Genomic DNA, 115,343 nt, shown 5'->3' with positions numbered 1-115,343 from the left:
AGAAACTGCCCGAACTCGCGGAAAAAATCCGCCAGACGCTCATCGAAACCCTCAGCCAGACCGGCGGCCACCTCGGCCCCAATCTCGGTGTCGTGGAGCTTTCCATCGCACTGCACCGCGTCTTCGACACACCCAAGGACCGCTTCGTCTTCGACGTCGCCCACCAAGGCTACGTCCATAAAATGCTCACCGGTCGCTGGGACCGCATTCACACCATTCGCCAGCACGACGGCCTGAATGGCTTCCTCCTGCGCACCGAAAGCGAGCACGACTGCTACGGTGCCGGCCACGCTGGCACCGCCCTCTCCGCCGCGCTCGGCATGGCCACCGGTCGTGATCTCGCGGGTGGAGACGAACATGTCGTCTGCGTCGCCGGTGACGCCGCCTTCACCTGTGGTCCGGTGTTTGAAGCGCTCAACAATGTCGCTGCGCACGCCAAGCGCCTCATCGTGGTCCTCAACGACAACGAATGGTCCATCGACCGCAATGTCGGTGCCATCGCGAAATACTTCAATTCCATCGCCACGCATCCCGCCTTCGCGAGTCTGCATCAGAAGGCCGCTAAATTCGTCGAGTTCATGCTCGGCGAAGGTGTGCGTCGCTTCGCCGAAAAAGTCGAAGGCAACGCCAAGAACATCATTCTCCCGCAGAGCCAGACGCCCACCAATCGCAGCGTCCTCTTCGATGAGTTCGGCATCCGCTACTACGGCCCCATCGACGGACACAATCTCCCGCTGCTCATCCAGACCTTCGAGTTCCTCAAGACGCAGGATGAACCGGTGATCCTCCACATCATCACCGAAAAAGGCCGCGGCTACACTCCCGCGCTCAACGACCCCGGCAAATTCCACGGCCTCGGCAAATACACCATCGAGACCGGCGAAACCGCCGCCAGCGACAAGCCCACCTACTCCCAGGTCTATGCCCGCAGCGTCACCGACTTCGCCAAGGCCGACAAAAAAATCGTCGCCATCACCGGTGCCATGCCCGGCGGCACCGGCTTGAGCGTCTTCAAAAAAGAAATCCCCGAGCGCTACTTCGATGTCGGCATCGCCGAGGAACACGCCGCCCTCTTTGCCTGCGGCCTCGCCACCCGTGGCTTCAAGCCCTTCCTCACCATCTACTCCACCTTCATGCAGCGCGCGTTCGACATGATCGTGCATGACATGGCCATTCAGCACCTCCCGGTCCGCCTCTGCATGGACCGCGGTGGCCTCAGCGGCGACGACGGCCCCACGCACCACGGCCTCTTCGACATCGCCTACCTCCGCGGCGTCCCCGGCATCGTCCACATGCAGCCACGCAACGAAGACGAGTTTGTGGACATGCTCTGGACCATGGCCAACTACGAAGCCGGCCCCATCGCCATCCGCTACCCGCGCGGCAACGGCCCCGGCATCATGCCCAAGGACAAGCCCGTCCTCCTCGAAATCGGCAAGGCCGAAGTCATCGCCGACGGCAGCGACGTCGCCCTCATCGCCCTCGGCGACATGTTCCCCATCGCCGAAGCCGCGAAGAAAGAACTTGAAGCCAAAGGCCTCTCCGTCGCCCTCATCAATCCGCGCTGGATCAAGCCCCTCGACATGGCCTGCTTCGAATCCTTCGCCAAAAAAGTGAAGGTCGTCTGCACCCTCGAAGACCACGTCCTCCGCAACGGTTTCGGCGCAGGCGTCATCGAGCAGCTCAGCGATGCCGGCATCCACACCCCCGTCGTCCGCATCGGCTGGCCCGACCAGTTCGTCGAGCACGGCACACCCTCAGTCCTCCGCAAAAAGCACGGCCTCAGCGTCGAAAACACCGTCGCAAAGGTGCTCGCTGCCTTGGGCCGCTGAGCATTCGAAACCCTGCCGCTTTTGGTAATCGCCAGCCGTTGATGGTTCGGCTATGACATGCGCCCGTGGACTTACTTTGGGATCTTCATCAGCAGGGGCAGATTTCGTCTGCCAATCAAACCGCCGACCGTGCCGCGAACAAAGCCGAGAGCGCTGCCGCCGAACTCTCTCGTTTGCAACGCCGCATCGAGCGCCTCTCTCTTTGCTGTCAGGCCATGTGGGAGCTGCTGCGCGACAAACACGGTCTCACCGAGGACGAATTGCAATCGCGCGTCCTCGAAATCGATCTGCGCGATGGCACCACCGATGGAAAAATGCGCATGCAGATCGTCGATTGCCCGAGCTGCGGCTCCAAGACCAACACGAAGCGCTCTCTGTGTGTGATCTGCGGCGCACCGCTGCCGCTGAAGCACACGTTTGAGGTGTGAGACGCTGTCCTACCCGTGTCTGGCGTCCTGAGTGCTCCGAATGTCATCCAGCAACGCGTTCGACTCCTCCAGGCACGATTCACACAGTGTCTGAAACGCCTGCAAACGCGACAGGTCGCCTTCCAGCGGTTGATGCGAGAGCGGCGGGCCGCTGGTGAGCTGCCAGGTTGCCAGAGCTTCGATATAGTCGAGGCGACGCTCGGACGGGATGAAAATGGGGAGCCTGCCTTTTTCGATGACGGGCAGATTCGCGAGCAACCGCGCCATGCGGCCATTGCCGTCGGCATAAGGGTGGATGCGCACGAAGGTGGCGTGGCTCCAGACATAGGCTTCCAGTGCTGTGGTGGTTTTATCCTGCCGTCGCTGCTGGAAGCCTGCCAGCCAGTCCTGCATGAGCGCCGCCACCTGCTCCGGCATGGCATAGGTGTCATTAATGACGGTCTTGCCGCCTTGTTTGGCGAGGGTGGAGTTCGGCTCGCGCTTCCAAGCACCCACGGGCTTCAAATAGTCCACCTCCACGCTCGTTTGCACGGCATGATGCAGCGCGTGCAGGTCTGCCGCCTGCAAGACGCGGGCTTCTGCCAACCAGCCGTAGAGCAAGTCCAACGCCCGGCTGTGACCAAGGACTTCGTTGTGATCTGCCAGCGATTTTCCTGAGATGGTGAGGCCGTAGCGCAGCACTCCAAAGGTCTCGCCTTCCGTCAGCGTGTTGCCTTCCAACGCCGTCGAGGTGTGCGTCCAGCGCACGCGCAGCTTTTCGAGAAAAGCCTCGCGCAGATCGGCATCAAGGGCGCTGAGTTCGGGAAGGAAGCGGAATAACACGATGACGAGACTACGTCAGGCTGATGCTCTGCGCAATGAGGCGGACGACAGGGGCGATCACCGCTCCTCCACCCATCCCGGAGCCGGATAGCTGCCGAGGGTCTTGACCTGCACGGCATGCTCCTCAAGCGCGGTGATGGCCTGCTGGAGCGCGGCGTCGGAGTGATGGCCGCTGATTTCGAGAAAGAAGCGGGCCTGGGTGCCGCAGGGGGTGGGGCGGTTCTCGATCTGGCGGACGTTGACGTTGCGGGAGGCGAAGACCTGCAACACTTCCATCAGCGCGCCGACGCGATCCTTGGAATGGATCATGAGCATCGTGTTGTCGTTGCCGGAGGGCGGGCCGGAGCGGCGACCGAGGATGATGAAGCGGGTCTGCGTGGCGTATTCACGCGGCGAGGTGGCGATGACGCGCAGATCATGCAGCTCGGCGCTCAAAGGCGTGCCGAGGGCGGCGATGGCGGGATTCTGCGCGGCAAGAGTGGCCGCAGCGCTGGAACTGGCGGACTCGATGAGCTGCGCGGCGGGAAAACTCTGCGCGAGCCAGGGACGGCAGCGAGCGAGCATCTGCGCGCGGCCATGGATCTCGGTGATGGTGCCATTGGGACCCTGCGCCATCACAGCGGCATCGGCCTTCCACAAAATCTCGGCGTAGATCTGCAAGGCGCTGTCGGCGAGATGATCGAGTGTGTGATGCACGGCCCCTTCGGTGGAGTGCTCGATGGGCAGCACGCCGTAATCGGCCGTTTGCGCCGCCACACGGCCAAACACGCCCTCGGTGCTGGCTTCGGCGAGGTATTCAACGCAGTGACCAAATTTGTTCACCGCCGCCTGATGCGTCCATGAGCCGGTGGGGCCGAGGTAGGCGATCTTGAGGCTGTCTTCGAGCGCGAGCGCGGCGCTCATGATCTCGCGATAGATGGCGCGGATGGCGCGCTCGGTGAGGCGGCCGTTTTGCGCGCGATTGATCTCCGCCAGCTTGCGCAGGAGTTTGTCCTCACGGCCGGGGACATAGATGTCGAGGTCGTCCTTGCGCTTGATCGCGCCGACGGCATGCACCAGTTCGGCGCGCTCGTTCAGCAACTGGAGAAGCTGCTGATCGATGCGGTCGATCTGGTCGCGGACTTCTTCAAGGGACATGACCGCAGGGGAAAAGGGGTTCAAGACTCGGCGACAGCCAGTTCCTCCGGCTGAGTCACCGGTGCCAGGGAAAGCTGCTGCTCCTGCGGTTGCTCGCTGGCAGCGGGCGCACCCTCTTCTGCGGTGGGCAGTTTCACGCGGCGCAGTTCGGAGGCGTTCGGCATGTCATCGAGACTGCGCACGCCGAAATGATCGAGGAAGGCTTCTGTCGTGCCATACAACAACGGGCGGCCCGGAAGATCGGCGCGGCCCTCGATTTTCATCAAGCCACGGTCGATGAGCTGCTGCACCATCGCATCCACCGAAACACCACGCACCGCTTCGATGCCTGCCTTCGTGATCGGCTGGCGGTAAGCCACGATGGCGAGCGTTTCGAGCGCCGGCTGGCTGAGACGATGTACCTTCTTGCCGGGATACAGCGCGCGGCACCATTCCGCATACTCACCACGAGCGGCGATGCGCCAGCCATTGGCACGTTCGACGAGGGTGAAGGCATGCTTCTCGGCGGCGTAGCGGGCGATGAGTTCATCCAGAATCGCACGCACCTGCTCCTCGGTCGTTGCCGCCAGCGGCGTCACCCATTCCGGGATCTGCACAGCCTCGCCAGGAAGCTGAGCGTTTTCAGTCGCCGCATCGACGATGTCCTTCGCCGTGTCTTTGACGGCGGCACACATCTGCGGCACACCCAGGGGTTCCTGGGTGGCAAAAAGAAGGGCTTCAACGATCGAGATCAGTTCCATGACGCGGGCGGGCAATCTCAAGCGAGGCAGAGAGGCGAGTCAAGCCGTGGAACGAAGTTCAAAACGGGGAAAACTCCTGTTTTCGCCCTCGTGGAGGCCCTTCTTGACACCCCTCCCCCGCCCACGCTTTCATCCCCGCATGGCCCTGCGTCTCGACAAAGCGATCATCCGTGGCGAAATCGACAACACCTCGCGTGGCAATGTGCGCGGCAAGCTCTGGCTCGTCGGTCACGCTGATCCCATCACGCTCGATCTGCGCGGCAATGCCTGGCGCGATGTCGCAGGTTGCAAGATCACCTTCACCAACCCGCAGCCCGAGGCCCAGGACAGCACCGCCTTGCTACGGCCAAAGCAAACCGGCCATGTCGGCGACATCACCGCCACCCGGAAGGTGCGCGTCATCAGCGATGACAGTGACATTGAGGAAACGTCCGAAATGGAGGAGCAAGCCGCCACGGAGTGGAGCAACACGCTTTACCTGGAGTGGTTCTCCGAGGAGAACGGCCGTGTTTTCATCGAGAGTGCGGACTTTGAAACCGGCATCTCCGCCTGGGTCTGGGAGATGGACCAGGCGGAGGAGGAAGCTCAAAAAATGACCAACCTGCACACTATGCGCGGCTGGCTGGCCGGCATCATCCAGCGTCCTGAACCGCAGGAGGAAGAGGACTCTGAGGAGTTCGACGACAGCGAGGAGGCATGGGAGAGCTCTCTCAAACAGTCCGACCGCCTCTCCGACGCGCACATGGAGGCCCTGGAAAAATACGGCACGGAAGGACTGCACGATGACCGCGTGGCTTTCGTCATGGGCTGGGACCACATGCTCGGCGGGGACAGTCCGCGCGAGACTGAGGATGACGGAGAAAGCTGGAAAACAGCCGCAGAGACCGATCCCCATGAGTTTGACGAGGAGGACTTCGACCAGTGGCTCGAAGAGGAGGAGTCCAAGGAGGATCATCCATTGCAAAAGCGGGCGCACGATCTCGTCATCCGCCTGATGAACGAGCTCGACGAGCAAAACGACGAATCCACCGGCACCAGCGATGACAACACCCCGCTGGACCGTTTCATCCGCAACACGATGAACATCAGCGGCAAGCTCGCCGGAGCGCTCGGCATGGGCGGCTTTCCCGGCTCGGAAAACAACGGCTACATCCTCGCCATCCTGCGTCGCTGCCTGAACTGGGCCAACGAGGCGCTGTCAGCCCTGAAGGAGCTGATGGAATCACCCGCCTGGCAGGAACGTCTCGATCTGCTGAACGACTTCCGCACCGAACTCTTCGCCCTGCGCGACGGCATCACCGATCTGCGCAAGGAGCTGCGGGAGAAATAGCCCGGTTGCTGTGCAACCGGCATCCAGTCACCAGTTGCACAGCAACTGGGCTACTTTCTCAGCGATTTCCACGGCTCTTCCTCGCTGTGATCGACGATGCCCGGCTCATCGGCCTTGGCAGGCGAAAGGATCGCGAGAAAGACGAGCATCTCGTCGCCCACGTTCCAGGTGCCGTGGATTTCGCCCATCGGGATGAATGCCATGTCGCCCGGGCCGAGGAGTTTCTTCTGCTGACCGACCCACTGCTCCGCTTTGCCCGCAATGACGTAGATCATCTCCTCCCGCGTCGGATGTGAGTGAAACGGATGGCTGCGACCCGGCTCCATGTTCGCGCGCACCATCATGAGGTGCTCGTTGTTCACGATGTCGTTGCGGCACAGCCACTCTTCGAGTGTCCAGGGGGACTGGTAATCGATTTTTTCAGCAGCGGTGACGAAACGGCGGTTGGAGATGGCGTCGGACATGATGCGCGATGCTAGCGTGATCGAAACGCGACGGCAAGCCGGGGGATGCACCTGTGGCTATCCGAACAACACGCCCTCTTCCTCTGCCGCCTACTCTTACTCCTCCTCCCTTGTCCGGACGCCTTGGGGCCGATCTTCAGGGAGGAGGAGTAAGAGCAGGAGAAGGATTATTCAATACGTGAACAAATCCTTCACCACCCACGGACGCTCGATCTCCTTGCCCTGCTGCTTCATCAGCAGGTTCAGGGCATCCGCCATGCGCTGTTTCATGTGCTTGGTCAGGCGGCGGCCTTTGCGGGCGCGTTGGACGGCCTTGTGAGTCATGGGCTCAGTGCTGGCAGCCACCAAGGCATGATTGGTCAGCTCATGCTCGGTCATGATCCCGTCCAGAGGCTGCACGCCCATGTTACGCTCGATTTCGTCTTGTCCCATGCTCCCTCCTTAAATCTGAAAACTGAAAACTGAAAACTGAAAACTGAAAACTGAAATTCAGCTCATGCGCGTCCTTCTCACCACCGCTTTTCGAGCGGGCTTGGGTTTTCTCAAGCATCAGGGCCGATGTAAAGCGGTGTCGCGCTCCAAGACGCTTCGCGACTTCACAACATCCCATGCTCTTTGAAGCTGAAATACGGGAGGGCGCGTGATTCGGAGGGCGTGCCGATGATGAGGTGGTCTTGAAGGAGGAGGCCGGTGGCTTCGGAGGCTTCGCGGAGGCGGCGGGTGATGCGACGATCGGCGTCGCTGGGGGTGGGATCGCCGGAGGGGTGGTTGTGGATGAGGATGAAGGCGTAGGCGTTGTGAACGAGCGCTTTTCGGAGCAGTTCACGCGGACTGGCGGTGCATTCGTTGAGGCTGCCGCGGAAGACTTCCTCACAGCGGGTGACGGCGAGCTTGGTGTTCAGCAGGATGACACGAACGGATTCGTAGCCGAGGGCCTGCATTTCAGAGCCGATGTAATCGTAGATGCGCTGCGGGCGGTCGAGAATGACCTCGGCGTGCGAAGGCTCCTGTGCAGCGCGGCGGCCGAGTTCGAAGGCGGCGATGAGTTTGGCGGTCTTGGCGGGGCCGAGAGCTTTGATCTTGCTCAGGACGGCAGGTTCGAGGCGGGAGAGATCGCGCAGGGATTTGTGATCGCTCAGGATGCGCTGACCGATTTGCAGGGCGTTTTCGCCCTTGGTGCCAGTGTTGATGAAGAGAGCGAGGAGTTCGGCATCGGAGAGGGCCTGGGGGCCAAGGCGGAGGAGGCGCTCACGCGGTCGGTCGTTTTCCGGGATGTCGTGGATGCGGGACATGGAGCCGTGCGCGGTTCGCTGTTCTCAGTTCGCGGTTTTGGATCAGACGAAGACAGCTTAATGAATGGCGCGGCACTGATCGAGCAAGCTGTGAAGGTAGCCGATGATGTCTTCGAGGGCCTGTTTGTGGGACGTGGCGGAAAGACAGATCAAATCCGCACGGGCTTCGACGAGGAGGTTCTGCGCGAATTTGACGGCACGTTCGACGGCACCTGCGTAGTCGGCGATGCTGGCGAGGATGGTGGTGTCCATGGGTTCGCCTTTGAGGAGCATGCGATTAAGCTTTTGCTTCTGTGCCTCGGTGGCGCTCTCCAGGAGGTAAAGGATGGGCAGGGTGAGCTTGCCTCGGGCGAGATCGGTGCGGAGTGTTTTGCCGACGGTTTTTTCGTCGCCGACGATGTCGAGGCAGTCGTCGTAGATCTGGTAGGCGGTGCCGAGCTTGCTGCCGTAGTCGCGAAGGGCGTGCTGGACGAAGTCGGGCTGCTGATTGAGGCGCGCGCCGAGCTCACTGGCGGCGGCAAAGAGCGCGGCGGTCTTCATCTCGATCATCTTGAGATAATCGGCGACTGAGAGATTGAAGTCGAAACGGCGCTGGGTTTGCAGGATCTCGCCGGTGCAGACATCGCGCGAGGCTTTGGCGATGGTGCGACAGACGTGGGTGTCCTCAAACTCGGTGGCGAGTTCGAGCGCGTAGGCGAAGAGGCTGTCGCCAAGCAGAACACTGAGGCTGCTGCCCCATTTGGCAACGGCGGTAGGCATGGCGCGGCGGATGTCGGCGCCGTCCATGATGTCGTCATGAACGAGGGAGGCGATGTGGACGAGTTCGAGGATGACGGAGAGGCGCGTGTGGCCCTCATGCGTGCCGCCAGTGGCACCACCGGCAAGTACGGCAAGCGCGGGACGAATGCGTTTGCCGGAGGTTTTGCAGACGTAGCTGACGTAGCCTTCGACACCGGGGTCAAATGCGCGCGCCTGCTCGAGGATGGCGGCTTCCACGCGCTCGAGATCCGCCCGCACGAGATGGAACGGGAAGACCGGGTTGCTGGCGCTGACGGTGGGGGCTGACATGTCTGCCATTTCATCCACCACGGCAGGGGCTTCGTCAAATGCCGTGCCGTTGCCTCGCAAACGCGAACTTTCAAAAGAAATGAAAGCTGCTTTTCCGTCAGCGCCCTCTGGCGGCGAGAAGACCGCTGACGATGGCGTCGGCAAGCTTCTGACGATGAACCGGATCGGCGCAACGGCGTGCCTCGCGCTTGTTGCTGATGTAGCCGCATTCGACGAGCACAGCGGGCATCTGGGTTGCACGCAGCACCTTGTAGTCGGCGTAAAAAATGCCGCGCGAGCCGCCTGTGACCCGGCTTTTGATGGAGCGGCTGATGGCAGAGGCGAGAATCTTCCCACGTGAGCTGCGATAGTAGGCTTCCCCGCCGGAGATGAGGGTGGTACGGCTGCCGTTGAAATGGATGCTGACGAACACTGAGGTCGGCACGCGGTTCGCGAGGCGCGCCCGCTGTTCCAGCTCCACAAACGTGTCGGTGCGGCGGGTCATGACAGTTTTGAGACCGCGTGATTTCAAACCAGCCTCGACGCGCTTGGCAACATCAAGGCAGAGCTTTTTTTCGATCAGGCCGTTCCACACGGAGCCGCCGTCCTTGCCGCCATGCCCGGCATCAATGACCACGGTGGAGAAACGCAGCGTCTGGGCGGCCGCCTCACTCCCAGCACCACTCACAAGCAGCGCCAGACATGCCGCAGCGATGCGTGAGAGACGGTGAAGCAGGATCACTTGGGAATTTTCAGCGTTTTGCCGGCACGAATCATGTCGGACTTGAGGCCGTTGGCGGCCTTGAGCTTCGCGACGGTGGTGCCGCTTTTGCGTGCAATGGTGGAGAGCGTGTCACCGCTTTTGATGGCGTAAGAACTGCTCCTGCCGCTGGATTTGGAGGAGGTCTTTTTCTTGGACGAACTGCCACGGGAACTGCGCGAGGACGATCCACCATGCGAAGAGCGCCATGAGGAATAGTCCATTCCAGCGCCCTGCCCTCCTTCGGCCGCCCAATCGCTTTTATAGTCACCGCTGTCCGCAAAGGGGTAGTCCGCGTGCGACATGCTGTGCGGAGGGGTCCTGGGCGAGCTGTGCAGATTGATGACGGGCAGATTTTTGGGCAGCCCTTTGATGTGCCCTGAACTCCCGCAGGAGGCGAGCAGCAGTATGAGCGGAAGGACCGGGCAGGATTTCAGCAGTTGGTTCGTGAAATGATTCATGCGTGATGGTGCGGTATCTTCGCGTGGATCGCCCATGAATCAATCCGGCGTGTGAAATCGGCTGACCTTCTGCTTCACACGTGGAATGCCGTTTTTATCCTTCTCCAGGATGATGATGCGTTCGTGATAATACTCAGTACCGGCGCCAGGCAGGCTGTAGAGCCACTCGTTGTCCTCCGGCAAATTGCGCTCCATGGGGTTTTTGATCGTGTTGTAAACCGACCGTCCGTCCATTCCGAGCCGCACCATCTTGAATTTCCGTTCGGAAAACCCTTGTGAGTAACGCGTGCTGGTGGAGCCGAAGTAGCGCACGGCCTTCATGGATTCAGAGAGGCTGTAGCCATAGTTGACGGTGCAAAACAAGACCATCAGCATTGGGATGAGCAGAATTGCCGCCGGAGTGAGGAGATACCAGTTCTTCTTGATAAATGCAGAGTTCATGAAGGCGCATGCTGGTGGAAACGCCGACGGCAGGCAAGACAAAACACATCAGGCGGCCACACAGCTCTGCATGACGCTGGCAACACGATGAATGCCGGAGAAAAACCGCTCCCGCAGCCTACAGACGCTGGTCTCCTGGCTGTTGCGCCGTTTTGCTGTTGGTATAGCGCAGTTCGCCGTTTTGAATGCGGAGATATTTGGAAGCTCCTTGGATATCTTCTTCACTGAGACCGGGAACCACAAAGATCCTTCCCTTCATGGCCCCACGCACCGGCATGCCACCGCGGACGATGGCACGCACCGTATCGAACACATCATCGCTCTGAACAAAATCCAAGCCGGCAGCCTGGGCCATCACGCTGGTCGAGGACAGTTCCTGGGCATTGCGGCGGTCACGCGCGGCATAAATTGAATCGCTCTGGCTTAGCATGGGCACTGTGATGCCCAAAATAACTCCGAGCACGGCGATGAACATTAGCACCTCGAAGAGGCTGAATCCGGAGCAGCGCGATTGAAGAAGGGGGGAGCGGCTAAGTGTTTTCATGGCTGTTTATCTTTATGGCAGTAAATTATGATAATTATCGCATAAACGCAAGCAGTGTTTATCAAAATTTTACAAAAACCCATCTCTGTGAGGCGCAAAATTGAGAACTCGGCCGTCGATAAGTCGCATGCGGGTCGATGTCACAAACTTATTTCTGCCGGGTCACTGCCCCACTCTTTTCGTCAATCCCCGCTGGCAAGTCATGCCAGGACAGTGAACCACGCCAGGAACTCGCGATTGCCCTCGGTTCCTTGGATGGAAGACTCTATCAGGCCCCGCCATTGAAGCTGCGGTTGAGAACGCACAAAGTCCTCGATGCGTGCGCAGGCTTTGGCGTGCAGTTCCGGCTCCCGCACAATGCCGCCCTTGCCAATTTCCCCGCGTGAAAGCTCGAACTGCGGCTTGATCAAAACCACCGCGTGACCGCCAGGCCGCAGCACCTGCAAGGCGGCTGGCAGCACCAAAGTGAGCGAAATGAACGAAAGGTCGGCCACCAGGATGTCCACCTCCTGTCCCACGTCCTCACGCTTCATGTGACGGAGATTGAACTGCTCGCGTGAGATCACACGCGGATCGCTGCGCAGCTTCCAGGCGAGCTGATTGGTGCCCACATCGTAAGCGAAGACCTTCGTGGCGCCCCGTTGCAACAGACAATCCGTAAATCCTCCCGTGGAAGCCCCCACATCGAATGCGGTCATGCCCGCCACATCGATGCCAAAATGCTCAAGCGCTCCTTCGAGCTTCAAACCGCCACGGCTGACGTATTTCGGCGGCTGACGCAGAACGATCTGCTCGTTTTCCCTCAGCAGCCAGCCAGGCTGGGTGATGCGCCGCCCCATCACACTGACCTCGCCCGCCATGATGAGCCGCTTGGCCTGCTCGCGTGAAGGCACGAGGCCGAGCTTCACCAGGGCAAGGTCGAGACGTTCGCGCGGCATGTGGTGCGATCCTTACTTTCGAATCGGCAGGATGAGTTCATCACCAACTTCGATGCGGACTCCTGGAAGAGCGACGGTGCTGTCGATGTCCACGACCGCTTCGGACGCTTCAATAGTGTCCCCCACGATCACACGGCCCACCAATCCATCACCACGACGCACGTCAAATTTCATCCCTTGGGAAAGCTGCTTGTCCTTGCCTGCACTGATGACAGCAAAACCCTGGTCATTGTGAATCTCGATCACCTTCGCCATCGCAGGCATGCCGAGGAGCTGCTTTTGCAGCGCGGTCAAAGGGGCTGCAGCGGGCGCGGGCGAGGGGGAAGTGACCGGAGTTCCTGGCATCAAGCCACTCCCAGCCAGCGGCGGGACCGCAGGAGCAGCCGAAGCCGGCACCTCGGGTGGTGGCGGCAACGATGTGACGGTGGTGGGCTTGATCGGCGTGGCCACGTCGCGGGCGGCCTGCTGCTTGCGCACCAGTTCGAGTTCCCGACGTGCTCCTCTGGCTTCCTCCTGTGCCTCCCAGGCCAGGTAACCGGTGATGGCGAGAAGAATGATCGTGAGAGCCAGGGCAAAGTGGGAGAGACGCATGGTGCGCATGCTAGACGCAAGCTCCGCAGGGATCAACCCCGCTCACAATCAGCGCAGCAGCCCCAGCAGTTCACGCATGCGCAGCTCGATGTTCAGGAGACTGGCCTGCACACCGGCCAGCCACTCCATGTCTGCGCCATCGGGGTGTTGCTGCACCAGTTTGTCCGTGGCGTTCAAGGCGGCGGCAAACAGCGGCAGGCTCTGCTCCAGATCGATCACAAGGAACTGCCACTGATCCTTTTCCGCCTCAGCAAACTGACGCAGCACATGGATGAGATGCGCGGCCAGATCCGCCACAGTGGAGAGCAGACGCAGCACGGCGGGACGTGTGAGCACCTCCTCATTAAAGACGAGAAGACTCTGAAAGCGCCGGAGTTCCTTCGCCAGCGCCGCCGAGCGTGCCACGGGGTCTTTGTCTTCACTGCTCCCGGATATGGCTGACGATTTACGTGGCGGTTCGAGGGTGGGGTCGCTTTTTACGGCACCAAAGGGATCACTGCCCGGTTTGGTCGGCTGGAAAGGATCGTCAAAACCGGGACTGTGCAGAGCGTCGGCGGACTTGGCATTCCGGCTTGTGCCCAGCAGGAAATGCTTCCGGCGGGCGCGGTTCTGGCGCAGCAAGGCGGCCTCCTCATCCTTGGTCAGTTGCCAGCGCGGTGAGGAGACGCGCAATTGCAGATGCCAGGATTGAATGAGGATGCGCTGGTGGTCCTGATTGAACCACTCAAAGAACAGCAGATTTTTCAACCCCGGCGGCACCGGCAGAGTGGATACGAAGCCCGACTGGGACCGGCGGCGTGGCAGTTTCGCCACGCGATAGGAGGCTGTCATCAGCCCGCTATAGCCGTGCTGCATGGGTGCGATGGCCTCCACATGGCCTGCATTGACTTCAGGCAGTGGATTGTGGAAGTCCACGCGGCAGCCGGCGATGTCGCGCAGAAAATTCCCCACCAACTCGACACGCACCGGCTGACGCAGACCTGCAAGATGGAGAACACCAGTGACCAAACCGGGTACTTCGTTGGAAAGGTACCCGCCGAGGATGGACGATTCGAGGCAAATAATCATTACTTGTCATATAAATTAGAGGTCGGTGGCAGATGCCGCAAGCCCGCATGCCTTCTTTGATGCAAAAAAAGCGGGCATCTCGGCCCAGATTTCAGGATCGGCTCAATAATGTGGAACTGTGGCAAGATTGCTGCTTGTTCCACAAACCACATGGTGTTAACACCGCCCTCCCCCCAAAACCAAACCCCAATAATACAACCTCATGAAAGACCTCGTGTACCTCAGCCGCGCCTTCGTTGAATTCGGACCCTTCGCCAAGAAGGAAATCCTCGACTTCCAGAAGCGTGGCATCCTCTCCTCTGCCGACTACTTGCGCGATGAAGGCAGCGACACCTGGCTCCACTATCAAGAGTGGCTGACCGTCGTCCCGATGCCTGCCCCGAAACTGGTGAAGAAGCCCGCAGCTCCGAAAGCCGCCGCTCCCGCGAAAGCGCCTGCGGCCAAGAAGTCGAAGAAAGCAGCTTGATGCATCGCGGGCCTCTGTGCCTGCCAGTGAATTCGATCTGTCGCCTGATGCGCGTCCAGCCTCTGTGCTGGACGCGCATCTTGCTTCATGCGAATAGCACCTGTGAAAGAAGGCGATGCCACCACCTCCCAGACCTTCCGCAACGAGCTCTGGCGCTCGCTGCCATCAGGAGTCATCGACACACTCACCGCCACCTTCGGCATGCTCATCGCCGTCCGTGTGTTTCACATGGGGGATGTGGCGAAGTCTGTCTTTCTCAGCGCCACCAGCGGTGGTCTCGTGACGAGTTTGTTCGTCGTGCCGTTGCTGCTCCGGGCGAAAAGCACCATCTCACGCACTGCGGCCAAGGTGCAGATGCTCGGCGGTGCCTGCATGACCGTCTCAGCCGCCTTTCCGCACGATCCGCTGCTCTACATCACCGGGCTCAGCCTCGGGCTTTTCTGCCTGTCGATGCAGATCCCGTTGATGACGCAGATCTACCGCATCAACTACCCTGCGGCAACGCGTGGCAAGCTCTTCGCCGTCACCGGCGTCACCCGTGCTGCTGCCGCCATGTGTTTCGGCTTTGTCGGCGGCAAGCTTCTCGGCTGGGATCTTCACTATTACACCTGGCTGCTCTGGGGCTTTGCCGCCAGTTGCTTCATCTCCGGCTTTTGGACCTATGGCCTGCCCATCACGCCATGGGAAGCTCCCGCGAACTCCAGCACCAATCTTTGGGGCTCCCTGCGCTGGGTGCGTGAGGATCGTGACTTCCGCACGCTGCTCATCTCCTGGATGATGATGGGGATCGGCAATCTCGCCGCCGCCAGCCTGTTCGTCGAATACCTCGCCAATCCACGTCATGGCATCAACCTGCCCGAGTTCGAGGTCGCCTGGATCACCGGCGTCGTCCCCGTCGTGGCCCGTTTGATCTTCTCCTATCCTTGGGGGCTTGTGTACGACCGCTTCCACCTGTTCACCGTGCGTGCGGTGCTAAATGTCTTCTTCGCCGCCGGCGTCCTGTGCTTCTACCTCGGCCACGGCATCGGCTGGTGGACCTTCGGCATGGCGCTCTGGGGCATGGCCAACGCCGGTGGCAACGTCACCTGGGCGCTGTGGGTCACCAAACTCGCGCCCAAGCATGCCGTGGCCGAATACATGAGCGTTCACACCTTCCTCACCGGCATGCGCGGCCTCGTCGCTCCGTCGCTGGCCTTTGCGATGGTCAAAGTGATGTCGTTCGACACCTTCGCCATCCTCTGCGGCCTCACCATCCTCTCCGCCAGCGGCTTCATCACCGTCCGCGCCCGCAACAGCGATCCCTCAACCTCCGACCGCCTCCGACCCGGTGCCAAACCCGAACGCCTATGAAAGCACACCTCGTTCAAATCGACTCCGCATGGGAAGACCGCTCCGCCAATCACGCTAAAGCGCGGAAACTCATCGCTGAAGCGAATCCTCAGCCCGGATCACTCATCATCCTGCCGGAAACCTTCTCCACCGGTTTCAGCATGAACCTCCCCGTCACCGCTGAGCCCGAAGGTGGCCTCAGCGAGCAGTTCCTGCGCGAAATCGCCGCTCAATACCAAAGCTGCGTCATCGGTGGCGTCGTCACCCAAACATCCGATAACCGAGGCTTGAACCAATCCCTCGCCATCGCTCCCGATGGCAGCATCCTCGCCCGCTACACCAAAAACTATCCCTTCAGCATGGGTGGCGAGGACAAAGCCCACGTCGCAGGTACCAGTGTCAGTCTTTTTGAATGGCAAGGCCTCCGCATCGCCCCGCTCATCTGCTACGACCTGCGCTTCCCCGAACTCGCCCGCGATGCCGTGCGTGCCGGAGCCGAAGTGCTCATCTACATCGCCGCCTGGCCGGTCAAACGCATCCAGCACTGGATCACGCTGCTCCAGGCCCGTGCCATCGAAAACCTCGCCTACGTCATCGGCGTCAACCGTTGTGGCACCGATCCCCAGTTCACTTACACCGGCCGCAGCCTCGTCGTCGATCCCCACGGCATCATCATCGCCGACGCTGCCGAGCAAGAACGCGTGGTCAGTGCACAGATTGAGCCTGCGGTCATCCGAGACTGGCGTGCGCACTTCCCCGCTCTCAAAGACGCGGGATTAATGACGAATGCAGAATGTCGAATGTCGAATGGATGATCTCCACACCATTCGTCATTCGTCATTCGTCATTGGCCTCAGACTCGTCCGCATCCGCCCCGCTTCGAGGATCGCATCAAAGCGCCGCGCGTCGTCCTCACGTGCGCCGCTCACCAGCACATAGCCATACTTGCGCCAGTGCTCCATCTCTGCCGCCGCGTTCTGCATCCGCAGTTCAAATGCCGCCGCGTCCTCCGTCGCACGGCCTGACAGGCGGTTGCGCAATTCATCCAGGCTCGGCGGCATCACGAAGATCTCCAGCAGGCAGCGTTTGACCAATTCATCCTCACACGCGCGCACCTGCGCCGCACCTTGCACGTCGATGTCCATGATCACATCCACGCCGCTCTCCAGATTTTCGTAAACGTAGCGTTTCAGCGTGCCGTAGAGCCGGCCATGCACGCGAGCGTGTTCAAACAGCTCCCCGCGCTCCACCCGCGCCAGGAAATCCCCCTCCGTCAGGAAAAAATAGTCTTTCCCATCGACTTCGCCCGGCCTCGGCGCACGCGTCGTGCAGGAAACCGAGAACACCGCCTCACCGCGATCACACACCTTGCGCGCCAGTGTCGTCTTGCCGGTGCCTGACGGCCCCGAAACGATGATCAACTGCCCCAGACGCTGTTTTGAGAACTCCATCCCTGTCGGATACCCACGCCAACACCGAGTGCAAGAGACTTGGCAAACTGCCAGTAATGCTCCACCCTCAAACCCCACCCAACTCAACCCATGCCACACGCATCCTCACGCCGTCAGTTCGTCAAAGTCGCCGCCGCCTCGGTGGCAGCACCATTCATCCTGCCTTCGTGCGGCAAACGCAGAAAATCGGCCAACGAGCGCATCGTTCTGGGATTCATCGGCGTGGGCAAAATGAATAGCGGCCATCTCGGCAGCTTTCTCGGCCGCAAGGAAGTCCAGATCGTCGCCGTCTGCGATGTCGATACCACTCGCCGCGAAAACGCGAAGAAGACCGTCGAAGAACGCTATGGCAAGGACCAGGATGCCGCCTTCAAAGGCTGCGAAGCCTATGCTGACTTCCGCAAACTCCTTGATCGCAAGGACATCGACGCCGTCGTCATCGCCACGCCCGACCACTGGCATGCAATCATCGCCATCGCCGCGTTGAACGCTGGCAAAGATGTGTACTGCGAAAAGCCGCTCACCCACAACATTCACGAAGCTCTCACGCTCATTGCCGCCACGCGCAAAAACGACGCCATCCTCCAGACCGGCTCGCAGCAGCGCTCCAGCAAAGAATTCCGTGTCGCCTGCGAACTCGTCCGCAACGGTGTCATCGGCAAGATCAAGAACGTTGAAACCTCCTTCGGTTCGCCTGCCAAACCCAACGCCAATCCCGAGGAACCCATGGAACCGGGCCTCGATTGGGACATGTGGTGCGGTCCGGGTCCGCTTGCGCCTTACAGCAGCGTGCTCAGCCCGCGTGGCGTTCACAATCACTTCCCTGCCTGGCGCAATACCCGCGAATACGGCGGCGGCATGATCACCGACTGGGGCGCGCACCACATCGACATCGCCCAGTGGGGCCTTGGCGAGGATGAAAAAGGCCCGGTCGAAATCATCGCGCCTGAAAAGCACGACGAAGCCACCGATGGCGCGAAGCTCATCTACGCCAGCGGCATCCCGCTCCTCCACAACGGTAAAGGCAAGGGCGTCTCCTTCTTCGGCGAAAATGGTGAAGTCCACGTCAACCGTGGCAAGTTTGAACTCATCCTCGCTGGCAAGTCCATTCACAAATTCTGGGACAAGGACATCGACAAAGGCACCTCCCTTGATCGTGAAGTCACCCTCACCGAAAAAGAATTCCTCACCGATGCCAAGGTAAAGCTCTACAACTCGAAGAACCATCACGAAGACTGGATCAACTCGATCAGAACCCGCGCGAAGCCGATCTGCGACGTCGCCATCGGTGCCAGCACCGTCATCTCCTGCCACCTCATGAACCAGGCGTACTACCACGGCGGCACCATGAAGTGGAATCCCGAGAAGCACGAATACACCAGCGGCGGCGACGCCAAATGGCTCACCCGCGACTACCGCGGCGACTGGAAGGTCTAACGCACTCTCGAACTTCAGTTCGTTCTTCAAAGCGGCCTCGCAAGAGGCCGCTTTTTCATGATCTCCCTCTACTCGCGGACCTGCCGCGACCTTCAGGGCATGCGAACGGCCCGGCTGGGGGGAGACGAATCAGGAGACGACGGCAGGCATGCCTGCCTCGATCTCATCAGGCTGTTTTCACAGCGATGTCAGGGCTTCGGCAGTTCCAGCACGATGCGGAAGCCGTGATTGTTGAAGCGATCCGTTGGATGGCAACGGAAGCGGCCGGAGGAGAGCAAAAGGTCCTGATGAACATTGTTGAACGATCCACCACGGATGACACGCCCCTGCTGCTGCGGATTCCACCAGTCCTGAACAAACTCCCAAACATTGCCACCCAGGTCGTAAAGCCCCAGTTTGCTCGACCTAAAGCTCATCACAGGCGCAGTGGTGGGAAAGCCGTCCGAGAAATTCTCGATCCACGGCCTGGTAGGAAACTTCTCATACCATGCGCTATCTGCATAGTTTCCCGCGTCCTTCGCCACTGGCGGGTATTCACCACCCCAGGGAAACACCGTCGTGAGCTTGCCATTCAATATTTCAGGTACGGTGGCTTGGGATGATTGCTCCTGCTGACCTATGTCCGCCGCCCAGCTCCACTCCCGATCCGTTGGAAGGCGATAGCGCCTGCCTTCTTTTTGGCTCAACCACTCGCAGAACCTGCCAGCTTCCTCCCAGCTCACCCCGACGACAGGGTGAGCGCTCCCCGCGCCGCATGCCACCCCATTTTCCTGCTGCTCCATCCATGATCTGTCCACACCGGCGACAACTTCGGCATAGGTGGCGAAATCCTGGCGGCGCGTCTCATGGATGCAGAAGAGCACATCCGTGTTCGGCACCGGTACGAACTTCATCCCGAGGCTGTTGGTGAAGGGCTGGTCCTTCGTGGCGGATGTGAGTATGGTTGCTGCCTGGCTTGCCGGAATGCGTGGAACAGGCTGAACGACGGCGGGTGGTGAAGTCAATGGGGTGGCAGCAGTGGGCGCGACTTCCAGGACGACGCGAATCCCAATATTGGCGTTTTGGTAGAAAACTGAGGGCGGGAGATGTCCGCGCGCTGAGGAAAACAAACGCTGGCGCTCGCTTGAGACGAATGCCGACCCACGGATGGTCCGGTCTTTCTGAGCGGGATTCCACCAGTCCGCCACCCACTCACCGACATTGCCACTCAGGTCATAGATGCCAAGCGAGTTCGGCTTGAAGCTCATCACCGGCGCCGTGGTGGGGAATCCATCGCTGTAGCCGTCGATAAATCGCGTTTCTTTGGGGAACGTTTCGGTCCAAGCCGTGTCGGCGAAGTTTCCGGCGTCCTGGAGCGGTGGCCAGGTTGTTCCCCATGGGAAGACATCTTTCAATTTCTCATTGCGGCTTTCGGGCGTGGCCCCTGAAGTCCACGACTCCTCTTGACCAATGCCAACGGCATAACTCCACTCTTGGTCGGTGGGCAGGCGGTAGGTCTTGCCTTCCTTCTTGCTGAGCCATTGGCAGAATTTCACCGCATCATCGTGCGTCGCGTTCTTCACGGGGTGGTCCTCGTCACGCTCGGTGATCCAATCGCCCACGGGTGCCATGTAGCTCTTGGCTGGCTCGCCCAGACCGTTCGTAGTCGTATAGGCCAGCCAATCCTTGTAGCGTGCCTCGTGAATGCAGAACAGCACCTTCGTCTCCGGCACGGGGACGAACTTCATGCCGAGGGTGTTTGCAAAGGGGCGATCCTTGGTGGCGCTGTCCGGGGAGGTGGTGGACGCCGCCTGCTGCTGGTAGTCGCGTGCGAGCTTCTGGCTCGCTGCCGAGAGCGTGTTCAGCGGCACCGGCGTCACTTTGCCCGCGATGTCCAGGAGCACATTGCCGCTGGCGATGGCCTTGAATGTCGCCGTGATGATTCGTCCCTTGGTATCCGTCCAAGTCGTGGGGCCGGTGGGCAACGTCAATGGCACCGACTCCTTCACCACGACTGCGGCAGGCTTCGCAGTCGTCATCGGCGGAGCCTTCGTGGTTTCTATGGCGGTGGCCTTTGCCGGAGTGCTGGGAGGAGTTGCCGTTGCAGCCGTTTCAGCGGAGGCGGTGCCGGAAGTGAGTTCGAGGACGACACGGAAGCCGAGGTCAGCACAACGCAGCATCAGGGATTGTCCACCATCTCCGGGGTTGGAAGACAATGCGGAGACATCAGGCCCGAAGGTTACCCAGGAGGAACTGCGGATCTTACGCTGATCGCCCTTGGTAGTGATGTCACCACACCATTCGTTGACATTACCGCACAAATCATAGATCCCGATCTCGTTCGGCGGAAAACTCATGACTGGAGCCGTCGTGGCATAGCCATCTTGGTATCCCGCAATGATTTTTGCTGTTGGCTGCCTAGCCTTCAATGCCTCGTCGGCCATGTTGCCCGCCCCTTTTGGCGGCGGCCATCCCCGTCCCCATGGATAAATGCCAGCCACTTTGACCTTCATCTCAGCGAACGTGGCACCTTCATGCTCCAGTGGCCCGGTGCCCACGGCCCAGCCCCACTCCCGCCAACTCGGCAGGCGGTAGCTACGACCTTCTTTCTTGCTCAGCCACTGGCAGAAGGCTTCCGCATCCAAGGAGTTTACACTTACCACGGGATGATCATCGCCTTCGCTGACTTTCATGCCTTCAAACGTGGGATTCACAAACGTGGGATTCACCCAAGATCTGTCTGTGCCAGGGGTTTCCGCCGCGAAGGCGGCGTAGTCGCTCTTGCGCGTCTCATGCATGCACATAAGGACGTTTGTGCCGGGCACGGGCACGAACTTCATGCCGAGGGAGTTCACGAAGGGGGCCTCCTTTGTCGCGCTGGCAGGCGAGGCGGTGGAAGGTAGGGAGCTTGGTCCTCCAAGCGCCGCGTTGGGCGGGGTCGTCACCGAGGGACCGCTCCAGGCGGCTGGAGGACCAGCCGCCCCACCGGGTTCAGGCGTGGATTCGCCGCCGCTCTTCTTGAGTCCCAGCCATGCGGCGATACATGCCATGACGATGAATCCCACCCAGAGCAGCGGCGATCCCTTCTTCTCCGTGCGTACGACAACCTGTGGCTGAGGCGGGCGATACGGCTGGCCGCCGGGGCGCTGCGGGCGGGCCTGAGTTTGCAAGGCGGCGGGCGCCTTTTCCGCCGCCGCCTCCACCTTCACCACCGGCTGGGTGAGGATGGCATCCAGGTCATGACGCATGTCCAGAACCCTCGGGTAGCGCAGCTCGCGATCCTCGCGCAGCGCCTTGCCAATGATGCTGTCGTAGCGGGGGTCCAGGCCAGGGACTTGCAGCGACGGCAGCTCAAACATGCCCTGCGGCAGCTTGCCGGTGAGCATCTGGTAGAGCATGACGCCCACCGCGTAGATGTCCGCGCGGTGATCCACCGCCGTGCCGAGCATGAGCGCCTCGGGAGCCATGAAGTGCAGCGTGCCCATGGCCATGCCGCTCTGGGTGAGGGCGCTTTCGCCAGCCTTGCTCATCTTGGCGAGTCCGAAGTCCGCCACCTTCACCACGCCGTCATAACCGACCATGATGTTCGCCGGTTTGATGTCACGGTGGATGATGCCGCGCTCGTGCGCGTAGGCCAGCGCATCACACACATGCGCGGTGATCGCCATCGCGTGGTCCGTGTGCAGGCGTTTGTCTTTGGCGATCATGCGGGCCACGTCCGTGCCCTCGATGAACTCCATGACGATGTAGAGCAGGCCGTTGGCCGTCTCCCCGGAGTCAAACACGGCGACGATGCCAGGATGGCTGAGCTTGGCCATGGCCCGCGCCTCGTTCTTGAAGCGCTCGGCAAAGCTGGCATCGGCCTCCTCGAGATCGTTGGAGAGGATCTTGATGGCCACCGCCCGGTCCAGGGACTTCTGAGTGCCCTGATACACCGCGCCCATGCCGCCCCGGCCCAGCATCCGCGTGATCTCATACTGTGGCAGGAGTTTTGCCAGCTCCTCCGCAGTGGGCGGTTCCCACCGCGTCTTGGGGCCGGAGGGCTTCATCGCCTCCGCCATCAGGCAGGCCGGGCAGAGGCCGTTGGTGCCGCCAGCCGGCAGTTCCGCACCGCATTGGGTGCAGCTCTTCAAATGGGGAGGCAAACTGTCGCTCATATCGGTGTCCTGACGTGTAGCAGGGAAAGAGTTGCCAAGGAAATCAGTTTCTCCGCAACGCCGCAAACAAGACGGTCATTTCCTCCTCAATGGAGCCGTCTTCACTCAACGTGGCGGCGATCTGCTCCTTCACCAAGGCGCGGAAGCGCGACTTGAGCCGGTGGATTTGGGACTTGAGCGAGTTGAGGTTCATGCCGAGTGAGGCCGCCAGCTCCAACTGATCCCCATGCGCGGCATCGCCGGTGAGCCAGGGCTGCAATTTCTCAAACACGACGCCCTTTCCCTCGACCTCACACTCGCGCTGCAATTCACTCAACGCACGGCTCAGCAGCGTGAGCGCCCATTGGCGGTCGAATGCCGTGTCAGGAGAGGGCAGCCGGGCATCCGCCACCACCTGCGCTTCGGTATCATCCAGCGAAGCCGTCTCCGCACCACTGCCCCGCTTCATCCGCTGCGCCGCTTCGCGCTGATGGGAGAGAAAATGCTTCACCGCGCCGAGTAGATACGAGCGAAACCTACCGCGCTCACGCTCCACCGTGTCGATGGCACCGCCCGCAAGCATCCCGGCGAAGAAGGCATGGCTCATCTCACGCGCCGCATCCGCATCCCGCAGCTCACAGCGGAGGAAGGCGACGACGGGCTCGTAATACGCATCACACAAATCCGCGAGCGCCCTGCGTCCATCCTCGGAGTCCGCCTTGGCCGCGCAGACGCACGTCCAGCGGGTGGTGAGGAAGGAGGCGTGAGGGCGGGTGACGGGAGGCATCGGCAAGCCGGGAGTCTGTCATGAGGCTCTGCGGTTTTGCAAGAGATCGCCGCGCTATTTCACCTCTTCGCGCTTCACCACGTCGCTGCCGTCCTTCACGGTGTCCGGCGGATGCATCAGCACCTCATCGCCCGCTTTGAGACCGTCCAGCACCTGCGTGAGCTTGCCATCCGTGCGTCCCGCTTTCACGGTCACTGACTTGGCGTTGCCGTCATCAAAGAGAAACGTCTTCCATTCGCTTCCTTCGCGGAACAGCGCCCCCGCGGGCACGAGCAGCGTCTCATCGCTATTCCATACGGCCACGCGCACTTCCACGCGGTAACGGTCGCCCAGCGCCTTCAGCGCGGGCGTCTGCTCCACGAAATCACTCAGCACCAGCACGCGCTGCTCCTCCACGCCGAGCGCTGACACCTTGGTGAAGGCCGCTGGCTCGACACGCCGCACGCGGGCTTTGGCAGGCTCGTCGCCTCCCCACTGCTCCACCGTGACCAATGCACCTGGTTGGATTGTCACCGCATCACGCGAAAGAATCTCCGCCTCGATCTCCAGGTCCGTCGAGTCACCGATTTCCAAAATGGGCGCGCCTGGAGCCACGATCGTCGCGCTTTCCTGCTGCACCCGCAGCACCACGCCGCTCACTGGTGCGCGCACGTCGATGGACGCGCCACCCGATCCCGGCTTGTCGATCTGCTGCAGGGCCGCCCTGGCCTGCGCCAGTTCGAAATCGGCCACCTGCAACGCAAACTCCGCCGAGCGCACCTCCCGAACCTTCATTTCCGCCTCACGCTCAAACGTGTCGCGGTCTGTGTCGCTGATGGTGCCTTTGTCCGTGTTGTTTTTGACGCGATCCCAGTTTGCCTGCGCGTATTTGAGACCCGTGCGTGACATCTCGATGTTCTCGTTGGCACGGCTGCGTGCCGCCGCCGCCGCATCCACACGTGCCTGTGCCTGCGTGCGGGAACGTGCGTCCAGCAACGGTGAAAGTGATGGCTCGATGCGCGTCAGCACCGTCTCACCAGCCTTCACCGCATCGCCCGGCTTCAGCGTCACGCGCTGCATGCTGCCCGCCACCGGCGCGGCCACGACATGGCGGTTGCGGATGCGAGTCTTGCCCTCCTCGGACACATAGACCGTCAACGGCCCTTTTTGCACCACACCCACTTCGACCTCCACCGGTCTCGGCTGCAAAGCATAGATCATCACCAACACCAGAACACCCGCGATGGACCAGGCAGCCACCTTTCGTGGCAAACTACGTCGTGTGGGTGATTGTTTCGCCTCCCAGGGTGGAAGGGCGGCTTTGGAAGTTTCGGCTGGAGCTTCGGGCATGGCGTGCGCCCACTATGCGCGAACTTCGTGCCGCGACAGGTGATTTTTGCTTGTCGAAATGCGGTTCTCTGTTCTCTGTTCGCCGTTCGCGGTTGCAACCGCCGGGTTCTGCCCGCCAACGGCGAACCGAGAACAGCCAACCGAGAACTTCACCGCCATGCCCCACGTCGAAACCAACGGAATCAAAATGTTTTATCAGGAACGCGGCAGCGGCGAACCGCTCGTCTGCATCATGGGCGTCACCGCTCCCGGCGGCGTGTGGGACGCGCATGCGCAGGCTTGGGAGAAGCACTTCCGCTGCATCCTCGGTGACAACCGCGGCGTGGGCGAGACCGACAAGCCCGTCGGCCCCTACACCACCGCGATGATGGCCGATGACTACGCCGGCCTGATGGACAAGCTCGGCATCAAGCAGGCCCGCGTCGTCGGCTGCTCCCTCGGCTCCGTCATCGCCCAACAGCTCGCGCTGCGTCATCCGCAGAAGGTGAAAAGCATGATCCTCATGTGTACCTGGGCGCGGCAGGACCGCTTCGGTCTCTACACCTGGCAGCACCTCATGAAGGCGAAGGCGAACATGCGCCCCGAGGACTTCATGCAGTGGATTCAGATGCTCATCTTCACCAAGCCCTGGTTCGACAACGACGACTGCTGGAACAACATGCAGCAAGGCCTCAAAGACGCCGCCACCAACCCCGCGCCGCAGCCCCTGCACGCCACCGAGGCCCAAAGCGCCGCCGCCATGACCCACAACACGCTCAACGAACTCAAGAACGTCAAGTGCCCCACCCTCGTCATCGGCGGCAAGGATGACACCTTCACCCCGCAATGGATGAGCCAGGAAGTCGCCGCCGCCATCCCCGGCGCGGACCTGCACCTCTATGACAACGCCGGCCACGCCTTCCACTGGGAACAAATGGGCGACTTCAATCCGCGCACGACTGAGTGGCTGTTGAAGCATTGATCACCTTTGACCGGCCTCGTCGCTACAGTTTCGTTTTCTTGAGTTCCTCAAGGCGCGTTTTGAGCTGCTTTGTGTCGTCATGCTCTGCGCCGAGCTTGTAGAGGACTGTTTCGTAGTCGCGTTTGGCCAAGGCTTTTGCCTCCACATGTTTTAGGGTCTGTTGAAGGCGCTGTTCTTCGCCCTGATAGTCATTCTCCATCAGCCCACGCGGTCTTGACCTTTGCTCCGAAGCCAGTGGTGCGACTCGCTCCAGATCCAGATGAAGAATCTGAATCTCATCCTCATACTTTCCTTGGCGGTCGAGATTGACCTGCAGTGCTCTGAGGCAGTTCATTCCGAACGACTGCACCGTTCCGTTCTCGTCGGTGTAGCTCGTCAGACAAATGCGCCATTCCAATTCTGCTTCCGCATATCGTCCCATCTCATCTAGACCTGATGCAAGGCGATAATGATTTTCCACGACTTGGATGTCCCGGGGACCGAACAAGCGGCTGCCCAGCTTGATCAACTCACGCATTTCCGTTTCCCACTCCCGTTGTTGGTGGTCGTCCAACAATGCGGCGGCGTAACTTGACCGTGCGTTCAACGTCCAGCGGTCGTCCGGACCCATGAGATCATGCCACTCAGCCCACCATTTCCGAGCGTTTGCCACTCCTTGAGCTGTTGTTTCCTGGCCGTAGCCACGCCCAAATCCAAGCATCTTGTTTTCCAATCGAATCTGTCGCCAGGTTTTTGACGAAAGGGCGACAAAAACCACCACGGCATCGATCAACAAACCCGCTGCGAGGCTCCAGAGGACAATAGGCTTCCATCTCATGGCTGGCACCAGCATGGCGTCAGGCTTCCGACGCGCAACACAAAGCGGGCATACGGCGTTTAGACTGTGTGTCTGCTTTTCGTCTCTACCCTCTCTTCCTTGCCGCCGCCGTCCAAGCCGCGCCGGTCGATTTCGTCCGCGATGTCCAGCCACTCTTTGCCGAGCACTGTCTCGAATGCCACGGCCCGGATGACTCGAAGGGCGGACTCGTGCTCACCAGTCGGGAACTTGCCCTCAAAGCGCTGAAAAGCGGCGCGCATGGCATCGTGCCTGGCAAGCCGGATGAGAGCGAGATGATCGCCCGCCTCGCCTCCGATGATCCTGAGGAACAGATGCCGCCGCCGAAGCATCGCGCCAAACATCCGGTCAAAGCGCGAGACATCGAAGTGCTGAGCCAGTGGATCGCCGAAGGAGCCAAGTTCGTGTCGCATTGGGCTTACACGCCGGTCACACGACCCAAAGACAGCGGCATCGACGAATTCATCCGCGCCAAGCTCGCCGAGAAGGGCATTACCTCCTCGCCTGAAGCAGATCGCATCACGTTGATCCGCCGCGTTCACTACGATCTGCTCGGCCTTCCGCCCACACTGGAAGAAGTCGATGCGTTTGTGCAGGACCAGTCGCCCAAATCTTACGAGGTGATGCTGGATCGTGCGTTTGCCTCCGAACGCTTCGGCGAGCGCTGGGGCCGCCAGTGGCTCGACATGGCACGCTACGCGGACAGCGACGGCTATGAAAAAGACCGTCCGCGTCCCGATGCGTGGCGCTTCCGCGACTGGGTCATCCGCGCCGTCAACGACGACCTGCCTTTCGATCAATTCACCATCGAACAACTCGCCGGTGATTTGCTGCCCGATGCCTCGCCCGAGCAAATCGTCGCCACTGCGTTCAATCGTCAAACACTCACCAACACCGAGGGTGGCACCGACCAGGAGCAGTTCCGCATCGAGGCCTGCATGGACCGCACGGAAACGCTCGGCACCGTGTGGCTCGGCCTCACCGTCGGCTGCGCACGGTGCCACACGCACAAATACGATCAGATCACGCAGAAGGAGTACTATCAGCTCTTCGCCTACTTCAACAACGGTGACGAAGTGAACCGCCAGGTGCCCACCACACCCGAGGCATGGACCGAATACGAGAAGAAGAACGGTGATGCCGTGAAGAAGCTCATTCCGCTGCGCAAAGCCCTCGACGCCGCCAAGGCCGAATTGCCGATCAAACTGCCCGAATGGGAAAAAGTCATCAAAGCACGCCTCACCAAGGCCGCCGGAACCAAAGCGGTGCAAAAATTCGAACCGCTGCCGATCTCGAATGCCAAGGCGATTTCCGCGAAGCTGCAAAAGCAGCCGGACGGCTCCTACCTCGCGCAAAGCAAAACGCCGAAGACCGACAGCTACACACTCGAAGTCAGCGGCCATGCCAAACCCATCACCGCGCTGCAAATCGAAGTCCTGCCGGATGATTCCCTGCCCGGCAAAGGCCCTGGCTACAACAAGGGCGGCAACTTTGTGCTCACCAAGATCGCCGCGACGCTTCAGCACGGCAAAACCACGCAGGAACTCATCCTGCACTCACCCAAAGCCGATTTTGAGCAGAAGACCTTCACCGCCGACAAGACACTCGATGGCGATGATCAAACCGGCTGGGCCGGTGCCATCGGCAAAAGAGGCGCTTTCACCGTGCAGTTCGCCGAACCGTTGGTCATGCAGTCTGGCGACAAGCTCACACTGCGGCTCGACCAAAACTACAAGCAGTCCGGCCACACCATCGGTCGCTTCCGCATCCTCGCCGCGAGCGAGGAAACTGAGGACAGCATCGTGCCCGAGCCAATCCGCAAGATCCTCAGCGAGGAACCGAAACGTCGGAATCCCGTCGTCATCCTGCCGCTGTGGGCATGGATGGAGAAAGTTGATCCTGAAGTCATCGCCGCCGACCGCGCGTTAAAGGAAGCGGAATCGAAACTGCCCAAACCACCCGTGATGGATGTGCGCGTGATCGCCCAGCGGAACAACAACCCGCGCAAAACAAACCTGCTGCATCGCGGCGACTTCCTTCAACCCGCCGATGAAGTCACGCCTGCTTCATTGGCCACTCTGCCGCCTCTCAAAGGCTCCACGCGCCTGGATCTCGCCCGCTGGCTCGTCAGCAAAAGCAATCCGCTCACCCCTCGCGTCACGGTGAACCACTTCTGGGGCCGCCTCTTCGGCGAGGGCCTCGTGCGCACCTCCGCCGACTTCGGCGTTCGCGGCGAACCGCCCACGCATCCCGAACTGCTCGACTGGCTGGCGGATGAATTCATCAAGCAGGGCTGGAGCCGGAAGAAGATCCTCAAGACCATCATGCTTTCCGCCACCTATCGCCAAAGCTCGGTGATCCCGGCCAATCTGCCGCCGAAGGTGATGGAGATCGATCCGAAGAACGCGCTGCTCTGGCGTCAAAACCGCCTGCGCGTCGATGGCGAGATCGTGCGCGACCTCTACCTCGCCGCCAGCGGCCTGCTCTCCGCCAAGATCGGCGGTCCCAGCGTCTTCCCGCCGATTCCCGAGGGCATCGACGCGCTGAGCTACGCGGGCAATTTCAAATGGACCACCAGCAAGGGCGAGGACCGCTATCGCCGTGGCATGTACACCTTCTTCAAACGCACAGCCCCACATCCCGATCTCACCGCTTTCGACTGCCCCGATGCCAACACGACCAACGTGAAGCGCACCGTCTCCAATACCCCGCTGCAAGCCCTCACCACGCTCAACGCCGAAGCCTTCGCCGAGGCCGCTCAATCGCTGGCGAAACACATTTTGACCGATGTATCGCTCAAGGACGACGCCGCACGTCTCGCCCGCGCCTTCCGCTTCTGCGTTTCACGTTCACCGTCTGCCGAGGAACTCACCTCACTTCAAAAACTCCTCACCGAATCACGCTACACCTATCAAAACGGGCCTGCTGAAGAAGCAAAAGCAGCCATCGGCAATCATGCCGCTCCCAATGTCCCAGCGCCCGAAAACGCCTCCTGGGTGGCGACTGCGCGCATTGTGCTGAACTTGGACGAACTGATCACGAGGGAGTGAACCACCCGCGCTATTTGGCGGACCTCTTCTGAACCGGAGCTGGCGCGCATCCGCCCGCATCACACTCGAAGCGACAGGTGACGATGACGCCCTTTTTGGGTTTGTTGTGAATCTTGAGCCTGCCGCCGATCAAATTGGCGCGGTACTCCATCACACGCATGCCGATGCCATCGTTGCCGTTTTCCTTGCGGGCCTTGGACTTCCTCATGCCCGTCCCATCGTCCTCGACACGCAGTTCACATTCGCAAGGTCCGACTCCGCGCAGCGAGATTTTCACCTCGCCCGGCCTGCCATGACGCAGGGCGTTGTTAACCGCCTCCTGGGCGATGCGGAAGAGGTGGGCCTCCTTGTCCTCATTGTTGATGGCGATTGTGGCTTCCACATCGCAACTGCATGGTGTGCGGAAGTTGGTGCGCACAGTTTCCGCCAGCAGATTCAAGGCGCCTTCCAGCCCCCGGTATTTGACGCTCGTGGGCGACAGCCCGTGAGACATGCGGCGGACCTCGGAAACCGACTCATTCATCAGCTCGTGGATGCGAAGGGCATGCGCCTTGGCCTCACCATTCAACTCCGCCTCCAACGCCTCCATCATGATGACCATGCCGGTCATGGTCTGGCCCACGCCATCATGCAGATCATGCCCCACGCGCGCCTGCTCCTGCTCGATGACACGGAGCACCTCGCGCTGCAGGCGGTTGCGCTCGGTCATGTCCGTGCCGGTGATGACGATGCGGTCAGGACTGCCGTCCGGCTTGCGGGTGGAAGTGCTGCGCACCTCCACGGCACGCCATTCACCGCTCTTGGTGCGCAGACGCACATCGGTGGGCGGGTTGTCCTCGCCACGCAGCAGACGGGCGAAGCGTTCTTTCGAGCGCACAACCTCCTGCGCATCCATCAAACCGATCTCCCACGGTGTTTTGCCGATCACCTCCTTTGCCTTGTAACCCATGGTGGTGAAGAAAGCCGCATTGCAGTGCAAGAACCGTCCCTCGACATCCATCACAAAGATGAAGGCCGAGGTGTGGTTCACCAGCGCCTGGTTGTAGGCCAGTTCACGGCGGTAGTTAAACTCCGCCTGCTTGCGCTCATGGATGTCCTCCACCACGGCGATGTGGCGCAGCGGCGGCTCACCGGGACGCCACATGGGCGCGACGGTCAGGTTGATCCAGGTCAGGGCACCGTCCGGAGCCACGTTGCGTTTTTCCATGTTGAAGCTGTAGATTGTTCCCTCCTTCAGCTCCTGCATCTGGTTCAGATCATCCTGAAGATCATCCGGGTGGGTCACCTCCATGAAGGTGAGCTTTAGCATCTCCTCACGGGTGCGGTGATTGATCTCGCACATGCGCTGGTTCAAGTCGAGGTAGCGTCCCGTGGAGGTCTCGATCACCGCGATCCCCACCGCCGCCTGCTCAAACACAGCCCGGAAACGTTGCTCGCTCACCTCCAGCGCCTGCTCGGCCAGCTTGCGTTCGGTGATGTCTGAGATCGTCCCGGTCATGCGCACGGCCTCGCCGTTCTCATTCCAGTCGGCCTGCCCGCGGACAAGGAACCACCGGTAATCTCCGGCCTTGGTCAGAAGACGGCACTCCACCTGATAAGGCGCACGCCGTTCGAAATGCTCTTTGCGTGCGGCATGCACCTTCGGCACGTCATCGGGATGCAGCCGGGACAGAAAGGACGACTCGCGATTGTTCTTCAGCTCATTCTCCTCAAATCCCAACATCTGCTTCCAGCGCGGGGAGAGATAAACATCCCCCGTCACGATGTTCCAGTCCCACAGTCCGTCGGTGGTGCCGCGCAGGGCGCGTGCATAGCGCTCCTCGCTGATCCGCAGCGCCTGCTCCTTCCATTCACGCTCGATCGCCAGGCCGGCGAGACGCGCCGCGTTGGCGACCGTTTGAATCTCCGTCTGGGAGGGGTCGTGGGGCGCCGGGTGATAGCAGGCCAGGGTGCCCAGCACCTTCCCGGCACTGCTCAGGATCGGCTCGGACCAGCAGGCGCGCAGATTGGCCTTCAAGGCCAGCTTGTGGAACGGTTCCATGCGTGCGTCTGCCAGCACATTCGGGCAGATCACACGCATGCCCGAATAGGCCGCCGCACCACAGCAAGCCACGTTTGGAGCGATGAGCATGCCGTCGATGGCCTCCCTGGCATAATCCGGCAGGCCGGGCGCGGTCTTCATCTGCAAACGAGTGCCTGAGGCATCCACCAGCATCACACTGCACCGCATGCCCGGGAAACCCGCCTCCACATTGCGCGTGATGGCCTCCAGCACCGCCGTGGAGGGCGCTCCTTCAGCGATCATCCGCAGGCTGTGCGCCTCACGCTCCTCCGCCGCCTTGCGCTTGGAAATGTCCTCCGTGGTGCCGATCATGCGAGATGGCCGGCCCAAGGCATCACGCTCGATCACACGTCCGCGACTTAACACCCATTTCCACGAGCCGTCCTTGCAGCGCAGTCGAAACTCATCGACCAGGCTCGGACTTCTGCCTTCGAGATGCTCTTGAGCTGTTGAAAGCACACCCGGCCAGTCACCAGGATGCATCATCGCCTGCCACTCCGAGGAATTGCCAGGCATGGCATCCTGCGGTTCATAACCGATCATGGCCTTCCACTGGCTGGAAAAAAACAGCCGGTCGTGTTCGATGTCCCAGTCCCACACACCAAAGCCCGAGCTTTCCAAGGCAAAGCGCCAGCGCTGCTGGCTTTCCTCCAGTTTCCGTTCGGCCAGTACACGCTCCGAGATGTCACGTCCCACCGATTGCATCTCCACCAGATGACCTGAAGCATCAAACAGACCGCGGTTTACGAACTGCATCCAACGCACCTGTCCCTGGCCATCGTGGATGCGGTTCTCGATCACCACCACCGGGTTCTCCGGCGAAAGCACGCGCAGCTTCTCCTCGATCATTGGCAGATCGTCCGCCACCGCCACGGGCTGCCAGCGGCTTCCGATCAGTTCATCCGTCGTCTTGCCAAACAATCGGCAGTACACCTCGTTCACATAGGTGAAGGTACCGTCTGGCAGGAAGCGGCAGATCGTCTCCGTCAAATCCTCCACCACCAGCCGGTGGGAATCAGGATCCGTCGGCGCCAAGGCCGCGGGACGGGACTTGTGGGTCTTCATGGTCTCACGGGATATACCCCATCGACTTCATCCATTCCGCCACGCGCACGGCCCAGTCGTTGACGGGCTTGCCGCTCTTGCGCATGCCGAAGCCGTGACCGCCTTGGGTGTAGATGTGCAGTTCGCAGGGGAGGTTGAGCTTTTTGTATTCGAGATACAGCAGGGCGCTGCCGCTCGCGCTGGTGACACCTTTGTCGTCATGCGCATGGACCAGGCACATCGGCGGTGACTTGGCCGTGACCTGGACGCTCGGCAGGAGCTGAAACGTGTCCTCCTTGGTGACGAGATAGGCCGGATAGATGGGTATCGAGAAATTCGGCGTCGCATCCTCGACATCGAGCGCCGGATCGGTCGTGTAGGTCCGCTCGTTGGCGTGCAACGTGGCCATGACGGCGAGATGACCACCGGCTGAAAAGCCCAGGATGCCGATGCGGTCTGGCTTGAGGCCCCACTCAGCAGCGTGATGGCGGATGAGGCCCATCGCGCGCTGCGCGTCCTGCAACGGTTCGCGGGAAGGATCGGCGGGATCACGCCGTGGCACGCGGTATTTGAGCAGGATGCCCGTCACACCGTGCTGATTGAGAAAATCACACACCTGCGAGCCTTCGTGCTCATAGGCCAGGATGCCGTAACCACCGCCAGGGCACACGAGCACCGCCGTGCCATTCGGCTTTTCCGGTTTGAACACCGTGATCATCGGATCGGTGACGTTCGTGATGCGCTGCACGTCATCGGCGTTCTTCTTGGGCACTTCCTTTTCTGCTTCAATCTTCACGCCTGGTTTTTCCGGTGCGCCGCCGGGCCAGAGTTTCACCACAATCGGTTCAGCAGCGAAAACGGAGGTCGAGACGAGGAGAAGGGCGGAAATGAGCTTCATGGTGCCGCCATTGGAGCGGAAATCACCGCGCAACGCAAGGCAGCATCATCGCGTCCCGCATGCCGTGGAGGATTTTTTTGTCCGCCGGGCACACCGTGGCCAGCACGCCGCCGAGCGCGGGATCGTTGTCCTCATGCGACGTGGCAAAATAATACGGGCACAGCCGCACTCGGCTCTGCATCGCCCGCGTGGCCTGTTTCTCCTCATCCCAGGCCGGATGCACAACGACCTTCGCGCGATGAAACTCCTGCAACACAAACGGATTCGTCGGGAAACTCGCCAGCGCCTCGTCAATCGCCGCGCCCCACTGCTCCTGTGACAAATCGTGGCCGATAAACACCCCTCGCGAGCCCCAGCCGCGCTCTGAGAAGCCGCTGATCTTCAACACCAACTGCCGCTGCTTGCCGCCGAACGATTTCATCTCATGCCAGCTCTGAATATCGAGCTTCGGCCACACCGCGAACGGCGGCAGTGGCACCGGATCGACCACCCAGCCCATCGGAATACATTTCTTCAATAGTTCGCGGTGCTCAGTGCTCAGGGCTGAGTTCCAGAAGTCTTCCAAGGCGGGCGACCAGAACAGCGCGAGCCACAGCTTCTCTTCGAGGAAGGCTTTGATCGGCGGCGTGAAGCTCGATTCGCCGCGCGCGGCCATGCGCAGCATCGAGTCGGCGTTTTCGACGTTGGTGAGGTCAAACAGCTCGAAGAAGCGGTAAATCGCCGCGCCATTCAGTTCAAACGGCTCCACCTCCCACGGTCGCAGCACACGGCGGCCCAATCGCTCCGCCAGCCAGCTCATCTCCGGGAAGTAATCGCCTGATTCATGTGAGATCAGAATGTCCTCGTTCGGAAACGCCGCCGCAAAGCCATCCTGCATGCCCGCAGCGCCGCCAATCACGTTTTGATCCAGCGCGGCATACGTTTCATTCAGCCATGCCGTCAAACCGATGCCGCCGGGCAGCGAATCAAGTTCTGAAATGCTCACGCCGGTTTCCGTCAGCACCAAATCCGGCCGCAGCACGCGCGGCAGATCCTCATGCCAGCGCGGATTACTTCCCAACTCGATCACCCGTTGCGGCTTGCCCTGATCCAGCAGCTTCGCCACCCAAGGATATGCCTCATCGAAGTACAACCGGTTGCACGCCCGCTGAAACGCCCGCAACGCCGGTCCGAGTGCTCGAATCAGCTCCACCGTCGCCGCATCCAGCGCAAACGCCTCCGGCGACAGCACCCACTCCTTGTCCTGGAAGAAACCTTGCTCAGGAAATGAGGCACGGATGCGAGAGATGGATTCAGCAGCAGATGCGGACATTGCGAACGATTACGACAGACGAAAGCATCCGTCTCACTTCGATTCTGCCACCTTCGTATTCCCCGACGGCAAGGTGCGAATGCGTTGCGTCGGGCTGAGGCCGTATTTGTCGGGTTGATACATGGCTTCGATGCGGGCGGGCGGAGCGGTGGTGTCTCCTTCGGCGATGACTCTCGCGAGGTATTGGAGGCTGAACTTGCCTTTGGCAGGGGCGTAGTCGGTGAAGAACAGGGCGCGGTCAGTGCGGATCTCGCGGTGGTCGCAGAACCAGGGCTGGGTGCCGTCGGGGAGCTGGTCGCCTTCGCGTTCGCTCTGGGTGCCGAACTCGGGATTGATGGCCTCGAAGACGGCGGGCAGGGAGTCGTCGATGGCGAGGTAGCGATCACCACCGCCGATTTCGATCTTAAGCGTGACGACGACCATGTCGCCGACGCGGAGGTCGTCGGTGCCGGTGGTGGAGCCGTCCATGTTCAGCTCCTCGTAGGTGCGTTCAATGGCGTAGCCTTTGTTCTCACCGGCGAAATCACGCTGCGGCGGGAAGCTGCGGGCCTCGATGCGGCTGAAAATCTCGCGTCCGGCAGGAAGCTCGACGCTGAGTGGCTTCGCGCTGAGCGCCTCATTGAGCGCGAAGTTCACACGGGCGCTGGAAAAGCCTGCGGTGAGGTTCAGCGGCACTGATTGCGTGTCCCAGCGGCCAGTGGCGGCCAACGGCTCGCCGACTTTCTTCAAGCTGCGCTCGTAGGCGGACAAGGCGGTGAGCATCCAGGCATTGGTGAAGGTGTTGCCCCACTCGCCACGGCCATTGCGTGATTGCAGGATCGACAAGGCGAGCGCTTCAGCATCGGTGGTGAGGCCGAGGTGCGTGTAGCAGATCAAACGCAGCGCTTTGTTCGCGCCGTTGCCGGCCCAGTGGCTCCAAATCACCGGTGCAGGCGCTGGAATCGTTGTTTTGGCCTTCGTGTCGGTCTTGGACTTCGATTTGGCCTTGGAAGCAGCGACCTTGGTCTTGCTGTCGGTTTTCGGCGGTGTCGGAGGCGCGGGTGGTTTCCAACCGAGGGTGTCTTTGATCTGCTGGGCAGGCGTGTTGCTGATGCACATCGAGAGCGCGAGGTAGAGACGGGCGGTTTCCGGCAGTTTGTCGCGCTTGCCAAAGAGCAGGTTTTGATAAGCTGGCTCGGGTTTGCCAGCTTTGGCGAGTGTGTAGAGCGCGAGGGCGGAGTCGGCGATGTTGTAGAGGTCTTTTTCTTCCTCAAGGCCACGCAGCTTTTTGGAGAGGTATTCGACGAGCTTGTTGATGGCATCGGCAGGAACATCCGCGCCTTGATCACGCGCGCGCAGCAGCAGCAGGCCGCCGTAAGCGCTGCCCCAGAAGGTCGGCTCGGTGCCGCCGGGCCAGTAGGCGAGACCGCCTTCGTCGGTGGTCATTTGCAGCAGCTTGTTCACGCCGGATTGAATGACGAGCTTCGCTTTTCCGCCGCCGAGTTGATCGGGGAACAGCGGCTCGTATTTGCCAAGCGTAAGCCAAGGCATCGTGGCGGAGGTGGTCTGCTCGACGCAGCCGTAAGGATACTTCAAGAGGTAATCGAGCGCGTCGCGGGCCTCGTAGAGGCGGCTGTTGCTGATGCCGAGCGAGAGCGAGCCTTCGCCTTCGAGCAGCGCGGGGTTCACATTCTTGATGAGGTTATCGACGGGTTCATCGGCTTTGAGGCGTGTGTAGCTCACATAGCGCAGCTCGGGCACAGGATGATTCACCTCGAAGGTCGATTCGGTGCCATCGCTGGCCTCGGCGGCCCAGTTCACGCCGCGTGCGATCCATTTCCATTTCGCCGTACCGAGCTGCACAAACTGCACGGGGAAGGCGGTGGCGGCGGTTTCACCGGCTTTGATCTGGAGGATGACTTTCTGCTGCTTCGCGCTGCCACCGGTGTCGGCGGTGAGCGAGGCGGGAATGAAATCGCGCTTCTCCTGAATGAAGTTCGCGCTGCCATCGAGTTCGAGCGTGACCTCAACAGCACCCGCGTTTGGTGTGGTGTTGTGAACGACGGCTTTGACGAGGAATTCATCGCCGAGGCGGGCGAAGCGCGGCACGGCGGGTTCGATCATGAGCGGCTTGTTGATCTTGAAGGCGGACTCGCCTTTACCGAAACGATCCACGCCATGCGCTGCGACGGCCATGATGCGGTAGCGCGTGAGATTGTCCGGTGCGGTGACGCTGGCGGTCAGCTTGCCCTGAGCATCGGTGATGCCAGAGGCGAGCCAGAGCGGCGTGACGATGAAGTTTTTGCGGATGGTGGCGTTCGCGCCGTTGCCGTCGCCGCCTTTGTCACCGACGACGAAGCCTTTGTTGCCACGGTCGCGTGCGGCGAGTTCTTCGGGCAGCAGATTGTCGAACGAAGTGAAGCTATCGATGGCGAGCGGCAGTTCGGCGTGGAAATAGGCCGAAGGGTCAGGCGTCTCGTGGCTCATGAGGCTCAGCACGCCTTCATCGACGGCGTAGAGCGTGACATCGCTGCCGGAGACAGGCGCGCCTTTGGCATCGGTGATCGTGGTGGTGATGTTCACTGCCTCGGCAGGGCGAACTTCATCGCGATCCGGCTTCACGGCGAGTTTCAGTTCCTTGGCGTCCGATTCGACCTTCAGGGCGCAATAACCAACGCGATACTCGGGCATCTTGTGCTGCTTGGTGCTGGCGGCGGAACCGCGGATGACGATGACGGAGACGAAGACATTCGGGAACTCGTTTTCGCCGAGCGGAATGCGGATGATCGGGTTTTCGAGCGTGAGTTCGGTCACAAACTGACGATGCAGCTTGTTGCGCTCCACGGTGACGAGCGCGGTGCCTGCGATGGGTGTTTTGACCACGATCACGGCGTCCTCGCCGGGTTTGAGCGTCGTCTTTTCCGGTTGGAGGTTCATGCGGTTGCCATCTTCCATCGCCCAGGGGAATTCATTCCCGCCGACGGCGTAAAACGGCATGCGCGAGATCACTTTGGTGCCTTTGGCATCCACCGCTTCCGCCGTGACGAAATAAACGCCGCCGCGTGCCGGTGTGAACGGAATGCTCATCGCAGGTGCGGAACCGGCGGTCGCTGGCTTCAAATCGAGGCTTTGTTTCAGTTCCTCGCGCAGGATGACCTGATCCTTCGTGGTGCTGCCGCCGCCTGCGGTGGCGATTTTGAGCGTGTGATACTCCTGGCGCTCGACTTTGACATCCACACGCACATTGCCGGAGGCGGGAGCGCCTTTGGAGTCAATCGCGACGACCTCAAGCTGCAGCGCCTTGCCTGCTGTGCCGAAATAGTCGGGGCCTTTGAGACCGAGCAGGAAATTTGCGCCGGGGACTTCAAACTCGGCGGCGGAGCTGATCGTCTGCTCGTTGATGTCGGTGACTTCGGCGTTCACGCGCACGCGCTGCGGCAATGCGGCACGATCTGCGGGCGGCTGCGGCATTTCGAGCGTCGCGGTGCCGTCATCGCCAAGGTACAGATCCCCATTCACGAACCACTCGTTTTCTTCTTCGTCGTTGTCGTGCCCGGCGTAATCGCCATCAGCATCGCGATCCTGCGCATAGTGCGACCACGCGGGAGCTTCGCCGAAGTGATACTGGCGATACGCCTCGGGCGCTTCGTAATCACGTTCCGAATTCGCGCTCCACTGCACCTTCGCGACGGAGAGGGCCTTGCCCATGAAGTAATTGGCGCTGAGCGAAAGCTGGATGCGATCAGGCTCAAACTTGATCTCTTTCGTGTCGAGTTTCACCTCGAAGGTGTTTGGCTTGTAATCGTCGATGCGGAAGGTCATGCCGCCACCGTCATCGCTCTGGCTGTTGGGATTGGGTGCTTTGAGATTGATCGAGAGATCATACCAGCCTGCAGGACCGGTGGGGAGCACGACATCATCCGCCCAGGCACCGCTGGCAGTGAAGGTGACCGGCTTGTCGATGACGACGCGGTAACGCGGATCGCGAATCACGAGGCGGCCTTCAGCAGGCGCTTGATCGAGGCTCAAGTCGTCGCCGATGAGCAGACGCGTGTGCGCCTTGAAGTGCGCGGTCTCGCCGGGCTTGTAGAGCGGACGGTCGGAGAACACAAAGGTGCGCCGTTGCGCCTGCCACACACTTTCATAAGCCTGTAAAATGTCGTAAGGCACGCCGATGCCGCTGTTGCCGCACTCGATCACGGCACAGTCGCCGTTTTTCTCCGCCATCACAAACGCGGGCGTGGCTCCAGGCGCGGTGGCGATGCCACTGGCATCCGTGTCGCCGTAGCCGACGAGTTTCAGATCAGCATCGACGAGCGTGAGCCGCACGCCGGGCACCGGCTTGCCGGTTTCGAGCGAGGTGACAAAGACCATCGTCTCCTTGCCGTTGCTCTTTTGCATGATGCCGAGATCGGTGAACTGCACGAGCGACTGCGTGACGACGCCCTTCTGCGTGAGTCCGGCGGCGGCGGCACCTTCGATTTCGATGAACAGCGGGGCGGCAGGTTGATCGCCCAGCACTTCGCGCCAGTTCAGCTTCACGATCTCGCTTTGATCCAGCGGCTTCGTGATCGGGAAACTGCGGTCAAACACCTGCGTGCCTGGATAGGCGTCGATGGACTGCGTCTTGTAAGCGGCCTTTTGTTTCTCATTGCCGTAGTAGGCGGTTTGATAGGCGCGGTAAAGATCGAGCGCTTTGAGCAGCTCAGGACCGTTGAGACGCTTCGCACGCACACGCACCTGGCTCACGTTCGCGGCGCTGAATTCATAATTGGCACCACCTTTGGCAAGCTGGGCGTTGATGAAGGCTGGTGCGGCGACGTAAGGCGGGTTCGGGATGAAAGTGACGCTGTTTTTCACCGGAGCACCGAGCGTCATGCCATCACCGGAGGTCATCGTGGGATCGACGGTGACGGTCTGCGGCTGATTGAGCGGGAATTTGCCGCTGATGCGCAGCGTGCGGTGAGTCACCTCCGCTTTCGTCTCACCAGTCGGAATCGGGTCGATGTGAATGAGCGCGGCGAGTTTCTTTGCGAACGCGGTCTGTTCCTCGGGCTTCATTTCTTCGTCCGAAGGCGGCAAGAGGCGCTTGTTGAAGTCGATTTCGAGGTAGTAGTCACTGTCGAACGGCGTGTGTGCGCTGACATGGGTGACGGCGAAGGGCTTGATCTCGCCCAGCGTGATCTCGTCGCCGGTGGCGAGCTGATTTTGACCCGAGGCGTTGCCGAGTGTTTCCGCGACGGTGAGCTTCCATTTGCCGATGGAGAGCGGCGACACCGGCTCCACCACGATGGCGCTGAGACGCGGCGCATCGTCGGTCACGGCCGGTTTGGCCTTGGAAATCTCTTCCGCCCAGGTCGGCTGCGCCTCGGCACTCCAGCGTGTGAAGTCCTTGCCCGTGGCATGGCGCACCTTCGCCGCGATGGGCTGTGGAGACGACTCGGACACGAAACGGATGTGCTTCGCGGCTTCCGCAGGCGTGACGCCGTCGTTGAATTCAAACAGGAAGCGCGGACTGCGGTTCTGCGCATCGTCATCGAACCAGCGCGGATGCTGATCAATGATGCGGAATTGAGCGCTTTGAACGGAATCAAGCGTCTCCGTCGAGAGTGGCTTGCCTGCCAGGTCGGTCAAACCACCGCGCAGTTTGAAATCGTAGCTGCTGGCGAACTTTGGCGCCTGAGTGAGATGAAAATGCCCGCTGCGCGTGCTCGTCCACTCAAACGTGCCGGTGAGTTCCGGCGTGACGACAAGCGGCGAGGTTTCCTCATTCTTGCCGATGCGCTCCTTCGCGATCATCGGCGTCGGAAACACGACCTCAATGGTCGATTCAGGGGCAAGTTCGACGGGATTGATGCTGATCTCGGCCTGGAGCGCCGGAGGAGCCGGTGTTTGGGTATCGGAACGGCTCTTCTTGGCAGGAGCCGCAGTGGCGGAGACAAACGCCAGTGTTATGACTGGCAGCAGCACGAGGCTGAAAGTGGTTTTCATGGCGAACGAAGGGTTCGCCGTGAAAGTAGCATGCCGCCGCAGGGAGCGAGGGGATTTTTGGGGAGATTTTGGAAGCCGCGTTTCGCCTCATTTCAAAACCCACGCCTTCACCTTGTCGAAGGCAGCCTTTCAGAGCGATTCGGCCGCAGTTCTCCTCGCCCAGGCATCCGCGTCGATGAGCGCCTCCAGATTGGGATGCGCGATGACTTGATGCGCGTTCATGACAAGCTCCACAGTCTGCCAGATGCCGGGGAAGTTGATCTTGCCGTTGAGGAAGGCATCGACGGCGACTTCGTTGGCAGCATTGAGCACGGCAGGGAGCGTGCCGCCGATGGTGCCGGCGTGGCGGGCGAGATTGAGGGCGGGGAAATCGTCAACGCGGGGGGCTTCGAAATGCAGGGCGCCGACTTGGGCGAAGTTGAGCGGCTTCAAATTGTTCGGCACGCGATCAGGCCAGGTGACGGCGTATTGAATCGGGAAGCACATGTCGCTGTGGCTGAGCTGGGCGATGACGCTGTTGTCGGCGAACTCGACCATGCTGTGGACGATGCTTTGCGGATGCACGACGACCTCGATCTTGTCCATCGGCACGTCGAAAAGCCACTTCGCCTCGATCATTTCGAGGCCTTTGTTGAAGAGCGTGGCGCTGTCGATGGTGATCTTGCGGCCCATGGTCCAGGTGGGATGCTTCAGGGCCTGCGCGACGGTCACGCCCGGCAGTTGATCGGCGGGCAGCGTGCGGAAGGGGCCGCCGCTGGCGGTGAGCAGGATGCGCTGCACGTCGCTATGGCGGTGGCCTTCGAGACATTGGAAGATGGCGTTGTGCTCGCTGTCCACGGGCAGAATGTTCACGCCCTTGCGCTTCGCGGCTTCGGTGACGGCTTCGCCGGCCATGACGAGGATTTCTTTGCTGGCGACGGCGAGATGCTTGCCGCGTTCGATGGCGGCGAGGGCGGGTGCGAGTCCGGCGGTGCCGACGATGGCAACGAGCACCATGTCGGCGTCGGATTCGTTGACGAGATCGATAAGACCCTGCGTTCCGGTGTGCAAAACGACATCCGCAGGCAGCAGCGCTCGCGCTTTGGCCGCCGCGGTGGGATCGGTGAGCGCGACCTGCTTCACGCCGGTCTCACGGACTTGCTCGACGAGTGCCTCGAGGCTGCTGTTCGCGGCCAGGCCGACGATCTGCATACGCTCCGGGATGTCGCGCGCGACTTTGAGGGCGCTGGTGCCGATGGAGCCGGTGGAGCCGAGGAGGAGGACTTTGCGCATCACAGAACGTGGGGGTGGAATCGTCCTCCTACTCGAACTCGTCCTCGATAAAAGCGGATTCGATGAAACGATGAAGGATCGAGATGCCGTGAAGGGGGCGCTGAACGGCTCGAAAGGTGGGGGAGATGGCGGCGTGGCAGAATCGAGGACGAGTAGGAGTAGGAGGACGAGTAGGATTCGCTTAGCGGGCGATGGCGGAGAGATAAAAATAAAACACCGGTGCGGTGAAGAGCAGGCTGTCCGTGAGATCGAGCACGCCGCCGATGCCGGGCAGGGCGTGGCCGGTGTCCTTGATGGCAACGCAGCGTTTGAGCACGGACTCGGCGAGATCGCCGGTGACGGCGGTGGCGCAGAGAACCGGGGCGAGGATCATGCCATGCATCCAGGTGATGGGGGCGATTTTTTCGGGCATGAGAGCCAGCAAGACGGCCGCAGCTGCAAAGGATCCGATGAAAGCACCGACAAAGCCCTCCCACGATTTCGCCGGGCTGATGTGCGGGATCATTTTGTGCTTCCCAAACAGCACGCCGACCACATAAGCGCCCATGTCGCTGAACTTGGTGACCATGACGAGGAAGAGCACGAGGAAGAGGCCGGTGATGCCGTTGCCGTCCGGGCGGAAGTACATGAGGCGGGCGATGAAGCCGAAGAAGATGACCGTGTAAACGACGCCGAAGACTGTGTTGAAGATGCGCTGGAGCGTGAGCGCGCCCTCAAGCTGCTGGCGGTAGCACAGCAGGAAGGAGCCATGCACGCTCGCGGTGAGCGCGGCGAGGTCCAACCACATCGGCGGCTCGGAGTGGTGCGTCATCGTCCACCAGATCACCGTGGCCCAGTAGGCGAAGCAGATGACGAAGCCGAGCGCGTTGAACGAGCGCGCATGGGGGTCGGCGCGCAGCAGGCGATAATATTCCACCGCTCCTGCCACGCCGAAGAAGCCGGTGATGGCGATGACCAGCCAGTTGCTCCTCCATTGAAACGCCACCGCCAGCAGCGCCCACAGGATCAGCGTACTGAACAGGCGGGACGCAAAGACGCGGCGCTTGCTGGGCGGGGTCGGCAGGGCTGCGGCGGATTCGGACATGCGGCGGGTTGGAGAGGGCTGCCATTTAGAGCGTATCCCACCGGCTTGAGCAATGCGATTTCGCATTTGGCATTCGTTCACGCTCCGGTAACATCGCGCGCATGGCAGCCTACGTCATCCAGCCCGGCGACACACCGATGGGCATCGCGCGCAAATTCGGCATGAGCTTTGACGCCTTCAAAGCCATCAATCCGGGCCTGTGCGACGCGAACAACCACTGCCGCGTGCAGTTTCCCGGCCAAGTGCTGCAGGTCGAGGCTCCAGGCGGTGCACCTGCCGCTCCGGCGAATCCGACCCAGCCCGCTGCGGGCTTTGCGCCCCAGGCTCCGCCGTGGATGGAAGTGGCGCTCCGCGAACAAAACGTGGCCGAATGGAACCCTGGCGACAACCCGCGCATCATCGAATACCTCGCCAGCGTGGGCGTACGTGGCGGCGATGAGACGAGCTGGTGCGCCGCCTTTGTGAACTGGAGCATCCGCAAGGCCGGCTTTCGCGGCCATAACACCGGCCTCGCCGGCCCGTGGATCAGCTACGGCCGCGCCGTGGCACCGGCCTACGGCTGCGTGGTCGTGCTGCAACCGCTCAGCGCCGGTGCCAGCGGTCACGTCGGTTTTCTGCATGCGATGGATCAAAGCAACGTCTGGCTGCTCAGCGGCAACAGCGCCAACCGCGTACGCATTTCCGCCTACTCGCGCGGCAAGCTGGTGCCGGGGCAGTGTTTCCGCTGGCCGGTGTGATCAAAACCCGCCTTCAAAGAACGCCCGCAGGTCGTGCAGCCCCTGCCCTTCCCGGCAGACTTCGGCCAGATTCGCCACAGCGGCGGGGATGTGCTGGATGTAATGCGGTTTGCCGAGGTTGCGGCTGAGGTTGGCGTAGGCACCGAGGGCCTGCATGAGGCGCTGGGCGGCGCAGAGGTAGAAGACTTCGCGCAGCTCGTTCAAATCGAGGCCGCGATGCGCGGCGTAGTAACGCAGCAACTCGGAACGCTCGGTGCGTGAAAGGTTCACATACGGATCGTAGAGCAGCGAACCAAGATCGTATTCGGCACGGCCAAGGCGCAGTCCCTGGTAATCGACCAGCCAGGCTTCTTCGCCCCGGATGAGCACGTTCTGGCTCTGGAAATCGCGATGAACAAGGCAACGCGGCAGTTTGGCAAGGCGGCGGCGGAGTTGTTTGAGCGTTTCATGAGCGGCCTGGTATTCCGCGTGTGTGAATTCGCGGCCCAGATGCCCGCCGACAAAGTGATCGAGGAAGTAGTTCTGTTCCCATTCATAGAGCGCTTCGTCGAAGGCAGGCTCCAGTTCGTCGAGATCGGCAGGGGTGAGTGATTTCTCCTCCACGCCGTGGAATTTGGCCGCCTCACGTAGCGTGGCTTCGTAAAGCGGGGCACGTTTGCTCCAGGGCTGGTGGTTCAAGGATTGCAAATCCACACGGCCCAAGTCCTCCAGCCACACGCAGAGCCGCCTCTCATCAAAGGCCAGCACATGCGGCACATGGGCACCCATCTTTTCCAGACGATGGGTGGCGGGCACAAACTTCGGATTGTCACGCCGGGCCAGGGTGTAAACCATCAGAACCATCGGTTCGCGACCGTCCTGCCATTTCAGGCGGTAAAAATGGCGGTCAGAGGCGCCTTTGAGAATCACTTCGACCTCGCATGGTGTGCTGTTCAGTTCAGGAAACTGTTCGCGGGTGAGAATGAGCAAGGCCTCGTGTTCGGGGAGCATGGTGGGAATGCGGAATGACGAATGCGGAAGGTCGAATGTCCAACGCAAAGCCGCGAATGCCTAAAAATCCACGTCTTCGACGCTCCCCGCCGCCGTGATGCCGCTGCGGACGATGCAGCGCTTCAGCACGGAACCGGCGACCACATGTCCGCCCGGCCAGACGATGGTGTCTTCAAGCTGCGCGCCGGATTCGATCACCGCTCCAGGTCCGATGACGTTGATGCCGCGCAAAACGGCCCCGTGTTCAATCTGCGCCGCCGGGTCGATCGCCGGGCCATACATGCCGTTCAAAGCCGAGTGCGCGGACAAATAGGTCGTGCGGCTGCCCAGATCCCACCAGCAGCCGTCGTCGATCACGACGGCACCGATTTTGGCCCCTTCGCGGATCATGTTGAGGAAGATCGGGATGACGGATTCGACCTTTCCGGGCGTGATCCAGTCGTGGATGGCTGGATCGCAGGCGTAGATACCAGTGAAGAGGTATTTCCCCTCGTCTCCGGTGCCGAGTTTGTTGCGGATGTCAGTGACGCGGCCGCGCCGGGCATCAAAGGCGATGTGCAGGGCCGGCCCATGGCTGCGCAGGGCCAGGGTGACGAGATTGCCATTTTCACGGTGCTCCGTGAGCAGCGGCTTGAGCGGCAGGTCGGTCAGGATGTCACCGTTATAGACGAGAAAGGGCTCGTTCCCGAGCAGATCGCGCACGTTGGCGATGCCGCCGGCGGTTTCGAGGCGCACGGGGCTTTCGTTGCGGAATTGAATCGGCGTGCCGTGGTAGTTTTGCTCTGGGAAGGCCCGCGCATAGGCCTCCGGGAGGTGATGTGTGTTCACCACGAAACGTGACACACCCGCCGCACGCAGATGATCGAAGGCGTAGGTGATCAACGGCCGGTGAAACACGGGCACGAGCGGCTTCGGAAGCTGTTCCGTCAGCGGCCGGAGCCGTTCACCAATGCCTGCGCCCAATACAAATGCCTGATTCACGCGCCGCACTTACGCGGACGTGATGACGGCGCAAATGGAAGTTGCCGCAGCAGTTCAAGCCCCCCGCTTCTTCCGCAGCCAGGTGACCAGCAGCACAATGACCACGACCGAAGCGATGGCTGGCAGCGTGTAACCGCCCCCGGTGGCCATTTCGCACATGGGGCAGTCCATCGCGGACATCGGTGAAGCATCTGCCGTGATGAGTGGCGGAGCCTTCGTGCGTGGCGTGAAGGTCTTCAAATCCAGCACGTAGCTCGACTCACCCGGAAACAGTATCTGGAAGCGATCCAGCTTTTTGCCGAGGGCCGTGTTGTGATACAGAACGCTCAACTCCCCCGCTGGCAGCGCCTTGATCGAGTAACCCGTCGTTCCAGTCGGCACCTTCGTCTTCCAAGTTCCCGTCAGCACCACCACATCCTCCGACGCTTTCAGCGGTGCGTTTTCATGCGTGGTGAATTCAAAGGCGAACTCGGGATTCACCGGTGCCGCCGGGTCCAGCACGATCTCAACGACGCGCTTCACATAGTCACGGGCCGTGGCCTTGAGCTGCTCCTTCCGCTCGGTCGTAAAGAGAGCCAGATCGGCATTGGTGACCGAAAGGGCAACGTTCGGGTCCGGCTCAAAACAGCGCGGATCCACCTCCAACTGAAGCGTCCAGGCCCCGTCTTGGGCGAAATCCGCCCGCACAGGCACGTCCGGCAGAGGATGCGCCAGGCAGGGAGTCACAAGCGCCAGAAGCAGGAACAAAGGGAGGCAGAAGGCAGCGTTCTTCATCCGCCCAGCGTGGCACAGCCGGTGCCGTTGTGACGAGCTTTTTTCAAATACCCCATATTTTTTGATTGTCAGGCAGACCCAGAATCGTTTTGAATGGGTGCAAATCCGCCCGGTCAGTTCCCTGACGGAAAGCTAACCACACCCAAACCACACATGAAATCCATCCTCACCACCCTCGCCGTCCTCGGCCTTTCCGTCTCCGCCTTCGCAGGCTGTGGCGTCACCACCACCTCCAAGGGCAAGCTCAAGTCCTTCGACAAAGACACCAAATCCATCGTGATCGAAGCCGATGGCAAGGAAATCACCACCAAAGTGACCGCGAAAACCAAGAATGCTGGCGATATCGAAAAGTTGGTCGGCAAGAACGTGACCGCCGTCATCTCCAAGCATGGCTATGCTGAGACCGTTGAGAAGAGCTAGTTTATCCTGCGGTGATTGAATTTCACCCGCGAAGCCCGGAGGCGACCCCTCCGGGCTTTTTCATGCCCCCATTTTAAGATTGCGTGGAATACCCGGATTGGAACATGCTCTCACCACTGTGTACGCGGGCTTCCTGCCCGCGTCAGTTCCAGCATCCACACCACACACTCATGAAAGCACTCCTCACACTCGCCCTCGTGGCCTCGGCGCTCGCCCTCAGCAGTTGCGGCAACTGCCCGCTCGCCCCCCAGAAGAAATCCTGCCCCGTCGGCTGCGCCAAGCCCTGCTGCGCCAAGAAAGCCGCTGACTGCAAGACCTGCTCGCACTAAGCGCGGGCCAGTCCTGTCTCTCGGAGCCCGGAGACGCGCCTCCGGGCTTTTTCATGCCCGCGTTGCGCCGATCCTGCCCGCGGGTGTGCCGCTTTTGGCATGTCACGCTTAAACATGCACGCTGAGTGCAAGTTTAACCCCATGCCTTCGTAACACCGGCATGAAACTCAGCCTTTTCACCGACTACTCTCTGCGGGTGCTCATGTTTGCCGCGCTGAAGGGCGAGTCCTTTTCCCTCAGCGAAGTTGCTGAGTCCTACGACATCTCACGCCACCATCTCGTGAAGGTGGTGAACTACCTCGCCAAGCTCGGCTACCTCGAAACCCGCCGTGGCCGTGGCGGCGGCATCGCGCTGGGCATGAAGCCTGAGGAAATCCGCATCGGCATGGTCGTGCGGCGCACCGAGGACACACCTTTCATCGTCGAGTGCTTCGACAAACAGCACAATACCTGCCCCATCAACGGCTCCTGCCGCCTCAAAGGCGCTCTCGCCCAGGCCGTGAATGCCTTTTACGAAACGCTCGACCGCCACACACTGCGCGATCTGGTCGGCGGAACGGAAGGCCCGCGCCTGCACCGCATTTTGCTCCCCAAGCCATGAACCGTCTCCTTCAAACGAGCCTGCTCATCCTCTCGCTCTCCGGCACCGCCTTGCTCGCCGAAGACGAGTATGAAAACGCTCCCATCCGCTACTCTGACACCGAGCCGAACGACGCCGCCCAGCGCCTCGAACGCCTCATGGCCGCCGGGAAGGTGAAAATCGACCGCACCGACGCTTGGACCGTGCTGCGCGATGTGATGAAGCACTTCGACATCCCGCCAGAATCGCAAACCATGGTCTTTTCAAAGACCAGCAAGCAAAACGACCGCATCAACCCGCAAACTCCCCGTGTCGTCTATTTTGGCGACAACGCCTATGTCGGCTACTGCCTCGGCGGCAGCATTGAGGTCTCCACCATCGACCCCAAGCTCGGCCCCATCTTCTACCTGCTCGATCCCTACGAGGAACCGCAGAAGCCGCTGCACTTCCAGCGCGACAATAGCTGCTTGAGCTGCCACGGCGGCCCCTTCACCCCCGAAGTGCCCGGCGTCATCGTGCGCTCCGTCTATCCTGGCCCCGAAGGCCATCCCATCATGAGCCAGGGCAGCACCGTCGTCGATACCACCACGCCGTTCAGCGACCGCTGGGGCGGCTGGTACGTCACCGGCAGGCACGGCAGCGTCCTGCATCGCGGCAATGTCACCGCCACCGAGAAAAACGACCAGTCCATCGACATCGACTTTAAAGCCGGTGCCAACATCACCAGCCTCGCCAAATTTTTCGACACCACGCCTTACCAGCGCAAAACCAGCGACATCATCGCCCTCATGGTCCTGGAGCATCAGACCAGCGTGCAAAACATCCTCACCAAAGCCAATCACACGTCCCTGCGTGCCATGCACATGCAGACCAGCCTCCAGCGCGAGCTTGGCGAAAAAATCGAGTCCGAACCCACCGGCACCGCCCGTCGCATCATCGATCACTGCGCCGAAGACGTCATCGACGCCCTCCTCTTCAAAGATGAAGCCGCCCTGCCCGAAGGCGGCATCGAGGGCGATCCCGCCTTCCAGACCGCCTTCACCCAACGCGCCCCGCAAAGCAGCGACGGCCGCAGCCTGAAGGACTTCCAGCTCCTCAACCGCCTCTTCAAGCACCGCTGCAGCTACATGGTTTACTCCCTCACCTTCCAGCACCTCACCGCCCCGCTGAAGCAAACCGTCCTTAGCCGACTCTGGACTGTCCTCGAAGGCAAGGACACCACCGGGAGCTACACCTACCTCGGCGAAACCGAACGCGCCCATATCCGCCGCATCCTCGCCGAAACATTGCCCGGAGCACCAGCGGAGTGGAAGAAAACGATTGCAAGCAAGTGATGAGCAGTGCGGGTTGAAAACCCACTCTCCATCTCCAAGCTGCGCCCATGAACCGGTTCCTCACCCTCCTGCTCTGCGCGCTCTGCCTCACCGCCTGCGAAAAACAGCCCGCAGTCGTCGATTTCGCCGACAAGGAAGTCGAACTGCTCAATGAGGGCAAAGAGGCGAACTACAAGAGCAAGCCTTACACCGGCCTCGTCCGCAACAAACACTCGAACGGCAAGACAGCGGGCGAATACCCTTACCAGGACGGCAAGATGCACGGCGTGATGAAGGAATGGTGGGAGAACGGCCAGCAGTCCGCCGAGACCAACTTCGACCACGGCCAGCGCCACGGCCTCAACCGTTACTGGGACATGAAGGGCAAGCAGACCAAGGAACAAATCTACGACCACGACAAATCCATCAGCGAGAAGCACCTCTGATCGGTTCATTCATAATTCCGCATTCGTCATTCGACCTTTCCCTCCATGGCTCCCGTCTTCGCCCTGCTCATCATCGCCCTTGTCTCGCTGCTGGCGGTGCGCGTGGGCTCCACAGCGCTGATGATGACCGGCCTGAGCTGGGACACGGCCAGTTTTCAAGCCTACTCCGCGTTCTTCGGCGTCGGTTTCACCACGAAGGAGGCGGAGATGGTGGTGAATCATCCCGTGCGCCGCCGCATCATTCGCGATCTCATTCTCGTCGGCAATGTCGGTCTCACCTCTGCGCTCGCCACGTTGGTAGTCACGCTGCTGCAAACCACCTCCGGCGGCAATGCGCTGCTCATGTTTGGCTGGCTGATCGGCGGCCTGGTCGCTCTGTTGTTCATCTCGCGCCTCGCCTGGTTTCAAAAAGTGCTCGACCGCGTCATTCAGTACACCCTGGAGCGGGCGGGCATGGTGCGCGCGCTCGATTACGAGCTGCTGCTGCGCATCCAGCACGGTTACGTCGTCTCCGAAATCGAGGTGATGTCCGACACGTTCCTGGCAGGCCGCACGCTGCGTGAATCGCGCCCGTGGGACCGTGGCGTCGTCATCCTCGCCATCAAACGCGACGGTGAAACCCATCCCGGCATCCCCAGCCGCGATGATTCAGTCAAAGCAGGAGACGTCGTCACCGCCTACGGCAAAGAAACCGCTCTCCAGGCCATGACCCAGCCGATGGAACAACCAGGAACCAAGAACAAAGAACCATGAACTTGATGAACCAAGTCTGCGTCGTCACCGGCGGTGCCAAAGGCATCGGTCTCGCCACCGCCCATGCTCTTCTCGCCCGTGGTGCACGTGTGGCCCTGCTCGATCTTGAGAACGTCGCACTCGATCATCCTCATGCCCTGTCGGTCCGCTGTGATGTCACCCGCGCCGCCGATGTGCAGGCCGCGGTCGCTCAAATCACCGCCAAGTTCGGCCCCATCGCCGTGTGGGTGAACAACGCCGGCCTCGCACGCCATCGCTGGATTCCCGATTACACCGAGGCCGAGATCGACCTCATGCTCGATGTGAACCTCAAAGGCACCATCCTCGGCTCCCAGGCCGCGTTGCGTTCGATGATCCCGCAAAAGCGCGGCCACATCATCAACGTCATCTCCACCGCCAGCCTGCGCGGTATCCCGAGCGAGACGGTCTATTGCGCCGCGAAGTGGGGCGTGCGCGGATTTACTCAAGGTCTGGCCGAAGAAGCCGCCGCCCACCGCATCCGCGTTACCGCCCTCCTCCCCGGCGGCGTCGACACCGCCTTCTGGACCGACGCCAGCACCCGCCAGGCACCCACGCAGCTTTTCCTCAAGCCCGAGCACATCGCCAACGGCATCGTGAGCTGCCTCGAAATGGATGACTTCTGCGTGCCGCGTGAATTGGTGCTCCGCTCGCTCGATGACAGCGACTTCTCGGTGAAGCCTGCGTGACCACTACTTCCGATACTCGCTGAACTTGACCCGCAGTTTCGTTTCAAGCTCGGTGAGCTGCCATTTTTCCTTCGAGTTGATCAAGGCGAGTGACATGCCCTTCTTCCCGGCACGGGCCGTTCGGCCGCTGCGATGGGTGTAGTATTCGCGCTGGTCGGGAAGCTGGTGATGGATCACAAACGTCAGCCCTTCGACATCAAGTCCGCGTGCAGCGACATCGGTGGCCACGACAAACTGCACGCGTTGCTTTTTGAAGGCGCGCATCACCTTGTCGCGCTCCTTTTGCATGAGATCGCCCTGCAAGACACCGACCGGCAGTCCGAGCGCGACAAGTTCCTGGTGCAGTTCGTTCGCGCCAGCCTTGGTGCGGCAAAAGATCAGCCCCCGGCCCTCCTTCTGGCGCTTGAGAAAATTGGCAATGAACTCGGTCTTGTCCTCACGTTTGCAGATCGCAAAGCGGTGGTCGATGTCACGATTGACGACGTTCGCCTGATCAATCTGAATCGAATGCGCGTCGGGCGACATGCTGCCTTTGATGAGAACCTGGATCGCCTCCGGGAAAGTCGCGGAAAACAGCCAGGTGCTGCGCCTCATCGCCGCCAGCTTGAGGATTTCCGTCAGTTGCTTCTTGAAGCCCATGCTCAACATCTCATCCGCCTCATCCAGCACCACATAGCGAACGAATTCGAGGGTGAGCGCATCACGCTCAATCAAATCGAGCAGCCGCCCCGGCGTGGCGACGACAATGTGAGTGGGACGCTTCAGCGCCTCCGTCTGCCGGTCGATGTTGTCGCCGCCGCTGAGAACCTCGATGAAAATCTTCTCCGTGTACTTGGTGAAGCGAAAGAGCTGCTTGCCGATCTGCTTCGCCAGCTCACGCGTTGGGGCGAGCACAAGCCCCTGGATGTCCCGGTGCTTGGGGTTCATCTTCGACAGCAGCGGCAGGCCAAAAGCCGCCGTCTTGCCGGTGCCAGTCTGCGCTTGCGCGATGAGATCACTGCCGTCGGTAAGGAGAAACGGGATCACCTTTTTCTGCACCTCCGTCGGCGTGGTGATGCCCAGTTCCTCCAGGCCACGGATCATGTCCTCTGGGATTCCGAGTTCTGCAAATGGGTGCGACATGCTGTGCTCTCCCTCACAATGCGCTGAAATGCCAGCAAGAAAGACGATGGAGACGGCTTCCAGCATCGTTCTTGCACCGTTCCCCATGAAACCATTCCTGCTGACACTCCTCCTCTCCAGTCTAGCGGCCGCTGAAACCCTTCAAACCGATCTGCTCATCGTTGGCGGCACGGAGTCAGGCTGGGCGGCAGCGATCCAGGCGGCGCGGATGGGATGCAAGTCGATCACCGTCGTGCATGACGGGCCGTGGCTCGGCGGGCAGTACACGGAGCAGGGGCTCGTGTGTGTGGATGAAAACAAAGGCGCTGGCAAAGTCGGCTGGGGACCAGACTGGCATCCGATGAAGCGCTCGTTTCATCGCTTCGGCCTCTTCAAGGAGCTGATGGATCGCATCGAGGCCTTCAACACAAAGAAATACGGCTCGCCCATGCCGGGGAAGCCGATGCATGGCCCGACGACATTTCGACCCGCCGAAGCGGAGGCGATTTTCCGCGAGATGCTCCACCCTTACATCGCCAGCGGGCAGGTGGTGCTGAAGCTGAATCACATCCCCGTCGCGGCGCTGAAGACGGACAGCAAAGTCACCGGCATGACGTTTCGCTCGGACAAAGGCGAGACGCTGGAGGTGAAAGCAGCGCTCACCATCGACGCGTCGGACTGGGGCGATGTCGTGCAGTTCAGCGGCACTGAGTTTGAGGTCGGCCCTGATCCAAAGTCACGCTACGGCGAGCCGAGCGCACAAGAAGATGTCTCCGTGAATCCGCCTAACGAGATGAACCCGATCACCTGGACGCTCATCGTCGAGGAAGGCAAAACCGACACGCCGATCCCGCCGCCGCATTACGATGAGCGGCGTTACTGGGGCGCCACGCAGTTTGGCAAGAAGGAGGCATCCAAGCTGAAATGGGAGCGTCCGATTCGCCCGAGCAACATGGCTCCGTGGCCGCCGAAAGGTCGCGAGTCCGCGCGGCAGGGCACCATCCTCTCCATGCGCCGCATCGTGGAGGGCACCACGAGCACCGATGGCATCACCTCCGCGCTCATCTGCTACTCGAACGGCCAGGACTATCCGCTGGAGCGACTGCCGAAGCATGTGTGTGATGCGCTGGAGGCCACGGAGCGTGGCGCGGCGATGAAGAACCTCGTTTTGATGACGCGCGAGCAGCGCCAGATCGTGTTCGAGGACTGCAAAGCGCACTCGCTCGGTCTGCTGCATCATTTGCAAACCACCGTGCATGACCGCGCCAAAGACACCGTGAACAGCCTGCGTCATTACCACCTCAGCACCGAGTTCGGCACGCCGGACAATCTGCCGATGAAGCCCTACATCCGCGAGAGCCTGCGGCTGAAGGCGCTCCACATGATGCGCGAGCAGGACAGTCTCGTCATCGGCGGCAACGGCAAAAGCGACGCCAAGGAATCCTTCGCGAAGGTGATGTATCCTGACGGTGTCTTCGCGTGGCAGTTTCATTACGACTTCCACGACACCGGTCGCACTTACCTGAAGGCGGAGGGCGACTCCGGGCCGTGGACGCACTACGAGAAGCCCGGGCGCGGCGTTCACAATCTCAGCGACCGTAGCGTCTTCCCGCTGCGTAGCCTCATCCCGGTAAAGATGGACGGCCTCATCGGCGCGCAGGGCAATGTGGGCTTCAGCAGCATCGTCAGCAGCGCGATCCGCCTGCATGATCATCGCATCCATATCGGCCAGGCAGCAGCAGCGCTTGCAGTACTGGCTTTGAAACATCAAACGCAGCCGCGTGAGCTCGCCTGGGGCCGCGACCATCTCGAAGCCATCCAGCACGCCCTCTGTGGCGGCACTGAAGGCGTGCCGATGCTGCTCTGGCCCTGGCGTGATCTTCCTGCGGATCATGCCGCCTTTGTCGCGATCAACCGGCTCTCCACTCGCGGGCTGCTGCCAGTGTCGCGCGGTGAAGTCGATTTCCAACCCGATGCGCCCGCCACAAAGGAATGGCAGGCGGAAGTGCTGAAGCGCTGCGCCAGCCACGACTTCAATCTGCTCTCTGGCGACAAGCTCACGCGTGGTGAATTCGCCAACACGCTCTGGAATGTGATCAAAAACCAACCCGCACCCGCATGGAAACGCCTGAGACCAGATGATGCCGATGGGGATGGCGTAGCCGATTTGGATGATGCGCAGCCTTTCAGCGTTTATTGAGCTGCCTTCATGAAATTCGCCCTCCTCGCCCTTCTCCTTGGCGCAGCATCCGTTCTCGCCGCAGAGAAACCCCTCGTCCTATGGCCGAATGGCGCTCCCGGCGCACTCGGCACAGCCGCGAAGGACATCCCGACGCTCACGCCCTATCTCCCGGCAAAGCCAAACAACGCGGCTATGCTCTTGATTCCCGGCGGCAGCTATAGCGGCATTTATGAAGGGCAGGCCGAGCCGTTTGCGCTGTGGTTGAATGAGCAGGGTATCACCGTCTTCGTGCTGCGCTACCGGCTCGGCAGCGCGGGCTATCGTTATCCCGCGCAGCTTCAGGACGCCGTGGAGGCCATGTTTCAGATCCGTGGCAATGCCGCGAAGTGGAAGATCGACCCGCAACGCATCGGCGTGATGGGTTTCTCTGCTGGCGGCCATCTCGTCTCCACACTCATCAACCGGCCCGAGGATGGCATGATCCTCGGCAGTGATCGCACAGTCAGCCCTCGCCCTGATCTCGCCATCCTTTGCTATCCCGTCATCAGCATGATCACCAAGCCCCACGCCACCTCGCGCAAGATGCTCATCGGCGATCAACCGGATGAAAAACTCGTCCGCCAGACCTCCAGCGAGCTGCAAGTGAAGCCCGGCCTGCCGCCCGTCTTCCTCTGGCACACGACGGAGGACAAACTGGTTCCCGTCGATCACGCCCAGCTCTACGCCGCCGCCTTGCATCAAAACAACGTCCCCCACGAACTCCATCTTTACCAGCACGGCGACCACGGCACCGGCCTCATCGGCACCGAGCACCCGTGGTTCGCGGATTTACTCTTCTGGCTGAAGGCGCAGGGGTTTGTGAAGTAGATTGAGGCTGACAGATTGGTGAGTTTGTACATGATCCAGGTTATTCGTTCTCGAACCAACAAAGCAAGATATGCCACTCAAGATTCTCGCCATTTCGGATGATGACTCACGAATTGGTGAACTCGATTGCCAGAATCCTGATTTTCTCATTTCATGTGGAGACATGCACGAAGGAGCAATCCTGCGGATGGCCCGCTACTACGGAGCTCGTCACATCCTTGCTGTTCGTGGGAACCACGATTCTGCCGCTCCATTTCCTGATCCAATCATCGACTTGCATCTCAAGACCGTAGCAATTGAGGGTATCACTTTTGGCGGTTTCGCAGGGTCATGGCGTTACAAACTTGTTGGGCATCATCTCTACGAGCAGTGGGACGTTGCTAATGCCTTGAACGGTTTTCGACCCGTTGACGTTTTCGTTGCCCACAACTCTCCAGCAGGCATTCACGAAAGGGACATCCACGTCCATCAAGGATTCAAGGCATTCGGCGAATACATTGATCGAACTCAGCCTCAACTATTCATTCACGGGCACCAGCACATTGATGCATCGACCATTCGTGGTCAGACGACAATTTTGTCAGTCTTCGGGGAGCGGGCCATCACCATCGAGTCATGATAATGACTCCGTGCTATCGGAGCTGCTTTGTTCTGAAGTCTCTGACACATCCCCGCCTCTCCCACGTTCCCAGCGCACCATGAAAACCTCGCTGCTCTGCCTCCTCCTCTTCGCCCTCGGCCCTTCGCTCTTCTTGCCCTCCGAAGCCTTGGCGAAGGAGGGCGCGGCGCGGCCGAACATCATCTTCGTCATGGCAGATGACATGGGCTGGGGGCAGACGGGGTATCGCGGGCATCCGGTGTTGAAGACGCCGAACCTCGACGCGATGGCGGCGAACGGGCTGCGCTTTGAGCGTTTTTACGCGGGGAATCCAGTGTGCTCGCCCACACGGGCCACGGTGCTCACGGGACGCACGAACGACCGCGCGGGTGTGCTCACGCATGGCTATGCGCTGCGTTTGCAGGAGAAGACCATCGCGAAGGCGCTGAAGGGCGCGGGTTATGTGACCGGGCATTTCGGCAAGTGGCATCTGAATGGCTTCAAAGGGCCGGGTGCGCCGGTTTTGAAGGACGATCCGCGTAGCCCGGGCGCGTTCGGCTTCGATGAATGGGTGTCAGTGACGAACTTCTTCGACAAAGACCCGCTCATGAGCCGCATGGGCGAGATTGTGGAGTTCACGGGCGACTCCTCCGACATCGCGGTGGGCGAGGCGGTGAAGTTCATCGATAAACATCGCACCGGGGAGAAGCCGCTGTTTGCCATCATCTGGTTCGGCAGTCCACACAGCCCGTTCAAGGCGCAGGAAGCGGACAAGACCGCCTTCGCAGATCTCGACAACCTTTCCCAGCAGCATTACGGCGAACTGGTGGCGCTGGATCGCGCCGTGGGAACGCTACGACAAAAGCTGCGCGACACCGGACTCGCCGACAACACGATGCTCGTCTTCAACAGCGACAACGGCGGTCTGCCCGGCATCACCCCGGAAACCGTGGGCGGTCTGCGTGGCAACAAAGGCAGCGTCTTTGAAGGCGGCCTGCGCGTGCCCGGCATCATCGAGTGGCCGGGCGTGATCAAACCGCGAATCACGAGTCATCCCGCCTGCACGGTGGACCTCTTCCCCACCGTCGCGGACATCCTCGGCCTGCCGGACGACGTGATGATCAAACCCATCGACGGCATCAGCCTGAAGCCGCTCTTCGCCGGAGAAATCGGCGAACGCACCAAACCCCTCGGCTTCCGCTTCGGCAGCAAGCTCGCGCTCACCGGCCCGCGCTTCAAAATCCTCACCGACAACATCGAAAAAGCCAGCTTCCAGCTCTACGACATCATCGCCGATCCGAACGAGACCACCGACCTCAGCACGAAGGAGCCGCAGGTGTTTGAGCAGATGAAAAAGGAACTGCTCGCCTGGAATGACAGCGTGAGCGCCAGCTTCGATGGCAAAGACTACCCTGAAGGCAAAGTCACGCCGCCTGATCCGAAGTCGATCCCATGGACCGAGCATCCAAGCTACGTCCCCTACCTCGCCGAATGGCAGAAGCGCTGGGAATACAAGCCAGCCGACCGCGGCACGAAGAAGAGAAAGAAGGCGGAGTGATCACTTCACCGCCTTCGCCGCTTCTGCGCGTTTCTTGAACGCGGACAGGCTGCGATGCGGAAACGGCAGCGGGGTCGATTCCGGCATGGAATCGAGCACGGCTTGCAATTTGGCCCGCACGGCTGTTTCGGCGTCTTTTGGCAGCGGTTGCTGCTCAGCCGGATCAGCGTCGAGATCGAAGAGATCGCCGTTGTTTCTGAGTTTGAAGTGTTCGTCACGCACGACACGCTCGTCGGCGTAGTGGTTGAATATCCATTTTCGCGGCGGGGGAGCTTTCCCCAGGAGGAACGGAGCGAAGGACTGGCCGTCGAGCTTCAGCGAAGCGGGTGGCTTGGCTCCGGCGATGTCGCAAATCGTCGGGTAAATGTCGGTGAAATCCGCCAATGGCGCGGTGCGCCCGCCTTTCAAGAGCTGCGGGCTATGGACGATGAGCGGCACGTTGCCGCCCGCCTCGTTGATTTGATACAGCCCGCCGTTCACGACGCGACCATTCGCGCGTGCGGAAAGTGATTTCTCGGTGCCGTTGTCGGAAGCGATGATGACGATGGTGCGCTTCAAGAGGTCGAGCCGCTCCAGCTCGGCGATGATCGCGGCGACCTGTTTGTCGGCATAGCGCAGCATGTCGGCGAAGAGTTCATGCTCCTCCTTCGGCGGATTCGCGCGATTGTCCGGCGTGGTGACGACCTGCTGCTTCACGTTCTGCCCGTGGGTCAGCACCATGGCATGGTAGAACAGAAACGGCTCTTTTTGGTGCCTGCGGTAGAAGTCGAAGGCGAAGTCGAGAAACACATCGGGGCCGAACTTGCCCTGTGCGCTCTCGCGTTTGCCATTGCGCAACAAAACCGGGTCCCAGTAGCGGCTTTCGATCTTCCGCGTGGCTTCGGTGAGGAATTCGGCGTCGTTGTTCGCGATAGCCTTCTGAAACGCAGCCATGAAATCCGCGTCTGCCTTGTCGCGGTCGATGCTGCCGGGCCACACGAGCTGCTCCTGGAAACCGTGGCGTGTGATCGCGTCCGGCTCGTCGTAGAGATTGTTCACCTGCCACTTGCCTGCGATGCCGGTGGTGTATCCCGCATCGCGCAGCACGCGCGCATAGGTCACTTCACGCTGCGGATCGAAGCCGCCGCCGCTGTAAAGCGCCGCGTCGTGATGCAGATACCAGCCGGTGCGGAAGGGATAGCGCCCCGTGAGCATCTGCACGCGGCTGGGGCCGCAAACGGTCGTGGTGTAGCAGTTTGCAAAGCGCACACCACCCGCGGCCAGCCGGTCGATGTTCGGCGTGCAATTTTCCTCGCTGCCATAGCAGCCGAACCATTCCTTGCCGACATTGTCGAGCAGGATGACGACGATGTTGGGTCGCTCAACGTCAGCAGCAGACACATTCAAAGCGCAGAAGCACAGCAAAAGTGGAAAGAGGCGAATCATGAGGATCATTTGGGCTGCGTCGCCGGCTTCTGGTAAAATGGCAAGCGTGCCGTGTAGATGTTCGTTTTGCCTTCGTGCGAGGAATAAAACGTGATGAGCATGTCCGCGCCCATGTCCACGGCTTCGCAGTAGGAGCAGTCGCCTTTCGTCGGGTTCAGCGGCGTTTGCGCATACGGCGTGAGTTGGCCGTCATTCCAGATGTAAACCATCGTGCTCGGGCGGCTCTGCTGGCCGTAGTGGCGTGAGAAGACGTAGCGCACGCCGTGAAACTCCACCGTGCTGTGGCCGGAGAAATGCACCCCCGTCTTGCGCTCCGTCCAGGTTTGATACGGCGGATCGCTCTCCAGGATGAAGCCGGTGCTGCTACCATATTTCTGCCGCAGCAGAGCGTAGAGATGCTCGTTTTCGCCGAAGATGAAGGTGGTCTCGCTTTCCCAATTGCCTTGGCGCACGATGCTGACCTGCTCCCACTTCACGCCGGCACTGGAGCGCATGAGACGCGACATGCGTTTCGGCCCATCGCTCCCGCTGTCGGCTTTGAGGTGCGAATTCGCCCAGAGTGTGCCGTTATGCTCAAACGGCTTCCATAGATTGAAATGCGGCTCCAGACACGGCTGCGGCGTGCTCCATATCTCGCCGTCATCGGTGTAGGTCACGTAAGTTTGAAAGTCGCTGGCCTGCGGCTTGGTAACCATGCCGGTATAGACGAACAGACGTCTCGATGTGGCGAGAAACTGGCAGTTCCGGTCGTCCGACCCGATGTCGATCTTGTGCGCCTGCGTCCACGTCTCTCCATCCTTCGAACGCAGGATGAAAGTATCGCCCTTGCCGGTATGGCCCGTGGCACGGCGATACCCGAGCCAGATCTGATCCTTCCAGCGCTTCATCACCGGAAAGCCGCAATGCTCGCCCTCGCCCGCAGTGGCTACAGCCTTGATGTTCGTCGCCTGGATGATTGCGGGAGCCTTGTTCTTCGGCCTAGCGGTCTGTCCGAAAGCCATGCCAGTGGCGAACAAGACCAGCGCTGCGGCGGATACGAGTGATGTTTTCATTGTGTGCTAAAACGGTTCCGGCGGCGCGCAGATTGCGGGCATTTGGACCTCAACCGCGCATAACCGCCGCTGTGCGCGGCGTTTTAACCCGGATGAAATTTCAACCTGCCGTCCTCTCCGTGCTCACATGGCTAAGCGCCGCCATCGGTCTCCACGCTTCGGACAAACCCACTCTCACCCTCGCCTATGAGGCACCGCATTGGCTCGTCATTCATGGCGAGCACTTCCCCGGCAAGGACATCCGCATCAACTACCTCGAAGCCTACTGCCGCCCCGGCTCCACCGACACGGATTGGAGAGCGCACACCGTCATCCCACACACCGCCGCAGTCATCTCGCTCAGCGACGACAAGCAGACGCTCAAACTGCGCGACACCGTCGCCGATGGCGTCATCGTCGAGCACACGATCACCGCCACGGACGACGAGATCACCTTTGCCATCACGGCGCACAATCCGACGGTAACACCTTCCGAGGCGCACTGGGCGCAGCCCTGCATCCGCCTCGGCGATTTCACCGGCTTCACCGCCAAAGGCCAGGCACCGGAAGATTACCTGCCGAAGTGCTTCATCTTCCTCGACAGCAAGCTCACGCGCATGAACGCCATCCAGCCATGGGCCAAAGAAGCGCGTTACATTCCCGGCCAAGTTTGGTGTCCGAAGAATGTCCCACGCACCGACGTGAACCCGCGTCCGCTCAGTCCGCTCGTCCCCAGCAACGGCCTCATCGGCTGTTTCAGCATCGACGACAAACTCATCTTCGCCGCCGCCTTCGAACCGTATCAAGAACTGTTCCAAGGCGTCGCCCGCTGCCTCCACTCCGACTTCCGCATCGGCGGCCTCAAGCCTGGCGAGACGAAGCAGGTGAAGGGCAAGATTTACATTGTTCCGAATGACGTGGACGCTTTGATGGCGCGATACGCGAAGGATTTCCCGGAACAACAGGGGAAATAAACCGCCGTCCGCTCATGAGAACCATCCTCCTTGCCCTCCTCGCCACCGCCAGCCTGCATGCCGCAGACTCCATCGACACCTTCATCGAAGAGCAACGGCCAGCGTTGATCAAACTCTACGAGCACCTCCATGCGAACCCCGAGCTGTCGTTTCATGAGGAGAAGACCAGCGCCCGCATGGCAGAGGAAATCAGAGCAGCGGGATTTGATGTCACGGAGAAAGTCGGCGGCTTCGGCGTCGTCGCCGTGTTGAAAAACGGACCGGGCAGGACAGTGCTCGTGCGCACGGATCTTGACGGACTGCCGGTGCGCGAGATTGGCTCCGTGCCATACGTCAGCAAGGTCACCACGAAGGAAGACGCGGGCAATGATGTGTCCGTCATGCACGCCTGCGGCCACGACATGCACATGACCTGCTGGGTCGGTGCGGCACGGGCTCTTGCGGCGTCGAAGGACCAATGGAAAGGCACGCTGGTCTTCATCGCGCAACCGGCGGAGGAACGCGGCATGGGTGCGCTGGCCATGATCAAGGACGGTTTGTTCGAACGCTTCCCGAAGCCCGACGTGTGCCTGGCGCTGCATTGTGATGCGGGACTTGCCGTCGGCACGTTCGGTGTCACCACCGGCCCGGCCACTGCGAGCACGGACACGGTGGACATCCTCGTCAAAGGCGTCGGCGGCCATGGCGCGATGCCGGACACGACCAAGGACCCCATCGTGCTCGCCTCGCAGATCGTGCTGGCGCTGCAAACCATCGACAGCCGCGAACTGCCACCCGTGGAGCCGGTCGTGGTCACCGTCGGCAAGTTCAACGGCGGCACCAAGCACAACATCATCCCGGACAAGGTCGAACTCGGTCTCACCGTGCGCACGACCAGCGCCGCGACGCGGGAGAAGGTGCTGGCGTCGATCAAGCGCATCTGTCGCGGGCTCGGCATCGCCGCCGGACTGCCGGATGACTTGCTGCCAGAGATCAAACTGACCGGCCCCGGCACACCGTCCTTGTTCAATGATCCGGCGCTCACCGAACGCGTCAGCCAGGTCTGGTCTGATGCCTTTGGCAAGGCCAGCATCATCGAACGCAAGACCACGATGGCCGGCGAGGACTTCTCCCGCTACACGATGACCGCCGACAAGATTCCCGTCTTCCTCGTCTGGCTCGGCACCGTCGCTCCTGAGAAGGTGGAGAAGGCCAAAACGACGGGCGAAATCCTGCCCAGCCTGCACTCACCGTTCTATCGACCCGAACCAGCGTCTTCCATCACCTTTGGCGTCAAAGCGATGATGCTCGCGGTGATGAGCGAACTCAATCGCTGAAGTTCGCGGTGATGGAGTGAGATTGAAGCGAATCGCCCCGTCGCGACGTTGGTAGCTGCATGAAACGCATCCTTTCCGCGCTATTCGTCCTGCAAAGTCTCGCGCTTGCCGAGTTCCAGCAACCAGCGCCCGGTGTGCAGCTCTGGCAGGACACCTGCAACGTCTATGTACTGAAGCACGCGGACGCCGCGCTGGTCATCAATGTTGGCGATGGCAGCGTGTTAGAGCATCTGGACGAGATCGGTGTGAAGCAGGTCGAGTGGGTGCTGCTCACGGATCACCATCGCGAGCTGTGCCAGGGTGCCCCGAAACTGGATCGTGCGGTCACGAAAGTCGCGGCTTCGGAGGCAGAGAAAGAGATCCTAGAAAAACCGCTCTCGTTCCGCAAATGGCACCCAAGGCTCGGTGACAAATACAGCGTGCATGGTGCGAGCTACGTGCGCCCGCCCGCCGCGCCGGTGAAGATCGACCGCGTGCTCGCGGATGGCGAGGTGTTCACCTGGAACGGCTTTGAACTCACCTGCGTGAGCACACCCGGACATTCGCCGGGCGGCATGAGCTTCGTGATCAAGCGCGACGGCCGCACGCTGGCCTTCACTGGCGGCGCGATGCATGACGGCGCGAAGATGACGAACTGGTTCGACACCGAGTGGGACTACGGCTTTGCCAAGGGCCTTGATGCGCTCACCGCAGCAGTGCAAAAACTTGCCGCGCTGGGCATTGAGACGGCCTTTCCATCGCAAGGGCCGGTCATTCGTGAAGCGACGAAGCAGTTCGAGGCCTATGAGAAGAAGCTCGTCGATTTCCGGCCCGATTACATCCGTGGCTATCCGGTGAACAATTCCAAACGCGGCCCGCATCCGGCCACGAAGCCGACCAAGGCGAATTACATTGTCCAGGTGACGCCTCACCTCTACATGTTCGGGCCGGAGATGGCGGGGAAGAACTTCGCCATCCTCATCGCCGACAGCGGCCACGCCTTGCTGCTAGACTGCGGCCTGTTCCCGAAGCTCGTGCTGGAACGCATCATCAGCGACATGAAGGAGCACCTCGGGCTAAAACAGATCGACGCCTGCTGGATCTCCCACTCGCATGGCGACCACTTCACGCTCTTCCCCGCGCTTCAGGAGCACGGCGTGAAGTTCTGGACGATGGATACCATCGCCGACAAATGCGAGAACCCGCGCTTCTACGACTACCCGGCGATGATCGGCGCTTACAACGCCGGATTTGAGAAGGCGAAGATCGACCGCATCCTCAAAGCGGGCGACGTGATCGAATGGGAAGGCTACAAGCTGCACATCGACTGGATGCCTGGCCAGACGGAGTTTGGCAACGCGCTGTGGCTCGAACTCGACGGCAAAAAGACCGTCTTCACCGGCGACAACCTCTTCGGCGATCCCGCCGACCCCGCGCAAAACGGTCACGAGTGCGTCAATGCTCGCAACAGTGCCATCATTGAGGAAGGCTACCTCGTCGCCGCCAAATATCTGCAACATCTCAAGCCCGACATCATCATGGGTGCGCACGGCGTGCTCATGACCGAGCCTGCGGCCTTTGTGGACCGCTTCCATGACTGGGCGCTGCGCGCGATCCGCAAATACAAGGATCTGCTGCCCGATTCGAATTATGAATACGGCTACGATCCCTACTGGGTCAGCGCCTATCCGTATCGCGTCGATGTGGTGAAGGAAGCCGAGGTGAGCATCACCGTGCGCAACTTCCGCGACACCTTGCAGCAGCATCGCGTGGCACTCCAACTTCCGCCCGGCGTGAAAGCCGAACCCGCCGTGCTCGAAGGCACCGTCGGCCCCAAATCGCGCCAGAGTTTCAAGATCAAACTCAGCACCGATCCAGCGATACTGCCCGCTGGCGTGCAGATGGTGCCCATGGACATTACACTCGACGGGAAGCGCCACGGCCAGCTCTTCGATTTCATCATCCAGGCCAAAGAACCCGAGAAGCCAGCCACGAAATGATGAATCGCCGCCAATCCCTCTACACCTTGCTCGGCAGCCTTGCCTCTTCAAGAAGCCACGGAGCCACCGCCATGCAAAACGCCATCCAAATCATCCAGAAGCAAATCGACAACGGAACGCTCCATTCCGCCGTGATGCATGTGCGATACGGGAAAGACACGTTTCAGCAGGCCTTTGGTCGTGCGAAGGATGCGGACGCCATCTTCCTCCTCGCCTCGATCACGAAGACAATGACCGCTGCTGGAGTCATGGTGCTGGCGGATCGTGGCGAACTGCGATTGAGCGACAAGGCGATGAAATTCATCCCCGAGTTCAGCGAAGGCGCTCGGAAGGACATCACCATCGAGCAACTGCTCACGCACACCTCCGGTTTGCCCGACCAGCTCGAAAACAATACCGAACTGCGTTCCCAACACGCGCCGCTGTCCGAGTTCGTGCGCGGAGCCATCCGCACGCCGCTCCTGTTCGCGCCGGGAACGAAATACCATTATCAAAGCATGGGCATCCTGCTCGCGGCGGAGATCGTGGAGCGCATCGCGAAGACGAAGCTTCCGGATTTTCTAACGAAGGAGGTCTTCGCGCCGCTGGGCATGAGTCGCACAGCTCTCGGGCTCGGCTCCTTCAAATTCGAAGACACCATCCGCTGCCAAACCGAACACGCCGCGCCCGAATCCGGCGCAGGTGATTCCAAAGCAGCCTCGTGGGACTGGAACAGTGCGTATTGGCGAAACCTCGCCGCGCCGTGGGGCGGCGCACACGGCTCCGCAGCGGATGTCGCGCGGTTTCTCGACAGCTTCATACACCCCACGGGCAAAGTGCTGCGCGAAGAAACAGCACGGCTCATGATTCAAAACCACACGTCCGGTCTTGAGTCACGACGCGGCGTCGGCTTCGCACTCGGACCGGAGGGTTTTGGCAAAGGTTGCTCGCAAAAGTCCTTCGGTCACAGTGGATCGACGGGGACGCTTGCCTGGGCCGATCCTGAGACGGACACGACCTGCGTCATTCTGACTTCATTGCCATCGCGCGTTTCAGGTGACACGATCCTGCATCCGGTCGCGGATGTTGTTTCGGCCAGTTAAGCCAATGCTGGATATGCCATGTCCATTGTGAGAATATCACAGGCTGTTCCTTCGTATTCTTGGCCCCTAATTTTATGAACAAAACCCTCCTCTTCACCGCTTTCGCCACTATCAGCGTCAGCGCCGCCGAACCGCCGGTGCCGGCAAAGATCGAGTTCAACCGTGATGTGCGACCGATTTTGTCGGACAACTGCTTCTACTGCCACGGCAATGATCCGAAGCATCGCGAGGCCGATCTGCGGCTCGACATCCGTGCGGAGGCCATCACGGCGAAGGCTTTTGTGCCGGGCGAGGTGAAGGACAGCGAACTCGTCGCCCGCATTCTCACCGATGACGAAGACGATCTCATGCCCCCGCCGGACACGCACAAGAAGCTCACGCAGCGGCAGAAGGACATTCTCAAGAAGTGGATCGAGCAGGGCGCGGGCTATCAGCAGCACTGGGCTTATGAAAAACCGGTGAAGGCGGCGATCCCGGCGGGCAAGAACGGCGTGGATGTGCTGGTGCAGAAGCGTCTCGCGGAGATCGGACTCAAGCCGTCGCCGCAGGCGGACAAGCGCACGTTGATCCGCCGTGTGTATTTCGATCTGCTCGGCCTGCCACCGACGCCGGAGGAAGTGGCGGCGTTTGAAAAGGACACCACGCCCGACGCCTACGCGCAGATGGTGGATCGCGTGCTCAAGAACCCGCACTACGGTGAGCGCATGGCCATCGGCTGGCTCGATGTGGTGCGCTTTGCGGACACCATCGGCTACCACAGCGACAATTCGCACAACGTCTGGCCTTACCGCGATTACGTCATCAAAGCCTTCAACACGAACAAGCGCTTCGACCGCTTCACGATCGAGCAGATCGCGGGCGACCTGATGCCCGATACGAATCAGGAGACCAAAGTCGGCTCCGCCTTCAACCGGCTCATCCTCAGCACCGAGGAAGGCGGTGCACAGGCAAAGGACTACGAGCAGCGCATGCTCACCGACCGCGTTCGCGCTATCGGCAACGCCTGGATGGGACAGACGACGGGTTGCGCGCAGTGTCACGATCACAAGTTTGATCCCTTCAATCAGCGCGACTTCTATGCACTCGGCGCCTTCTTCGCCGACATCAAAGAGCCGCTCATCGGCCGCCGTGAGACCGGCATGATGGTGCTTGATGCCGAAGCCGAAAAGAAGCAGGCGGACATCGCCAAGCGTCTCGCCGCCTTGCAGGCAGAGTTTGCCAAGCCGCGCCCCGATCTCGCGGCAGCGCAGGCTGCTTGGGAAAAGCAGGCGCTGGAAGCCGTCATCACCAGCGGTTCGTGGCAGCCTTTGAAGCCGCTCACCTCCGCGTCAGCGAAGAAAAACGTTGCGCTCAAGGCCGACAAGGACGGCATCGTGCGCGGCAGCATTGATAAGAAGCGCGTGGAGCGGCAGCAGAACGACGGCACCGAAACCTACACGATCACGGCGAAGGTTCCTCAGGGCATCACCGGCATCCGCATTGACGCGTTGAAAGACAAATCGCCCGGCATCGGCCTCGCCTCGAATGGCAACTTCGTGCTGAGCGAAGTCGCCCTTTCCGCTGGTAGGAAGAACAAACCGGCGAAGCTCGCCGTCTCGCATGCCAGCGCCACGTTTGAACAGCCAAAACTTGCCGCTGCGAGCGTCATCGACGGCATCGCGGACAAGAAAGACAATGGCTGGGGTGTGCTCGGAGCCACGGGCGCGGATCAATCGCTCTACCTCGAACTCGCCGAGCCGATTGCCGATGCGGACACGACGGTGACCATCGCGCTCACCTTTGCCTATGGCGAGAATCATGAGATCGCCAATCTCCGCCTCAACACCACCAATTCGCCGAAGCCTCTCCGCGCTCCAGCCACTTCGCTGCCCGCCAAAGAGATCGCCGACATCCTCAAAGTCACGCCGGAGAAACGTGCGCCTGTGCAGAAACAAAAACTCGAAGCCGCCTTCAAGCAGATCGCTCCTGAACTCAGCGACCTGCGCACCAAACTCGCCACCGTCGAGAAAGAGAAGGCCGACTTCGAGGTCAACGCGCCGAAGTGCATCGTCTCCATCAGCGACACAGCGAAACGCACCGTGCGCATTCTGCCGCGTGGTGATTGGATGAATGAAAGCGGCGAAGTCGTGAAGGCATCGCTACCCGGCTATTTGCCGAAACCAAAAATCGACGGCCGCGACCTCACGCGCCTCGATCTAGCACAATGGCTCGTTTCCAAAGAAAACCCGCTCACCGCCCGCACCGTGATGAATCGCCTGTGGAAGCAATTCTTCGGCACCGGTTTGAGCAAGGTGCTCGATGATCTCGGCGCGCAAGGCGAGCCGCCGGTGAATCCTGCGCTGCTCGACTGGCTCGCCTGCGAGTTCATGGACAGCGGCTGGGACTTCCAGCACATGGTGCGCGTCATCGTGAGCAGTGACACTTACAAGCAAGTCAGCACCTCCACGAAGGAACTCACCGCCGCCGATCCTTACAACCGCGAATGCGCGCGCCAGAGCACCTTCCGCCTTGATGCCGAAATCGTGCGCGACAACGCCCTCGCCATCTCCGGCCTGCTCGTGCCAAAAATCGGCGGCCCCAGCGTGAAGCCCTACCAGCCTGCCAAATACTGGGAGAACCTGAACTTCCCAGTGCGCGAGTGGCAGAACGACAGCGGCGAAAGCTTGTATCGCCGCGGCATGTACACCTGGTGGCAGCGTAGCTTCCTGCATCCGTCGCTGGTCGCCTTCGACGCCCCCAGCCGCGAAGAATGCACCGCCGAGCGCAATCGCTCCAACATCCCGCAGCAAGCCTTGGTGCTGTTGAATGATCCAACGTATGTCGAAGCCGCCCGCGCCTTCGCCGCCCGCATCCTCACCGAATGCAACGGCGATGCCACGAAACGCATCAATTGGGCCTGCCAGCAAGCATTGCAGCGCCAACCGAGCGTTGACGAGATGAAAACGATCTCCGCCTTGTTTGAGAAACACCTCGCCGACTACACCCAAGACCCCGCCGCTGCCGAAGCTCTGCTCAAAACCGGCGCGGCTCCCACACCTGTAAATCTGAACAAGAGCGAACTCGCCGCCTGGACGCACGTCGCGCGTGTGCTGATCAATCTGCACGAAACAATCACGCGGAGCTGAGCCATGAATTCGATCACTGCTCAAACTCGCCGCGCCTTTCTTGGCCGCGCGACTCAAGGACTCGGCGGAGTGGCACTGGCATCGTTGATGAGCCCGGGGCTTCTTCGCGCAGCCTCACGGGGCGTGCTCGGCACCTTCCCTTTTCCACAGAAGGCGAAACGCGTCATCTGGCTCACAATGGCAGGTGGACCGTCGCAATTGGAGTTGTTCGACTACAAACCGAAGCTCGCGGAGATGGACGGCAAGCCGATGCCAGGGTCGTTTACGAAGGGACAGCAGCTCGCGCAGCTTCAGGGGCAGAAACTCGTGTGCAAGGGACCGATGTTTCGCTTCCAGAAGTATGGAAAGTGCCAGATGGAACTTTCCGAGTTGCTGCCGCACATTGGCAGCGTCGCCGATGACATCTGCCTCGTGCGCTCGATGACCACGGACGCGATCAATCACGATCCGGCGCACATGTTCATGAACACCGGCACGCAGATCGCCGGACGGCCCAGCATGGGCTCATGGGTGACCTATGGACTCGGCAGCGAGGCGGAAGATCTGCCTGGCTTCGTCGTGCTAAACTCCACCGGCAAAGGCCGCAACCCGCAGCCCATCTCCGCGCGACAGTGGAGCAGCGGCTTCTTGCCGTCGAAGTTCCAAGGCGTGCAGCTTCGCTCGCAGGGCGATCCTGTTTTGTATCTCACCAGCCCGAACGGCATCACGCGTGATCGACAAGGCGCGGACGTGGCCGCAATCAATGCGCTGAACAAACAACACGCCTCGCTTTGCGATGATCCTGAGATCGCCACACGCATCGCGCAGTATGAGATGGCCTTCCAGATGCAGGCCAGCGTGCCCGATTTGATGGACGTGAGCGCCGAAGGCACCAAAACACTCGAACTCTACGGCTGCCAACCCGGCGACGGCTCCTTCGCGTCGAATTGCTTGCTCGCCCGCCGTTTGGCCGAACGCGGCACACGCTTCATCCAGCTCTACCATCGCGATTGGGACCACCACAGCCTGCTCCGCGAAGAATTGCCGCTCCGCGCCAAAGAAGTTGATCGCGCCTGCATGGCGCTCATCACTGATCTGAAGCAGCGCGGCATGTTTGACGACACGCTCATCGTCTTCAGTGGCGAATTTGGCCGCACCCCGATGGCGCAAGGCAACAAAGGCCCCATCGGCCGCGATCACCACAACAAAGCCATGTCCATGTGGCTCGCTGGCGCCGGAGTGCAGCGCGGCATCACTTACGGCAGCACCGATGATCTCGGCTACGCCGCCCAGGAAAACATCACCACCGTCCACGACCTCCACGCCACGATGCTGCACCAGCTCGGCATCCAGCACGACGCCTTCAGTTTCAAGTTTCAAGGCCTTGATGCAAAGCTGACGGGCGTCGAAGGAGCAAAAGTCATCAAGACCATCCTCTCATGAAAAACACCCTGCTATTCCTCGCCCTCGCGTTTCACGCACAAGCCTTCGACATAACTGTTGCGGACAAAGACCACGTCGCTGTCGCCAACGGCGACAAAGTCGTCGCCAAGCTCATGATGGCGAATGATCTCAGCACGCCGGAGAAGCACCACGACACCTACAAGCCGTATCTGCACGTCTTTGATGCCAGCGGCGCCACGCGCTTGACGAAAGGTCCCGGCTTCGCTTACACGCATCATCGCGGCATCTTCCTCGGCTTCAGCAAGATCGCCTACGGCGGCAAATCGTATGACCGCTGGCACATGAAGGGTGGCGATCAGGTCGTGACGAAGGTCACGCCCGGCGACAACGCCTTCACCGCGCACATCGACTGGCAGGGCGACACCACCGCGCCCTTCCTCACCGAAGAACGCCGCTTCACCTTCACCACGCCCGCAAAGCCCTTCTACCTCGGCATCGAGATGAACAGCGCCATCAAAACCGTCAGCGGCGAGGCGGACATCAGTGGCGACCCCGAGCACGCCGGTGCGCAGTTTCGCCCGAGCGAACTCGTGGACACGCAAAGCACGACCTACATCTTCCCAGGCGAGAAAATCGACGCGCACAAAGTCAAAGACCTGCCCTGGGCCGCCGAGGTCTTTACCATCGAGGGCAAGACCTTCACCGTCGTCATCCTGAATCATCCCGACAACCCGAAAGACACCGCCACCTCCGCCTACCGCGACTACGGACGCTTTGGCATGTTCCCAAAGGGCAAAGCCACCGCCGAGGCTCCGTTCAAGCTCCGCTACCAATGGCTGATCGCAGAAGGCGATGTGCGTGATGCGGCGGTGTTTCAGCAAGCTTGGAACACTTTCGCTGGCAAAAGCGATCCGACACCGGCGATCACCATCAATGCTTCCGAGCGCAAAGCGGCGAAGCCGAAGAAATGACGATTCTGGTCAAGATGGTCAAGGCGGGGTCAAGTATCGTGCCAGCGACCTTCTTGACCTCTTGACTCCTTGACCGGCATAGCCTTGACCATTTCCCTCCCCCCATGCGCGCCACATTCCTCACCTGCCTCTCGCTTTTTGCCCTCGCCTTGCCTGTCATCGCTGTTCACCAAAAGAACGCCGGGCCGGAGAAGGTGGAGTTGAAGTTCAAGCTACCACCGCCGGCCCCGCTTTCGCCGGAGGAGGAGATGAAGACTTTCGCGGTCGAAAAAGGCTTCCGTGTCGAGTTGGTGGCTGCTGAGCCGATGATCGAGGCTCCGGTGGCGATGAGCTTTGATGACCAGGGCAGGCTCTACGTCGTCGAGATGCGCGGCTACATGCGCGATCTTCCGGGAACGGATGAAAAGCAGCCGACAGGCCGTGTTTCGCTGCTCGAAGACACCGATGGCGACGGGCGCATGGACAAGGCGACGGCGTTCCTCGACAACGTCGTGATGCCGCGTGCGGTGCTGGCTGTGAACGGCGGTGCCTTGATCGCCGTGCCGCCGAACTTGTTCTTCTGCAAAGACACGGATGGCGATGGCAAGGCGGACGTGAAGGACATTGTCGCCACCGACTACGGCACGCTCGGTGGTCAGCCCGAGCACATGGCGAACACGCCCGTGTGGGCGATGGACAACGCGATCTGGAGCGCGGGCTACGCCACGCGCTTCAAGCTTCGCGGCGGCGTGTGGATGAAGGACACCGGCCTCGGTCGCGGTCAGTGGGGGCTTTGCCAGGACGACTTCGGCAGGCTCTACTTCAACTACAACTCCGACATGCTGCGCGCCGATTTGCTGCCCACGGAGGCTTTCACGAAGAATCCGCTGCTGCGCACCGCTGCCAGCATCAATGCGAAGCTTGCCGCCGATCAGACGCTGTATCCATCGCATCCCACGCCCGGCGTGAATCGTGGTTATGACGCGAAAACATTGAGCGCCGACGGCAAGCTGACGAGGCCCACCGGCACCTGCGGTGCGCTCATTTATCGTGGCGATGCCTTCCCCGCCGCGTATCGCGGCAACGCCTTCGTGCCCGAGCCTTGCGCGAACTTGGTGAAGCGCTTCACCATGAGCGAGACCGATGGCATCCCGAAGGCCACGAACACCGCGAAGGCCAAAGAATTCCTCACCTCCACCGACGAGCGCTTCCGCCCCGTGCAGGCCGCGAACGGCCCCGACGGCGCGCTCTACCTCGTGGACATGTATCGCGGCATCATCCAGCACCAGAGCTTCCTCACGCATTACCTCATCGCGAACATCGAGGCGCGGAAACTCCATCAGCCCTTCAATCAAGGCCGCATCTGGCGCATCGTGCCGGACACGAAAGAGCGCCCGCCAGTCGTGAAGGTCAGCAAAGAAGTGAAAATGCTAACCCACGAGAACGGCTGGGTGCGCGACACCGCGCAGCGCCTCATCGTCGAGTCTGGCGATGCCTCCGCAGTGCCCGCACTCAAAGAGATGCTGAAACATGAGCACGCACTCGCCCGACTGCACGCGCTGTGGACGCTCGATGGCCTCGCTGCAATCACACCGGACCTGCTGCGCCCCATTTTAACCGACAAAGACACCCAAGTGCGCGCCGCCGCCGTGCGCATCGCCCCGCGTGACATGGCGCCTGATTTGTTCGCCATGACGACGGAGAAACAACCGCTCGTGCTCGCGCATCTCTCCATCAAGCTCACCTCGCTCAATCTTCCCGACGCCGATGCCGCCGTGGCGAAACTGCTCGCCAGCAACGGCAAAAACGCCCTCATCCGCGAAGGCGCGCTCACCGGATTACGCGGCAAAGAGGCAGCGTTTGTCAAAGTGCTCGCAGCGCAGCTCTCGAAAGACAACGGCGCGCAAATCATGCCCGTGATCGAGTCGCTGGCCGCGCTCGTCGCGCAGGCGGGCAAGGCTGGGCCGTTTGAAGAGCTGCTCGATCTCGCCGCCGCGCAGCCGCAGGCCGGAGCGATGCAAGTCGCCGCCATCAAAGGTCTCGCCACCAGCGGTGATCCCAAATCCAAGACGCCTCCAAAGCTCCTCTGGCTCGATGCCGCGCCTGCATCACTGAAGACACTCAAGTCCGCGATGAGCGACAAGACGAGCGCAAAACTCTTCGCCAGCGTCGAGGCCAGCCTCGCCTGGCCCGGCAAACCTGGAGCACCCAAACCACCCGTCATCGTGCCGCTCACCGAGGCGCAGACGGCTCTGTTTGAGAAAGGCAAAACCGTTTACGCCACCCTCTGCGCCGCCTGCCATCAGCCGCATGGTTTTGGCCTCGACGGCCTTGCCCCGCCGCTCGTCGATAGCGAATGGGTGCTCGGCAAGCCCGACATCCTCGCCCGCATCGTCATGCATGGACTCGCCGGTCCCGTAAAGGTCAGCGGCCGCACCTACAACCTCGCCATGCCGCCGCTGCCGCAGCTCACAGACGAAGACATCGCCGGCGTGCTCACCTACCTCCGCCGTGAGTGGGAACATAACGGCTCGCCCGTCGAAACGAAAGCCGTCACCGACATCCGCGAGGCCAACAAAGGCCGCATGATGATGTGGACCGAAGAAGAACTGAAAAATCTCGGCAAGAAACCGAGTTCCAAGAAGCCATGAACACACTCACACCACTCCATCGTCGCGCTTTTCTCGGCAGAGCATCCCAGGGGCTCGGAGCCGTCGCGCTCGCTTCGTTGATGAAGCCAGCCATGGCAGCACCGATGCGTGGTGTTCTCGGCACACTACCGCTGCCACAGAAGGCGAAACGTGTGATCTGGCTCACGATGGCGGGAGGACCATCGCATTTGGAGACGTTTGATCCGAAGCCGAAGCTCGCGGAGATGGATGGCAAGCCGATGCCGGAGTCGTTCACGAAGGGGCAGCAGCTCGCGCAGCTTCAAGGCAAGCCGCTGAACTGCTTCGGGCCGCAGCACAAGTTCGCGAAGTTCGGGAAGAACCAAGTCGAGATCTGCGAGCTGTTTCCGCAGATCGGCAGCGTGATCGACGACATCTGCCTCATCCGCAGCATGACCACCGACGCGATCAATCATGATCCCGCGCACATGTTCATGAACACCGGTTCGCAAATCGCGGGCAGGCCGAGCATGGGTTCGTGGATCACCTATGGACTCGGCACCGAGGCAGCCGATCTGCCGGGCTTCGTCGTGCTGACCTCGCTGGGCCAAGGCGGACAGAACCAGCCCATCGCCGCGCGGCAGTGGAGCAGCGGCTTTTTGCCTTCGAAGTATCAAGGCGTGCAGCTTCGCGCCAAAGGTGATCCCGTGTTGTATCTCACGAATCCCGGCGGCGTCACGCGTGATCGCCAAGGAGCCGATGTGGCGGCGATCAACGCACTCAACAAGCAGCACGACGCGCTCGTCGATGATCCCGAGATCGCCACACGCATCGCGCAGTATGAGATGGCCTTCCAGATGCAGGCCAGTGTGCCGGATTTGATGGATGTGAGCGCTGAAGGTGCCAAAACACTCGAACTCTACGGCTGCCAGCCTGGAGACGGCTCCTTCGCCTCAAACTGCCTGCTCGCACGTCGTCTCGCCGAGCGCGGCACGCGCTTCATCCAGCTCTACCACAAAGACTGGGACCACCACGGCGGCGTGAAGGACGGCGTGGCGCTCAAGGCGAAGGAAATCGACCGCGCGTGCATGGCGCTCATCACCGATCTCAAACAACGCGGCATGTTGGACGAGACGCTTATCGTCTGGGCCGGCGAATTCGGCCGCACCCCGATGTCGCAAGGCGGCAGCGGGCGCGATCATCACAACAAAGCGATGTCCGTGTGGATGGCGGGCGCTGGCATCCAGGGTGGCATCGTCCACGGCGCCACCGACGACCTCGGCTACGCGGCGGTGGAGAAGATCACCACCGTGCATGACCTGCACGCGACCATGCTGCATCAGATGGGCATCAAGCACGACGCCTTCAGCTTCAAATTCCAGGGCTTGGATGCGAGGCTGAGCGGCGTGGAAGGCGCGAAGGTGATCAAGGACATCCTCGCATGAGTTTCCGCACCATTGAGATTTCCGACACAGCTTTGTTCGGCGGCGGCATGCTTCACGTCACCGTGAAGTCAGCGGCATTGCGGCGGCGTGTGGACATCAGTTTCTATGTGCCGCCGGATGTGAAAGCAGGGAAGCTGCCACTGGTGGTCCTGCTGCACGGTGTGTATGGCAGTCACTGGGCCTGGTTGTTCAAGGGCGGCGCGCATCGCGTGCTGGACCGCCTCATCAAGGAGGAAAACCTGCCGCCGATGATGCTGGCGATGCCATCGGACGGTTTGTGGGGCGATGGATCGGGCTACTTGCGGCATCGTGATGCCGATTATGCGAGCTGGATCGTGGATGAAGTGCCGGAAGCGGCGGCGGCGGTCGATACGAGGTGCAAGGACACACCACGCTTCATCAGCGGGCTGTCGATGGGTGGTTACGGAGCATTGCGGCTCGGCGTGCTGCATCCGAAGAAATTCGCCGGCATCAGCGCGCACAGCAGCATCACGAATGTGACGCAGATGCAGGGGTTCGTGGAGGAAACGATGACCGAGTTCGATCTAACCGACATTGAGCCGCTTGCCGTGATTGATTGCGCGAAACTGAGCCAGCGCCTGCCGCATCTCCGCTTCGACTGTGGCACCGAGGATGCCTTGATCGAGCACAACCGCACGCTGCATCGCGATTTGGAGGCGGCGGGCATTCCGCATGTGTATGAGGAGTTTCCCGGCGGCCACACCTGGGACTACTGGCATGCGCATCTCGCGGACACGCTGCGGTTTTTCAGGGCGTGTCTGAAGGTCTGACGCGCTATTTCCGAATCGTCCGCGCCTTGTCGGTGTAGAAGACCATCGGCAGGCTCAGGTGCTCTTTTTCACCAACCGGCAGACCAACGAGCGGGATCGGAATTTTGAAGGGAAACTCCGGGCTGGGGGAGAAATCGCGATCGAAGGCGAGCATGGGGCCACGGATGACGAGATCGCGCCATTCGGAATACGGACCGGTATAGACATCGGTGATGCGCTCGACCTTGGCGGAAACAGGCGTCATGACGAAACCTGCGAGCTTCACGCCCCGTTCCTCGGCCTTCGTCTTCATGAGTTCGTAGTCCGCACGCTGGGTGGAGAGGTTCACGCAGGGCACATCGCCATACCAGGCGACGAAGGCGGGCGAGTCGGAAATGACGAACTCATCCTTTTCCATGAGCAGGCGCAGGATGTAGGCGCGTTCCGGCAGGAACGGCGGCCAGTGCGGCGGGATCTTGCCGCCCATGGTGAGGCCAAACTTCATCAGCACGGGCAGGTTCACCGCCATCGGCAGCGCCGTGATGATCAACGCGACCATCGGGGCGCCCCAGCGCGCCATGAATTCGCCACTGATTTGAAAACGCGACCACAGCACCACCAGCATCGCCGCGCCAAAGGTGCTCATCGCAGGCATGAGCACGATGTAGAGGGCGTTGTCGTCCTTCTCCTTGTCAACCAGGCCGAGGAGGCCCATGCCGAGCGCCACCAGGACAAAAACAACCGCCAGCATCCAGCGCGCCGAGGCGGCGTCCGCCTTGCGGAAGCGATGCAAGAGCGCGAGGAAAAACATCAACGCAGGCACGACATAGCCGAGGTGCGCGATGAGCAGCGCAAACTGATCCTGCCAGCCGAGACCAACGCGACGCAGCAGGTCATCCACCTGAAGCAGCGGCACTGAGGGCGAGAAATCACGCAGCAGTGAATCATGCGCCACGGCAGATGATTGCGCCTGAAACAAGGCCTTGATGCCTCCCAACGGATCGCCACAGAGCTGTGCATTCCACCAGCCCCAGGCCACGAGCACCAGTGCCGGGAACAGCGCCACCACGATCACACCCGCACGACCACGCGGCAAAAACGCCGCCACACCGATCAGTATGCCCAGCACGATCCACAGTGCCATCCAATGCGTGAGCACCATGAGTGCGCATACCATGCCGAGCAGTGCCTGGATCAGCAGCGTGCCGCGATTCTCCGCCGCACGACCCGCCGCCGAGGCATACAGGCGGAAGGCGAGCGCAAACAGCGGGACCAGCATCGCCCGTGGCGATCCGCTGACCATCAGCTCCCACGCGGGCTCGCATACCAGCAGGGCAATGGCGGTGATGGCCGCGACTTGCTCGTCAAACAACCGCCGTGCCGCTCCATGCGTGAAAAAAATCGTCAGGAGATACCATGTGACGCCGAAGCAGGCGATCACGCGGTCCAGCAGAAAAACCGCCCCGCCTTCGACCGGATCATAAACCTGCCATGGCTTCATGAAGCGAAACGCCACTGACCAGAGCAGCGGCTGCAGCGGTGTCTGCACGGTCTCCGGCATCGCGAGCGGCAGCGGCTTCTTCTGTGCCGACTCCATCTGCGCCCAGGCGTACGGCTGCACGACATGCGTCTGATACGAGCCCGTGCGAGCGATCTGCCGTGCGAGCTGCGCCTGGTTCATGCCCTCCGCGCTGCTCAGGCCGCGAAACGTCACAAACACATGCAGCAGCGCCATGACGAGGGCGGCGGCATAAAATACCAGTCGAAGCAGCGCGCCGGGGCCGGAGGAATTGGGAGACATGGCGGCTACATTCCACAGTCAGAGCCTGCGTGCCAAGAACGATCTCATGCCTCACTGATGCGGCTCAAAGATCACCCCGGCGCACTCGTGCCTGCCCTCCGTGCCCGCACAACGCCAGTGCCAGCGCACCGAAGGTTTCACAAAGGAGCCAAGCTTGCCCTCCAGAATACGAAACTGCCCCAGCAGTTCTCCACCATCACGCACCACCAGCGAACGTGCCGCCACTGTGCCTGAGAGCGTGCCGCCGGCCTCCAACATCACCGGCCCTTCGCACACAAAATCACCCGAGGCATGGCCGGAAATCGTGATCGTGCGCGCCCGCACCTCCTGCAAAAATGTGACCTCACAACCTGCGGCCACTTCAAGGCGGTCACAGACCACGAAATCAGCGATGAGCCCGTCCATGTCGATCGTGCGTGAGGGCAGTTCCAGGGTCTCCTGCTCGATGCGGCGGAGTTTTTTCGTGCAGACCGGACACGATGGCGTGGAAAAGTCACCCGCTGTGGTGACGACGAAGAGAAAATCGCTCTTGTTCCCCGGCAGCGCACGCACTGCAGCCTCCAATCCCGCCGCATCCACCGCCTCGATGCGAAGTTCCTGCGCCATGCGCAGCGCGGCAGGGCTGAAGCCTGCCGGTGCGATCAAAACACCACGGGTGTCGCGCGCGGTGCGCACCTCCTGCGCAAAACGCTGCACCGTCTCCGGCGTGGCGCCCCACTCGTTCCACGGAGCGATCTTGACCATCGCCCGCCGTGGTTTCGATGACTTTGGCTGCTCGATCATGCCAAACAGCACCGCCCCGTCCGGCATAACACATGATCTGGCCAGCTCACAGCCCGCCTCCGCCGCAATCGCGCGCGCCAGTTCGGACAGACGCGCCCAGTCCAGGCTCGCGAGCAGTTCTGGCGACCACCCGCCCAGCCGGTCCACGCCGCCGCTCTGCCGCAGCGAGAAACCAGCTTCTTCGAGAGTGACGAAAGGATCGAGCATCGGGTGGGGGGCGGAACTGAAGAGATGGAGTACTGATGGGCTGGGTTGGTCGTACCAAAGCACATTCGCGGCGAGGCCCAACCATCCATTTCTCCATCCATCCAATACTCCTTCACTTCACGCCTCCACGCCTCCGCCACTCCATTCATCCAGCCATCCGGTGATCGCCCTTGCCGCATCTCCAAAACCCTGTTTCTTCCGCTCCACATGTCGAAGGCCGCCAAATCAGAAGAAACCAAGTTTTTCCACACCGGAAGCGCGAAAGAACCGTTCGTGTTCGCCTCCGGCGACCAACTGCCCGGCATCACGGTGGCTTACGAGACCTACGGGAAGCTGAACGCCGCCAAATCAAACGCCATCCTGCTGTTCCACGCGCTCTCCGGCAGCCAGCACGCCGCGGGCATCACGAAGGAAGTCGCCGGCACGGATGAACGCTGGACGGAGGACTGCCACACCGGCTGGTGGGATCTCTTCATCGGCCCCGACAAGGCGCTCGACACCAACCGTTACTTCATCATCTGCGCGAACTACCTCGGCGGCTGCTACGGCACCAGCGGCCCGGCGTCGCTCAATCCCGCCACCGGTAAGCCCTACGGCAGCAGTTTCCCGGCGGTGCGCACCAGTGATGTCGTGAACTCACACCTCGCCCTGCTCGATCATCTCGGCATCCAGACGCTGCACGCCGTCATGGGTTCCTCCGTCGGCGGTCTGCTCGCCATCAATCTCGCCACACTGTACCCGGAGCGTGTGAAGCTGGTTGTTCCCATTGCCAGCGGCTGCCGCACCACGGTGCTCACACGTCTCACGTTGTTCGAGCAGGTGCTCGCCATCGAAAACGATCCGCACTTCAAAGGCGGCGATTATTATCAAGGCGAAGCACCGGAATACGGCCTCGCCCTCGCCCGCATGATCAGCCACAAGACCTTTGTCCACCTCGACACCATCGAGCGCCGGGCGCGGCAGGATTTGAAGCATGGCGGCGACACGCTCTCGTGGTATCGCGTGCAGCACAACGTCGAGAGCTACATGCTGCATCAGGGCAAAAAATTCGTGAAGCGCTTCGATGCCAACACCTACCTGCGCATCGCCGACATGTGGCTGCGCTTCGACCCGTTGCGCGATGCCGGGGTGTCATCGTATGCCGCGCTCTTCGAGCGCAGCGCCGCCGCTGGGCAGCACTACCTCGTCTTCAGCATCGACAGCGACTTCTGCTTCTACCCCGAGGAGCAGGCGGAGCTCGTCAGCCATCTCGAGAAAGCCGAGGTCTCGAACATGCACATCACCGTGCACTCCGACAAAGGCCACGACTCCTTCCTGCTCGAACCCCAGCTCTACACCCCCCATCTCTCCTTCACCCTCGACGGCCGCTGGAACAAAAGCTCCGTCGATCGGCCGGTGCCTGAGGTGGAGTGATCAAAGGAATGCATCCAAAAGAATTCATACTTCACACTACAAAGGCGATGGGCCGCAGCTTCCGCACGCAGAACAGCATCGGAGCATCCAGTTCAAACAGCAGGCTGGTCCACTGCATCACCGTCCAGCACCACACCGGCAGCATGCAGCCACAACGCGGGGTACATAATGCGGGCATCTTGCCCCTGCAGCGGCGCGTGCTTTTGTCGCCGGGTTCAGCGACAAATCTCGTCTAGATCATCGAGAACAAACAGCATGTGATCAAGGATGAACTGAGTGTGCTTGCTTGCATGTCCCGGTTGAAACCGGAGCAGTTCATGCAGCGCGGGATCCTCCTGGCCTGCCCCCGGTGCCGTGCATAGAATGCCAGGCGTCTGTTTGAGTGAATTCAGCGACAAATCTCGTCCAAGTCGTCGATCACCATCAGCATGTGTTCGAGAATGAATGGTGTATGCTGACTTGCAATACCGGGCTCAAAGCGCAAGAGCGCATGAAGAATGGGGTCTTCTTTCCACGCTTCGTGTTTGATCTCTTTCCGATGGATCTTGTAAGCGTATAAAACCGCCTGTAGCGTAGTTCGTGCGATTTTTTCCACTTCTACCTGATTGGATGGCGATGTCTCCTTGAGTATCTCTGGCAACTCGTGTTTGTCGAAACTCGCCCAAATTATTTTTCCTTCTGGCTCTATTCCGATGATGTCTTTTTTCACGATGAACTTTCGATTGCCATCCGCGAAGCGTTTCAGAGCTGATTTCTCCTTGGAAGACAAGATGGGAACTGCACCAACTGCTTTAGCAAGTAAGTTTTCCCTTGCATCATTTCGAGGTGCCTTGGTAATCGACGCCTTTTTAGCATGGTCTGTCGCTGACGAATCAGGGTTATCTTTGGGACGACAACCAACTAAAAAACTGCCCAGGCCGAGGGAAAAAATAGTCCCGATGAAGATTTTCCGGAGAACTCTTAGTTGTAGCAATTGAATAAAGTGCATGGTGGTTAGGTTAGTATGTTGAAAATACCGCTGAGGAAGAGGCAATACAAGGGAAGTTGTCATTCTACCAAAACACGAATAAATTGGGAGATTAACTGTACTTCTTTGCCAAGCTGTGCCCCAACTCCAAGTATAAACGTGCTCACGGTAATAGAAACCTTAGCAGAGGTTGTAATAAGCGAGAATGCCCCCCTCTGCCTTCTGGATTGCTCAGATGAATCTTCAGCGTATGGGAATTCAGAACGTAGTTGTTCCATTTCTTCTTCGGGAATTGTTGTGTAGCTATAGCGTGCGACAAGCACGTCCAAGCCACGCTGAAATCCCTCCTCATCACGCTTCATTATTGTCACTATATCAATTACCTCATACTCGTATTCACCATCAACAACTACAGGCGGGTCGAAGCAAACGGTGCAGCCAACTCCTCCGCAAGATGAGCAAGGTGGTGGGGTGGTGCCAGGTTTAGAATTGGCATTATTCGGGTCCGTCCCATCTGCGGTTTCATCCTCATCGCTGTAGGTATCCCCGTCCGTGTCGAGGTTTGCAATCGTCACCGAACCACTGCCATAAACAGTACCGTTATCGGTGGTAAAGCTGGCCGACACGGTCACCACGGATGCCTGGGAGGCGGCGGTGTAGGTCGCTTCAAAGCCTCCCGCGCCATCGGTGGCTGTCGCCGTCGATGTCACCGTGCCGTTGCCGGAGGTGACGCTTGCGCTGGCCGGGGCGTTGAGCGCCGCGCTGGTGGTTTCGTTGCGGATTTCGGTGGTGCTGTCCTGGTCGTTGCCCCAGACCTCCCACACATGATAGTTGACTGTGGCAGTGACCGGCACCGTGGCCCCCGTGGTGCTGGTGGCGGAGACGTTCACGAGCAGCTCCTGGAAGGTTCCCTGCTGGCTCCACACAGGGTCCGCCGGGCGGGTGAAGGACGCCGTCGCGGACGAGGTGGAGACCGCATAGCTGGCAGAGGCTTCGATCTCGGCGTTCTCGCCGCCCATGCAAAAGGTCACGCTGGCGCGCCCGTTGCCATCGGTGGCAAGCGTGACCGTCTGCGCGCCGGCGGGGGAGTCCCAGCGACCGTCGCCGCTGATGACCGTGAAGCTGACCGGGGCGTAAAGGGCGGGTCCGATGGTGGTGTTCCGCGTCTCGGTGTTTCCAAGGCTGCTCGTCCAGATTTCCCAGGTGGTGAACGTCACATCCGCGCTGACCTGGCGGGTGGTGCCGGAGCCGAGTCCGGCGGTGGTGTCGCCCTCGACTCTCAGCGCGGTGGCAATGCTGCCCTCCGTGTGATCCAGGGTCCAAGTCTCCGTGCTGACGGGCTGGGTGAAGTCGAGCGTGGCCGCCGCCGCCGTGCTGTTGATGTAGCCGATCTCCGCGCGCACGGTGGAATCGACCGCTCCCATGGTGAAGTCGATGGTGCCCGATCCGGACCCGTCCAACTGCCCCCAGGAGGAACTGGCAAAGGTGCCGTCCCCGCCCGTCACCGTCCAGCTCATATTCGCGCCAGCGGCGGGAACAGAGTAACGATTGCGTGTTTCGGTGTTGCCGAAAGAACTGGTGAACACGTCCCAGCTTTCGTACGTCGCGTTCACGGTGACCGTACGCTGGGTGGAGGAGGAGCTCACCGTGCCGTCAGGTGTGGAGAGCCAAGCGGAAAGCAGCGCCTCGCTGTGCGACCAGGACCAGATTTCCGGCGCGATTTTCGTGAGGTTGAGGGAACTCGTGGTGCTTTCAGCGCCGTTGGGCAGCGTCACCGCAGCCTGGACGACCACCTCCGGCGCGTCATCCACAGGCACGGACGCGCTGCATTTCCCGTCGTAGCCGGTGGTGGAGGACGCCGAGAACATGTTGCTAAAACCATTCCCGGTGAGCGAGGTGATCGAAAAACTCACCTGGCCGCCGCTCACCGGTTCGATGGTGTAACCGGAGATGACGGTATTGCCCAGGTTGCTCGTGCTCACCTGCCAGATGTGGCGTTCCAGGAGGACATCGACCTGCTTGGTGTCACCGGGGTTGTAAGCGGTGCCGCCGGATGCGGACATCTGGGCCATCAGGGCGGTCTGCGTCACCGGATCACTCCAAGTCTCCTCGGGTGGAGTTCCCTCATCCGCGCGCAGCAGCCGGGGCTGCGCGGGAAGAAGAATGAGCGTGGCGATCATGCAGCCGTGCAGAAGCCACGCCTGACGGGCGAAGCGGCGGAGAATGCCCAGCACTGGCGAGCCGGGGCGGGTTGATGCAGCGGTGTTCATGGTTCTGGCTGGTTGGTTTGGTTGTTTGTTATCTTGATTGAAAAAAACACCCTCGGCTGGCTTCACCCACCCACCGTCACGCTGACCTCCGCGCTCCAGAGGCCGACTTGGGCGTCGTCCACATGGTAGATGGCGCGGTATTTCCACTTGGTGAGGACGGCGGGATGGGGCGCGGTGTCGGTGTAGCCAGGCGTGGTGTCGATGGTCAGCAGCATCCAGCCGCTGCCGCGATCGACCTGGATTTCGCAGGCATCCAGAAAGGCGGCGTAGCCCTCCCAGCCCCAGTCGATGTCCACCTTGTTCGGTCCGGCGAGCGTCGCACTGATCGAGGGCTGGAGCAGAGCAAAGTCCGGCGCAGTCTGCTGGCTGCCAATCACGCCAAGATCGGTGCCGATGGCCTCCGTGTAGGCGGCCGATCCCTTCATGAGCTGAATGATGCCAAAGATGCGGTTCAACGCCCCGTCGTTCACTGCCACCACACCCGCAGGCAGGGCTGGTGCGACGAACACCGGCAGCACCATCACCACCCCCATGCTGCCGAGCTGGGCCTGCTTCGCCGCATCCGTGCAGCTCTTCTGCCAGGCCCGCACGGCGGGCAGCCAGGTGCCGAGCACATAAATCAGCCAGCGCGCGTCCGCGATGGCAGCGGTGCTGTCCGCCCCGCTGATGCCGAGCGTGGGAGCGTGGGCGGTGAGCTTGTTGCGGAAGTTTTCCAGCCACACAATCTGCGTGGCGGCATTCGTTGGGTAGTAGGCCTGGTGTTTCATCTTCTTCGATTTGGCAGAGGGTGGATTCAGCGGAGTGGCAGGCGTCGGGTAAGGCACAAAATCTGGATCCCCCGGCTCACGGGCGTAGCCGAGGCCGTCGGCCCCGAAAAAAAGGTTGGAATCGTCCCACGTGTAGGCTGTGCCGGTGAGGGGATTGATTTCATCCCAGTGAAGTGCTCGCATAAGACAGGAGATGCTGTTGGCGCGCTGCGGGAAGCCTCTGGCACAGCGCCAAACTCATTCGGCGGCAATGGAGATGTTTTTGGGGCGTTGGGAGATGCCGCTGAAGCAGCCGCAAAGTCTTGCGGAGCCGCAGGAGAGCCATCTGCAGCTCCGCCAAAATCATGCCGCAGACTTGGAGATGCATCCCCGGCAGCGCCAAAGGCTTTTGGCAGACGGCCAAAACGCGCTGGCGTGGCACCAAAATCAACTCCAGCGGCGCCAAATTCATCTCCTGAAACGCGGGAAGACATGACGGCCCGACCACGGTCCTGGCGCATGCCGCTTGAAACTTCCGGCTGCTTCCTCACGAGCGTCGTGAAGCGCCCCGTGCAGCGCGAATCAACTGCTGAGGCAGCAGAAGCGGTGAGCAAAATAATCAGCGGCGTTTTCACAACGCGGCGATTCAGCCCGCTTTCGGAGGTTTTGTCATGACAGGCAAATCCCTGATTTTTTGTGGGGTAATCCCCCACATGGAACAAAATCATTCCTGGTCTTGACTCTGCCTGCCGTTCTTAACTAAAACCTCCTTATGCAAGAACTCACGCGCAAGCAAATCCTGCTGGTCCAGCCCCTGCCGGTGGTGCGGGCGGGCTTGAAATTCATGATTGATCTGGGGTCTGAAATGAAGGTCTGCGCGGAGGCAACCACGCTGGCCAGGGCGCGAATACTGCTGCCACGTCTGCAACCTGAAGTGGTGATGGTGGACGTCGAGATGGAGGATGGCGAGGGGTTCGCCTTCCTCAAAGAAGTGAGCAGCACATGCGCCAGGGCCGTGATCTTCAGCCGTTCCTTGAGCATGACCGCCATTCAACGCGCGCTTCAAAGCGGTGCTCGGGCTGTCATCTCTCATCTGGATTCCCAGGCGTCGGTTCTGACCGCATTGATCGCCGTGGCAGAAGGCCGCAAGCACATCTCCCCTTGTGTCACGGAGGCCATGACCGGCAGCCTGACCCAGACTGGAGATCACGACATGCAAGACCCGGAGCGGGTGCTGTCAGAACGGGAACTGCAGATTTATCATCTGCTGGGCCGGGGCCATTCGGTGAAGGAAATGGCCGCCCGCCTGGGCATCTCGGTCAAGACCGTGGAATCCAATGAGGCGCGGATGAAGGAAAAACTGGGCCTGAAAAACAATGCCACTCTGCGGCATGAGGCCACGTTGTTCGTCAGCAGGAAAGATGGGCACGTCGAATTTCCGAACACGGCCATCGCCGCGTGAAAGCCGTCAGCGGCGGCTGAATTTGAAGACGAGGTTCGGCCTTTGTTGCAGAACCCCTGTGACAATTTCAAATCGTGGCTAATCCTGCCGGATTCATCATCACCAACCCATGTCCATGCAGCTCACCTTCCTCGGCACCGGCACCTCTGTCGGCATTCCGGTGATCGGTTGTGATTGCGCCGTGTGTCGCAGCACCGATCCGCATGACAAGCGGCTGCGCTGCTCGGTTTACATCCAGACCCCTGAGGCCGCGTGGGTTGTCGATACGGCGCCTGATTTCCGCATGCAGTGCCTGCGCGAAAACATCCGTCAGCTCGATGCTGCGATCTTCACGCATCCGCACATGGATCATCTTACCGGCTTCGATGATCTGCGGCGTTTCACCGTCGAAAGTGATCACTTCATGCCGATCTACGGCACAGCGGAATGCCTCGCCGTGCTGGAACGCATGTTCATCTATGCCTTCAATGGCGAGAATCGCTACCGTGGTTATTTGAAGCCGTTTCCGAAGCAGATTCACGGCCCGTTTCATATTGGCGAGACCACCATCACTCCCCTGCCCGTCCAGCACGGCAAGGTCGAGACCATCGGCTTCCTCTTCTCACGCGGCGGGAAAAAGCTTTGTGCTTACATTCCAGACTGCAAAACGCTGCTGCCGCAGTCGCTCGAAGCGCTGCGTGGTGTCGATACGCTCATCATCGACGCCCTGCGTCACACGCCGCACTCCACGCACATGAACTTTGAGGAAACGCTGGCCGTGCAGCGTGAACTTCAGCCGCGGCAGACCTGGTTCACACACATCCAGTGCGAGATCATGCACGCGGTCGAAGATCCCAAACTGCCGCCCGGCGTGAACATCGCCTACGACGGCCTCAAACTCGAATGGGCATGAGAACAACCTGGCTGTCAGCATGCCGCATGCTCGTACTGATGACCTTCAGTGCCTCCACGCATGGCCAGATCATGACCGACTGGGATGCCGCCGCTGAAACCGCCGTCGTTTTCAACCCCGACTTTCCTGGTTCCGCCGAACTCGCCGCCTACTACGCCGAAAAGCGCCACATCCCAAAGGAGCGCGTCATCGGCCTGCGCTGCCCGCAGGAGGATTCCATGTCACGAGGTGAGTTCGACTCGCTGCTGCGCCAGCCGTTGATCAAACTCTTCGAATCCAGGCACTGGTGGATCGCCGAGCCGCCTGTGCCCGGCAAACCGCTCACGGGCGACGGCATTCGTTCACCCATGGCCCTGTCCTCGCATGTTCGCGTGCTCGTGCTCATGCGCGGCGTGCCGTTTCAAATCCGACGCGGCCCACCCAACCCCAAACAATCCGAAGAAGACGAGGCCAGCGTCGATTCCGAACTCACCGTGCTCGGTCTCAGCCATCCGCCCGTCAAAGGCGGTCTGCGCAATCCTTACTTCGACCAGCAGGCGCGCTTTCCGCATTTTCAAGGTTCGCCCGGCCTGCTGATCGTCGGCAGACTCGATGGTCCTGATGACAAAACCGTGAAGCGCATGATCGACGATGCGATCCACGCCGAGCAAACCGGCCTGCTCGGCCGTGCGGTCGTTGATCTCGCCCAAAAAACCGGCGCGTATCAGGAAGGCGAAGAATGGCTCAAAAGCAGCACTGATTCCTTCCGCCGGGCCGGCATTCCTGTGTTCATCGACCGCTCCGAACCTGTGTTGCGCGATGCATGGCCGCTGCCCGACACCATTCTTTACTTCGGCTGGTACACCGACCACATCACCGGTGCGTTAAGTTCACCTTCGTTTCAATTCAAGCGCGGTGCCATCGCCTGCCACCTGCATTCGTTCAGTGCCAGCATCATTCGCTCTCATGACAAGGCCTGGGCCGGTCCGCTGCTCTCCAAAGGAGCCGCCGTCACTTTTGGCAATGTGTTTGAGCCCTATCTCTCGCTCACACTGCACTTCGACATCTTCAACAAGCGCCTCCTCGAAGGCTTCACCGTCGGCGAGGCTGCGTGGAATGCCACGCCAGCGCTTTCCTGGATGAACGTCGTCCTCGGCGATCCATTGTATCGTCCCTTCGGCAAAGGCATCGGAGCCAAGCTCGGCGACGGTGCAGATCGCGATTACGCGCTCTACCAAGGCATGGTCCAGCGTATGGGTGCCGACACTGATGCACGCATCAAGACGGCCATCACCGAACTCGCCGGAAAACGCCAAAGTTTCCGTCTCCTCGAACTCACCGCCCTTCTTTCCTCGCTCCAATCGAAACACATCGAGGCCATCGACCTCCTCGAACATGCCGAATCCACCACCAAGAATCCCGCCGACCTGCTGCGACTGCGTTTGTACCGGGCCGAAATGCTCCGCCGCAGCGAAAAAGCCGACGCCGCCCGCCAACTGCTGCGCATGATGCTCAAAGAAAGCTCCTTCAAAGACCAGCCCGCCCGTGCCGCCGCCGAGGCCCTGCTGCAGGACATGGGCGGGTGACGCGTTGGGGCATTTCACGGCACCGGAGCCGTGAGCAGGTAGTTCCACACCGGCTCAAACTCTCGCTGTGTCAGCGCCGCGTTGTGAATTTTAAGCATCGCCATGTCCGGCAACTGCTTGTTCGTCAGCAGCACATGCGCACCACCGAACGGAGGCTGTGCACCATCCACCAGCGCTTTTTTCGAATCATCAAAACCCAGCAGCCGCAGGATATCCCACTGCTGCTCTGGCGTGCAGGCCCCTTGTTTGTCCTGAGCATGGTTGAAGGCGAAATAGCGCGCCAGCGGCGTCTGCTGCGGCGGTCCATAAAACTTCGCCGGGCCTTGCAGCTTCGCGCTGAAATCCTTCGGTGATCCAAACATGAGCACACGCGCCACGAGGTGCTGCTTCGCAATCATCGCCGCATGCCCACCGCCCTGCGACTGCCCTGAAACGGCGATCTTTGACCACAAAATCGTCTCGCCACCCAGAAACTGGCCCCAGCCCTGCCGGGGGCGCTTCTTTGCCAGATGCTGAATCACTTTCGTCAGCCGGTTGAAGACGGAGTCCGTCACCGACACCTGCACATGCGGGGACAAATCCCTGCCGGTGAGGATTTCCAAGCGGAACCTGCCATAAGACGTCGGGTCTTCATCACTGCGACAGACCTGCTGCGCGGCGATGTCACACGGGTACATCAGTGAGATCACATGGTAGCCGCAGGCCGCCGCCGTCTGACGAAAGGCTGTCGCACCGCTGCCGCTCTCCGCGTTCGTTCCAGGCAGAAACAGCAGCAGCTCGCCGCGCGGCGCGGCCGTCGGCTCAATGCATGAATGCGGGCCGTTGAACTGCTGGATGGCCGGGTCCGTGAGACTTGGCAGCACCGCCATGGGTTTGCCTGTGTTCGACTGCTGCGCCCATGCGGCCTGCGTGATCAATACCAAGGTGACAAGAGCTGTTCGTGCCTTCATCCGGCCATTCCAGCAAGCTCCCGCCACCAAGTCAATGCCACCCGTTCAAAATAGCGAGTACCCTAAAATGGCGGTTCGTGCTAAAACCCGATGGTTGTTGCCCGTTTGATCGGAGCACCATTCCACTCACCACCATGAAGACCACCGCCACCGTCCTGTTGTCACTGTGCCTCACGCTTGCCGTGCAGGCGGAAATCCGCATCTGGAAGGACGCCTCCGGCGCGCATGAGATCAAAGCCGAACTCGTCGGTGTGCAGGGCGGCAAGGTCACCCTGAAACGTGAGAACGGCACGACCATCACCCTGCCCGTGACCAGCCTCAGCAAGGCTGATCAAGCGCTGCTCGGCGGCGGATCAGGCGGAAGCGGTGCTGCCGCAGGCGACTGGCCGCAGTGGCGCGGCCCGAACCGTGATGATGTCTCAAAGGAAACCGGCCTGCTCAAGAAATGGCCCTCAGACGGCCCCAAGCGTGTGTGGGTAAACGAGGATGCTGGCCTCGGCTATTCCGGCTTCGCCATCGCGGGTGGCAAGCTTTACACGATGGGACTTTACGACGCGGAGGAGAAGGTCGTCTGCCTCGACGCCGCCACGGGCAAAAAAGTGTGGGATTCTCCTGTGGGTGCGATTTACAAGAACAAGTGGGGCGACGGCCCGCGCTGTACGCCCACCGTGGCAGGCGGCAAGGTGTATGCCATCGGCGGCAACGGTGATCTCGTCTGCCTCGACGCCGCCACGGGCAAGCAAGACTGGACGAAAAGCCTCACGAAGGATCTCGGCGGCGCTCTGCAAAACTGGGGCTACACCGAGTCTCCGCTGGTGGACGGCGATCTTGTGATCGTCACGCCCGGCGGGTCGAAGGGTGCCATCGCCGCGCTGAGCACGAAGACTGGCAAGGTCGAGTGGCAGACCAACGACGTGACAGAGAACGCCCAGTACTCCTCCATCATCCCCATCGATCACGGCGGCCAGCGCCAGTATGTGCAGCTCTTGATGAAGACCATTCTGGGTGTTTCCAAGGACGGCAAAGTGCTGTGGAAAAGTGATTTTCCAGGCGCCACCGCAGTGATTCCGACACCGATCTACAATGACGGGCAGATCTATGTCGCCGCCGGTTACGGCGTCGGCTGCAAGGCGGTGAAACTCGGCTCCGGCAGCGTGGAGGAGGTTTATTCCAACAAGAACATGGTCAATCACCACGGCGGTGTCATCCTGATCGACGGACTGCTCTACGGCCACAGCGACGGCCGCCCCGGCGGCTGGACCTGCCAGGATTTTAAGACCGGCGAGGTCGTGTGGCAGGATCAGGGCATCGGCAAAGGCGCGGTGACCAGCGCGGATGGCATGCTGTACTGTCAGGCTGAGAGAGATGGCACCATCGCGCTGGTGGAGGTGTCGAAAAGCGGCTGGAAACTGGTCAGCAGCTTCAAGCTGGAGGCGCAGAGCTCCCAGCGCTCTCCCGATGGCCGCATCTGGACGCATCCCGTCGTCGCCGGCGGCAAGCTCTACCTGCGCGACCAGGAGTTCATCTCCTGCTATGATGTGAAAGGCTGATGAACCAGAGCATCACACGCTTCGGAGGCAGGGCCGCATGGCTCTGCCTCTTTTTTGTCCTCACGCACTGCGGTCCGCCACGTCGCAGCGAGTGGAAGCTCCTTGCCGATGAGTTTACCGCTTCATGGAAAGCCGCAGGCATTGCGGAAGAGGGCAGCGTCTCCATCAAAGACGGCGAAATCACCCTGCATCCCGGCCAGCCGATGACTGGGGTGCGGTTTGATCCCTGGAAATCCGCTGATTTACCGCGCATGCGCTACTCCATCGAGTACGAGGCCATGCGGCTCGAAGGAAACGACTTCTTCGGCACCATGACGTTTCCCGTGAACGAGGCACACGTCTCGCTCGTCATCGGCGGCTGGGGCGGGACGCTGGTGGGCATCTCCAGCATCGACGACATGGATGCCAATGAGAACAACACCCACGGCAACGCTTATTTTGAAAACAACCGCTGGCACAAAGTGCGCGTCGAGGTACGGGAGGATGAACTGCGCGCCTGGATCAATGACAAGCTGTTCGTCAACGTCAGCACCAAGGGCCACAAGCTCGGTCTGCGTCCTGGCGACATCGAAAAATGCGCCCCATTCGGCTTTGCCAGCTTCGCCACACAGGCGCGCATCCGCAGCGTGGTCATACGCCGGCTCTAAACTGTCCGAGGCGAGGCTTGACCTGGCTATGCCACCCGGTACTCTCCGGGCGCATGGCTACCGAACATTTTCAACGTGGACAGGTCATTTTCCGTGAAGGCGACAAGTCACAGGAGGCTTACTTCATCGTCAATGGACTCGTCGAAATCACCATCAACACCTCGCACGGTGTGCAATCCCTCGCCAAGATCGGGCCCGGTGAGATCTTCGGCGAGATGGGAATGATCATGGACCGCCCGCGTTCCGCCACCGCCACGGCGTTGGAGAACACCACGGTGGAAACCGTTGCCGAGACCGAATTCGAACAGCAGATCATTCAGCGGCCCGACCGCCTGCATGTGTATCTCTCCACCTTGTTCGAGCGCATCCGCAAGACCGACCTGCTGCTCACCACGAGCACCAACGCCACGGTGCCGCTGGTGCCCAAGGCCAAACCGGCCAAGGAACCGGTCTTCCGCGTGAAGCTCCGCTCGCACTATGACGAAACCGGCCTCGACCTCGAACCGGTGGAAAAGACCATCACCAAACTGCCCTTCCGCATCGGCCGGTCCTACTTTGACACCGCCACGTCAGCCCTCGCGCGCAACGACCTCTCCATCGAGGAACCCACGCCCTACCAGCTTTCCCGCAACCACTGCGAGATCGACTTCGAGCACGGTCACTTCATCCTGCGTGACCGCGGCAGCAAGCTCGGCTCCTGGGTGAACGGTGATCACATCGGCGTCGATGCCGGCTGCATCACCTCCCCGCTCAAAGTCGGCGAAAACAAGATCATCTTCGGCAACGGCGACAGCCCACACCGCTACTCGATCACGATTGAGGAACTGCAGTGAGCACGCGCTTCACCTCATCAGCGCGATAGCCGAAGCCAGGGCCGCCGAGCGTGCTCAGATCCACGATGCCATTGCGACGTTGGAACAAACCCGGATGAATTTCCTGCTCGGGCAATGATGCATCGGGATAGAACTGCATCGCGTTGCATTCCACGCCCTGGATCGTGCCAGCATGGGCGGCGAGACGGACGTGCGGGATCATGGCAAGCATCGGGTTCGTCAAATCCTGCACCATGAGCGGCATGCCGTGCGCCTTGGCCCAGCAGAGGCTCAGCAGCGCGCCGGTTTGCGTTTTGCAGGTTTTCAAAGCCACGCCGGACCAGCCAAGACGGCGGCCGAGGCGGACGAATTCCCAGTCGTGGGCGCTTTCATCGAGGAACAGCGGCTTGCGAGCCGAAACACTGCGCACGTCGATCTGATGCGCTTCAAGATCGTATGGGAAAGGCTGCTCCACATAAAGGGTGCGTGCAAAGATTTCCGGTTCCTCGGCCAGCAAACGGTCAAGGATGGCATTCACATAGGCCGGCTCCTTCACGGTGCAGTTGAAGTCGGCGCTGAACCACGTCACACCACCGGCGAGGCCAATGCGGCCCACTCGCTGCATGCGCTCAAAATCCCACGCGGCATCAGTGCCGCGCAGTTTGACCTTGAGGCACTTCAGGCCGTCACGCTTGATCCAGTCGGCGAGCAGCAGCGGATGCGCATCCTTCGGCTCCGTGCCGTTCAGATCAGCGGCTTCGAGCGCGTCCACACCGCCGACGAGATGCCAGACGGGAAGCTGCTTTGGTGCGTTCATCACCAAATAATCCTGTGGATAACGGCCATTGAAATCAATGCCGCTGCCATCTTCCGGCGTGATGAAGGCGGAGAGATCGCGGTTCATGAACTCCGCGTTGTAAGTCGTATAGATGTCGCGGTTGTGCAGCACGCCGTAGGCATCATGAACCGCGATGTCGAAGGCGCTGAAGGCCACAAGAGAGCCGAGATACGGCATGGCATCTCCACCGGCCTGCGCATTCGCCTCACGCAGCGCCGCGGCGAGCGTGCCGTGCATGAAATCCTGGCCGATCTCCATGGGATGGCCGGTCAGTCCGCTCGCGACGAGGCGCTCCGCCAGCAGCGTGGAAAAATCCTGCATGCGCTGTGCGCGCACGGCCACGCCGAGGCTGCTGGGCCAGACCCATGAGACACTGAGCGGCGTCTCGCCCCAGCCTTGTGCGGTTTTGCCGCTACGATCGGCCACCGTCACATGCACACGCAAACAAACGGCGCTGGTCACGGTTTCCGGGCCGAACTTGAGCGGCACCCGCATCGTCACGGGCAGAAAAAAAACTTCGGCGGCGGTGACACGGACATCGGTGGGTTTGGTTGAGGGCATGCAGTCAAAATGAAGCGGACGCTGATACCCGCAAAGAAAACCTTGTGGCGGACAGCAGTGCCCGCTTCACTTGGAAGATCATGCGTATCTGGGATCTGCACTGTCATCTCTCCGGCGTCCCCGGCCTCACGCCAGAGGAACGCCTCAAGGCCCTCCTTGTTTATGCCGACCGCATGGGCATCGAGCGGCTGTGTGTTTACATGGGCATGAAATGGTCACAGGATCCGTCTCCAGCCGATCTGGTGCAGCAAAACAGCGAGGTGCTGCGTGCCTTGGCGAAGTTCCAGGATCGTGCGTTTGGCTTTGTCTATCTCAGCGCGAAGCATCCTGAAGAAAGTCTTGCTGAACTCGAACGCTGCGTGGCCAACGGCCCGATGGTGGGAGTGAAATTGTGGGTGGCGGAAAGATGCAGCGTGCAGGCCATCGACGCGATCATCCGGCGTGCGGCAGAGCTGAAGGCTGTTATCTTCCAGCACACCTGGTTCAAAACGAATGGCAACTACCCCGGTGAATCGACACCCGACGAACTCGTGACCCTGGCGAAGCGTTTTCCTGAGGTGCCGATCATCTGCGGCCACACCGGTGGCAACTGGGAGCCGGGCATCCGGGCGATTCGCGCTCAAACCAACCTGTATGCCGATCTCGCCGGCTCGGATCCCACCGCAGGCATCACCGAGATGGCCGTGCGCGAACTCGGCGCGTCACGCGTGATTTACGGCAGCGACTGCGGCGGGCGCAGCTTTGCCAGCCAGCTCGCGAAGGTTCACGGCGCAAAAATCAGCGAGGCCGACAAGCAGAAGATTTTCTGCGACAACCTGCGCGGTCTCATGCTGCCGATTTTGAAAGCGAAGGGCATCCAGGCGTGACTTCAGTCCTTCTTTTTGCCAAAGCCAAAGAGGCGCTTGAGAAAGCCACCACCCGCTTTTCCCTCGGCGGCTTCGGCGGTCGGCGCATTCGGTCCGGCCAAACGGCGGATGCTTGAATCCGACTTTCCCTTCGCCGGTTTCTTTTCAGCGACTGTGGCGGCCTTCCCGGCCCACCAGGAGGGTGAAAGCTGGGCCACCGTCTGCCAGGCATCGAGTCCGGCATGCCAGACGAGCGAGTCCATGGCCAGCTTCTTCGCACGAACCAGTTCGGCCATGGCGTGGTCATCCATCGGTCCCTCGGCAGCACCAGCGTTGTTGTAGTACCAGTTCATCTTGAAGTGGGCACAAGGCTACGCGTGCATCGGAACTGCGCAAGGCGTGAGGAAATGCTTTCCACCGCCCGCCGGATCATTCAATCTAGCCGCATGAACCGCCGGAATTTCCTGCTGAGCTCCAGTGCCATGCTGGCAGCCTCGTCGCTGCACGCGGCTGAGGAAACGAAACTGACCGACTGCCACGTCTATCTCGGCTCAAGCCCGTTTCGCCAGCTTGAGGCCGAGAATGCGGAGGAATTCGCACAACGCCTGATGAAGCGTGGCGTCACCGAAGCATGGGCCGGTGCGTTTGAAGGCCTGCTGCGCCGGGATGTGGCGGAAGTGAATCGCCAGATCGTCCAGCACTGCCGTGATCATTCGATCCTGCGCCCATGCGGCACCATCAACCTCGCATTGCCCGCCTGGCAAGATGATGTGAAGCGCTGCACCGAGGATCATGGCATGCGCGTGATCCGCCTGCACCCGAACTATCACGGCTACGCGCTCGAAGCGCCCGCTTTTCGTGAACTGCTGGATCTCGCGACGAAACACCGGCTGCTGATCCAGCTTGTGGCTCAGATGGAGGACGAACGCACCCAGCACCCACAGGTACGCGTGGCTCCGGTCGATCTGAAGCCGCTGCCAGGCATCATGAAGGAAATGCCGGAAGCGCGGGTCATGCTGCTCAACGCCAACGCCGCGATGGTGCTCAAACATTTGCAGGACTGCCCGAACGTGTGGCTCGACTTCGCGATGATCGAAGGCGTGGGCAGTGTCGAGAACCTGCTGAAAAGCTGGCCGTTGGAGCGTCTCGTGTTCGGGTCGTTCGCCCCGGTGTTCTATTGGGAATCCGCCAAGCTGAAGATGCAGGAGTCCGCGCTGGATGAAGAGCAGAGGAATGCGCTTCAGGCTGGCAACGCGTCCGTCTTGTGTGCCTGATATCTGGCATGCTCGGTTTTGCCCAGCAGCCGACCGAGATCGACCGCCAGAAGCAATAGAACGGTGTTATAGAAGGTTCGCAGCAAAAGAAGCACCTCATCCTGCAGATCCATGTCTTCCATGCCGCTTGGCAGGTAAGAGAGATAGAGTACACAAGCCATAAGGCGCGCACGCTGGGACCATGTGTAGGCGGACAATGCAGGGGCACATGCCAGCAGCAGCACCGGCAGCACATGCAAGTGGGCGAAAATACGGGAGTTGACTGTCAAAACGGCCAACAGCAGCAAGGCTGCCATCCAGGCCAGCAGATTGTCCCGGTCATTCTTGTCCCGGCGCAGCCACAGCCGGCCCAACCAGCCAAGCACGATGAGGAAAAACAGCGATCCTAGAAGTTGCGCCGGCACGGGAAATTCCAGGAAGAACTGGTTCCACATGCGAAACGGCATCCAGAAGGTCAACATGCTGTTGAAGTTGAAGACCTTCGCATTGCAGCTCAGAACCTCCGCGAATATGGCGACTGGATTCGCGTCGATCAGATCACAAAGCCACAAATGCACCACCAGATGGATGCCGCCGCCGATGAGCAGACAGCGCCAGCGCCGCTGCAATACGAACAAAAACAACACCAGCGGCCAGATCAACGCGTACTTGAACACTCCCAGGGAGAGGAGCAGACCTGCCAGCCAGTGGCGCCCGTTGAAGTCCAGACGGAACGCCGCCAGAGTGAAAGCGACTGAGAAAATGGATGCCTGACCCATGGCAAGGCAGCTCCATACTGGGATGCCGCAGATCCACAGGCAGATCATGAGAGTCTGGTTGGCGGGTGCTGGTCGGTCACCGCCCATGCACCAGCGTAATGTGTGGACCAACAGCAGGAGCGACCCCAGATTGATGAGCAGCCACAGCAGTTTGATGGTCTCGAAGGGCAATTTCGCCATCAACAGCACCGGGAGCAGCGTGGAGGGAAAATAATCCGGATCCATGTGATGCCCCGGGCCCAGAACCTCGGCACCACGCTCTTTCAACATGCCAGCTCGTGCGAGTTGATATGGATTCTCCCCCAGCAGAATCATGCTCACTTCGTTGTGGCGCATGAAGAGATCCTGGGAACCAGCCAGCACATTTTGCATGCCGCCGCTGAAGCCTCTGGGTTCCCCCAAGGCGAAAAAGACCCCAATTCCCATGAAAGCGACCGCAAAAACCACCGCTCCCACGCGAATGATGCGCAGCAGCACAGTCATGTGGACGTGTTTCATGGTTGCTGTGAAGACAAGGAGGCCACCGTGTCATGACCGACGCGCAACATGTCGTGCATGTGCGTGTAGCGAAATTCGCCGCTGCGGCCCAGGATGGTGAGGTTTTCAAACTGGGAAAGCGCGTCCATGATCCGCCTCACGCGCGCTTTTACACCAGCCTCAAGCACTGGATAGGCGGCAGGCAGGCGTTTCACACAGCCGCCGGCCAGCTCGTCTTCACGGAACCAGCCGCAGCTCTTGAGTTTTTTTGCGACGAAGCGCACGAGTTCGCCATCATCCTGCCGCCACACGGCATCGGCAGCATCACAGGGGATTTCCACCGCGAGCATGGTGCGTCCGGGCGGCGCCATTTCCGCGCTGCGGTTGCGCGGCTCATAAACGCGAGTCATGGGAAACCCTGGATCAGGAAAATAGACTGACCCGACGCGGGTGGCTGATGTGCGGTTCAGAAAAAGCGCGACGAGCACGACGTGGCGGAACTTCAGGCTTGCGATGTCCTCCGCAACCTCCGTTGGCAAGGAGGAAGCCAGCAGCCGGGCGGTCAATGACAGCGGCAGGGTGCTAATGACACGCTCCACCGGGAGAACTTCGGAATCATTGACCTCCACGGCATGGATGCGCCTGCCATCATGGCGCAAACCCGTGACGCGGGCGTTGACCCGGACTCGGTCCGCGCCGCAGGACGCGGCAAGTTTTTCCGCAATCATGCCGAAGCCGAGCCTCGGATAATAAAAACGACCATCCAGATGCGCCGACTTGGCCTGCCCGCCTTGAAATGTCTCCAGAAAAAAAGTGCGCAGGTTCAAGCCCTTCAGCCGCTTGCCGGAAATCGACGGACACAATTGCGACCCGGGCAACCCCCAGAGTTTCTCAGAATAGCCGAGCAGAAAGCGATTGGCGATGTCCCGCCCATAGGCACGCACGGCGTGGTGCTCAAAGGAGTCCTGCTCACCACGATGAGTCAAATGCGCCTTCAGAAATGACAGGCCCGCGCCCAAGCTGGCCCGCAGGCCCAGCACGCGGAACAGGTTGAGCGGCGAGAGCGGGAAATCGACAAATCTGCCCTGATGGTAGATCTGGCTGGGAATCGCGCACTCCAGCAAGTCGGCACCGAGCAGTTCCTTCACCTCGCGGGTCATGGCGGGATCGCGATCGTGGAAGCGATGCGCCCCGGAATCAAACCGGAGCCCGTCCTCGACAAAGGTCACCGCATTGCCCCCAACGCGAGGAGAGGCTTCTAAAAGTTGAAAATCGAGACCGGCTTTTCGAGCAAAATGTCCGAAGGCAAGGCCGGCAGGTCCGCCACCGAGAATCATCAATTCGCGCTCACATGCTGTATCGTTTGAGGAAGGATTGCTTACCGTTTTTGGGGGATCAAAAGACATTTTCTGTATGTCACGCATCGAACTGTCTGATCAAGGAAGAAAGATTTTTCATTCCGTCTTCTAAATTGATCTTCTTCGTGCAATCTTCAAAGATTGCACGATCTGCCCCATGTCGGCAGACCTTTGCACAATCACAACGCCCGATTAAACCGCCGGGCACCTTCGAGCTGTTTTTATGGGCTTAGCATTCCGCCTCCGCGACTATCTTCACCCCATCCTGATCGGACGCCTGTGGCAGGAGTTTAAACAAAACCCATGGCTCCCGCCGGATGAATTGCAACGCCGGCAGGAAACACGCCTGCAAGGCATCATCAGCCGGGCTTATGAAGCAGTGCCATACTACCGAAAGCTGTTCGACGAGGCACGGTTGAAGCCTGCGGACATCCAAACGTTGGACGATCTGCCCAGGCTGCCCGTGTTGAGCAAAAAAAAGGCGCTTGCGGCCGGTCTCGAACTAAGGGCGAAGGACCGCGCAAGATTTCATACCGTGGAACACCACACCAGCGGGACTTCCGGCGAGCCTTTCAGCCTGCTGCGCGACAAGCATGCGAACGCGCTCGAGTTCGTTTATTACTGGCGTCATTGGAGCTGGGCAGACTACCGGCTGGGAGACTCATTTGCCATGCTGGTCAGGCGACACTTCCTCACGCGCCCTTCGGGTGATGACACGTCCCACTGGCAGCCTCACCTGCGGCGCCTGCTGCTCAACTGCAATCAAATTTCCCCCTCCATGGCAGGTGCCATGGCGCGGGCAATGGAACGTAAACGGTGCAAGTTCCTCAAAGCAGGGGCAACGGCAGCGTACCACCTCGCGCTGAGCATGCACGAGGCAGGCATCCGGCCGCCGCCTCTGCGCGCGGTGATTTCCACAGACGAAGCCCTGCTGCCGCATCAGCGTGAAATGATCGAGAAGGTGTTTGGCTGCCGCGTGCTCGACTCCTACGGCCACATGGAGGGAACCGTGGCCATTTCTCAATGCAGGGAAGGCGGACGCCATGTGAACACCGATTATGGCATCCTCGAATTCACCAATGTGCGCCCGTCGGCGGACGGTTCCACGCTGCTGGCAGAAGGAATCGGAACCGGGTTGTACAATCGTGTGATGCCCTTCATTCGTTATTTGATCGACGACACATTTGAGTTGTTCCCGGAGCCGCGGGCATGCCCATGCGGCCGCACCTTCCCGCTCATCAAGGCCATCCATGGTCGCCAGATGGAGACCATCGTCACACCGGACGGGCGCTTCGTCACGTCACTGTGCATCCTGCCGGATTACGTCACCGGCTTCCGTGAAATCCAGTTCGTGCAGGAGTCGGCCACCCGGCTGGTCATCCGCGTTGTTCCAGGAGATGGATTCGACGTGCGTGAGGAGGAAAAACTAAAGGCGCATGCCATGACACTGACCGGCCCGTCAATGCAAACGCACGTGATGCGCTGCGCCTCCAGCGACCTGATCCAAAGCAACAGCGGCAAATTAAGCAGAGTGATCCCGCTGAAATCCTTTGCTGAGCGGCAGCCATGATCGCAGCAAGGCTTGAAATGCGGCCCGCCCATCGAGCATGCATTGCATCAATCACAATTCTGCGGCAGATGTCAGTCCTGGAATGCTGAACTCTAAGGACTGATTCAAACCTTCGCCACCGCTGGTCGCAAGGGCAGGGCAGCAGCACGTGGCTTGCTGAGCTTCAGTTCTGCGGTGCTGGCGGCGATGCTGGCGGACTCAGCTGACGGACGAGGGGACGGCCCGATGCCCATCGTGGCCAGGGTGCGTTCAGCTTGAATGACACTGCCGTTCCAGGAGGTGACGACGGGATAGACCTGCGCGGTGTTGGCGAGATAGACTTTGCCTTGGATCAACTCCTCCGGCGGACGAAGCTTCATCTGGCCGAGTTTGTAAATGGGCTCGACAAATGGCGCACGGAAGATGTGCGTGGCCTCGATGTCTTCTTCCTGGAGCTGCGGGAAGAGATTTTTCAGCGCGGGAATCCAGTAGGCGCGGATACAGTCATCGCTCACGGCGAATCGTTCATCGCTACGGTGCAGGTATTTGGTGAGATAGACGACGTGGCGTTCCCCACGGTCGGCGGTGTCGGTAAGCGTGGAGGTTTCCACGACGCCGTCGAAGGGATGATCACTCTCCGGTGTGGCGACCCAGTAGTGCGTGGTGAGCGGCTTCTTGAGGAACAGGAGGCAGTTGATGACGCCCTGGTAGTCCGTGGTGGTGTCGAGCGCAGGCATTTCACGACGCAAGTCGGGACCGATGAGCTTTTCAACCTGCGGAGTCGGCAGTGTGATGACGACTTGATCAAAAGAATCGCTACCTGTGGCGGTGGTGACGAGCGTGCGGCCTTCCGCATCGAGATCAATCCCCTGCACGGCAGTGTTGAGGCGAATCTCGGAGCCAAGCGCGCGCAGAACGCGGGCGAAAGTGTCGATGATGTGTTTGTAGCCGCCTTTGATGTAGCCTTTGCACTCACCTTTCGATTCGCCCTTCTCGCGGTTGAAACGCGTCCAGAACCAGAGAGCCGGAACATCGTGATAGCGGTCACCGAATTTGGCTTCGAGCATGGGCTGCCAGAATTTGGCGAACGCACGCGCACCGCTGAGACGGGAGAGCCATTTCACGGTAGTGACGTTGTCGAGTCCCCTGTCCGAGACGAGACGACCATACAAACCGGTGATGCCAACGCGGATGCGGTCGATGAAACGCAGTGGCGCGAACTTCAGCAGGTCGAGCGCGGTGTTGAGCGGGTAAAACCGGCCCTGATGCGCGTAGGCGAAGGTCGTGGGCTTCCAATACACGTCATCTCGAATGCCGAGCGTCTCCAGCACGCGCAGCAGCGGCCCGTCGCTGGGCAGCATGCAGTGGTAGAATTTTTCAAACGTCCGGCCGTCATGCTCGAAAAACGTGCCGAGACCGCCGAGCTGCTCCGAACCCTCGATCAACGTGACGCGATGACCTTCCTGCGCGATTCGCAACGCACAGGTGAGGCCGGAGATGCCGCCGCCGAGTACGGCGACTGATTTGGGTGAGGAGGACATGGCGGATGACGAGGTGGCGTTTACGTGCTGGCACGGAACTGAGCACGCAACTCATGGAGCGACGGTTCTTCAGCCTGTGGCAGCACGTCCTTGGCCCAGTAGCGGCCGATGACGTTGAAGTAGCGGCGGATGGTGCGCAGGATGCGCATCTTGCTGACGCCGACCTTGAGATCGTAACGCAGCGTGTAGGGAATCTCGACGGCGCGCGCGCCGACCCAGCGCAGGCTCAGCAGCAGCTCAAGCATGCAGGCGAAGCTGGATTCCTCGATGAATTTGGGGCCGGAGGTCTTGATGAGGCGACCGAGCGTGAGACTGCGGTAAGCGCGGAAGCCGGTGGAGTAGTCGCGCACGTTGCGGTAGGGCAGCAGCGTCTTCATCATGGCAAAGCAGCCCCAACTGAGCACCTGGCGGAAGAACGGCACGCCCTGCACGACGCTGCCGGCCTGGAAGCGTGAGGCGATGACGACATCGGCATCACCGGCTTCGATGATCTTCACCATGTCCTGGATGTACTTGGGGTTGTGCGTGTTGTCGGAGTCCATGACGATCACGGCATCGCCGATGAGCCAGCCTTCCCGCAGGCCGGTCTGAATTCCTTCGCCAAGACCTTTGTTCACCTCATGCTGCACGAGCTTGAGCGGCATCGTTTGGGCATATTCACGAGCGATCTCCGCCGTGCGGTCTTTGGAGCCATCATCGACGACAACGACGGTGTATTTGAACGGCATAGCACCCACGGTGGCGCGGATGTTTTCGAGGAGCGTGGGCAGATCTTTCTCCTCGTTGTAAGCGGGCAGAACGATGGCGACTTCGTTGACTTGGGTCGGTGTCTTCATGGCTATATGCGGGTGTGTCTGAGTTAGGCGGTCTGGGTGGAAAGACGTGCTGGCATGGTTTTCGCAGCGGCAAAGGTGTCGGCGTGAACGCTCATCGTGCCGGGCTGCCAATGCCGCTGAAGGCTGCGGATCGTGTGTTCAACGAGGGCGATTTTTCTCGCCACAGGCACGTTCATGCCGGGAAAGAAGCTCATCTCAGGCACGTCCTGCACATCGAGAAAATCCGTGGGATGCAACAGCAAAGAAGGTGCGACACCACGCACACGGCAGAGGGTGACAGCGGTGTTCCAGTAGAGCTTCGCGAGGAATTCCGATTGCTGCGCCAGGAACATCAGATAGGTCGTGTGCATCGGCAGTCGCAGCAGCGGCATGGTCGTCACAGGCAGCTCGATGAGGCCGTTTTCCCACGCGAAGGGACGCAGCGTGCCGAAGGCGTCGCTGAACTTGCCGTACAGACCTTTGCGCTGCGCCTTCTCCTCAGTGGAGAGCTTGGAATTCAAGAAAAAGAACAAGCGTGAGACAGGGCCGAGCGCACTCGGGAAAATGGTGGCGTCATAGGCATAGCCACGTTCCGCAAGCACTTCGCGCACAAGCGGCGAGGTACTGAAGCCTGGGCCGCGAAATCCACGCGTTGTCTTGCCAGTAACCGCAGCGATGGCGTTTTCCGCACCGCCGATCTCCTCATGCAACTGCTCACGACTGTAGAGATGCAGCCACGGCTCGTGCATGAACGAATGATTCGCGATCTCGTGTCCGGCCTCGGCGATTTTTTTCAACGCGGCACGGTTCGATTCGATTGTGGCGTCCTGCCCGACAATGAAGAAGGTGATGCGCTGGCCGCAGCGATCGAGCGAGTCGAGGATGCGTGGCACGACCATGTCCAGATAGCTCGGAAAGCTCTCCCAGCCCGGAGCGCCCTGTGTCTTCAGGTAGCTCCAGAGATTGTCGAGATCGAGCGAGATGCTGGCGGCAGGCTTCATGAAATGAAAAGAGGTGATTGCTTCAAGCGGCAAGACGCATCGACTCGATGGCGGTATTGGCCGTTCTGGCTCCGAAAAGGAGGTCGCAGATGCGCTCACCGGTCTGGCCGTCGCCAAACACATCACGGGAACGGTTCGCGCTGGCATGCCAGACTTCGTCGATCAAGGCGGTGCGCAGCATTTCTCGCAAACGTTCGGGGGATTCGCCAACCAGACGTGCCACACCGCACTCCACAGCTTCGGGGCGCTCGGTGTTTTCGCGCAGCACGATCATCGGCTTGCCGAGCGCCGTGGCTTCTTCCTGAATGCCGCCGGAATCGGAAACGATGAGCCATGCTTGTGACAGCAGATGTACAAAGTCGCAGTAGCCCATCGGGTCGGTCAGGCGGATGCGCGGATGGTGCTCCAGTTCGGCGGCGACGGCGGCGCGTACGTTTGGATTCGGATGCACCGGGAAAATCATGCAGAGATCCGGCTCGCTCTCGATGAACTCACGCAGCGCCCGCAGGTGCTGGTTCATCGTCTCGCCGAAGTTCTCGCGGCGGTGCGTGGTCACGAGCACCAGGCGCTTACCAGCCGCCCACTGCTGCATCAGTTCCACCGCCTTGCCGGGGCGCGTTGTTTTCAAAGTGTGCCGCAATGCATCGACAACAGTGTTGCCCACGAGATGGATCGAATCGGCGACGACGCCCTCATCCAGCAGCGTGCGGCGATTGCGCTCCGTGGCGGCGAAGTGATACGCAGCGATCTGGCCGACCAGCCGACGATTCATCTCCTCTGGGAAAGGACTGAGCGGATTGCCTGAGCGCAGACCGGCCTCCAGATGCCCCACCGGAATACGGCGGTTGAAGGCGGCCATGGAACCCATGACGGCGGAGGAGGTGTCACCTTGGACGAGAACCAGATCGGGCTTTTCCGCCTCCAAAACAGGATCCAGCCGCTCCAGCAGCCGACTGCCAAGTGCGTTCAGACTCTGCCCGGCCACCATCGACTCCAGATTGTGCTGCGGACGGATGCCAAACAGCTCGAACAACGGCTGGAGCAGATCCGTGTGCTGACCGGTGTTTACTGTAACGAGATCAATACCCCGGTTTTCCAGCGCCTTGATCATCGGCGCAAATTTGATGAGTTCCGGACGTGTGCCGAGGCAGACGAGCACTTTAGAGGGCTTGGAGTCGGATTGAGCGACTAATTTCATAATTACTATGATAAACCGAGATTTATCACAGGCAAGGACAAATTATGATAATTATCTCAAATGCACTCCATTTTTGCTCACCCTCTCATTTTTGAGATTTACTGGTCTAGGTTCTACTCCAAACGCAATCTCAAATGACGCGCCAAAACCGCTGCCATACCCAGCCCGATCCACGGCCAGACAACCACTGTGTAACGTGGCAATCCTGGGAGCAGGCTGGTGCCGCCCAGGTAGATAAACAGCATGAGGGTCAACAACAGGAGTTCAGGAGGAATCCTGTGCCAGTTTTTTAAGCCGCCAAACACAGCCACCAGCACGACGAGCAGCAGGGGGCCGTTCACGGCGACGAGCACAAGCATGATCAGTTCCTCAGCCTGGTAGGAACGCGGAAAGCCGAAGATGAGGCGGCCCCAGTTGCACAGCCAGTTTTTAAGCACGCCTTTAGGGTTGGCGCGGATGTTTTCGAGCGCCTTCTTCTTCAACGCGGCCTCACGTTCTTTCACCGGCAGGTAATAGTTGGCTTTGTAAAAGTCGCGATGACCGTTGGCGACGAGTTCGGGTTTGTTCTGCGCATCCTCCTCGGAAAACCAGTGGCCGTTTTCGCCCTCATGCGTGCTGGTGGCCCAGTAGAGCAACTCGCCGCCGTTCGTGGACCAGCAGAGCGTGTCGCCGGTCTTCGCTTTCGTGTAGGCCAGCCACGGCGCGCACATGGCGAAAGCCAGCGCCAGAACGGCAAAAGCGCGTAGCAATGCCGTGCGCTGACTTTTCCAAAACGGCAGGAACAGCACGAGGAAGCCCATGGACGCCATGATGACATTGCCAAAGAACACGCGGGACAACGTTAACCACGCCAGGGCGAATGCGGCGGCCAGAATCACGAGCCAGTTCCATTTCTCCGCCCGCAAAGCCGCCGTGAAGGCCCAGGCAAAACCGGCGATGCAGCACACCGCCAGTGCCTCGGTCATGAGAAATGGTGCGGTGCGCACGAGACTCGGATGCAACGCCGTGACCAACGCCACGCCCAATGCCCAGCGTTTTCCCGCATAGGGCAGCACTGAACGGAAACTGAACCATGCCGCCAGCGCCATGAACACGGCATTGAACATCCGCAAACCCAGCAGCGGTGTCTTCACCATCAGCAGACCGGCGAGTACGAGCGGATAGCCCGGTCCATTGATGAGATCCGGCTTTTCCGGCGTGATGTAGCTGCCCTGCGTGAGGTTTTTCGCGAACCACAGGTAACGCCCCTCATCCCAGATCAGATCGGGGCGATGCGACAACAGCGTGACGGCGATGTAAAACAGCAGCGTGCCGCCCAGCAGCAGGAATTCGAGGCGTCGGGTGGTGGTTTTCGCTTCAAGCATCCGGTACCGTCCGCTGGCAGCAGGTGTTTTGTCAAAGCCGAACCTTGCAACACTTCTCCAACCATCCACTAATCCATCACTCCACCCAATCCCCTTCCCCAACCATGATCAAACTCACCGGCATCGCAGACGAAGCAGGCGCATCCCTTGATGTGCAAATCCAGGCCCACCAGGAACTCGGCTGGGACAGCATCGAATCACGTGGCGTCGAAATCGACGGCGTGAAGGGCAACCTGCATGAAATCCCCGACGACGTGTTCGACAAAGTCGTGGCACGTCTGGCCGAGAAAAACATGAAGATCAGCGGCTTCGGTTCGCTCATTGGCAACTGGGCCAAAAAAATCACCGACGACTTCAGCATCACCGAAGCGGAAATCAGCCGCGCCATCCCGCGCATGCAGCGTCTGGGAGCCAAACTCATCCGCGTGATGAGCTACGCCGTGTGCAAAGACGAAAGCGGCAAGGATCTGGAGGAGCAGTTCGCTCCCGAGCGCATCAAGCGCATGAATGAAGTGAACAAACGCTTCGCCGACGCCGGCCTCACCGTCGTTCACGAAAACTGCATGAACTGGGGCGGCATGAGCCCGACCTATGTGAAACGCATGGCCGAGGCCGTGCCCGGCATGAAGTGGGTCTTTGACACCGGCAACCCCGTCTTCATCGACGACCGCGACAAGCCCGGCCACAAGCAGGACTCGTGGGAGATGTATCAAGCCGTGAAACCCTTCATGGCCCACGTCCACGTCAAAGACGGCATCTGGGACAAGGCGAAGAATGACGCTGTCTATACCTTCCCCGGTGAAGGCGAAGGCCAGACCGAGCGCATCATGCAGGATCTCGTTGAGACCGGTTACGAAGGCTACATCAGCATCGAACCGCATGTCGCCGTCGTTTTCCACGGCGCGGGTGCCGCGGACGACCTCTCTCCCGAACAGAAAGCGAAAGAGCAGTACGACAGCTACATCAAGTACGGCCGCATGCTGGAAGCGATGTTGAAGCGTGTGGGCGCGAAACTGGGATGATGCCCAAGGAGAGGGATCATCCTGATCCCTGTATGGAAAAAAGGGGCCAGGATGGCCCCTCTCCTTGTTCAAACCTCAAACACACCCGTTCCGCCGGACAGAAACATCTCCCAATCACGCACCTTGTGATGATTCTTGATGAGATGCGTCACCGGCACCTCACGCGGCACCGCCGGACGACGCAACAGCTTCAAACCGGCCTCTTCGGGCAGCTTGTTGCCTTTGCGGCTGTTAATTTTGCGATCCGCCAGCACGCAGTTCTCCCAGTTGCTCGCTCCACCGCGTGACACCGGCACAATGTGATCAATATTGCCTTCGTTCGGCTTGAGCTTGCGACCCGTGTACTGACACACACCGCCATCACGTTCCCAGATTGCCTTCGCGCAGAATTTCGGGCGGCGCTTCGGCACCTTGTCGAAGCGGGCCAGCACCAGCACCGAAGGCACCCGCACCGGGCCATGCACTGTGCCTATGCGGTTGTCGCCATCACGCACTTCCAGTTCCAGCCAGCCCTCCCAGGTGACGGGTCGCATGTCACCAGTGCCCAGAATGTCCAGCGCCGTGGCATTGCCTGCGGCCATCATGCTGAAAGCCTCGATGGGCGTTTTCGAGTCGATGGCCTGCCAGTGCCGGTTCAGCACCAGTACGGTCGTTTTGGTCAACACTTCATTCATGCACAGCTCCTAAGGTTGGAATTTCGGCACGAAGGACATCCCACCCGGCGGTGTGCGTCCTTGACGTTGGACGCTTATGCTGGCGAGTCCTGGCGATTTGCCAAGTGGCAAGATTGTTTCGCCAGACGCGACTGCATGAAATCCTCCTCCGCCTCTTACTCCTCCTCGTCCTCCCTGAATCGGGGGTATGGCGCTCCTCGAAGGGAGGAGGAGTAGGAGGAAGAGTAAGACCCGGCTTACGAAAGGAACATCTCCCAGTCGCGCATTTGATGCGTGTTGCGGATCAGGAGCGTCACGGGTAGCTCACGCGGCACCGCAGGACGGCGCAGCAGCTTCAAACCGGCCTCTTCAGGCAGTTTGGAGCCTTTGCGGCTGTTGATGCGCTTGTCCGCGAGGACGCAGTTGTCCCACGACGTGGGTCCGCCACGCGAAAGCGGCACGACGTGGTCGATGTTGCCTTCGTGCGGGCGCAGCTTGCGGCCCGTGTACTGGCACACGCCACCATCACGTTCCCAGATGCCGCGCACGCCGAATTTCGGGCGCTTTTTGGGCACCTTGTCGAATTTGGCGAGCACGAGCACGGATGGCACGCGCACCGGCCCTTTCACGGTGCCGATCACGTTGTCGCCTTCGCGCACGGGCAGCGTCAGCCATTCCGTCCATGTCACAGGACGAATGTGTCCGCCTGTTTCGATGTCGAGCGCGGTGGCTGCGCCGCTCGCGATCATGCTGAAGGCTTCCATGGGCGTTTTGACGCCGATGGCCTGCCAGTTGCGGTTGAGCACGAGAACGGTGGATTTGGTGAGGATGTCGTTCATGAGTGGTTCTGTGTTCGATTTATCGGAGCGCGAGTATGGCAAAGCCTACTCGCCACTTGAGTGATGATTCGTGATCGCTGGGCCGCAAAAGAGGCGAGTGGTCTGCGACACACTCGCGCTCCATGCTGCGGTGTTCGTTCTTCAGTCCTCCGCCTGCTCGCCCGCCGGGCACATCTTCACGATGCGGGGCTGGAACTTGCCGAGGACTTCGACGAGGTCGGTTTGCGCGGCCATGACGCCGTGGATGTCTTTGTAAACGCCAGGCACCTCGTCGATGCCTGCGCTGAGGAGTTCCACACCGGCGGCGGCGAGCTGCTTCTTCACCGCGCTCCAGGTGAAGCTCTCCTTCGCCTTCGAGCGGCTCATCACGCGGCCCGCACCGTGCGAGGCGCTGTGGAGCGACTCGGGTTTCCCCTTGCCGCGCACCACATAGCCTGGCGTCGCCATCGAGCCGGGGATCACCCCAAGCACACCTTCGCCGGCCGGCGTCGCGCCTTTGCGATGCACGATGACCTCGCGCTCCGCGCCGTTCACGACGTGTGTTTCCTTCCAGGCAAAGTTGTGATGGTTCTCGATGTCGAGCATGACATGCGCGCCGACTTTCTTCGCGATGTGCTTGTGGATGAGCGCGTGATTCGCCGCAGCGTAGCGGCCCATGAGGTTCATCGCCGCCCAGTATTCCTGACCGGCTTCTTCCTCAAAGGTGAGCCACGCGAGGTGCTTCAGCTCCTTCGGCAGATCGTAACGGCGGTCCATCGCGATGCGGCTGTAATGCTGGCACACCTGCGCACCTGCACCGCGCGAACCGCTGTGCGAGAGCAGCGCGATGTACTCGCCCGCATTGATGTCGAAACCGGATTCCTTCAGCGCGACGGCCTCTTCAGCAGACACAGTGAACGAACCGAACTCCACAAAGTGGTTACCCGAGCCGCTCGTCCCGAGCTGCGACCACGCCTTGTCCTTGTGACGTCGCGTGATCGGCGAGACATCCCAGTCCTCGTCCATCACGTCGTGATTGCGACGGTCTTTGAACGTGGAACCGATGCCAAAGCGCGTTTCATCCTCCAGGATGTTCGCGAGACGGTCCTTCTGGCCCGCGATGGTGCTCGCCTTGCGGTCGTAAACCGTGAGACGCATGCGGCACGCGATGTCCACACCGACCGCGTAAGGGATCACGCAGTTTTCCGTGGCCAGCACACCGCCGATTGGCAGTCCGTAGCCGACATGCGCATCCGGCATGAGCGCACCCGCCACCGCAACCGGCAGCGCACACGCGTTCGCCATCTGCTGCACCGCAGCCGCATCAAGACCCGAACCCCACTGCGCCCAAGGCGCGAGCACATCGCGCTGCTTGTAGGCAGGCGCATAAAGATCGCGCGCGAACGCCTCGCGCAGCGGATCGCCGAGAAACGATTCCGGTTTGGCGATGATCGCGCCGAGTTCTTCTTCGAGGCGCGCAGGTTCACCACCCTGGCGGATGAAATTCGCGATGAATTCCATGCCAGACTTGAGCGCCGCGCCCTGAGGCACGCCGAGGCGGATGAGATCTTGAGTTTTCATGGGAATGGAGATTGGATTTGGAGAACGGGAGTGATGAAAAAATGGAGGATTGGAAATGGGCACGAGGTTCCCGACAGCAGTGTTCGTTCTTGTGTGGTCGCGGAATACAGCTTGGAAGGGTTTGTGGCCCTTCCAAGCTGCCAATTTTGCAATCGGGCGACTAGACGCCGTTCAGCGCATAGCGGCGGAAGAAGCTGTTCAAGGCACTCACGTCACCTGCAACATCCTCAGGCTCATTGAGAGCCTCCAGACGCTGCAGTTCCTGCACAACGAAGCGCGAAAGCGCTTCATCAGGTGGTGCGACGGAGAGTTCATCACCAGCTTGCTTGTGCGCCACGAGTGCGTTGAGCGCGTCGCGAGGTTCGCGTTCTTCGAGCACACTTTCGACCAGCTCATTGAAGAGCATTGGCACCTGACCGAGCGAACGCTCGATCCATCGGCAAGCGAGCAGAGGCCGGAAGACGTAGAGATACTTCTTCAGGCTGACCTGCTCGCGACCTTCGAGGTAATGACGCCAGTTGCCCGCCGCCATGTGCAAGTAGTGCGCAAAGCATCGCCGAGGCGAATAGAACCTCTCCGAGAGCTCACCGAACTCGCGGGTGAAGACAGTGTCGTGCTGATACACAACGGGCGACTTCAGCCATTCGAGCAGCGGAGGATTGCTCTTGCGGAGCAGTCGCAACGCCTTGCGCAGTTCCCAGCCGCTGACATCCAGTTCATCGGTCAGTGGTTCCTCGATCACGTCTCGACGATCTTCGACTGAGAGATACCAATCACTTGGATGAACATAAAGAAACCGGACGTCGTAATCACTGTCATGTGAGGCGAATCCCCACGCACGGCTGCCGCTTTCACACGCGTAGAGCACGCGCACGTTCCGCTCGGTTTCGAGACGAGCGAGCGCGTTGCGGACGCGCTGGAATACTTCGTTGTTTTGCATGGAGAACCTCCTTTCTATCAATGGTAAAAGAAAGCCCGCCGCCCATGATGGACGGCGGGCCATGTGAGTTGAGTTCCGCTAAAGCTCCACAGCCTCGATCACGCGGATCAGTGCGCCTGGGTCGGTGTCGAGCAGTTTCAGGGTTTCGAGCGTTTTGTCGCTGAAACCAGCCAGGCAGCAAACCTGGCGCTCTGGGAACTGCAGGGAACCGTAACCGTTCAGGTCGAAGCTGAACACTTTCGGATCGCAACGGTGGCGCTGTTTCCAGTGGCGGAACGTGTCCACGGGCGCCTGGTGTCCCACCCAGCCCTGCATGTCAGAGAGGATGATGACACGGTCATACGCCCGGTCTGCGCACTGAAAGATGGAGTGGAAGTTGGTGCCGGCGGACTGCGCCTGGCCTTGCAGCCACTGCGCCAGCGACAGCGTGCTGTCGCGCTTGTTCAGCGTGACGTATTTCGCGCCGTCGCTGAACAGAATGACATCCGCGTCGTTCGCCTTGAGCAGCGTGGCGGCAAACAGCGAGCCGATTTGCAGCGGACGACCCACCATGGAGCCGGAACCATCAAGCGCGACAAGCGTGCGGCCTGGGAAGGATGGCACGTTCGCGAGCGAGCTGTCCACGGCATCACTGAGGGCCGCGAGCGCATCGGCGGCACGTGGCAGATGACTCGCCTGCACGGCATCGAGCGCCGTCTGGAAGCGGAATGGCAACACGAGCGATTTGCGGATGAGTTTTTCATCGCGCAGCATCGCCAGGGCGTCGTTCACGGCCTCCGGAGCGGATTCGAGCACGTTGCGCAGGTTTCGCAGCAGGGCGAAGTAGCCGAGCTTGCGCATGCGGATGAGTTCCGACCATGCCTCGCGTTTGAGACCGGCCAGTTCATCCTCGCTCTGCGCCGCAGCACCGGCCTGCGTGAGTTTGGTTTCCCACGTTTGAGCCGGTGCGAGCGTGCCTTTGACGAGTTTGCCAAGCGCTTCCGTGGCAGGCGGGTGAACGAGGTTCACGACATCGACCAGCGAGAGGTCGGCGCGATCCTTGCGGTATTTCGCGAGCTGATACTCGTCGAAACGCGCGAGGGCGCGGCCGAGGCCTTTTTTGAGCGAGTTCGGAATCGTTTTGCCATGCGCACCACGGTAGCACGCGAGAATCTCGATGGCGTCATCGGGACGATGCACGACACGATCGTAAAACCGCGCCGTCCACGCCTCGCCCTTCACGCTTTTCGCCAGTTCAGCGGCCGTGAGGTGGCTCACGCTGCGCATGCCGGCTTCTTTGCGGGCATACAGAGCGGCCTTGGCGACGAAACGCTTGTCGTTCTGCGCGGTGATGAGTTCGCGCAGGCGTTGCGCGGTGGCATCGGCCGTGCGGTAGAACTCATCTTTGAGCATCGACGTGAGCATGATCGAGGCGAGCTCGAGTTTCGGCGTCTCGGTGAACGCCTCGCCACCCGCGAGGTTGAGCGTGTCGGCGCGAGGACGTTTCTTGAGGATGTTGAATTTCATGATGTTGGTTGGGTGGAATGCGGAGGAAGTTTGCCAGGGAAACGGCTCGTGATGAGCCTCTGATGGTCTTGTGGACCGTGTCAGATCCCGAAGTAACCCCCGGCATCGCTGCCGCATGAGTGTTGTCGTTTTCGGAAAGGGATTTGGGGAGAAAAGTGACCGGAGAAAGCAGGACCGGCATTTCTGTCGGTCGCTGCAAAATGCTCTACCGCTGAGCTATTGGTCCGAGGACCAAGCCGGATTCGAACCGGCGACCTTTTCGTTAAGAGCGAAGTAACTCCAATCTCACTGCCCCAAAAGAGAACCACGGGTTGAATGCGCCTGCGGATGAAAGGAATCGCGGAGAAAAGCAGACAGGCTCTAACTGAGGAGCCGGGAATCGAACCCGAGTCCGGCTTGCGCCGAACCCCAACTCATGGGCACCGCGTTTCAGTTTGGTGTCGTTTGGATGCGAAGAAATCCTGTCTTCACTGCCGCGAAAGGATTTGGAAAATGGAATCTGAGGAGGAAGTCGGTCGGGGCTTCATCCTGTTGCCAGGATGATGGGATTTGAACCCATGGTTTCCGAAGTATCCCCGGCCTCGCTGCCTCAGAAAGAAAATGGAAAGACGCGTGCGGCACACCAAAGGCATGCCGTACGCGCGAGTGGGTGAACGCGTTGGCTTGAATCAATCGAGGAAGGCCAGGTTGCGGCGCGAAGGAGCACGATGCTCCTCGTTCATCAGCACATGGCACCAGTCGTGAAGCACGATGGTGGCGTGGTCTGGATGACGCACCGAACCGCGTGCATACACGCCCGGATTGCGACGCATCTGATGCCAGGACCACCGCTTGGCCTCGGGATTGTTACGGAGCATTTTTTTGTACTGCGCTTCCGTCACACCCCCGGGATGCTTTGGGCTGACATAGACGACCTCGCCGCCCGTGCGGTAGATCTGCTCGACGAGATGCGGCTTGCTGCCGCCTCCGCGAGAGATCGGCTCCCAGCGCAGGATGAGCTTGGAATCGACGACCAGTGGTTTGTCCACGGGCACGAAGAACCATTCTCCCTGGCGACGGAAGGCCGCATTGTGGCGGGTGTTGGCCTGCCGGGCATTCAGGCTCTTGCGAGCCTGCGCCTGACGAACGGGAGCAGGTTTGAGCGCCTCCTTGGCCTGCACCACGGTGGATGCAGTGCTTGGGACGGCGGCAACAAACCATTCACGCTCGTCGTGACCGCAGAGGAAACGATCCTTGCGGCTGCCATCCTCGTTTTTCACGAGGAGAAGCAGGTGACGGTCGTCCTTCTGTTTGTTCAACAGAGAGAACTCCACCGCAGCGAGGCTGGCATCATTTCCGCGCAGGGCAAAGAACTGCCCATGGCGGTCATGACCGATATCGAGCGAGTAACCCGTGTTGGTACCCCAGCGTCGAGCCGGAGCCTCCACACGAAGCCGCGCACCGATGGATTCAAACGCGCGTTCGAGATGTTCGAGTTTCATATAGGAATGATCGAAACATCATCCGTGCTTTCTGCCCTCACGGGCACGCTGGACGGATGTGGCAGCGATCTTCCAAACAAGGTGACGCCAGCGGGAAGATGCGCGGGCTAGCTGGTATGCGTTTTCATAGGATTGGGTTGTGGTTAAAAAAGAATGCGGAGAAAGGTGACCGGAGAACATGCTCCCGGTTTCCCGGTCGCATTGGCGGGACTGCCGCTCCTGCGGCTGTGCAGTTTCTGCTCCGCACCACAAGATTGTGCGCTGACGCGCACAGCGCTCGCACCCGCTGCCACTTGTGCAAAACAAGCGCTCTACTAATGAGCTACGAAGTAACTCCGATCTCGCTGCCGCAAAGCTTTTGGTCGCCCGTGAAGGTGCTGCTCCCTCGATTTCTGGGTGTAGGCCAGACGTGATACTGTTTCACCAACGGGCGAAAATGGTCGGTCCACAGGGACATGCACCCTGCTATGCCGGTTAAAAGCCGGCTGCTTCGCTATCTAAGCTTTGGACCGAAATGGTGCTCACGGCAGGAATCGCACCCGCACTGGCGACGCTCTCGACGTCGTGCCTCTGCTGTTGGGCTACATGAGCTTTGAAAAATGGCACCCACGGCGGGACTCGCACCCGCTAGGACAGATTTGAAGGACCTGTTGCGCGACGACTTTGCATTCGTGGGCTTGTGAAAATGGCGGAACGCCGAGGACATGCTCCTCATGCCGCGCGGTGGCGGCACGATCTCGTTAGCACCGAGTCCCGGTTCGCTGGTCCGGTTGACGTTCCTTTGGAGCAAGGAGTGATGGCTTCTAGCCATCAGCCTGACGGCAAGATGCCGTCACTCCTTGAAATGGCACTCCCGGAAGGAATTTGCCGCTCCTGCGGCCGTGCATCTTCTGCTCCGCACCTCGTGAATGTGCGCTATCGCGCACGGCGCTCACCCTCAACCTCCGCGTTCGAAGCGCGGTGCTCTATGATTGAGCTACGGGAGCATGTTGAAATGGTGCCTGCGGCGAGAGTTGCACTCACACTGAGCCGGTTTTGAGGCGGCTGTCTCTGCTATTGGACTACACAGGCTTGAAGTGCGTGCTCCCGGTGAGGCTCGCACTCACACTGACGCCGGGTTTAAAGCGACGGCCTCTGCGTTGGGCTACGAGAGCATTGTTTGATGAAATGGTGCCCACGGCAGGAGTTGCACCTGCACTCGACCGCTTCTGAGACGGTTGTCTCTGCTGTTGGACTACGCGGGCATGAAACTGGCAGCCTCGGGTGGATTTGCACCACCAACCCTCCGCTTCAAAGGCGGATGCTCTCACTATTGAGCTACAAGGCTGTTTTGAAATGGTCGGTCCGGCTGGAGTTGCACCAGCACCCTTCAGGTTATGAGCCTGGTGCTCTGCTGTTGAGCTACGGACCAAAAATGGTCGGATACCCCGGTGCTGCCCCGGGCTACTCTTGCTTCCAAGGCAAGCGAGTGCTGCTGGCTCTCTCGTATCCGATGAAAAGTGGACGTGCGCCCCGGACTCGCACCGGGTTGCATGGACTTGCAAACCACTGGCTCGACGACTTCGCCGTGCGCACGCTTGAAATGGTTCCCTCAGCCGGTTCTGCCCCGGCGCCGCTTCGTTCACAACGAAGAATGCTGCTGTTACACTATGAAGGGAGTGTTGAAATGGATCCTCCGGTGGGGTTCGCGCCCACATGATCCTGTTTACGAGACAGGTGCCTTGCTGTGTCGGCCACGGAGGAATTTGAAAATGGTGCGGTCAGCCGGAGTCGCACCGGCGTTCCGGCCTTGGCATAGCCGTGTCCTGCTGCTGGACGATGACCGCATGAAGTGGTGCTCCCGCGAGGAGTTGCGGCTCCTGCCGCTGTGCATCTTCTGCTCCGCACCGCATGATCGTGCGTTATCGCGCACAGCGCTGCACCTCGACCCTCCGCCTTCGCACGGCGGTATGCATAACTCTTACACTTCGGGAGCT

95 protein-coding genes and 10 tRNA genes (1 of these 105 running past the window's edge) are annotated in these 115,343 nt (G+C 60.5%); 42 read left to right on the top strand and 63 right to left on the bottom strand.

The features are described 5' to 3' along the window. Both dxs and U1A53_RS21135 read left to right on the top strand, forming a co-directional pair. Positions 1-1,832 carry the 3' portion of a 1-deoxy-D-xylulose-5-phosphate synthase gene (gene dxs, locus U1A53_RS21140; protein ID WP_322283843.1) on the top strand. 58 nt of this gene lie to the left of the window's left edge, so the window shows 1,832 of its 1,890 coding nt (coding positions 59-1,890); the start codon falls outside the window, past its left edge; it ends in the stop codon at positions 1,830-1,832. 65 nt (positions 1,833-1,897) lie between these two features. After that, positions 1,898-2,260, top strand: coding sequence for a hypothetical protein (locus U1A53_RS21135; RefSeq protein WP_322283842.1), 363 nt, complete (start codon positions 1,898-1,900; stop codon positions 2,258-2,260). A 9-nt stretch (positions 2,261-2,269) separates the two neighbouring features. Here U1A53_RS21135 and U1A53_RS21130 read toward each other — a convergent pair whose 3' ends face one another. Genes U1A53_RS21130 through scpB form a run of 3 tightly spaced genes read right to left on the bottom strand, consistent with a single transcriptional unit; the run spans position 2,270 to position 4,959 of the window. After that, on the bottom strand, positions 2,270-3,082 hold the full coding sequence (locus U1A53_RS21130) for a Fic family protein (protein WP_322283841.1): 813 nt from the start codon (positions 3,080-3,082) through the stop codon (positions 2,270-2,272). Positions 3,083-3,139: 57 nt separating this feature from the next. Continuing rightward, a complete protein-coding gene (locus tag U1A53_RS21125) occupies positions 3,140-4,219 on the bottom strand; it encodes a prephenate dehydratase domain-containing protein (protein ID WP_322283840.1) in 1,080 nt (359 codons plus the stop codon). 20 nt (positions 4,220-4,239) lie between these two features. Continuing rightward, positions 4,240-4,959 (bottom strand): SMC-Scp complex subunit ScpB, encoded by a 720-nt coding sequence (gene scpB / locus U1A53_RS21120; protein WP_322283839.1) that lies wholly within the window; start codon positions 4,957-4,959, stop codon positions 4,240-4,242. Between the two features lie 139 nt (positions 4,960-5,098). Between scpB and U1A53_RS21115 the strand changes: the two genes are divergently transcribed. Further along, positions 5,099-6,289 (top strand): hypothetical protein, encoded by a 1,191-nt coding sequence (locus U1A53_RS21115; protein WP_322283838.1) that lies wholly within the window; start codon positions 5,099-5,101, stop codon positions 6,287-6,289. A 50-nt stretch (positions 6,290-6,339) separates the two neighbouring features. Here U1A53_RS21115 and U1A53_RS21110 read toward each other — a convergent pair whose 3' ends face one another. From U1A53_RS21110 to U1A53_RS21060, 11 genes are all read right to left on the bottom strand, one after another. Further along, entirely contained in the window at positions 6,340-6,753 is a 414-nt protein-coding gene (locus tag U1A53_RS21110) for a cupin domain-containing protein (protein WP_322283837.1), read from the bottom strand. Positions 6,754-6,924: 171 nt separating this feature from the next. Continuing rightward, positions 6,925-7,185, bottom strand: a complete 261-nt coding sequence (locus U1A53_RS21105) for a hypothetical protein (protein WP_322283836.1) — start codon at positions 7,183-7,185, stop codon at positions 6,925-6,927. 164 nt (positions 7,186-7,349) lie between these two features. Further along, entirely contained in the window at positions 7,350-8,045 is a 696-nt protein-coding gene (radC, locus tag U1A53_RS21100; RefSeq protein WP_322283835.1) for a DNA repair protein RadC, read from the bottom strand. Between the two features lie 57 nt (positions 8,046-8,102). Further along, positions 8,103-9,113, bottom strand: a complete 1,011-nt coding sequence (locus U1A53_RS21095) for a polyprenyl synthetase family protein (protein WP_322283834.1) — start codon at positions 9,111-9,113, stop codon at positions 8,103-8,105. 97 nt (positions 9,114-9,210) lie between these two features. Then, on the bottom strand, positions 9,211-9,834 hold the full coding sequence (locus tag U1A53_RS21090; RefSeq protein ID WP_322283833.1) for an N-acetylmuramoyl-L-alanine amidase: 624 nt from the start codon (positions 9,832-9,834) through the stop codon (positions 9,211-9,213). Then, a complete protein-coding gene (locus U1A53_RS21085; RefSeq protein ID WP_322283832.1) occupies positions 9,831-10,157 on the bottom strand; it encodes a LysM peptidoglycan-binding domain-containing protein in 327 nt (108 codons plus the stop codon). Before U1A53_RS21085 ends, U1A53_RS21090 begins: the two co-directional genes overlap by 4 nt. Positions 10,158-10,352: 195 nt before the next feature. Further along, a complete protein-coding gene (locus tag U1A53_RS21080; RefSeq protein ID WP_322283831.1) occupies positions 10,353-10,754 on the bottom strand; it encodes a hypothetical protein in 402 nt (133 codons plus the stop codon). 118 nt (positions 10,755-10,872) lie between these two features. Beyond that, entirely contained in the window at positions 10,873-11,298 is a 426-nt protein-coding gene (locus tag U1A53_RS21075; RefSeq protein WP_322283830.1) for a hypothetical protein, read from the bottom strand. 200 nt (positions 11,299-11,498) lie between these two features. After that, on the bottom strand, positions 11,499-12,236 hold the full coding sequence (locus tag U1A53_RS21070; protein WP_322283829.1) for a TlyA family RNA methyltransferase: 738 nt from the start codon (positions 12,234-12,236) through the stop codon (positions 11,499-11,501). 12 nt (positions 12,237-12,248) lie between these two features. After that, positions 12,249-12,827, bottom strand: coding sequence for a hypothetical protein (locus U1A53_RS21065; RefSeq protein WP_322283828.1), 579 nt, complete (start codon positions 12,825-12,827; stop codon positions 12,249-12,251). 48 nt (positions 12,828-12,875) lie between these two features. After that, complete coding sequence (locus tag U1A53_RS21060; RefSeq protein ID WP_322283827.1) at positions 12,876-13,895, bottom strand: hypothetical protein; 1,020 nt, start codon at positions 13,893-13,895, stop codon at positions 12,876-12,878. Positions 13,896-14,097: 202 nt separating this feature from the next. On the opposite strand from U1A53_RS21060, the gene U1A53_RS21055 reads away from it, so the two are divergent. The 3 genes from U1A53_RS21055 (at position 14,098) to U1A53_RS21045 (ending at position 16,505) form a co-directional block, all read left to right on the top strand. Beyond that, positions 14,098-14,361 carry a hypothetical protein gene (locus tag U1A53_RS21055; RefSeq protein WP_322283826.1) on the top strand — a complete coding sequence of 88 codons (264 nt, stop codon included), beginning with the start codon at positions 14,098-14,100 and terminating at the stop codon, positions 14,359-14,361. An 87-nt stretch (positions 14,362-14,448) separates the two neighbouring features. After that, positions 14,449-15,711, top strand: a complete 1,263-nt coding sequence (locus U1A53_RS21050) for an MFS transporter (protein WP_322283825.1) — start codon at positions 14,449-14,451, stop codon at positions 15,709-15,711. After that, positions 15,708-16,505, top strand: coding sequence for a carbon-nitrogen family hydrolase (locus tag U1A53_RS21045; protein ID WP_322283824.1), 798 nt, complete (start codon positions 15,708-15,710; stop codon positions 16,503-16,505). The genes U1A53_RS21050 and U1A53_RS21045 overlap by 4 nt, the downstream gene beginning before the upstream one ends. A gap of 15 nt (positions 16,506-16,520) precedes the next feature. Here the strand turns inward: U1A53_RS21045 and gmk are convergent, their stop codons facing one another. Continuing rightward, positions 16,521-17,141, bottom strand: coding sequence for a guanylate kinase (gmk, locus tag U1A53_RS21040; protein ID WP_322283823.1), 621 nt, complete (start codon positions 17,139-17,141; stop codon positions 16,521-16,523). Between the two features lie 90 nt (positions 17,142-17,231). Between gmk and U1A53_RS21035 the strand changes: the two genes are divergently transcribed. Beyond that, positions 17,232-18,578, top strand: a complete 1,347-nt coding sequence (locus U1A53_RS21035) for a Gfo/Idh/MocA family oxidoreductase (RefSeq protein WP_322283822.1) — start codon at positions 17,232-17,234, stop codon at positions 18,576-18,578. A gap of 188 nt (positions 18,579-18,766) precedes the next feature. Here U1A53_RS21035 and U1A53_RS21030 read toward each other — a convergent pair whose 3' ends face one another. Genes U1A53_RS21030 through U1A53_RS21020 form a run of 3 tightly spaced genes read right to left on the bottom strand, consistent with a single transcriptional unit; the run spans position 18,767 to position 24,809 of the window. Then, positions 18,767-22,714, bottom strand: a complete 3,948-nt coding sequence (locus U1A53_RS21030) for a bifunctional serine/threonine-protein kinase/formylglycine-generating enzyme family protein (protein WP_322283821.1) — start codon at positions 22,712-22,714, stop codon at positions 18,767-18,769. A gap of 43 nt (positions 22,715-22,757) precedes the next feature. Further along, on the bottom strand, positions 22,758-23,480 hold the full coding sequence (locus U1A53_RS21025) for a sigma-70 family RNA polymerase sigma factor (protein WP_322283820.1): 723 nt from the start codon (positions 23,478-23,480) through the stop codon (positions 22,758-22,760). A gap of 54 nt (positions 23,481-23,534) precedes the next feature. Then, positions 23,535-24,809 (bottom strand): HlyD family efflux transporter periplasmic adaptor subunit, encoded by a 1,275-nt coding sequence (locus U1A53_RS21020; RefSeq protein WP_322283819.1) that lies wholly within the window; start codon positions 24,807-24,809, stop codon positions 23,535-23,537. 157 nt (positions 24,810-24,966) lie between these two features. Here U1A53_RS21020 and U1A53_RS21015 point away from each other — a divergent pair, with 157 nt between their 5' ends. Continuing rightward, entirely contained in the window at positions 24,967-25,770 is an 804-nt protein-coding gene (locus U1A53_RS21015) for an alpha/beta hydrolase (protein WP_322283818.1), read from the top strand. A gap of 22 nt (positions 25,771-25,792) precedes the next feature. On the opposite strand, the gene U1A53_RS21010 is transcribed toward U1A53_RS21015, so the two are convergent. Beyond that, positions 25,793-26,602: a hypothetical protein gene (locus tag U1A53_RS21010; protein ID WP_322283817.1), complete on the bottom strand. Its 810-nt coding sequence runs from the start codon at positions 26,600-26,602 to the stop codon at positions 25,793-25,795. A 53-nt stretch (positions 26,603-26,655) separates the two neighbouring features. Here U1A53_RS21010 and U1A53_RS21005 point away from each other — a divergent pair, with 53 nt between their 5' ends. After that, the gene (locus U1A53_RS21005) at positions 26,656-29,655 is read left to right on the top strand and encodes a PSD1 and planctomycete cytochrome C domain-containing protein (RefSeq protein WP_322283816.1); all 3,000 of its coding nucleotides are present in this window, start codon (positions 26,656-26,658) and stop codon (positions 29,653-29,655) included. 10 nt (positions 29,656-29,665) lie between these two features. Here the strand turns inward: U1A53_RS21005 and U1A53_RS21000 are convergent, their stop codons facing one another. The 6 genes from U1A53_RS21000 to U1A53_RS20975 all read right to left on the bottom strand — a co-directional run bounded on the left by U1A53_RS21000 (position 29,666) and on the right by U1A53_RS20975 (position 43,297). Then, entirely contained in the window at positions 29,666-32,782 is a 3,117-nt protein-coding gene (locus U1A53_RS21000; protein WP_322283815.1) for a PAS domain S-box protein, read from the bottom strand. Positions 32,783-32,786: 4 nt separating this feature from the next. After that, complete coding sequence (locus U1A53_RS20995; protein ID WP_322283814.1) at positions 32,787-33,659, bottom strand: alpha/beta hydrolase; 873 nt, start codon at positions 33,657-33,659, stop codon at positions 32,787-32,789. Between the two features lie 22 nt (positions 33,660-33,681). Beyond that, the gene (locus U1A53_RS20990; RefSeq protein WP_322283813.1) at positions 33,682-34,971 is read right to left on the bottom strand and encodes a hypothetical protein; all 1,290 of its coding nucleotides are present in this window, start codon (positions 34,969-34,971) and stop codon (positions 33,682-33,684) included. Positions 34,972-35,004: 33 nt separating this feature from the next. After that, entirely contained in the window at positions 35,005-40,941 is a 5,937-nt protein-coding gene (locus U1A53_RS20985; RefSeq protein ID WP_322283812.1) for an alpha-2-macroglobulin family protein, read from the bottom strand. 129 nt (positions 40,942-41,070) lie between these two features. Further along, positions 41,071-42,213, bottom strand: a complete 1,143-nt coding sequence (locus U1A53_RS20980; RefSeq protein ID WP_322283811.1) for a 1-deoxy-D-xylulose-5-phosphate reductoisomerase — start codon at positions 42,211-42,213, stop codon at positions 41,071-41,073. Positions 42,214-42,394: 181 nt separating this feature from the next. Then, positions 42,395-43,297 carry a phosphatidate cytidylyltransferase gene (locus U1A53_RS20975; RefSeq protein WP_322283810.1) on the bottom strand — a complete coding sequence of 301 codons (903 nt, stop codon included), beginning with the start codon at positions 43,295-43,297 and terminating at the stop codon, positions 42,395-42,397. Positions 43,298-43,398: 101 nt separating this feature from the next. On the opposite strand from U1A53_RS20975, the gene U1A53_RS20970 reads away from it, so the two are divergent. Then, positions 43,399-44,034 (top strand): LysM peptidoglycan-binding domain-containing protein, encoded by a 636-nt coding sequence (locus tag U1A53_RS20970; RefSeq protein WP_322283809.1) that lies wholly within the window; start codon positions 43,399-43,401, stop codon positions 44,032-44,034. On the opposite strand, the gene U1A53_RS20965 is transcribed toward U1A53_RS20970, so the two are convergent. From U1A53_RS20965 to U1A53_RS20955, 3 genes are read right to left on the bottom strand one after another with little or no spacing between them, the layout of a single operon-like run. Then, positions 44,035-45,024, bottom strand: coding sequence for a phosphotransferase (locus tag U1A53_RS20965; protein ID WP_322283808.1), 990 nt, complete (start codon positions 45,022-45,024; stop codon positions 44,035-44,037). 60 nt (positions 45,025-45,084) lie between these two features. Beyond that, the gene (locus U1A53_RS20960) at positions 45,085-46,005 is read right to left on the bottom strand and encodes a sugar phosphate nucleotidyltransferase (protein WP_322283807.1); all 921 of its coding nucleotides are present in this window, start codon (positions 46,003-46,005) and stop codon (positions 45,085-45,087) included. 54 nt (positions 46,006-46,059) lie between these two features. Then, positions 46,060-46,779, bottom strand: coding sequence for a hypothetical protein (locus U1A53_RS20955; protein ID WP_322283806.1), 720 nt, complete (start codon positions 46,777-46,779; stop codon positions 46,060-46,062). A 153-nt stretch (positions 46,780-46,932) separates the two neighbouring features. On the opposite strand from U1A53_RS20955, the gene U1A53_RS20950 reads away from it, so the two are divergent. The 7 genes from U1A53_RS20950 to U1A53_RS20920 all read left to right on the top strand — a co-directional run bounded on the left by U1A53_RS20950 (position 46,933) and on the right by U1A53_RS20920 (position 51,327). Next, complete coding sequence (locus U1A53_RS20950) at positions 46,933-47,199, top strand: hypothetical protein (RefSeq protein WP_322283805.1); 267 nt, start codon at positions 46,933-46,935, stop codon at positions 47,197-47,199. Between the two features lie 170 nt (positions 47,200-47,369). Beyond that, positions 47,370-47,528 carry a hypothetical protein gene (locus tag U1A53_RS20945; protein ID WP_322283804.1) on the top strand — a complete coding sequence of 53 codons (159 nt, stop codon included), beginning with the start codon at positions 47,370-47,372 and terminating at the stop codon, positions 47,526-47,528. A gap of 160 nt (positions 47,529-47,688) precedes the next feature. Continuing rightward, positions 47,689-48,129 carry an Rrf2 family transcriptional regulator gene (locus tag U1A53_RS20940; protein WP_322283803.1) on the top strand — a complete coding sequence of 147 codons (441 nt, stop codon included), beginning with the start codon at positions 47,689-47,691 and terminating at the stop codon, positions 48,127-48,129. Continuing rightward, positions 48,126-49,442 (top strand): hypothetical protein, encoded by a 1,317-nt coding sequence (locus U1A53_RS20935; RefSeq protein ID WP_322283802.1) that lies wholly within the window; start codon positions 48,126-48,128, stop codon positions 49,440-49,442. The genes U1A53_RS20940 and U1A53_RS20935 overlap by 4 nt, the downstream gene beginning before the upstream one ends. Positions 49,443-49,489: 47 nt before the next feature. After that, positions 49,490-49,867, top strand: coding sequence for a hypothetical protein (locus tag U1A53_RS20930; protein WP_322283801.1), 378 nt, complete (start codon positions 49,490-49,492; stop codon positions 49,865-49,867). Between the two features lie 45 nt (positions 49,868-49,912). Further along, positions 49,913-50,620: a TrkA C-terminal domain-containing protein gene (locus tag U1A53_RS20925; RefSeq protein WP_322283800.1), complete on the top strand. Its 708-nt coding sequence runs from the start codon at positions 49,913-49,915 to the stop codon at positions 50,618-50,620. A 5-nt stretch (positions 50,621-50,625) separates the two neighbouring features. After that, positions 50,626-51,327: an SDR family oxidoreductase gene (locus U1A53_RS20920; protein WP_322283799.1), complete on the top strand. Its 702-nt coding sequence runs from the start codon at positions 50,626-50,628 to the stop codon at positions 51,325-51,327. A 3-nt stretch (positions 51,328-51,330) separates the two neighbouring features. On the opposite strand, the gene U1A53_RS20915 is transcribed toward U1A53_RS20920, so the two are convergent. Then, entirely contained in the window at positions 51,331-52,410 is a 1,080-nt protein-coding gene (locus tag U1A53_RS20915) for a DEAD/DEAH box helicase (protein ID WP_322283798.1), read from the bottom strand. A gap of 124 nt (positions 52,411-52,534) precedes the next feature. Between U1A53_RS20915 and U1A53_RS20910 the strand changes: the two genes are divergently transcribed. The 4 genes from U1A53_RS20910 to U1A53_RS20895 all read left to right on the top strand — a co-directional run bounded on the left by U1A53_RS20910 (position 52,535) and on the right by U1A53_RS20895 (position 57,633). Continuing rightward, a complete protein-coding gene (locus U1A53_RS20910; protein ID WP_322283797.1) occupies positions 52,535-54,628 on the top strand; it encodes an FAD-dependent oxidoreductase in 2,094 nt (697 codons plus the stop codon). Positions 54,629-54,637: 9 nt separating this feature from the next. Beyond that, on the top strand, positions 54,638-55,477 hold the full coding sequence (locus U1A53_RS20905; RefSeq protein ID WP_322283796.1) for an alpha/beta hydrolase: 840 nt from the start codon (positions 54,638-54,640) through the stop codon (positions 55,475-55,477). A gap of 70 nt (positions 55,478-55,547) precedes the next feature. After that, positions 55,548-56,096, top strand: coding sequence for a metallophosphoesterase (locus tag U1A53_RS20900; protein ID WP_322283795.1), 549 nt, complete (start codon positions 55,548-55,550; stop codon positions 56,094-56,096). Between the two features lie 79 nt (positions 56,097-56,175). Next, entirely contained in the window at positions 56,176-57,633 is a 1,458-nt protein-coding gene (locus tag U1A53_RS20895) for a sulfatase-like hydrolase/transferase (protein ID WP_322283794.1), read from the top strand. Here U1A53_RS20895 and U1A53_RS20890 read toward each other — a convergent pair whose 3' ends face one another. Together U1A53_RS20890 and U1A53_RS20885 are read right to left on the bottom strand one after the other, a co-directional pair. Then, a complete protein-coding gene (locus U1A53_RS20890; protein ID WP_322283793.1) occupies positions 57,634-59,058 on the bottom strand; it encodes a sulfatase-like hydrolase/transferase in 1,425 nt (474 codons plus the stop codon). Between the two features lie 5 nt (positions 59,059-59,063). Next, a complete protein-coding gene (locus U1A53_RS20885) occupies positions 59,064-60,110 on the bottom strand; it encodes an exo-alpha-sialidase (RefSeq protein ID WP_322283792.1) in 1,047 nt (348 codons plus the stop codon). A gap of 92 nt (positions 60,111-60,202) precedes the next feature. Between U1A53_RS20885 and U1A53_RS20880 the strand changes: the two genes are divergently transcribed. The 10 genes from U1A53_RS20880 to U1A53_RS20835 all read left to right on the top strand — a co-directional run bounded on the left by U1A53_RS20880 (position 60,203) and on the right by U1A53_RS20835 (position 75,743). Next, positions 60,203-61,063 carry a hypothetical protein gene (locus U1A53_RS20880; RefSeq protein ID WP_322283791.1) on the top strand — a complete coding sequence of 287 codons (861 nt, stop codon included), beginning with the start codon at positions 60,203-60,205 and terminating at the stop codon, positions 61,061-61,063. Between the two features lie 14 nt (positions 61,064-61,077). Continuing rightward, on the top strand, positions 61,078-62,379 hold the full coding sequence (locus tag U1A53_RS20875) for an amidohydrolase (protein WP_322283790.1): 1,302 nt from the start codon (positions 61,078-61,080) through the stop codon (positions 62,377-62,379). A 59-nt stretch (positions 62,380-62,438) separates the two neighbouring features. Then, positions 62,439-64,358, top strand: coding sequence for an MBL fold metallo-hydrolase (locus U1A53_RS20870; RefSeq protein WP_322283789.1), 1,920 nt, complete (start codon positions 62,439-62,441; stop codon positions 64,356-64,358). 71 nt (positions 64,359-64,429) lie between these two features. Next, a complete protein-coding gene (locus U1A53_RS20865) occupies positions 64,430-65,440 on the top strand; it encodes a serine hydrolase domain-containing protein (RefSeq protein WP_322283788.1) in 1,011 nt (336 codons plus the stop codon). 74 nt (positions 65,441-65,514) lie between these two features. Further along, on the top strand, positions 65,515-68,565 hold the full coding sequence (locus U1A53_RS20860) for a PSD1 and planctomycete cytochrome C domain-containing protein (protein WP_322283787.1): 3,051 nt from the start codon (positions 65,515-65,517) through the stop codon (positions 68,563-68,565). A 3-nt stretch (positions 68,566-68,568) separates the two neighbouring features. Continuing rightward, on the top strand, positions 68,569-69,987 hold the full coding sequence (locus U1A53_RS20855) for a DUF1501 domain-containing protein (RefSeq protein WP_322283786.1): 1,419 nt from the start codon (positions 68,569-68,571) through the stop codon (positions 69,985-69,987). After that, positions 69,984-70,919 (top strand): DUF6807 family protein, encoded by a 936-nt coding sequence (locus U1A53_RS20850; RefSeq protein ID WP_322283785.1) that lies wholly within the window; start codon positions 69,984-69,986, stop codon positions 70,917-70,919. Before U1A53_RS20855 ends, U1A53_RS20850 begins: the two co-directional genes overlap by 4 nt. A gap of 104 nt (positions 70,920-71,023) precedes the next feature. Continuing rightward, positions 71,024-73,549, top strand: coding sequence for a c-type cytochrome (locus U1A53_RS20845; protein WP_322283784.1), 2,526 nt, complete (start codon positions 71,024-71,026; stop codon positions 73,547-73,549). Continuing rightward, positions 73,546-74,952 carry a DUF1501 domain-containing protein gene (locus tag U1A53_RS20840; protein ID WP_322283783.1) on the top strand — a complete coding sequence of 469 codons (1,407 nt, stop codon included), beginning with the start codon at positions 73,546-73,548 and terminating at the stop codon, positions 74,950-74,952. Before U1A53_RS20845 ends, U1A53_RS20840 begins: the two co-directional genes overlap by 4 nt. Further along, the gene (locus tag U1A53_RS20835; protein WP_322283782.1) at positions 74,949-75,743 is read left to right on the top strand and encodes an alpha/beta hydrolase-fold protein; all 795 of its coding nucleotides are present in this window, start codon (positions 74,949-74,951) and stop codon (positions 75,741-75,743) included. The genes U1A53_RS20840 and U1A53_RS20835 overlap by 4 nt, the downstream gene beginning before the upstream one ends. A gap of 4 nt (positions 75,744-75,747) precedes the next feature. Here U1A53_RS20835 and U1A53_RS20830 read toward each other — a convergent pair whose 3' ends face one another. Then, positions 75,748-77,523 carry a hypothetical protein gene (locus U1A53_RS20830; protein WP_322283781.1) on the bottom strand — a complete coding sequence of 592 codons (1,776 nt, stop codon included), beginning with the start codon at positions 77,521-77,523 and terminating at the stop codon, positions 75,748-75,750. A gap of 51 nt (positions 77,524-77,574) precedes the next feature. Beyond that, on the bottom strand, positions 77,575-78,513 hold the full coding sequence (locus U1A53_RS20825) for a polymer-forming cytoskeletal protein (protein ID WP_322283780.1): 939 nt from the start codon (positions 78,511-78,513) through the stop codon (positions 77,575-77,577). Between the two features lie 207 nt (positions 78,514-78,720). Here U1A53_RS20825 and U1A53_RS20820 point away from each other — a divergent pair, with 207 nt between their 5' ends. Next, positions 78,721-79,926, top strand: coding sequence for a homoserine O-acetyltransferase (locus U1A53_RS20820; protein WP_322283779.1), 1,206 nt, complete (start codon positions 78,721-78,723; stop codon positions 79,924-79,926). A 31-nt stretch (positions 79,927-79,957) separates the two neighbouring features. Here U1A53_RS20820 and U1A53_RS20815 read toward each other — a convergent pair whose 3' ends face one another. From U1A53_RS20815 to U1A53_RS20800, 4 genes are all read right to left on the bottom strand, one after another. Further along, positions 79,958-80,104, bottom strand: a complete 147-nt coding sequence (locus U1A53_RS20815; RefSeq protein WP_322283778.1) for a hypothetical protein — start codon at positions 80,102-80,104, stop codon at positions 79,958-79,960. 210 nt (positions 80,105-80,314) lie between these two features. Beyond that, entirely contained in the window at positions 80,315-80,914 is a 600-nt protein-coding gene (locus U1A53_RS20810; protein WP_322283777.1) for a hypothetical protein, read from the bottom strand. A 59-nt stretch (positions 80,915-80,973) separates the two neighbouring features. Further along, entirely contained in the window at positions 80,974-83,163 is a 2,190-nt protein-coding gene (locus tag U1A53_RS20805; RefSeq protein ID WP_322283776.1) for a thrombospondin type 3 repeat-containing protein, read from the bottom strand. A 62-nt stretch (positions 83,164-83,225) separates the two neighbouring features. After that, positions 83,226-84,113, bottom strand: a complete 888-nt coding sequence (locus U1A53_RS20800; RefSeq protein WP_322283775.1) for a hypothetical protein — start codon at positions 84,111-84,113, stop codon at positions 83,226-83,228. A 568-nt stretch (positions 84,114-84,681) separates the two neighbouring features. Here U1A53_RS20800 and U1A53_RS20795 point away from each other — a divergent pair. The 3 genes from U1A53_RS20795 (at position 84,682) to U1A53_RS20785 (ending at position 87,828) form a co-directional block, all read left to right on the top strand. Continuing rightward, the gene (locus U1A53_RS20795; RefSeq protein WP_322283774.1) at positions 84,682-85,371 is read left to right on the top strand and encodes a response regulator transcription factor; all 690 of its coding nucleotides are present in this window, start codon (positions 84,682-84,684) and stop codon (positions 85,369-85,371) included. 109 nt (positions 85,372-85,480) lie between these two features. After that, on the top strand, positions 85,481-86,263 hold the full coding sequence (locus tag U1A53_RS20790; RefSeq protein ID WP_322283773.1) for an MBL fold metallo-hydrolase: 783 nt from the start codon (positions 85,481-85,483) through the stop codon (positions 86,261-86,263). Then, positions 86,260-87,828, top strand: coding sequence for a TIGR03790 family protein (locus tag U1A53_RS20785; protein WP_322283772.1), 1,569 nt, complete (start codon positions 86,260-86,262; stop codon positions 87,826-87,828). The genes U1A53_RS20790 and U1A53_RS20785 overlap by 4 nt, the downstream gene beginning before the upstream one ends. 14 nt (positions 87,829-87,842) lie before the next feature. On the opposite strand, the gene U1A53_RS20780 is transcribed toward U1A53_RS20785, so the two are convergent. Further along, the gene (locus tag U1A53_RS20780; protein WP_322283771.1) at positions 87,843-88,778 is read right to left on the bottom strand and encodes a hypothetical protein; all 936 of its coding nucleotides are present in this window, start codon (positions 88,776-88,778) and stop codon (positions 87,843-87,845) included. A gap of 134 nt (positions 88,779-88,912) precedes the next feature. Between U1A53_RS20780 and U1A53_RS20775 the strand changes: the two genes are divergently transcribed. Genes U1A53_RS20775 through U1A53_RS20765 form a run of 3 tightly spaced genes read left to right on the top strand, consistent with a single transcriptional unit; the run spans position 88,913 to position 91,808 of the window. Continuing rightward, entirely contained in the window at positions 88,913-90,328 is a 1,416-nt protein-coding gene (locus tag U1A53_RS20775) for a PQQ-binding-like beta-propeller repeat protein (protein WP_322283770.1), read from the top strand. Further along, positions 90,328-90,975 (top strand): family 16 glycoside hydrolase, encoded by a 648-nt coding sequence (locus U1A53_RS20770; protein ID WP_322283769.1) that lies wholly within the window; start codon positions 90,328-90,330, stop codon positions 90,973-90,975. Before U1A53_RS20775 ends, U1A53_RS20770 begins: the two co-directional genes overlap by 1 nt. A 53-nt stretch (positions 90,976-91,028) precedes the next feature. After that, positions 91,029-91,808, top strand: a complete 780-nt coding sequence (locus U1A53_RS20765; RefSeq protein ID WP_322283768.1) for a cyclic nucleotide-binding domain-containing protein — start codon at positions 91,029-91,031, stop codon at positions 91,806-91,808. Here U1A53_RS20765 and U1A53_RS20760 read toward each other — a convergent pair. Beyond that, positions 91,786-93,186, bottom strand: a complete 1,401-nt coding sequence (locus U1A53_RS20760) for a mandelate racemase/muconate lactonizing enzyme family protein (RefSeq protein ID WP_322283767.1) — start codon at positions 93,184-93,186, stop codon at positions 91,786-91,788. The two genes, U1A53_RS20765 and U1A53_RS20760, sit on opposite strands and share 23 nt — an antisense overlap. A gap of 80 nt (positions 93,187-93,266) precedes the next feature. Here U1A53_RS20760 and U1A53_RS20755 point away from each other — a divergent pair, with 80 nt between their 5' ends. Continuing rightward, positions 93,267-94,052 carry an amidohydrolase family protein gene (locus U1A53_RS20755; RefSeq protein WP_322283766.1) on the top strand — a complete coding sequence of 262 codons (786 nt, stop codon included), beginning with the start codon at positions 93,267-93,269 and terminating at the stop codon, positions 94,050-94,052. 2 nt (positions 94,053-94,054) lie between these two features. Here the strand turns inward: U1A53_RS20755 and U1A53_RS20750 are convergent, their stop codons facing one another. Then, a complete protein-coding gene (locus U1A53_RS20750; RefSeq protein ID WP_322283765.1) occupies positions 94,055-94,384 on the bottom strand; it encodes a DUF4339 domain-containing protein in 330 nt (109 codons plus the stop codon). Between the two features lie 93 nt (positions 94,385-94,477). Between U1A53_RS20750 and U1A53_RS20745 the strand changes: the two genes are divergently transcribed. Continuing rightward, positions 94,478-95,305 (top strand): amidohydrolase family protein, encoded by an 828-nt coding sequence (locus U1A53_RS20745; protein ID WP_322283764.1) that lies wholly within the window; start codon positions 94,478-94,480, stop codon positions 95,303-95,305. On the opposite strand, the gene U1A53_RS20740 is transcribed toward U1A53_RS20745, so the two are convergent. Both U1A53_RS20740 and U1A53_RS20735 read right to left on the bottom strand, forming a co-directional pair. Next, positions 95,272-96,561 carry a glycosyltransferase family 87 protein gene (locus U1A53_RS20740; RefSeq protein ID WP_322283763.1) on the bottom strand — a complete coding sequence of 430 codons (1,290 nt, stop codon included), beginning with the start codon at positions 96,559-96,561 and terminating at the stop codon, positions 95,272-95,274. The two genes, U1A53_RS20745 and U1A53_RS20740, sit on opposite strands and share 34 nt — an antisense overlap. Continuing rightward, a complete protein-coding gene (locus tag U1A53_RS20735) occupies positions 96,558-97,946 on the bottom strand; it encodes an FAD-dependent oxidoreductase (RefSeq protein WP_322283762.1) in 1,389 nt (462 codons plus the stop codon). The genes U1A53_RS20740 and U1A53_RS20735 overlap by 4 nt, the downstream gene beginning before the upstream one ends. A gap of 391 nt (positions 97,947-98,337) precedes the next feature. Here U1A53_RS20735 and U1A53_RS20730 point away from each other — a divergent pair, with 391 nt between their 5' ends. Further along, on the top strand, positions 98,338-99,468 hold the full coding sequence (locus U1A53_RS20730) for a hypothetical protein (RefSeq protein ID WP_322283761.1): 1,131 nt from the start codon (positions 98,338-98,340) through the stop codon (positions 99,466-99,468). A 104-nt stretch (positions 99,469-99,572) separates the two neighbouring features. On the opposite strand, the gene U1A53_RS20725 is transcribed toward U1A53_RS20730, so the two are convergent. The 5 genes from U1A53_RS20725 to U1A53_RS20705 form a co-directional block, all read right to left on the bottom strand. Continuing rightward, the gene (locus U1A53_RS20725; RefSeq protein WP_322283760.1) at positions 99,573-100,988 is read right to left on the bottom strand and encodes an NAD(P)/FAD-dependent oxidoreductase; all 1,416 of its coding nucleotides are present in this window, start codon (positions 100,986-100,988) and stop codon (positions 99,573-99,575) included. Between the two features lie 20 nt (positions 100,989-101,008). After that, the gene (locus U1A53_RS20720) at positions 101,009-101,824 is read right to left on the bottom strand and encodes a glycosyltransferase (RefSeq protein WP_322283759.1); all 816 of its coding nucleotides are present in this window, start codon (positions 101,822-101,824) and stop codon (positions 101,009-101,011) included. A gap of 23 nt (positions 101,825-101,847) precedes the next feature. Next, complete coding sequence (locus U1A53_RS20715; RefSeq protein ID WP_322283758.1) at positions 101,848-102,804, bottom strand: polysaccharide deacetylase family protein; 957 nt, start codon at positions 102,802-102,804, stop codon at positions 101,848-101,850. A 22-nt stretch (positions 102,805-102,826) separates the two neighbouring features. Further along, entirely contained in the window at positions 102,827-104,002 is a 1,176-nt protein-coding gene (wecB, locus tag U1A53_RS20710) for a UDP-N-acetylglucosamine 2-epimerase (non-hydrolyzing) (protein WP_322283757.1), read from the bottom strand. Positions 104,003-104,115: 113 nt separating this feature from the next. After that, positions 104,116-105,366, bottom strand: a complete 1,251-nt coding sequence (locus U1A53_RS20705; protein ID WP_322283756.1) for a glycosyltransferase family 39 protein — start codon at positions 105,364-105,366, stop codon at positions 104,116-104,118. 104 nt (positions 105,367-105,470) lie between these two features. Between U1A53_RS20705 and U1A53_RS20700 the strand changes: the two genes are divergently transcribed. Beyond that, entirely contained in the window at positions 105,471-106,388 is a 918-nt protein-coding gene (locus tag U1A53_RS20700) for a sugar phosphate isomerase/epimerase family protein (protein ID WP_322283755.1), read from the top strand. 68 nt (positions 106,389-106,456) lie between these two features. On the opposite strand, the gene U1A53_RS20695 is transcribed toward U1A53_RS20700, so the two are convergent. From U1A53_RS20695 to U1A53_RS20620, 16 genes are all read right to left on the bottom strand, one after another. Continuing rightward, positions 106,457-107,062, bottom strand: coding sequence for an HNH endonuclease (locus tag U1A53_RS20695; RefSeq protein WP_322283754.1), 606 nt, complete (start codon positions 107,060-107,062; stop codon positions 106,457-106,459). A 236-nt stretch (positions 107,063-107,298) separates the two neighbouring features. Next, positions 107,299-107,880, bottom strand: a complete 582-nt coding sequence (locus U1A53_RS20690; RefSeq protein WP_322283753.1) for an HNH endonuclease — start codon at positions 107,878-107,880, stop codon at positions 107,299-107,301. A 141-nt stretch (positions 107,881-108,021) separates the two neighbouring features. Next, complete coding sequence (locus tag U1A53_RS20685; protein WP_322283752.1) at positions 108,022-109,440, bottom strand: RtcB family protein; 1,419 nt, start codon at positions 109,438-109,440, stop codon at positions 108,022-108,024. A 160-nt stretch (positions 109,441-109,600) separates the two neighbouring features. Continuing rightward, entirely contained in the window at positions 109,601-110,380 is a 780-nt protein-coding gene (locus tag U1A53_RS20680; RefSeq protein WP_322283751.1) for a nucleotidyltransferase domain-containing protein, read from the bottom strand. Between the two features lie 78 nt (positions 110,381-110,458). Further along, positions 110,459-111,886 carry a TROVE domain-containing protein gene (locus U1A53_RS20675; protein ID WP_322283750.1) on the bottom strand — a complete coding sequence of 476 codons (1,428 nt, stop codon included), beginning with the start codon at positions 111,884-111,886 and terminating at the stop codon, positions 110,459-110,461. A 227-nt stretch (positions 111,887-112,113) separates the two neighbouring features. Next, positions 112,114-112,181, bottom strand: a tRNA-Ser gene (locus U1A53_RS20670). Positions 112,182-112,554: 373 nt separating this feature from the next. Further along, entirely contained in the window at positions 112,555-113,367 is an 813-nt protein-coding gene (locus U1A53_RS20665; RefSeq protein WP_322283749.1) for a hypothetical protein, read from the bottom strand. A 515-nt stretch (positions 113,368-113,882) separates the two neighbouring features. Next, positions 113,883-113,958: transfer RNA gene (locus U1A53_RS20660), tRNA-Leu, on the bottom strand. Between the two features lie 254 nt (positions 113,959-114,212). Further along, positions 114,213-114,353, bottom strand: a tRNA-Arg gene (locus U1A53_RS20655). Between the two features lie 9 nt (positions 114,354-114,362). Next, a tRNA-Leu gene (locus U1A53_RS20650) sits at positions 114,363-114,438 on the bottom strand. 10 nt (positions 114,439-114,448) lie between these two features. Further along, positions 114,449-114,521, bottom strand: a tRNA-Leu gene (locus tag U1A53_RS20645). A gap of 14 nt (positions 114,522-114,535) precedes the next feature. After that, a tRNA-Leu gene (locus U1A53_RS20640) sits at positions 114,536-114,611 on the bottom strand. A gap of 7 nt (positions 114,612-114,618) precedes the next feature. Further along, positions 114,619-114,694 (bottom strand) — tRNA-Gln (locus tag U1A53_RS20635). A 9-nt stretch (positions 114,695-114,703) separates the two neighbouring features. Continuing rightward, positions 114,704-114,778 (bottom strand) — tRNA-Ile (locus tag U1A53_RS20630). 256 nt (positions 114,779-115,034) lie between these two features. Beyond that, positions 115,035-115,110: transfer RNA gene (locus U1A53_RS20625), tRNA-Thr, on the bottom strand. Positions 115,111-115,119: 9 nt separating this feature from the next. Next, positions 115,120-115,193, bottom strand: a tRNA-Gly gene (locus tag U1A53_RS20620). Between the last annotated feature and the right edge of the window lie 150 nt (positions 115,194-115,343).

The organism is Prosthecobacter sp. (assembly GCF_034366625.1).
GTDB lineage: Bacteria > Verrucomicrobiota > Verrucomicrobiia > Verrucomicrobiales > Verrucomicrobiaceae > Prosthecobacter.
The sequence above is the reverse complement of the archived record's forward strand: the minus strand, read 5'-3'. Positions and strand labels throughout refer to the sequence as shown.

Excerpts from the sequence above, each read along its gene's own strand:
- U1A53_RS20780 (WP_322283771.1), bottom strand. The coding sequence starts at position 88,778 with ATGAAGGCACGAACAGCTCTTGTCACCTTGGTATTGATCACGCAGGCC.
- U1A53_RS20865 (WP_322283788.1), top strand. The coding sequence starts at position 64,430 with ATGCAAAACGCCATCCAAATCATCCAGAAGCAAATCGACAACGGAACG.
- U1A53_RS21085 (WP_322283832.1), bottom strand. The coding sequence starts at position 10,157 with ATGTCGCACGCGGACTACCCCTTTGCGGACAGCGGTGACTATAAAAGC.
- U1A53_RS20945 (WP_322283804.1), top strand. The coding sequence starts at position 47,370 with ATGAAAGCACTCCTCACACTCGCCCTCGTGGCCTCGGCGCTCGCCCTC.
- U1A53_RS20820 (WP_322283779.1), top strand. The coding sequence starts at position 78,721 with ATGTCGAAGGCCGCCAAATCAGAAGAAACCAAGTTTTTCCACACCGGA.
- U1A53_RS20870 (WP_322283789.1), top strand. The coding sequence starts at position 62,439 with ATGAAACGCATCCTTTCCGCGCTATTCGTCCTGCAAAGTCTCGCGCTT.
- U1A53_RS21020 (WP_322283819.1), bottom strand. The coding sequence starts at position 24,809 with ATGCCCGAAGCTCCAGCCGAAACTTCCAAAGCCGCCCTTCCACCCTGG.
- U1A53_RS21015 (WP_322283818.1), top strand. The coding sequence starts at position 24,967 with ATGCCCCACGTCGAAACCAACGGAATCAAAATGTTTTATCAGGAACGC.
- U1A53_RS21065 (WP_322283828.1), bottom strand. The coding sequence starts at position 12,827 with ATGCGTCTCTCCCACTTTGCCCTGGCTCTCACGATCATTCTTCTCGCC.
- U1A53_RS20815 (WP_322283778.1), bottom strand. The coding sequence starts at position 80,104 with ATGCCCGCATTATGTACCCCGCGTTGTGGCTGCATGCTGCCGGTGTGG.
- scpB (WP_322283839.1), bottom strand. The coding sequence starts at position 4,959 with ATGGAACTGATCTCGATCGTTGAAGCCCTTCTTTTTGCCACCCAGGAA.
- U1A53_RS20695 (WP_322283754.1), bottom strand. The coding sequence starts at position 107,062 with ATGAATGAAGTGTTGACCAAAACGACCGTACTGGTGCTGAACCGGCAC.
- gmk (WP_322283823.1), bottom strand. The coding sequence starts at position 17,141 with ATGGAGTTCTCAAAACAGCGTCTGGGGCAGTTGATCATCGTTTCGGGG.
- U1A53_RS20765 (WP_322283768.1), top strand. The coding sequence starts at position 91,029 with ATGGCTACCGAACATTTTCAACGTGGACAGGTCATTTTCCGTGAAGGC.
- U1A53_RS20725 (WP_322283760.1), bottom strand. The coding sequence starts at position 100,988 with ATGTCCTCCTCACCCAAATCAGTCGCCGTACTCGGCGGCGGCATCTCC.
- U1A53_RS20890 (WP_322283793.1), bottom strand. The coding sequence starts at position 59,058 with ATGATTCGCCTCTTTCCACTTTTGCTGTGCTTCTGCGCTTTGAATGTG.
- U1A53_RS20700 (WP_322283755.1), top strand. The coding sequence starts at position 105,471 with ATGATCAAACTCACCGGCATCGCAGACGAAGCAGGCGCATCCCTTGAT.
- radC (WP_322283835.1), bottom strand. The coding sequence starts at position 8,045 with ATGTCCCGCATCCACGACATCCCGGAAAACGACCGACCGCGTGAGCGC.
- U1A53_RS20855 (WP_322283786.1), top strand. The coding sequence starts at position 68,569 with ATGAATTCGATCACTGCTCAAACTCGCCGCGCCTTTCTTGGCCGCGCG.
- U1A53_RS20680 (WP_322283751.1), bottom strand. The coding sequence starts at position 110,380 with ATGCAAAACAACGAAGTATTCCAGCGCGTCCGCAACGCGCTCGCTCGT.
- U1A53_RS21105 (WP_322283836.1), bottom strand. The coding sequence starts at position 7,185 with ATGGGACAAGACGAAATCGAGCGTAACATGGGCGTGCAGCCTCTGGAC.
- U1A53_RS20940 (WP_322283803.1), top strand. The coding sequence starts at position 47,689 with ATGAAACTCAGCCTTTTCACCGACTACTCTCTGCGGGTGCTCATGTTT.
- U1A53_RS20825 (WP_322283780.1), bottom strand. The coding sequence starts at position 78,513 with ATGCTCGATCCTTTCGTCACTCTCGAAGAAGCTGGTTTCTCGCTGCGG.
- U1A53_RS20740 (WP_322283763.1), bottom strand. The coding sequence starts at position 96,561 with ATGAAACACGTCCACATGACTGTGCTGCTGCGCATCATTCGCGTGGGA.
- U1A53_RS20750 (WP_322283765.1), bottom strand. The coding sequence starts at position 94,384 with ATGAACTGGTACTACAACAACGCTGGTGCTGCCGAGGGACCGATGGAT.
- U1A53_RS20970 (WP_322283809.1), top strand. The coding sequence starts at position 43,399 with ATGGCAGCCTACGTCATCCAGCCCGGCGACACACCGATGGGCATCGCG.
- U1A53_RS21125 (WP_322283840.1), bottom strand. The coding sequence starts at position 4,219 with ATGTCCCTTGAAGAAGTCCGCGACCAGATCGACCGCATCGATCAGCAG.
- U1A53_RS20745 (WP_322283764.1), top strand. The coding sequence starts at position 94,478 with ATGAACCGCCGGAATTTCCTGCTGAGCTCCAGTGCCATGCTGGCAGCC.
- U1A53_RS21035 (WP_322283822.1), top strand. The coding sequence starts at position 17,232 with ATGCCACACGCATCCTCACGCCGTCAGTTCGTCAAAGTCGCCGCCGCC.
- U1A53_RS20790 (WP_322283773.1), top strand. The coding sequence starts at position 85,481 with ATGTCCATGCAGCTCACCTTCCTCGGCACCGGCACCTCTGTCGGCATT.
- U1A53_RS20760 (WP_322283767.1), bottom strand. The coding sequence starts at position 93,186 with ATGCCCTCAACCAAACCCACCGATGTCCGTGTCACCGCCGCCGAAGTT.
- wecB (WP_322283757.1), bottom strand. The coding sequence starts at position 104,002 with ATGAAATTAGTCGCTCAATCCGACTCCAAGCCCTCTAAAGTGCTCGTC.
- U1A53_RS20665 (WP_322283749.1), bottom strand. The coding sequence starts at position 113,367 with ATGAAACTCGAACATCTCGAACGCGCGTTTGAATCCATCGGTGCGCGG.
- U1A53_RS20845 (WP_322283784.1), top strand. The coding sequence starts at position 71,024 with ATGCGCGCCACATTCCTCACCTGCCTCTCGCTTTTTGCCCTCGCCTTG.
- U1A53_RS21030 (WP_322283821.1), bottom strand. The coding sequence starts at position 22,714 with ATGAGCGACAGTTTGCCTCCCCATTTGAAGAGCTGCACCCAATGCGGT.
- U1A53_RS20930 (WP_322283801.1), top strand. The coding sequence starts at position 49,490 with ATGAACCGGTTCCTCACCCTCCTGCTCTGCGCGCTCTGCCTCACCGCC.
- U1A53_RS21070 (WP_322283829.1), bottom strand. The coding sequence starts at position 12,236 with ATGCCGCGCGAACGTCTCGACCTTGCCCTGGTGAAGCTCGGCCTCGTG.
- U1A53_RS20990 (WP_322283813.1), bottom strand. The coding sequence starts at position 34,971 with ATGTCCGCATCTGCTGCTGAATCCATCTCTCGCATCCGTGCCTCATTT.
- U1A53_RS20690 (WP_322283753.1), bottom strand. The coding sequence starts at position 107,880 with ATGAACGACATCCTCACCAAATCCACCGTTCTCGTGCTCAACCGCAAC.
- U1A53_RS20900 (WP_322283795.1), top strand. The coding sequence starts at position 55,548 with ATGCCACTCAAGATTCTCGCCATTTCGGATGATGACTCACGAATTGGT.
- U1A53_RS20715 (WP_322283758.1), bottom strand. The coding sequence starts at position 102,804 with ATGAAGCCTGCCGCCAGCATCTCGCTCGATCTCGACAATCTCTGGAGC.
- U1A53_RS21080 (WP_322283831.1), bottom strand. The coding sequence starts at position 10,754 with ATGAACTCTGCATTTATCAAGAAGAACTGGTATCTCCTCACTCCGGCG.
- U1A53_RS20965 (WP_322283808.1), bottom strand. The coding sequence starts at position 45,024 with ATGCTCCCCGAACACGAGGCCTTGCTCATTCTCACCCGCGAACAGTTT.
- U1A53_RS20810 (WP_322283777.1), bottom strand. The coding sequence starts at position 80,914 with ATGCACTTTATTCAATTGCTACAACTAAGAGTTCTCCGGAAAATCTTC.
- U1A53_RS20840 (WP_322283783.1), top strand. The coding sequence starts at position 73,546 with ATGAACACACTCACACCACTCCATCGTCGCGCTTTTCTCGGCAGAGCA.
- U1A53_RS20770 (WP_322283769.1), top strand. The coding sequence starts at position 90,328 with ATGAACCAGAGCATCACACGCTTCGGAGGCAGGGCCGCATGGCTCTGC.
- U1A53_RS21055 (WP_322283826.1), top strand. The coding sequence starts at position 14,098 with ATGAAAGACCTCGTGTACCTCAGCCGCGCCTTCGTTGAATTCGGACCC.
- U1A53_RS20705 (WP_322283756.1), bottom strand. The coding sequence starts at position 105,366 with ATGCTTGAAGCGAAAACCACCACCCGACGCCTCGAATTCCTGCTGCTG.
- U1A53_RS20955 (WP_322283806.1), bottom strand. The coding sequence starts at position 46,779 with ATGAAGAACGCTGCCTTCTGCCTCCCTTTGTTCCTGCTTCTGGCGCTT.
- U1A53_RS20905 (WP_322283796.1), top strand. The coding sequence starts at position 54,638 with ATGAAATTCGCCCTCCTCGCCCTTCTCCTTGGCGCAGCATCCGTTCTC.
- U1A53_RS20925 (WP_322283800.1), top strand. The coding sequence starts at position 49,913 with ATGGCTCCCGTCTTCGCCCTGCTCATCATCGCCCTTGTCTCGCTGCTG.
- U1A53_RS21050 (WP_322283825.1), top strand. The coding sequence starts at position 14,449 with ATGCGAATAGCACCTGTGAAAGAAGGCGATGCCACCACCTCCCAGACC.
- U1A53_RS20720 (WP_322283759.1), bottom strand. The coding sequence starts at position 101,824 with ATGAAGACACCGACCCAAGTCAACGAAGTCGCCATCGTTCTGCCCGCT.
- U1A53_RS20980 (WP_322283811.1), bottom strand. The coding sequence starts at position 42,213 with ATGCGCAAAGTCCTCCTCCTCGGCTCCACCGGCTCCATCGGCACCAGC.
- U1A53_RS21025 (WP_322283820.1), bottom strand. The coding sequence starts at position 23,480 with ATGCCTCCCGTCACCCGCCCTCACGCCTCCTTCCTCACCACCCGCTGG.
- U1A53_RS20985 (WP_322283812.1), bottom strand. The coding sequence starts at position 40,941 with ATGAAAACCACTTTCAGCCTCGTGCTGCTGCCAGTCATAACACTGGCG.
- U1A53_RS21110 (WP_322283837.1), bottom strand. The coding sequence starts at position 6,753 with ATGTCCGACGCCATCTCCAACCGCCGTTTCGTCACCGCTGCTGAAAAA.
- U1A53_RS20895 (WP_322283794.1), top strand. The coding sequence starts at position 56,176 with ATGAAAACCTCGCTGCTCTGCCTCCTCCTCTTCGCCCTCGGCCCTTCG.
- U1A53_RS21075 (WP_322283830.1), bottom strand. The coding sequence starts at position 11,298 with ATGAAAACACTTAGCCGCTCCCCCCTTCTTCAATCGCGCTGCTCCGGA.
- U1A53_RS20795 (WP_322283774.1), top strand. The coding sequence starts at position 84,682 with ATGCAAGAACTCACGCGCAAGCAAATCCTGCTGGTCCAGCCCCTGCCG.
- U1A53_RS21010 (WP_322283817.1), bottom strand. The coding sequence starts at position 26,602 with ATGCTGGTGCCAGCCATGAGATGGAAGCCTATTGTCCTCTGGAGCCTC.
- U1A53_RS21115 (WP_322283838.1), top strand. The coding sequence starts at position 5,099 with ATGGCCCTGCGTCTCGACAAAGCGATCATCCGTGGCGAAATCGACAAC.
- U1A53_RS21060 (WP_322283827.1), bottom strand. The coding sequence starts at position 13,895 with ATGATTATTTGCCTCGAATCGTCCATCCTCGGCGGGTACCTTTCCAAC.
- U1A53_RS20875 (WP_322283790.1), top strand. The coding sequence starts at position 61,078 with ATGAGAACCATCCTCCTTGCCCTCCTCGCCACCGCCAGCCTGCATGCC.
- U1A53_RS20975 (WP_322283810.1), bottom strand. The coding sequence starts at position 43,297 with ATGTCCGAATCCGCCGCAGCCCTGCCGACCCCGCCCAGCAAGCGCCGC.
- U1A53_RS20880 (WP_322283791.1), top strand. The coding sequence starts at position 60,203 with ATGAAATTTCAACCTGCCGTCCTCTCCGTGCTCACATGGCTAAGCGCC.
- U1A53_RS20860 (WP_322283787.1), top strand. The coding sequence starts at position 65,515 with ATGAACAAAACCCTCCTCTTCACCGCTTTCGCCACTATCAGCGTCAGC.
- U1A53_RS20850 (WP_322283785.1), top strand. The coding sequence starts at position 69,984 with ATGAAAAACACCCTGCTATTCCTCGCCCTCGCGTTTCACGCACAAGCC.
- U1A53_RS20805 (WP_322283776.1), bottom strand. The coding sequence starts at position 83,163 with ATGAACACCGCTGCATCAACCCGCCCCGGCTCGCCAGTGCTGGGCATT.
- U1A53_RS20995 (WP_322283814.1), bottom strand. The coding sequence starts at position 33,659 with ATGAAGCTCATTTCCGCCCTTCTCCTCGTCTCGACCTCCGTTTTCGCT.
- U1A53_RS20675 (WP_322283750.1), bottom strand. The coding sequence starts at position 111,886 with ATGAAATTCAACATCCTCAAGAAACGTCCTCGCGCCGACACGCTCAAC.
- U1A53_RS20735 (WP_322283762.1), bottom strand. The coding sequence starts at position 97,946 with ATGTCTTTTGATCCCCCAAAAACGGTAAGCAATCCTTCCTCAAACGAT.
- U1A53_RS21000 (WP_322283815.1), bottom strand. The coding sequence starts at position 32,782 with ATGAAGACCCACAAGTCCCGTCCCGCGGCCTTGGCGCCGACGGATCCT.
- U1A53_RS20685 (WP_322283752.1), bottom strand. The coding sequence starts at position 109,440 with ATGAAAACTCAAGATCTCATCCGCCTCGGCGTGCCTCAGGGCGCGGCG.
- U1A53_RS20915 (WP_322283798.1), bottom strand. The coding sequence starts at position 52,410 with ATGATCCGTGGCCTGGAGGAACTGGGCATCACCACGCCGACGGAGGTG.
- U1A53_RS20910 (WP_322283797.1), top strand. The coding sequence starts at position 52,535 with ATGAAACCATTCCTGCTGACACTCCTCCTCTCCAGTCTAGCGGCCGCT.
- U1A53_RS21045 (WP_322283824.1), top strand. The coding sequence starts at position 15,708 with ATGAAAGCACACCTCGTTCAAATCGACTCCGCATGGGAAGACCGCTCC.
- U1A53_RS20935 (WP_322283802.1), top strand. The coding sequence starts at position 48,126 with ATGAACCGTCTCCTTCAAACGAGCCTGCTCATCCTCTCGCTCTCCGGC.
- U1A53_RS20835 (WP_322283782.1), top strand. The coding sequence starts at position 74,949 with ATGAGTTTCCGCACCATTGAGATTTCCGACACAGCTTTGTTCGGCGGC.
- U1A53_RS20785 (WP_322283772.1), top strand. The coding sequence starts at position 86,260 with ATGAGAACAACCTGGCTGTCAGCATGCCGCATGCTCGTACTGATGACC.
- U1A53_RS20775 (WP_322283770.1), top strand. The coding sequence starts at position 88,913 with ATGAAGACCACCGCCACCGTCCTGTTGTCACTGTGCCTCACGCTTGCC.
- U1A53_RS20920 (WP_322283799.1), top strand. The coding sequence starts at position 50,626 with ATGAACCAAGTCTGCGTCGTCACCGGCGGTGCCAAAGGCATCGGTCTC.
- U1A53_RS21095 (WP_322283834.1), bottom strand. The coding sequence starts at position 9,113 with ATGTCAGCCCCCACCGTCAGCGCCAGCAACCCGGTCTTCCCGTTCCAT.
- U1A53_RS20800 (WP_322283775.1), bottom strand. The coding sequence starts at position 84,113 with ATGCGAGCACTTCACTGGGATGAAATCAATCCCCTCACCGGCACAGCC.
- U1A53_RS20755 (WP_322283766.1), top strand. The coding sequence starts at position 93,267 with ATGCGTATCTGGGATCTGCACTGTCATCTCTCCGGCGTCCCCGGCCTC.
- U1A53_RS20950 (WP_322283805.1), top strand. The coding sequence starts at position 46,933 with ATGAAATCCATCCTCACCACCCTCGCCGTCCTCGGCCTTTCCGTCTCC.
- U1A53_RS20885 (WP_322283792.1), bottom strand. The coding sequence starts at position 60,110 with ATGAAAACATCACTCGTATCCGCCGCAGCGCTGGTCTTGTTCGCCACT.
- U1A53_RS20830 (WP_322283781.1), bottom strand. The coding sequence starts at position 77,523 with ATGTCTCCCAATTCCTCCGGCCCCGGCGCGCTGCTTCGACTGGTATTT.